The organism is Roseibium sp. (genome assembly GCF_051016195.1).
Classification (GTDB): Bacteria; Pseudomonadota; Alphaproteobacteria; order Rhizobiales; family Stappiaceae; genus Roseibium.
This window is the reverse complement of the sequence record NZ_CP134616.1, coordinates 459,708-575,050: the sequence shown is the minus strand read 5'-3', so window position 1 is coordinate 575,050 and position 115,343 is coordinate 459,708. Positions and strand designations below refer to the sequence as shown.

101 protein-coding genes and 1 pseudogene (2 of these 102 cut by a window edge) are annotated in these 115,343 nt (G+C 57.8%); 62 read left to right on the top strand and 40 right to left on the bottom strand.

Translation table 11 applies throughout. The annotated features are described in order from the left end of the window. Positions 1 to 900: the 3' portion of an AfsR/SARP family transcriptional regulator gene (locus tag RDA78_RS02590; RefSeq protein ID WP_434053814.1), read on the top strand. 150 nt of this gene lie to the left of the window's left edge; 900 of the gene's 1,050 nt are visible here — the last part of the coding sequence; its start codon lies beyond the left edge, outside the window; it ends in the stop codon at positions 898 to 900. Between the two features lie 517 nt (positions 901 to 1,417). On the opposite strand, the gene RDA78_RS02585 is transcribed toward RDA78_RS02590, so the two are convergent. After that, the gene (locus RDA78_RS02585) at positions 1,418 to 2,386 is read right to left on the bottom strand and encodes an alpha/beta fold hydrolase (protein ID WP_298987163.1); all 969 of its coding nucleotides are present in this window, start codon (positions 2,384 to 2,386) and stop codon (positions 1,418 to 1,420) included. A gap of 112 nt (positions 2,387 to 2,498) precedes the next feature. Between RDA78_RS02585 and RDA78_RS02580 the strand changes: the two genes are divergently transcribed. After that, entirely contained in the window at positions 2,499 to 3,470 is a 972-nt protein-coding gene (locus tag RDA78_RS02580) for a GlxA family transcriptional regulator (protein WP_434053813.1), read from the top strand. Between the two features lie 59 nt (positions 3,471 to 3,529). On the opposite strand, the gene RDA78_RS02575 is transcribed toward RDA78_RS02580, so the two are convergent. Continuing rightward, complete coding sequence (locus RDA78_RS02575; RefSeq protein ID WP_434053812.1) at positions 3,530 to 4,162, bottom strand: TetR/AcrR family transcriptional regulator; 633 nt, start codon at positions 4,160 to 4,162, stop codon at positions 3,530 to 3,532. A gap of 149 nt (positions 4,163 to 4,311) precedes the next feature. Here RDA78_RS02575 and RDA78_RS02570 point away from each other — a divergent pair, with 149 nt between their 5' ends. Both RDA78_RS02570 and RDA78_RS02565 read left to right on the top strand, forming a co-directional pair. Next, a complete protein-coding gene (locus RDA78_RS02570; RefSeq protein WP_434053811.1) occupies positions 4,312 to 5,325 on the top strand; it encodes an alpha/beta hydrolase family protein in 1,014 nt (337 codons plus the stop codon). Next, the gene (locus RDA78_RS02565; protein ID WP_434053810.1) at positions 5,322 to 6,290 is read left to right on the top strand and encodes an alpha/beta hydrolase family protein; all 969 of its coding nucleotides are present in this window, start codon (positions 5,322 to 5,324) and stop codon (positions 6,288 to 6,290) included. The genes RDA78_RS02570 and RDA78_RS02565 overlap by 4 nt, the downstream gene beginning before the upstream one ends. A gap of 527 nt (positions 6,291 to 6,817) precedes the next feature. Here RDA78_RS02565 and RDA78_RS02560 read toward each other — a convergent pair. The 4 genes and pseudogenes from RDA78_RS02560 to RDA78_RS02545 all read right to left on the bottom strand — a co-directional run. After that, positions 6,818 to 8,191 (bottom strand): aspartate aminotransferase family protein, encoded by a 1,374-nt coding sequence (locus RDA78_RS02560; protein WP_434053809.1) that lies wholly within the window; start codon positions 8,189 to 8,191, stop codon positions 6,818 to 6,820. 20 nt (positions 8,192 to 8,211) lie between these two features. Continuing rightward, complete coding sequence (locus tag RDA78_RS02555; RefSeq protein ID WP_434053808.1) at positions 8,212 to 9,696, bottom strand: NAD-dependent succinate-semialdehyde dehydrogenase; 1,485 nt, start codon at positions 9,694 to 9,696, stop codon at positions 8,212 to 8,214. Positions 9,697 to 9,810: 114 nt separating this feature from the next. Beyond that, the gene (locus RDA78_RS02550; protein WP_434056090.1) at positions 9,811 to 10,152 is read right to left on the bottom strand and encodes an Lrp/AsnC family transcriptional regulator; all 342 of its coding nucleotides are present in this window, start codon (positions 10,150 to 10,152) and stop codon (positions 9,811 to 9,813) included. 51 nt (positions 10,153 to 10,203) lie between these two features. Further along, positions 10,204 to 10,299 (bottom strand): annotated as a pseudogene (locus RDA78_RS02545) (winged helix-turn-helix transcriptional regulator); the annotation flags it as partial. Positions 10,300 to 10,362: 63 nt separating this feature from the next. On the opposite strand from RDA78_RS02545, the gene RDA78_RS02540 reads away from it, so the two are divergent. The 10 genes from RDA78_RS02540 to doeB all read left to right on the top strand — a co-directional run bounded on the left by RDA78_RS02540 (position 10,363) and on the right by doeB (position 20,332). Beyond that, positions 10,363 to 11,751, top strand: coding sequence for a PLP-dependent aminotransferase family protein (locus RDA78_RS02540; protein WP_434053807.1), 1,389 nt, complete (start codon positions 10,363 to 10,365; stop codon positions 11,749 to 11,751). Positions 11,752 to 11,926: 175 nt separating this feature from the next. Beyond that, a complete protein-coding gene (gene dctP, locus RDA78_RS02535) occupies positions 11,927 to 12,940 on the top strand; it encodes a TRAP transporter substrate-binding protein DctP (protein WP_434053806.1) in 1,014 nt (337 codons plus the stop codon). 144 nt (positions 12,941 to 13,084) lie between these two features. Beyond that, the gene (locus tag RDA78_RS02530) at positions 13,085 to 13,642 is read left to right on the top strand and encodes a TRAP transporter small permease (protein WP_434053805.1); all 558 of its coding nucleotides are present in this window, start codon (positions 13,085 to 13,087) and stop codon (positions 13,640 to 13,642) included. A 1-nt stretch (position 13,643) separates the two neighbouring features. After that, entirely contained in the window at positions 13,644 to 14,930 is a 1,287-nt protein-coding gene (locus RDA78_RS02525) for a TRAP transporter large permease (protein WP_434053804.1), read from the top strand. Positions 14,931 to 14,939: 9 nt separating this feature from the next. Then, positions 14,940 to 15,377 (top strand): universal stress protein, encoded by a 438-nt coding sequence (locus tag RDA78_RS02520; protein WP_434053803.1) that lies wholly within the window; start codon positions 14,940 to 14,942, stop codon positions 15,375 to 15,377. Position 15,378: 1 nt separating this feature from the next. Further along, positions 15,379 to 16,143: an ectoine utilization protein EutA gene (gene eutA, locus RDA78_RS02515; RefSeq protein WP_434053802.1), complete on the top strand. Its 765-nt coding sequence runs from the start codon at positions 15,379 to 15,381 to the stop codon at positions 16,141 to 16,143. 17 nt (positions 16,144 to 16,160) lie between these two features. Then, positions 16,161 to 17,150: a hydroxyectoine utilization dehydratase EutB gene (eutB, locus tag RDA78_RS02510; protein WP_434053801.1), complete on the top strand. Its 990-nt coding sequence runs from the start codon at positions 16,161 to 16,163 to the stop codon at positions 17,148 to 17,150. Between the two features lies 1 nt (position 17,151). Next, entirely contained in the window at positions 17,152 to 18,144 is a 993-nt protein-coding gene (gene eutC, locus RDA78_RS02505) for an ectoine utilization protein EutC (RefSeq protein ID WP_434053800.1), read from the top strand. An 11-nt stretch (positions 18,145 to 18,155) separates the two neighbouring features. Then, positions 18,156 to 19,343, top strand: coding sequence for an ectoine hydrolase DoeA (gene doeA, locus RDA78_RS02500; RefSeq protein ID WP_434053799.1), 1,188 nt, complete (start codon positions 18,156 to 18,158; stop codon positions 19,341 to 19,343). Continuing rightward, a complete protein-coding gene (gene doeB / locus RDA78_RS02495) occupies positions 19,340 to 20,332 on the top strand; it encodes a N(2)-acetyl-L-2,4-diaminobutanoate deacetylase DoeB (protein WP_434053798.1) in 993 nt (330 codons plus the stop codon). Before doeA ends, doeB begins: the two co-directional genes overlap by 4 nt. A gap of 935 nt (positions 20,333 to 21,267) precedes the next feature. Here doeB and RDA78_RS02490 read toward each other — a convergent pair. From RDA78_RS02490 to RDA78_RS02475, 4 genes are all read right to left on the bottom strand, one after another. Continuing rightward, positions 21,268 to 22,029, bottom strand: coding sequence for an SDR family NAD(P)-dependent oxidoreductase (locus RDA78_RS02490; protein WP_434053797.1), 762 nt, complete (start codon positions 22,027 to 22,029; stop codon positions 21,268 to 21,270). Positions 22,030 to 22,821: 792 nt separating this feature from the next. Beyond that, on the bottom strand, positions 22,822 to 23,985 hold the full coding sequence (locus RDA78_RS02485; RefSeq protein ID WP_434053796.1) for an alpha/beta hydrolase: 1,164 nt from the start codon (positions 23,983 to 23,985) through the stop codon (positions 22,822 to 22,824). Continuing rightward, the gene (locus RDA78_RS02480; RefSeq protein WP_434053795.1) at positions 23,985 to 24,863 is read right to left on the bottom strand and encodes a hypothetical protein; all 879 of its coding nucleotides are present in this window, start codon (positions 24,861 to 24,863) and stop codon (positions 23,985 to 23,987) included. The genes RDA78_RS02485 and RDA78_RS02480 overlap by 1 nt, the downstream gene beginning before the upstream one ends. A 99-nt stretch (positions 24,864 to 24,962) precedes the next feature. Further along, positions 24,963 to 26,045, bottom strand: coding sequence for a helix-turn-helix domain-containing protein (locus RDA78_RS02475; protein ID WP_434053794.1), 1,083 nt, complete (start codon positions 26,043 to 26,045; stop codon positions 24,963 to 24,965). 266 nt (positions 26,046 to 26,311) lie between these two features. Here RDA78_RS02475 and RDA78_RS02470 point away from each other — a divergent pair, with 266 nt between their 5' ends. The 14 genes from RDA78_RS02470 (at position 26,312) to RDA78_RS02405 (ending at position 43,454) form a co-directional block, all read left to right on the top strand. Next, positions 26,312 to 27,814 (top strand): amidohydrolase family protein, encoded by a 1,503-nt coding sequence (locus RDA78_RS02470; RefSeq protein WP_434053793.1) that lies wholly within the window; start codon positions 26,312 to 26,314, stop codon positions 27,812 to 27,814. Further along, positions 27,811 to 28,821 (top strand): CobW family GTP-binding protein, encoded by a 1,011-nt coding sequence (locus tag RDA78_RS02465; protein ID WP_434053792.1) that lies wholly within the window; start codon positions 27,811 to 27,813, stop codon positions 28,819 to 28,821. Before RDA78_RS02470 ends, RDA78_RS02465 begins: the two co-directional genes overlap by 4 nt. Continuing rightward, positions 28,821 to 29,474, top strand: a complete 654-nt coding sequence (locus RDA78_RS02460; RefSeq protein WP_434053791.1) for a trimeric intracellular cation channel family protein — start codon at positions 28,821 to 28,823, stop codon at positions 29,472 to 29,474. The genes RDA78_RS02465 and RDA78_RS02460 overlap by 1 nt, the downstream gene beginning before the upstream one ends. Before the next feature lie 207 nt (positions 29,475 to 29,681). After that, positions 29,682 to 31,196: a DUF1254 domain-containing protein gene (locus tag RDA78_RS02455; RefSeq protein WP_434053790.1), complete on the top strand. Its 1,515-nt coding sequence runs from the start codon at positions 29,682 to 29,684 to the stop codon at positions 31,194 to 31,196. Between the two features lie 56 nt (positions 31,197 to 31,252). Continuing rightward, positions 31,253 to 32,713: a DUF1254 domain-containing protein gene (locus RDA78_RS02450; RefSeq protein ID WP_434053789.1), complete on the top strand. Its 1,461-nt coding sequence runs from the start codon at positions 31,253 to 31,255 to the stop codon at positions 32,711 to 32,713. Between the two features lie 29 nt (positions 32,714 to 32,742). Beyond that, on the top strand, positions 32,743 to 34,227 hold the full coding sequence (locus RDA78_RS02445; RefSeq protein ID WP_434053788.1) for a DUF1214 domain-containing protein: 1,485 nt from the start codon (positions 32,743 to 32,745) through the stop codon (positions 34,225 to 34,227). A 13-nt stretch (positions 34,228 to 34,240) separates the two neighbouring features. Then, positions 34,241 to 35,764, top strand: a complete 1,524-nt coding sequence (locus tag RDA78_RS02440) for a DUF1254 domain-containing protein (protein WP_434053787.1) — start codon at positions 34,241 to 34,243, stop codon at positions 35,762 to 35,764. Between the two features lie 67 nt (positions 35,765 to 35,831). Then, the gene (locus RDA78_RS02435) at positions 35,832 to 36,674 is read left to right on the top strand and encodes a transporter (RefSeq protein WP_434053786.1); all 843 of its coding nucleotides are present in this window, start codon (positions 35,832 to 35,834) and stop codon (positions 36,672 to 36,674) included. 269 nt (positions 36,675 to 36,943) lie between these two features. After that, on the top strand, positions 36,944 to 38,098 hold the full coding sequence (locus RDA78_RS02430; RefSeq protein WP_434053785.1) for a dipeptidase: 1,155 nt from the start codon (positions 36,944 to 36,946) through the stop codon (positions 38,096 to 38,098). Between the two features lie 288 nt (positions 38,099 to 38,386). Further along, positions 38,387 to 39,307 carry an amidohydrolase family protein gene (locus RDA78_RS02425; protein WP_434053784.1) on the top strand — a complete coding sequence of 307 codons (921 nt, stop codon included), beginning with the start codon at positions 38,387 to 38,389 and terminating at the stop codon, positions 39,305 to 39,307. A gap of 3 nt (positions 39,308 to 39,310) precedes the next feature. Then, positions 39,311 to 39,895, top strand: a complete 585-nt coding sequence (locus tag RDA78_RS02420; RefSeq protein WP_434053783.1) for an amidohydrolase family protein — start codon at positions 39,311 to 39,313, stop codon at positions 39,893 to 39,895. Positions 39,896 to 39,971: 76 nt separating this feature from the next. Then, entirely contained in the window at positions 39,972 to 41,201 is a 1,230-nt protein-coding gene (locus RDA78_RS02415) for a C45 family autoproteolytic acyltransferase/hydolase (protein ID WP_434053782.1), read from the top strand. Positions 41,202 to 41,248: 47 nt separating this feature from the next. Further along, positions 41,249 to 42,229, top strand: coding sequence for a CobW family GTP-binding protein (locus RDA78_RS02410; RefSeq protein ID WP_434053781.1), 981 nt, complete (start codon positions 41,249 to 41,251; stop codon positions 42,227 to 42,229). Continuing rightward, a complete protein-coding gene (locus RDA78_RS02405; protein WP_434053780.1) occupies positions 42,222 to 43,454 on the top strand; it encodes a threonine/serine ThrE exporter family protein in 1,233 nt (410 codons plus the stop codon). The genes RDA78_RS02410 and RDA78_RS02405 overlap by 8 nt, the downstream gene beginning before the upstream one ends. Positions 43,455 to 44,164: 710 nt before the next feature. On the opposite strand, the gene RDA78_RS02400 is transcribed toward RDA78_RS02405, so the two are convergent. Beyond that, the gene (locus tag RDA78_RS02400; RefSeq protein WP_434053779.1) at positions 44,165 to 44,710 is read right to left on the bottom strand and encodes a hypothetical protein; all 546 of its coding nucleotides are present in this window, start codon (positions 44,708 to 44,710) and stop codon (positions 44,165 to 44,167) included. A gap of 812 nt (positions 44,711 to 45,522) precedes the next feature. Between RDA78_RS02400 and RDA78_RS02395 the strand changes: the two genes are divergently transcribed. Continuing rightward, positions 45,523 to 45,690 (top strand): hypothetical protein, encoded by a 168-nt coding sequence (locus tag RDA78_RS02395; RefSeq protein WP_434053778.1) that lies wholly within the window; start codon positions 45,523 to 45,525, stop codon positions 45,688 to 45,690. Between the two features lie 304 nt (positions 45,691 to 45,994). On the opposite strand, the gene RDA78_RS02390 is transcribed toward RDA78_RS02395, so the two are convergent. Next, complete coding sequence (locus RDA78_RS02390; protein ID WP_434053777.1) at positions 45,995 to 48,871, bottom strand: peroxidase family protein; 2,877 nt, start codon at positions 48,869 to 48,871, stop codon at positions 45,995 to 45,997. 570 nt (positions 48,872 to 49,441) lie between these two features. On the opposite strand from RDA78_RS02390, the gene RDA78_RS02385 reads away from it, so the two are divergent. Continuing rightward, complete coding sequence (locus RDA78_RS02385; RefSeq protein ID WP_434053776.1) at positions 49,442 to 50,104, top strand: L,D-transpeptidase; 663 nt, start codon at positions 49,442 to 49,444, stop codon at positions 50,102 to 50,104. A 3-nt stretch (positions 50,105 to 50,107) separates the two neighbouring features. Here the strand turns inward: RDA78_RS02385 and RDA78_RS02380 are convergent, their stop codons facing one another. The 6 genes from RDA78_RS02380 to dctP (RDA78_RS02355) form a co-directional block, all read right to left on the bottom strand. After that, positions 50,108 to 51,628, bottom strand: coding sequence for an ABC-F family ATP-binding cassette domain-containing protein (locus tag RDA78_RS02380; RefSeq protein ID WP_434053775.1), 1,521 nt, complete (start codon positions 51,626 to 51,628; stop codon positions 50,108 to 50,110). A 277-nt stretch (positions 51,629 to 51,905) separates the two neighbouring features. Beyond that, complete coding sequence (locus RDA78_RS02375) at positions 51,906 to 53,423, bottom strand: malonate--CoA ligase (protein WP_434053774.1); 1,518 nt, start codon at positions 53,421 to 53,423, stop codon at positions 51,906 to 51,908. After that, entirely contained in the window at positions 53,404 to 54,684 is a 1,281-nt protein-coding gene (locus RDA78_RS02370) for a malonyl-CoA decarboxylase (protein ID WP_434053773.1), read from the bottom strand. Before RDA78_RS02370 ends, RDA78_RS02375 begins: the two co-directional genes overlap by 20 nt. Beyond that, complete coding sequence (locus tag RDA78_RS02365) at positions 54,681 to 55,997, bottom strand: TRAP transporter large permease (RefSeq protein WP_434053772.1); 1,317 nt, start codon at positions 55,995 to 55,997, stop codon at positions 54,681 to 54,683. The genes RDA78_RS02370 and RDA78_RS02365 overlap by 4 nt, the downstream gene beginning before the upstream one ends. A 5-nt stretch (positions 55,998 to 56,002) precedes the next feature. Next, a complete protein-coding gene (locus RDA78_RS02360; protein ID WP_434053771.1) occupies positions 56,003 to 56,545 on the bottom strand; it encodes a TRAP transporter small permease in 543 nt (180 codons plus the stop codon). Between the two features lie 67 nt (positions 56,546 to 56,612). Then, the gene (dctP, locus tag RDA78_RS02355; protein WP_434053770.1) at positions 56,613 to 57,599 is read right to left on the bottom strand and encodes a TRAP transporter substrate-binding protein DctP; all 987 of its coding nucleotides are present in this window, start codon (positions 57,597 to 57,599) and stop codon (positions 56,613 to 56,615) included. A 142-nt stretch (positions 57,600 to 57,741) separates the two neighbouring features. Between dctP (RDA78_RS02355) and RDA78_RS02350 the strand changes: the two genes are divergently transcribed. The 12 genes from RDA78_RS02350 to ptsN all read left to right on the top strand — a co-directional run bounded on the left by RDA78_RS02350 (position 57,742) and on the right by ptsN (position 68,479). Then, a complete protein-coding gene (locus RDA78_RS02350; RefSeq protein WP_434053769.1) occupies positions 57,742 to 58,398 on the top strand; it encodes a GntR family transcriptional regulator in 657 nt (218 codons plus the stop codon). 408 nt (positions 58,399 to 58,806) lie between these two features. Further along, positions 58,807 to 61,164: a heavy metal translocating P-type ATPase gene (locus tag RDA78_RS02345; RefSeq protein ID WP_434053768.1), complete on the top strand. Its 2,358-nt coding sequence runs from the start codon at positions 58,807 to 58,809 to the stop codon at positions 61,162 to 61,164. A 9-nt stretch (positions 61,165 to 61,173) separates the two neighbouring features. Beyond that, complete coding sequence (cueR, locus tag RDA78_RS02340) at positions 61,174 to 61,596, top strand: Cu(I)-responsive transcriptional regulator (RefSeq protein ID WP_434053767.1); 423 nt, start codon at positions 61,174 to 61,176, stop codon at positions 61,594 to 61,596. Continuing rightward, a complete protein-coding gene (locus RDA78_RS02335) occupies positions 61,593 to 62,024 on the top strand; it encodes a c-type cytochrome (RefSeq protein ID WP_434053766.1) in 432 nt (143 codons plus the stop codon). The genes cueR and RDA78_RS02335 overlap by 4 nt, the downstream gene beginning before the upstream one ends. 16 nt (positions 62,025 to 62,040) lie before the next feature. Further along, positions 62,041 to 62,505, top strand: a complete 465-nt coding sequence (locus tag RDA78_RS02330) for a c-type cytochrome (protein WP_434053765.1) — start codon at positions 62,041 to 62,043, stop codon at positions 62,503 to 62,505. Between the two features lie 139 nt (positions 62,506 to 62,644). Then, complete coding sequence (locus RDA78_RS02325; RefSeq protein ID WP_434053764.1) at positions 62,645 to 63,265, top strand: ribonuclease D; 621 nt, start codon at positions 62,645 to 62,647, stop codon at positions 63,263 to 63,265. 49 nt (positions 63,266 to 63,314) lie between these two features. Next, complete coding sequence (gene lptC, locus RDA78_RS02320; protein WP_434053763.1) at positions 63,315 to 63,965, top strand: LPS export ABC transporter periplasmic protein LptC; 651 nt, start codon at positions 63,315 to 63,317, stop codon at positions 63,963 to 63,965. 3 nt (positions 63,966 to 63,968) lie between these two features. Continuing rightward, on the top strand, positions 63,969 to 64,538 hold the full coding sequence (locus tag RDA78_RS02315) for an LptA/OstA family protein (protein ID WP_434053762.1): 570 nt from the start codon (positions 63,969 to 63,971) through the stop codon (positions 64,536 to 64,538). Between the two features lie 134 nt (positions 64,539 to 64,672). Continuing rightward, positions 64,673 to 65,413, top strand: a complete 741-nt coding sequence (gene lptB, locus RDA78_RS02310; RefSeq protein ID WP_434056089.1) for an LPS export ABC transporter ATP-binding protein — start codon at positions 64,673 to 64,675, stop codon at positions 65,411 to 65,413. Between the two features lie 88 nt (positions 65,414 to 65,501). Further along, entirely contained in the window at positions 65,502 to 67,052 is a 1,551-nt protein-coding gene (gene rpoN / locus RDA78_RS02305) for an RNA polymerase factor sigma-54 (protein WP_434053761.1), read from the top strand. A 310-nt stretch (positions 67,053 to 67,362) separates the two neighbouring features. Beyond that, positions 67,363 to 67,950, top strand: a complete 588-nt coding sequence (gene hpf, locus RDA78_RS02300; RefSeq protein ID WP_434053760.1) for a ribosome hibernation-promoting factor, HPF/YfiA family — start codon at positions 67,363 to 67,365, stop codon at positions 67,948 to 67,950. 61 nt (positions 67,951 to 68,011) lie between these two features. Beyond that, complete coding sequence (ptsN, locus tag RDA78_RS02295) at positions 68,012 to 68,479, top strand: PTS IIA-like nitrogen regulatory protein PtsN (protein WP_434053759.1); 468 nt, start codon at positions 68,012 to 68,014, stop codon at positions 68,477 to 68,479. Between the two features lie 57 nt (positions 68,480 to 68,536). On the opposite strand, the gene mdoH is transcribed toward ptsN, so the two are convergent. Then, positions 68,537 to 70,312, bottom strand: a complete 1,776-nt coding sequence (gene mdoH / locus RDA78_RS02290) for a glucans biosynthesis glucosyltransferase MdoH (protein WP_434053758.1) — start codon at positions 70,310 to 70,312, stop codon at positions 68,537 to 68,539. Positions 70,313 to 70,458: 146 nt separating this feature from the next. Between mdoH and RDA78_RS02285 the strand changes: the two genes are divergently transcribed. The 10 genes from RDA78_RS02285 to RDA78_RS02240 all read left to right on the top strand — a co-directional run bounded on the left by RDA78_RS02285 (position 70,459) and on the right by RDA78_RS02240 (position 80,879). After that, positions 70,459 to 71,472 carry a zinc-dependent alcohol dehydrogenase gene (locus RDA78_RS02285; RefSeq protein ID WP_434053757.1) on the top strand — a complete coding sequence of 338 codons (1,014 nt, stop codon included), beginning with the start codon at positions 70,459 to 70,461 and terminating at the stop codon, positions 71,470 to 71,472. 56 nt (positions 71,473 to 71,528) lie between these two features. After that, a complete protein-coding gene (locus RDA78_RS02280; protein ID WP_434053756.1) occupies positions 71,529 to 71,927 on the top strand; it encodes a 6-pyruvoyl trahydropterin synthase family protein in 399 nt (132 codons plus the stop codon). 6 nt (positions 71,928 to 71,933) lie between these two features. Continuing rightward, entirely contained in the window at positions 71,934 to 72,986 is a 1,053-nt protein-coding gene (locus tag RDA78_RS02275; protein WP_434053755.1) for a glycosyltransferase family 4 protein, read from the top strand. After that, positions 72,983 to 73,780 (top strand): hypothetical protein, encoded by a 798-nt coding sequence (locus RDA78_RS02270; protein ID WP_434053754.1) that lies wholly within the window; start codon positions 72,983 to 72,985, stop codon positions 73,778 to 73,780. The genes RDA78_RS02275 and RDA78_RS02270 overlap by 4 nt, the downstream gene beginning before the upstream one ends. 293 nt (positions 73,781 to 74,073) lie before the next feature. Beyond that, complete coding sequence (locus RDA78_RS02265) at positions 74,074 to 75,510, top strand: UbiA family prenyltransferase (protein ID WP_434053753.1); 1,437 nt, start codon at positions 74,074 to 74,076, stop codon at positions 75,508 to 75,510. 5 nt (positions 75,511 to 75,515) lie between these two features. After that, the gene (locus RDA78_RS02260; RefSeq protein WP_434053752.1) at positions 75,516 to 76,838 is read left to right on the top strand and encodes an FAD-binding protein; all 1,323 of its coding nucleotides are present in this window, start codon (positions 75,516 to 75,518) and stop codon (positions 76,836 to 76,838) included. Positions 76,839 to 76,987: 149 nt separating this feature from the next. Next, positions 76,988 to 77,425: an EamA family transporter gene (locus RDA78_RS02255; RefSeq protein ID WP_434053751.1), complete on the top strand. Its 438-nt coding sequence runs from the start codon at positions 76,988 to 76,990 to the stop codon at positions 77,423 to 77,425. Then, on the top strand, positions 77,422 to 78,435 hold the full coding sequence (locus RDA78_RS02250; protein WP_434053750.1) for an NAD-dependent epimerase/dehydratase family protein: 1,014 nt from the start codon (positions 77,422 to 77,424) through the stop codon (positions 78,433 to 78,435). Before RDA78_RS02255 ends, RDA78_RS02250 begins: the two co-directional genes overlap by 4 nt. Before the next feature lie 12 nt (positions 78,436 to 78,447). Further along, positions 78,448 to 79,902 (top strand): aspartate aminotransferase family protein, encoded by a 1,455-nt coding sequence (locus RDA78_RS02245; protein WP_434053749.1) that lies wholly within the window; start codon positions 78,448 to 78,450, stop codon positions 79,900 to 79,902. Positions 79,903 to 80,261: 359 nt separating this feature from the next. Continuing rightward, positions 80,262 to 80,879, top strand: coding sequence for a VPLPA-CTERM sorting domain-containing protein (locus RDA78_RS02240; protein ID WP_434053748.1), 618 nt, complete (start codon positions 80,262 to 80,264; stop codon positions 80,877 to 80,879). Between the two features lie 112 nt (positions 80,880 to 80,991). On the opposite strand, the gene RDA78_RS02235 is transcribed toward RDA78_RS02240, so the two are convergent. The 3 genes from RDA78_RS02235 to RDA78_RS02225 all read right to left on the bottom strand — a co-directional run bounded on the left by RDA78_RS02235 (position 80,992) and on the right by RDA78_RS02225 (position 85,109). After that, positions 80,992 to 82,185 carry a hypothetical protein gene (locus RDA78_RS02235; RefSeq protein ID WP_434053747.1) on the bottom strand — a complete coding sequence of 398 codons (1,194 nt, stop codon included), beginning with the start codon at positions 82,183 to 82,185 and terminating at the stop codon, positions 80,992 to 80,994. A gap of 205 nt (positions 82,186 to 82,390) precedes the next feature. Continuing rightward, positions 82,391 to 83,848: a lipopolysaccharide biosynthesis protein gene (locus RDA78_RS02230; protein ID WP_434053746.1), complete on the bottom strand. Its 1,458-nt coding sequence runs from the start codon at positions 83,846 to 83,848 to the stop codon at positions 82,391 to 82,393. A 142-nt stretch (positions 83,849 to 83,990) separates the two neighbouring features. Further along, on the bottom strand, positions 83,991 to 85,109 hold the full coding sequence (locus tag RDA78_RS02225) for a hypothetical protein (protein WP_434053745.1): 1,119 nt from the start codon (positions 85,107 to 85,109) through the stop codon (positions 83,991 to 83,993). Between the two features lie 168 nt (positions 85,110 to 85,277). Here RDA78_RS02225 and RDA78_RS02220 point away from each other — a divergent pair, with 168 nt between their 5' ends. Together RDA78_RS02220 and RDA78_RS02215 are read left to right on the top strand one after the other, a co-directional pair. Continuing rightward, entirely contained in the window at positions 85,278 to 86,183 is a 906-nt protein-coding gene (locus tag RDA78_RS02220) for an ATP-grasp fold amidoligase family protein (protein ID WP_434053744.1), read from the top strand. A gap of 179 nt (positions 86,184 to 86,362) precedes the next feature. Beyond that, positions 86,363 to 87,682, top strand: coding sequence for a diaminobutyrate--2-oxoglutarate transaminase (locus RDA78_RS02215; protein WP_434053743.1), 1,320 nt, complete (start codon positions 86,363 to 86,365; stop codon positions 87,680 to 87,682). A gap of 57 nt (positions 87,683 to 87,739) precedes the next feature. Here the strand turns inward: RDA78_RS02215 and RDA78_RS02210 are convergent, their stop codons facing one another. After that, entirely contained in the window at positions 87,740 to 88,819 is a 1,080-nt protein-coding gene (locus tag RDA78_RS02210; RefSeq protein ID WP_434053742.1) for a glycoside hydrolase family 5 protein, read from the bottom strand. Between the two features lie 124 nt (positions 88,820 to 88,943). Here RDA78_RS02210 and RDA78_RS02205 point away from each other — a divergent pair, with 124 nt between their 5' ends. Beyond that, positions 88,944 to 90,110, top strand: a complete 1,167-nt coding sequence (locus RDA78_RS02205; RefSeq protein ID WP_434053741.1) for a glycosyltransferase family 4 protein — start codon at positions 88,944 to 88,946, stop codon at positions 90,108 to 90,110. A gap of 32 nt (positions 90,111 to 90,142) precedes the next feature. Here RDA78_RS02205 and RDA78_RS02200 read toward each other — a convergent pair whose 3' ends face one another. Beyond that, positions 90,143 to 91,408 carry a UDP-phosphate alpha N-acetylglucosaminyltransferase gene (locus tag RDA78_RS02200; protein WP_434053740.1) on the bottom strand — a complete coding sequence of 422 codons (1,266 nt, stop codon included), beginning with the start codon at positions 91,406 to 91,408 and terminating at the stop codon, positions 90,143 to 90,145. Further along, positions 91,386 to 93,470 carry a GumC family protein gene (locus RDA78_RS02195; RefSeq protein WP_434053739.1) on the bottom strand — a complete coding sequence of 695 codons (2,085 nt, stop codon included), beginning with the start codon at positions 93,468 to 93,470 and terminating at the stop codon, positions 91,386 to 91,388. Before RDA78_RS02195 ends, RDA78_RS02200 begins: the two co-directional genes overlap by 23 nt. A gap of 343 nt (positions 93,471 to 93,813) precedes the next feature. Here RDA78_RS02195 and RDA78_RS02190 point away from each other — a divergent pair, with 343 nt between their 5' ends. Then, positions 93,814 to 94,587: a WecB/TagA/CpsF family glycosyltransferase gene (locus RDA78_RS02190; RefSeq protein WP_434053738.1), complete on the top strand. Its 774-nt coding sequence runs from the start codon at positions 93,814 to 93,816 to the stop codon at positions 94,585 to 94,587. Between the two features lie 9 nt (positions 94,588 to 94,596). On the opposite strand, the gene RDA78_RS02185 is transcribed toward RDA78_RS02190, so the two are convergent. Continuing rightward, positions 94,597 to 95,358, bottom strand: coding sequence for a cobalt-precorrin-6A reductase (locus RDA78_RS02185; protein WP_434053737.1), 762 nt, complete (start codon positions 95,356 to 95,358; stop codon positions 94,597 to 94,599). Continuing rightward, entirely contained in the window at positions 95,345 to 96,442 is a 1,098-nt protein-coding gene (locus RDA78_RS02180) for a cobalt-precorrin-5B (C(1))-methyltransferase (RefSeq protein ID WP_434053736.1), read from the bottom strand. Before RDA78_RS02180 ends, RDA78_RS02185 begins: the two co-directional genes overlap by 14 nt. A gap of 130 nt (positions 96,443 to 96,572) precedes the next feature. Here RDA78_RS02180 and cobA point away from each other — a divergent pair, with 130 nt between their 5' ends. The 3 genes from cobA to RDA78_RS02165 all read left to right on the top strand — a co-directional run bounded on the left by cobA (position 96,573) and on the right by RDA78_RS02165 (position 100,068). Further along, complete coding sequence (cobA, locus tag RDA78_RS02175; protein ID WP_434053735.1) at positions 96,573 to 97,439, top strand: uroporphyrinogen-III C-methyltransferase; 867 nt, start codon at positions 96,573 to 96,575, stop codon at positions 97,437 to 97,439. Beyond that, a complete protein-coding gene (locus tag RDA78_RS02170) occupies positions 97,429 to 98,754 on the top strand; it encodes a cobyrinate a,c-diamide synthase (protein WP_434053734.1) in 1,326 nt (441 codons plus the stop codon). The genes cobA and RDA78_RS02170 overlap by 11 nt, the downstream gene beginning before the upstream one ends. A 351-nt stretch (positions 98,755 to 99,105) precedes the next feature. After that, positions 99,106 to 100,068 (top strand): IS5 family transposase, encoded by a 963-nt coding sequence (locus RDA78_RS02165; protein WP_434052359.1) that lies wholly within the window; start codon positions 99,106 to 99,108, stop codon positions 100,066 to 100,068. Positions 100,069 to 100,544: 476 nt separating this feature from the next. On the opposite strand, the gene cobM is transcribed toward RDA78_RS02165, so the two are convergent. The 8 genes from cobM to RDA78_RS02125 are packed head-to-tail and all read right to left on the bottom strand — an operon-like array spanning position 100,545 to position 107,329. Beyond that, positions 100,545 to 101,321 carry a precorrin-4 C(11)-methyltransferase gene (gene cobM / locus RDA78_RS02160; protein WP_434053733.1) on the bottom strand — a complete coding sequence of 259 codons (777 nt, stop codon included), beginning with the start codon at positions 101,319 to 101,321 and terminating at the stop codon, positions 100,545 to 100,547. Continuing rightward, positions 101,318 to 103,189, bottom strand: coding sequence for a precorrin-3B C(17)-methyltransferase (cobJ, locus tag RDA78_RS02155; protein ID WP_434053732.1), 1,872 nt, complete (start codon positions 103,187 to 103,189; stop codon positions 101,318 to 101,320). Before cobJ ends, cobM begins: the two co-directional genes overlap by 4 nt. Beyond that, entirely contained in the window at positions 103,159 to 103,884 is a 726-nt protein-coding gene (cobI, locus tag RDA78_RS02150; protein WP_434053731.1) for a precorrin-2 C(20)-methyltransferase, read from the bottom strand. The genes cobJ and cobI overlap by 31 nt, the downstream gene beginning before the upstream one ends. Further along, positions 103,881 to 105,080 (bottom strand): precorrin-6y C5,15-methyltransferase (decarboxylating) subunit CbiE, encoded by a 1,200-nt coding sequence (cbiE, locus tag RDA78_RS02145; protein WP_434053730.1) that lies wholly within the window; start codon positions 105,078 to 105,080, stop codon positions 103,881 to 103,883. Before cbiE ends, cobI begins: the two co-directional genes overlap by 4 nt. Beyond that, positions 105,077 to 105,325, bottom strand: a complete 249-nt coding sequence (locus tag RDA78_RS02140; protein WP_434053729.1) for a hypothetical protein — start codon at positions 105,323 to 105,325, stop codon at positions 105,077 to 105,079. The genes cbiE and RDA78_RS02140 overlap by 4 nt, the downstream gene beginning before the upstream one ends. 1 nt (position 105,326) lies before the next feature. Further along, positions 105,327 to 105,983 (bottom strand): precorrin-8X methylmutase, encoded by a 657-nt coding sequence (locus RDA78_RS02135; RefSeq protein ID WP_434053728.1) that lies wholly within the window; start codon positions 105,981 to 105,983, stop codon positions 105,327 to 105,329. Positions 105,984 to 105,989: 6 nt separating this feature from the next. Then, entirely contained in the window at positions 105,990 to 107,090 is a 1,101-nt protein-coding gene (locus RDA78_RS02130) for a sirohydrochlorin chelatase (protein WP_434053727.1), read from the bottom strand. Then, positions 107,087 to 107,329, bottom strand: a complete 243-nt coding sequence (locus tag RDA78_RS02125) for a DUF6732 family protein (RefSeq protein WP_434053726.1) — start codon at positions 107,327 to 107,329, stop codon at positions 107,087 to 107,089. Before RDA78_RS02125 ends, RDA78_RS02130 begins: the two co-directional genes overlap by 4 nt. A 296-nt stretch (positions 107,330 to 107,625) precedes the next feature. Between RDA78_RS02125 and RDA78_RS02120 the strand changes: the two genes are divergently transcribed. The 3 genes from RDA78_RS02120 (at position 107,626) to RDA78_RS02110 (ending at position 110,022) form a co-directional block, all read left to right on the top strand. Beyond that, positions 107,626 to 108,072, top strand: coding sequence for a hypothetical protein (locus RDA78_RS02120; RefSeq protein WP_434053725.1), 447 nt, complete (start codon positions 107,626 to 107,628; stop codon positions 108,070 to 108,072). 80 nt (positions 108,073 to 108,152) lie between these two features. Continuing rightward, positions 108,153 to 109,559 (top strand): PepSY-associated TM helix domain-containing protein, encoded by a 1,407-nt coding sequence (locus RDA78_RS02115; protein ID WP_434053724.1) that lies wholly within the window; start codon positions 108,153 to 108,155, stop codon positions 109,557 to 109,559. Between the two features lie 148 nt (positions 109,560 to 109,707). Further along, entirely contained in the window at positions 109,708 to 110,022 is a 315-nt protein-coding gene (locus RDA78_RS02110) for a DUF1905 domain-containing protein (protein ID WP_434053723.1), read from the top strand. Positions 110,023 to 110,050: 28 nt separating this feature from the next. On the opposite strand, the gene RDA78_RS02105 is transcribed toward RDA78_RS02110, so the two are convergent. The 5 genes from RDA78_RS02105 to RDA78_RS02085 form a co-directional block, all read right to left on the bottom strand. Next, positions 110,051 to 111,343 carry an Hsp70 family protein gene (locus RDA78_RS02105; RefSeq protein WP_434053722.1) on the bottom strand — a complete coding sequence of 431 codons (1,293 nt, stop codon included), beginning with the start codon at positions 111,341 to 111,343 and terminating at the stop codon, positions 110,051 to 110,053. Positions 111,344 to 111,513: 170 nt separating this feature from the next. After that, positions 111,514 to 112,545, bottom strand: coding sequence for a GlxA family transcriptional regulator (locus tag RDA78_RS02100; protein WP_434053721.1), 1,032 nt, complete (start codon positions 112,543 to 112,545; stop codon positions 111,514 to 111,516). 19 nt (positions 112,546 to 112,564) lie between these two features. After that, entirely contained in the window at positions 112,565 to 113,476 is a 912-nt protein-coding gene (locus tag RDA78_RS02095; RefSeq protein WP_434053720.1) for a dimethyl sulfoxide reductase anchor subunit family protein, read from the bottom strand. Further along, entirely contained in the window at positions 113,476 to 114,225 is a 750-nt protein-coding gene (locus RDA78_RS02090; protein WP_434053719.1) for a 4Fe-4S dicluster domain-containing protein, read from the bottom strand. Before RDA78_RS02090 ends, RDA78_RS02095 begins: the two co-directional genes overlap by 1 nt. Continuing rightward, positions 114,222 to 115,343, bottom strand: the 3' portion of a protein-coding gene (locus RDA78_RS02085; protein ID WP_434053718.1) for a molybdopterin oxidoreductase family protein. 1,695 nt of this gene lie beyond the right edge of the window; only the last 1,122 of its 2,817 coding nucleotides appear in the window; its start codon lies off the right edge, out of view; it ends in the stop codon at positions 114,222 to 114,224. The genes RDA78_RS02090 and RDA78_RS02085 overlap by 4 nt, the downstream gene beginning before the upstream one ends.

Genomic DNA, 115,343 nt, shown 5'->3' with positions numbered 1-115,343 from the left:
ACGCTGGTTCTGCCAACCCGGCATACCGCTTTTCTGATTGCTGTTCTTGCTCTTGAGGGGCGCCTGCAACGTGAAACGCTTGCAGCGCGCTTTTGGGGAGAACGCGGGGAGGCTCAGGCGCGTGCCTCCCTGCGGCAGACGATCTATCACGCCAATAAGGCGCTCGCGCATGTCGGGGCGGCGACACTTGACGTGGATCGCCAGTCTGTCGGCTTGAAGGGCGGGGCATTTCAAACTGATGTTCAGACGCTTCTTGCAAATCTGGAGACCGACCCGGTCGCGGCAGCCGCCAGGTTTGCTGGAGAGCTCTTTGGCAATACCGGCCGGGTTGGCGCTACCTTTCAGGAGTGGCTTGATACCGAACGCAGATCCTTTTCTGAAAAGATCACGAGACGCCTGGAAAACGCCTCGGCAGCTTGTCTCGCCAAAGAGAACTGGTCGGGCCTGGAGGAGCTTGCCTCATGGCGCCTAGACCAAGATCCCTATAATGAATGTGCCTTGCGGCATTGCATGGAAGCGCTTTTTCAAACGGGTCGGCGAGGTGCCGCGCTCGTCTTGTTCGAAGACGTCAGAACCAGACTGCAATCATCGCTTCAGGTCGAACCGGAAGCAGAAACCCTTGAGCTGCGCGGGCGCATCGCAGCGCGGTACGACGGCCCCTCTGAAGAGCGCACCCATGGTGCAGATAAACCTACGCTGCCAGGGGACAGCGACACAGGGGGCATTACACTGATCGGGACAACGCACACCTTCGTCATCCGCAATCTGTTGGACAAGGCGAAATCGAAACGAGACCTCAGCAACCTGCTTGAAGAAATTGTCCGCTGCGGGTCAGAGCAATTGCGGGAACAGGCCGGTCAGGCAATTACGGACATAGTGCGGGATAAGGGCCAAGGTTGACTTGGAGCCTAAAGAGAATGCGTCAATTGCACGGGTTTTTCGTGTCAACGCCTTCTAACTGAATTTATGAAGGTCAAGGGCTCATACCGCTTCTGCGATAGGCAAGCTGGCCGTCAATTATCTGAAAATGCGGACACCGATGCGAACGTCTGCTTCTGCAACGTACCAGGCGGGAACGAGCCAGTCCTCTAACGGCTCCATTTTGGTCATTCGTTTGAACCGCAACGAAAGTCAGCTTGAGTGTCATGGTCGCAGCCTAGTCGAGTGCCCGCGCGTCGTCTACGGCACTGTCAATGGCGATGGCGAGACATTGTTCGTCTTTGGTGCTTCCCGACTAGTGGAGTGTCAAAGCGGCCAAACGATGCAACGCCCTCAAAGGCGCTTTGGGCTTGGTGCAGACATTCGCACAATTTTCGCTAATGACCCCTCTGCGGACTTTGCTGCCGCTCGATGCAACGGTACAAATGATCTATTTGCGAAAGCAGCGGAGGACATTTTCCTCCGCTGCTAGCCGAGATCACGCTTCGATGAACGACAATAGATCGGCGTTCACCTGCTCGGGATGGGTCGCAAAGAACCCATGGGACAGCCCGTCATAGACCTTCAAAGTCCCATTCTTCAGAAGCTTGACGGCTTTCTCAGCCGAGTTCGCTATCGGCACCACCTGGTCGTCGGAGCCGTGCATGACAAGTACCGGCACATCGATCGCCCTGAGGTCTTCGGTCTGGTCGGTTTCTGAGAACACCGCGATACATTGGTAGTGCGCTGAAGCGCTCCCCATCATGCCTTGACGCCACCAGTTCTGGATCTGGCCCTCGCTGACTTCCGCGCCCTCGCGGTTGAACCCGAAAAACGGCCCAGAAGGAACATCAAGGTAGAACTGGGCACGATTTGCAGCCAAGGCCGAACGGAACCCGTCAAAGACCTCCATCGGAATTCCGTCTGGATTGGCATCCGTCTGAAGCATCAGAGGTGGAATTGCCCCAAGCAAGGCGGCCTTCGCTACGCGTCCCGGCTCGGCGCGGGCAACATAGCGCGCCGCTTCACCGCCGCCGGTGGAGTGGCCAATGTGGATAGCATTCCTGAGGCCCAGATGCCGCGTCAGTTCGGCAACATCCGCGGCATAGGTATCCATATCATGCCCGATATGTGTTTGGCTGGACCGGCCATGTCCACGGCGGTCGTGGGCAATGACACGGTAACCTTTTGAGGCGAAGAACAGCATCTGGTTGTCCCAGTCGTCGCTCGAAAGCGGCCAACCGTGGTGGAAGACAATGGGTTGAGCGTCTTTCGGACCCCAGTCCTTGTAGAAGATTTCTGTTCCGTCGTTTGTGGCGAAGATAGACATATCCTGAATTCCTTTCTGTTCGGGTTGAGTTTGAGAGAGGGCGATGGATGGAAGTGCCAGGAGGAACGAAGCGGCCGTTCCCGTCAGCAGCACTTCGCGCCGGTTCAGGGTGAATTTGGTGTTGGTCCGTTTAGTCATTGGTACAGCTCCAAAGCGCGTGTCGTGGTTTCGACAAGATGAGATTTAGGCGGTTCAATCGACATTCAGGATTGGCGTAATTGACAAACACCAAGGCAAAACTGACAATCGTATGATGCGATGCGTTGCCGAAATCGGGCTTTTGGCCTATCCGGACTGTCAGCTATCCTCGATCCACGGGCTGACTGACCTGTTCCGGATCGCGACCGAGTGGACCGCCGAAACCGGACGATCATTTATCCGTGTCACCCATTGGCAGCGCGATGCGCACTCCCCGGATGGGTCGCTGGTTTGCACTTGGGACAGTCACCCAGGTGCGATGCATAGGCTCGATTACATCATCCTTCCGCCTAGCATCGTGATGCCCGAACAAATGGCCGAAATGGCGCAGGAAGCTGCGTGGCTAAAGGACCAGCATAGTTCCGGCACGAGGATCGGCTCTGTCTGCGCCGGTGCCTTCGTGCTCGCCGCGAGCGGACTACTCGACGGGCGTCGGGTGACCACCCACTGGGCCTTCGCCGGGCAACTTGCGGATTGCTTTCCGGACATTGACGTTGCTGACCAGCATATGATCCTCGATGATGGCGACATAATTACAGCAGGCGGTATTCTGGCGTGGACGGATCTCGGTCTGACGTTGGTCGAGCGACTGATGGGACCGAGCGTTATGCTTGCCACGGCGCGGTTTTTGCTGATCGATCCGCCGCGCAATTCGCAACGACCCTTTGCGCAATTTCTGCCGCCCTTCGGGCACGGCGACGATGCTATCCTTCGGGTGCAGCACCATATTCACGCGCGACCCGCTGACGCTCACAGCTTGATAGAGCTCTCGGGCATCGCGGGACTCGGCGAACGGACATTCCTACGCCGGTTTTCGGCTGCAACCGGCTTCAAACCCACCGGTTACATTCAGAACGTTCGTATTGCCAAGGCACGCGAAGGGCTTGAATTGACGCGCCGCACGGTCGACGAAATCGCCTGGGAGGTTGGCTACGAGGACCCGTCAGCCTTCCGGAAAGTTTTCAAGAAACTGATCGGGATTCAGCCAAACGCCTATCGAATGCGCTTCGGCGTCACGGTTTGAGCCTGCGTTAGGACAGATGCAGACCTCATGAAGCTACATATTGGCTATCCATTGTTCTCTTAGGCACCATGACCACCCGACACTTCCGCGCCATATCGCAGTCCCTTGATAAAGAGATCAACCATGCGGCGGATATGGTCCACACCATCATCGCCGGAGGCAACTGAGAGGTTCCCTATAGCTCGCAACAAGTCGTAGGGTGCGACGTCGCCATCGATGTCTCTAGCTTCCGTGGCACGGTCCAGCAATGCGGCGAGGGCGGGTTCGAAATTCTCCCGAAAGTAGTTTGGTAGTGCCGCGAATGCAGGGTCGCCAGAATGCAGGGCAGACGCGAGCCCCTTTTTGGTTGCAATGAACTGCGTATAGCGATGCAGCCACAACGACAGTGCCTCAATCGGGGGGTGCACGTCCGATAGTGCTACCGCCTCGGCAACACAGGCATCTACCTCTCGACGAAAGACGCCAGCGACTAAGTCGGCACGCTTTGGAAAGTTCCGGTAAACGGTGCCGATTCCCACCCCGGCTACATCGGCGACCTCACGCACCGGGGCATCTACGCCGGATGCAGCAAAAACTCTCTTTGCGGCTTCCAGAAGGGCGTCCGTGCTGCGCTGCGCATCAGCGCGTAGCTTTTTCTCCTTGGTAGCCGACGATTTGGCGCCCTCAGTTGTGGCTGTCTTTTCTCGACTCAAACGACTCTCCAATCATGAAAGCGGAACAATCGTCCGTTTTATATTGACATACGGAACGCTGTTCCGTATACCCATTCGGATCAGTGTTCCGTTTTATTTCTCAACGTGGCACGCATGACCAGAATTTTCAATGGAAAGGATCGCAGATCATGTCTTTGTCAACCAAAAGCACCCCGGCCGTCATCACGTTCGGTCCAATCGCATTGTCCGCTCCTGACCGGGGTCAGGACCTCCATATGCGTGTCTCAGCTCCGGCTGTTGGTACAAACTTGCCCGTTATTCTGATGGCGCACGGATTTTCAAAATCCCTTCGGGACTATGCTCCGCTGGTGGATTTCTGGACGGCGCATGGCTTTGCCGTGATCCAGCCAACATTCCTGGACTCTGCCACACTCGGCCTTGCGCCTGATGATCCACGAACGCGGGACATCTGGAAGCATCGCGTTTCTGATATGAAGCGCATTCTAGATCATCTGGATCAGATCGAAGACACCGTGCCTAACCTCAACGGACGGCTCGACCAGACCCGGATTGCCGCCGTTGGCCATTCTTACGGCGGACAAACCGTCGGGATGTTGCTGGGTGCGCGTGTCATCGCGTCCGATGGGACCATCGGTGACGACATGTCGGATCCGCGCATCAAGGTTGGCGTCCTACTCTCGACCACAGGTCTTGGCGGCGAGTTTCTCACATCATTTGCCGCCGAACACTTTTCGTTCATGACCCCCAGTTTCACCGAATTGACGACGCCTGTACTGGTCTTCGCCGGGGACAAGGACGACTCGCCGCTCAGTACACGCGGGCCGGACTGGTTTACGGATGTCTACACCCTCAGCCCCGGTGCGACGGCTCTGGTCACTCTGTTTGGCGGCGAACATCTGCTGGGAGGGATCACGGGCTACGGCGTGACAGACACGACCGACGAAAGCCCGGCGCGTGTTTCCGCCGTCCAGGGACTGAGCACAGCATATCTGCGCAGTGCGCTGTATGATGACGAAACCGCCTGGTCCAACGCTGCGAAAGCGTTCGCAGACAACTCTGATCCGCAAGGTCACATCGAAAAAAGTCTGCCATCAAGACGCCCGCGGCAGCCCTGGCATCCTAGCGCCTCCAAGCCTCACCCCATGGAAACCCTCGGAACTGAAAGGAATTTGGAGCCATGAACAACCTCATTACCGGCGCCAGTAACATACCCATAAATGAAGCAACCCAGACCATTTCGATCAGCCCGGTAACCTTGCAGGCTCCGGATCGTGGCGTGCCACTGGAAATGCGGATCACCGCGCCAGTGACAGGTAGCAATCTGCCCATTGTCCTGCTGTCGCATGGGCACGGGCCTTCTCTCTATATCCCGTCAAAGGACGGCTATGGCCCGCTGGCGAACTTCTATGCGGAGCATGGGTTTGTCGTGATCCAACCGACCCACGTGAACTCAAAGGTTGCCGGATTGGCTTCCGACGCGCCGGGTGGCCCTTTGTTCTGGCGCTCGCGTGTCCAAGACATGTCGATGATCTTGGATCATCTCGATGATATTGAGGCATCGGTTCCAATCATTGCCGGACGTCTCGAACACAGCAGAGTCGCTGCGGTCGGGCATTCCCTGGGCGGGCAGACGGTTGGCATGTTGCTCGGCGCCCGTTTGACCGATCCCAAGGACCCCGACGCAGTGGACGTCAATATGATCGACCCGCGCATCAAGGCTGGTGTCCTCTTAGCCGCGCCGGGAAATGGTGGTGACAGCCTCAGCGACAATGCGAGGGCGAACTATTCGGCACTGAACCCGGACTTCTCCCATATGACAACGAGAACGCTTGTGGTCGCGGGGGACGCCGATTTGGCCGCGCATCTCACTACGCGCGGCGCGGATTGGTACCAGGACCCCTTCCGCGAGGGTCCTGGCGCTGAAGCTATTCTGACTCTGATCGGTGGAAAACATGGGCTTGGCGGCGTCTCGGGCTATGACGCGAAAGAAACCAGTGACGAGGACCCTGATCGCCTGGCTGTGGTTCAGCGCATGACATGGTCCTACTTGCGTTCAGCGTTTGATGAAAATGATCAAACCTGGTTGGACGCGTGTCGTGCACTGGAGAGTCGTGCCAGCGCTCACGGTCGCATCGATCTCAAATGAGAGGTGCTTTCAAATGAGATTCTGGCGTGTTTAAGGAACTTCACAGGAACGCGACCGTATCAGGCATGAAAGGTACAGTTGCATTCAAAGCAGTAAACCTACAAAACACAGCGAAGCTGACATTGGCTGCGGTGCGGAAATTTAGAAGAATGGGCTCGTTCCGGGCCTTCGCTGCGCAATGTAGGAATGTCAGCTTCGGGCCGGAAGTAACCATGTCAGGAATCGGCAGGAAGCGGACGTTCGCTGCGCCGCGAACCTACGGCGGCCGTGCGGTCAAAACGGTCTTTAATAACGGACGCTTTACGGAGATCTGGGTTCAGAACAACAGTTGAAGAGATCAAAGCAAGGCCAGTACGAAAGGCGACGTGGTACGAACACCGTCACATGCGATCGAAGGGAACAATTCAGGTTCAACGAAATGTCTTACCCTAAAGTCACAGAGGCTATCGACGCGCCGAGTTGCATTTGCTCTGACGCCCCGACACGTCTGACGCATGACTCTATGGCAGCAAAGAAAACAAGCGGGTCTAGCCAAAGTCGGTTGACGCAACCGCACGGCATGTGGCCTCGACGATCCTATCGGTTTCATCGTGCGTCAGACATAACGGTGGCGCGAAGCCCAGGATGTCGCCTTGCGGCATGGCTCTTGCGACGACGCCTTCCGCCAAAAGTGCGCCTGCGACTTTTGCGCCGATGCCATTGCCGGGCTCAAAGAAGGAACGCGATGCAGGATCACGCGCAAACTCAATGGCGCAGAGCAATCCCTCGCCACGAATGTCCGCAACATGTGGATGATTGCCAAGGGCTTTTTGTAGCCCGGCATTCAGATAAGCGCCGATGGTTCCTGCGTTGGTCACCAGGTCCAGCTTGTCGATCAATTGCAGGTTGGCAATTCCGGCCGCCGCTCCAATGGGATGCGCGGAGTACGTCCATCCGTGACCGATGGGACCGTTTTCGTCTGTTCCCTGTTCCAGGATGGCCCACATCTTGTCGGACACGATCGAACCGGACAGCGGTGCGTAGGCCGACGTCAGGCCTTTTGCGATTGTGATGATGTCCGGCTGCAATCCGTAGTGCTCTGAACCGAACTTACTCCCGAGCCGCCCGAAGCCTGTGACCACTTCATCAGCGATCAGCAGAACATCGTACTTGTTCAAAACCTCCTGGATGGCAGCCCAGTATCCGTCCGGCGGTGGCACGATGCCGCCCGTTCCGAGGATGGGTTCGCCAATGAACGCGGCAATCGTCTCGGGCCCCTCGTCAAGGATAAGTTCTTCGAGACGGGCGGCGCACCAGCCGGAAAATTCCTGTTCGCTCATGCCGGCCTCGGGGCGACGCAGGTAATACGGTGCTTCGGTATGAATGACCTGGGCAAGCGGCAGATCGAATTTCTTGTGAAAGAGCTCAAGCCCGGTGAGTGACCCGGTCATCAAACCCGATCCGTGATACCCCCGCCACCGGCTGATAATCTTCTTCTTTTCTGGACGGCCAAGGATATTGTTGTAGTACCAGACAAGCTTAATGTTGGTCTCGTTCGCGTCCGAGCCGCCCAGTCCGAAATAGACCTTTGACATATGATCGGGCGCGCGATCCAGGATCATTTTGGCAAGCGTGATCGATGCTTCCGTGCCGTGGCCCACATAGGCATGGTAGTAAGCCAGCTCTTTAGCCTGTTCGGCAATTGCATCAGCAATTTCCTGGCGGCCATAACCCACGTTGACGCAATAAAGACCCGCGAATGCGTCCAGCAGACGCTTCCCATCACGGTCTTCGATGTAAACCCCTTCTCCACCCGTAATGACGCGAGACAGCGTCTCGCCGCGTGCGTGGTTGGCCAGATGCGTTGAGGGGTGAAAGAAGTTGTCGCGATCCCATGCGGCCAGTTGATCATTCGTCAGCATGTTGTTGTTCCTTGCCTTTGTCACGCCCAATCGCGGCAGACATACTTGATTTCTGTGAAGGCCTCGAGCCCTTGTCTGGCGCCTTCGCGTCCGAGCCCGGATTGTTTGACGCCGCCGAAGGGGATCGGCGCGCCGGTGATTTTTGTCCGGTTCACGGCGACCATGCCGAATTGCAAAGCCCGGCTCATCCGATAAATCCGGCGCGGATCCTGGGTGTGGACATACGCGACCAGCCCGTATTCAGAAGCATTTGCGATCTCGACCGCCTGGTCTTCAGTATCGAATGGTGAGATCGCTGCCACCGGACCAAAAGTCTCTTCGTTGAAGATCTTCGCGCTTGTTGGCACATCGCTGAGAACCGTGGCCTCAAAGAACAGAGGTCCCTTGTCCGATACCTGCCCTCCGAGCCGGCATCGAGCGCCTTTCGAAACAGCGTCTTCGACCTGTTCGATCTGCTTCGCGACAGCCGCCTCGTTCATCAGTGGGCCAAGGTCTGGATCGTTGATCCCCGCACCCATTGAAAGCGCCGCGGTGGCCCGGATGAAACGCTCGACAAAGGCATCATAGACGGGCCGGGCAATGAGAAAGCGGTTGGCTCCGAGGCAATCCTGTCCGGTCGTGGCGAATTTCGCGTTGATGGCTTCCCGCACAGCCAAGTCCAGATCGGCGTCTTCGAAAACGATAAATGGAGCATGCCCGCCAAGCTCAAGAACCAGCCGTTTGACAGTCTCAGCCGACCGGGCATAGAGCATCCGCCCGATTTCGGTGCTGCCGGTAAAGGAAAGCGCCCGAACCCGGGTGTCGGTCAGCCAGGGCTCGACCACAGTCTCGGGGTTTCCGGTCACAACATTGAAGACACCGCCCGGCAAACCCGCACGATCGGCGAGTTCGGCGAGTGCCAGCGCGGAAAAAGGCGTTTCCTTCGAAGGGTGGACAAGCACGCTGCAACCCGCGGCGATGGCGGCCGCGGCCTTGCGGGTGATCATCGCACACGGGAAATTCCAGGGTGTAATCAGGGCAGCGACACCGACAGGTTCGCGCCAAAGCTCAACTTCGGCTGTGTTCAGATGCGACGTGACCCCCTCGATATTGGGTCTGCGGGTTTCTTCTGCATAGAATTCGACAAATGAGGCAGCATAGTCGATTTCACCCCGCGCCTCCGAGATTGGCTTGCCTTGCTCGGCAGTCATGATTTGCGCGAGGTCCTCGCGATTGGCGACAATCAGATCATGCCAATTTCGCAGTTTTTCCGCCCGGTCCTGCGGCAGCGACTTTGCCCAGGATGTAAATGCACGATGAGCAACATCGACTGCGTTTGCGCTGTCCTCGCCGTCAATCGCTGCGACATGACCTAACAAATGCCCTGAAGCAGGATCAGTGACGCCGAATTCTTCTCTGCGGCGTCCGGCAGTCCACTGGTTTCCGACATACGCGAAACGCTTGAGCAGTGCAGCATCAGACAGATCAACCGCTGGAGCGTGGGTAAGGTCAGTTTCTGCGAGCATTGGTGCAACTCCTGGAACAAGGCTGCATCTTTGTTAGCGCGAAAAGTCGGAGTGGGTGTTTCTGATTGCAGGTCTTCGGGCAGACGATCTCTCCGAAATCGGCAGGGAAAGAGTTCATTTTTTCTGTGAGCCGTCGATGAGCGCAAAGGGAGGGGCGCTTGCCTTGACCGTCGATGTGACGATGTAGGTGAAGTATCGCGCAAGCTCGAGGTCGGCGTGCAGCAACTCGTCTATGAAGCGTTGATACGTATCCACGTCTTTGGTCACGACTTGTAGGACATAGTCGAATCCACCACCCAGTGCCCAACAGGCCGTGACTTCATCTCGTTGAACGACCTTGGCTTCGAAAGCCCGAAAATCCTGGGCTTTGTGCCGTTCCAGTTCGACAGTAACGAAAATCGTGACACTGGGGCCGAGAGCCGAGAGCTCGATGTCGGCACGGTAGCCTCGGATCAACCCTGAATTCTCCAACCGCTTCAAACGTTCCCAGCAGGGTGTCGGAGAGAGATTTACACGCTTTGCGAGCTCGGTTTTAGATATCCGGCCCTCGCGACTTAGGATGCGCAGGATTTCAAGGTCCCGATTGTCAAGTTGAGTGCTCATATCAAACCAATCCAAAATCGCTGTGCTCTTGTCAATTGTATTGGCGTCATTCAAGATAATATCATGACAAATTGGCCTATCCAAAAAGAAGATTTGGTGCGCCCAGCTTACCGCTCGCTTGCGAGAAAGATGGTTGAGGCAATCGAAAGCGGTGACTTAGCAGCTGGAACCCAACTCCCGACCCATCGGGCGCTCTCTTACGAACTGGGGCTCAGTGTTCAGACGGTCAGTCGTGCCTATGATGAGTTGAGCCGAATGGGGTTCATTGTCGGCGAAGTTGGTCGTGGGAGCTTCGTGCGTGGACGAAATGGCGATGCTCAGGTCCCGTGGAGCCGTTCCTCTGGTGGTTCGGACCTCATCGATTGTTCAATGCTCGTCCCGGTCACCGGCGATATACATGCACAGCACATGGCAAAAACCCTAGGCGAGTTGTCCAAGGATCCTCCCCAAGGCGCTCTCTTCTCGTTTCGACCGCGTTCGACTTTGGAGAGGCATGTCACCGAAGCCGCGCGCTGGATATCGTTAGGTGGTGTACAGGCAGCGCCCGATCGCATCATTCCTACGAATGGAAACACGGCGGCAATGTGCCTTGCGCTTCAGACCGCAGCCTTGCCAAATGAGTTGATTGTGACCGAGACTTTGGGTCATCACACGCTCAAATCTCTTACAACGACGCTGGGTCTTAGGCTCCAGGGTCTGGAAATCGATTCTGAAGGTATCGTGCCCGATGCGTTTGAGGCCGTATGCAGGAACGATGCCGTCAAAGCCTTGTTTTTAATGCCGTCTGGTCTTGGTCCGACTTGCGCATTTGCAGGTGCCGAACGCAGGCAGACCCTGTGTGACATTGCAAAGAGATATGGCGTCTGGATCATCGAAAGCGACGCCTGGGGCCCTATCAATCCTGAGCGCGCTCCCTCATTCGCCGAGTTGGCTCCTGAACGAACTTTTTATTTCACCGGGGTAACCAAGTGTTTGTTGCCGGGGTTGCGGCTTGGATGGTTGGTCGTCCCGGAAGCGATGATTTCAGCTGCGCGAAACCGGCATCTTGTCACGAACTGGATGGCGACTCCCCTTATGGCCGAGATCGCCACGCGGTGGATTGTGGATGGAACGGCACAGACCCTCTTGAGCTGGCAAAGAAAAAATCTCCACCGCAGAAATGCGATCGTGAAATCAAAATTCGGGTCGTTGGATTTTGCCTCTTCGCCATACGGATTGCACGTTTGGCTTCCGCTTCCAGAACCATGGAAAGCACAGGATTTCGTTGAGCACGCCCGAAACGAGGGAGTGGCGGTGGCCTCGTCCTCGAATTTTCGAACGGGCGAGTTGGCTGCTCCTGAAGCTGTCCGCGTCTGTGTGGGCGTCGGGACCGAGCAGAAGCTTGCACAAGGGCTGAGCATTGTTGCCCGATTGGCAGGCAGTTTGCCCGAGCCGGCACTGCTCGGGACCTGAATTCTTCGAAAAACACTAAAGAAAATTGTCATGAGTTAATAATAAAATTGACATGATTTAATTTCCGCAGAAGCATTGGCAGCGTCAGGGCTGGATGACGTGTCATGCGCCCTCGGATTTATGGTCAGCCGGTCAGGATCTCCCTGAATCGGGCTATTGAAACAGGGATTCAACCATGACAATGAACAAACTGGCTGCGGCAGCAGCGTCAGCACTCACATTGCTGGTCGGAGCAACATCCGCAAGCGCCGACAATTGGCGGTACGCGATGGAAGAGGCGCTTACTGATCCTCAGGGCATGTATGCCTTGAAGTTCAAGGAGGTGATTGAAGCCAATTCCGATCATACCATTCAGATCTTCCCGATAGGCTCTCTCGGCGAATCCGCCGACGCAATGGAGCAGGCGCAGGCCGGACTGCTCCAGTTCATTGATCAGTCGCCGGGCTTTACAGGTGCAATGATCCCGGAAGCGGAAGCATTCCTGGTGCCGTATGTTCAGCCGACAGATCCGCAGGAAGTTCGCAAGTTCTTCAAAGAGGGCGTGGCGGTCAACGAGATGTTCCACGAAAGCTATCGCGAACAGGGTCTGGAACTTCTGGCGATGTTTCCTGAAGGTGAAATGGTCGTGACGACCATGAAAGAATTCCGCACGCCGGAAGACCTTGAGGGAATGAAGATTCGCACCATGACGTCGCCGTTGCTTCTGGAGACATACAAGGCTTTTGGAGCATCGCCGATTGCGATGCCCTGGGGTGAGCTGATCGGTGCCTTGAAGACCAACATGGTGGACGGACAGGAAAACCCGACGGTCTGGATCGAAGCCTATGACCTGGACAATCTCACCAAGGTCATGACCTATACCGGCCACGGGCAATATACGACAGCCGTGATGGCCAACGCGGATTTCTATGACGGGCTCAGCGATGAGGACAAAGCCCTGGTTCAAAAGGCATCGCAGGAAGCGTTGGACTACATTCTTGATGTGGCGGTCGAGCTGGATGCCACCGGCCTCAAGAAAATCCAGGAATCCAATCCCGACTACAAGATCGTGCGCCTGACGGAAGAAGAGCGCGCGGTTTTCAAAGAGCGGGCCAAGTTGGTGGAAGCTGCATTCATCGAGCGGGCAGGACCGCGGGGTGAGGCTATTCTTGAACAGATGAAGAAAGATCTGGAAGCGGCGCGGCAGTAGACCGCGCCAAAGGAAAGCAGGTCTTTTGTATCGCAGTGCTCTGCGGGCCCATTCGAATAGCTGGGGCCCGCAGGCTGCCCGACAGATCAAATCCCCTACGGCAAGCATACTGACGATGAGCGAGAGAAGATGCCAGACGCGCCAATGAAAAAAGGTGGCCTTACGGGCCTGATCGACAGTCTAGACAACGGCATAGCCGCGCTTGAACGTGTGATCATGGCCACGGGCGTGATCCTGATGGCAGTCAATACCATCGCCAATGTCGTAAGCCGGTTTGTTTTCAATCACTCGATCATCTTCGCTGAGGAATTGAACAGCATATTCATTTTGTTGGTGACCTTCGCAGGGCTTGGCTACGCCGCACGGCATGGGCGCCATATTCGAATGTCGGCCATTTCCGATGCCATGCCGCGCAAGATCCGAAAAATTCTGATGATAATAATAACCGGGGTCACCTCAATCCTTCTTCTGCTTCTTGCATGGTACGCGGTGCAGTACATTATCAGCATTCAGTCGAAGGGGCGCGTTTATCCCGCACTCGGTTTTCCGGTCTATCTCAGTTTTCTTTGGGTCCCCGTCGGACTGCTTGTCTCGGGCGTGCAGTATGCATTGACCTGCATTCAAAATCTCAAAGAGCCGGAAATCTACCTTTCCACGGATCTGCGCGAAGCAGATGCGCAGGAACTGGAATTGGAGCTTTGAGATGGCCCTGTTGATGTTTTCCGTAATGGTTGTGCTGCTTCTGTTGGGCTTTCCGATGATGGTGCCGCTGATCGCCGGTGCATTTATCGGCGTCTTTCAGTTGTTTGGTTCCATCGACAAGACCGAGTTTCTCGTCCAGCAAATGCTTGGGGGCATTCGGCCTGCGTCTTTGATTGCAGTGCCAATGTTCATTCTGGCGGCCGACATCATGACACGGGGTCAGTCTGCGGGCCGGTTGATCGATATGGTCATGGCTTTCGTTCGCCACGTTCGCGGTGGCTTGGCTGTCAGTACCGCAACGGCGTGTGCTCTGTTTGGCGCAGTTTCCGGCTCGACCCAGGCGACTGTAGTCGCGGTTGGCACACCTTTGCGGCCTCGTATGCTGAAAGGCGGATACAAGGACTCCTTCGTGCTCGCACTGATCGTGAACTCATCGGACATAGCATTTCTGATCCCGCCAAGTATCGGGATGATCATCTACGGTGTGGTCGCGAAGGCATCCATTCCCGAACTCTTCATTGCGGGTTTGGGGCCAGGCATTCTGATCCTGATCCTGTTTTCGATTTACAGTGTGGTCTACGCCAAACTGAACGACGTCCCGACTGAGCCGAAAGCTTCCTGGAGGGAGCGTTTTGTGGCGATACGCGGCGCCCTGTGGCCATTGGGTTTTCCTCTCCTGATCATTGGCGGGATTTTCTTCGGCATTTTCAGCCCGACAGAGGCAGCCGCAATCAGCGTGGCCTATGCGATCTTCCTGGAAGTGGTGGTTTTCAGAACCATGAAAATCACGGATCTCTATCAAACGGCGCTTTCGACCGGATTGGTGACCGCCGTGGTCTTTATCCTGGTTGGCGCCGGAGCCGCATTTGCCTGGGTTTTGTCCTTCGCACAGATCCCGCAGCAGATACTGGGCACACTCGGGATCGACCAGATGGGGCAAATCGGCGTGTTGTTCACAATCGCAGTCGCATTCTTCATCGGCTGCATGTTCGTGGACCCGATTGTGGTGATCCTGATCCTTGTGCCGATCTTTGCGCCGGTCGTCACTCAAACCGGGCTTGATCCGATTTTGGTCGGCACTTTGATCACTTTGCAGGCCGCAATCGGTTCTGCCACGCCACCCTTTGGATGCGATATCTTCACCGCGGTGGCGGTTTTCAAGCGTCCATACCTTGAGGTCATCCGGGGAACACCACCTTTCGTGTTCATGCTTCTTGGGGTCTCGGTTCTCTTGATCTTCTTCCCACAACTGGCGCTTTTTCTGCGCGATGTGGCCTTTGCGAAATAGGGACTGCGCATGTTTACATCGATACTGGCGGCATTTGACGGGTCCGAAGGGGCGGTTGCGGCGCTACAAAAGGCAGCGGACTTGGCAAAACTGTCGGGCGCGGAACTCACGGTCTTAACCCTCTACCGGCACCATTCGGTGCTTGAGGGCTCGATGTATGTAACTGACGTTGAGCAACCCGACAACATCGACGAAATCATGCGCGAGCGGGCCAAAGAAATCGCTGAATGTGGCGCATCCATCGCCCGGGAAGCGGGCTGCGAGAACATCCGGGCCTTCGTCAAGGGGGGGCCTGTTGCGCGCACGATCATTGGTTTCTCGCAGGAGCACAAGAACGACCTGATTGTCATGGGAAGCCGCGGCTTGGGGTCTATCGAAGGGTATTTGCTCGGAAGCGTATCTCACAAGGTGACAAGCTTGTCACAATGCCCTGTGCTTGTGGTGTGAAATGGAATTGACTGTAAAATCTTCCGTCGCAAAGGTTGTTTCCCAACTCGACGCTCGCCCCGTTTCGAAGCGCATCGGCCTGGTTGCCTTGGCCACGGATCACACGACCGAAGTTGATTTTTCGCGGATGCTGAAAGGTCAAGACGTCGGCGTCTATGTGAACCGCATTGAGTTCGAAAACCCGACAACCCGCGAGAGCCTTTTGCGCACGGGTCCGCGTCTTGCTGCGGCCGCAGCCGACATTCTGCCGGGCGAAACATTGGATGTTCTGGTTTATGGGTGTACCGCCGCGTCTGTGGTTCTCGGCAATGACAAGGTGGCCGAGCACATGAATGAGGCCAAACCGGGTGTCCCTTGCGTGACGCCGAGTTCCGCCGCCTTCGATGCGTTCATTGCTCTGGGGGTCAAGAAGGTCAGTGTTCTCACTCCCTATACGAAAGACGTGACGGATTCTCTGGCTGCGTATTTCTCGCAACGCAGCGCCACCGTCTTGAATGCTGCCTGTTTCGAGCTGACCGATGATCGTGAAATGGCGCGTATTTCCAGGGAAAGCATTATCGAAGGCGGAGTTGCTGCGTGTGCTGAAGACGCGGACGCGCTTTTCATTTCCTGTACCGCTGTTCGAGCCGCAGGGTGCGTCGAGGAATTGGAGAATCGGCTGGGCAAACCGGTTGTAACGTCCAATCAGGCGATGGTCTGGCGGTGTGCGAGGCACCTGAGGATGACCACTGATGTGCCACACGGTGGCTTGTTGTTTAAGACCTAACGTGTTCGGATTGCACAATGAAATCGGAAATTACCGTCCAGGAAAGCCATGATGCGCGACGGCGCATCTCAGCTCATATCCGGACCACGCCAATTGTCGCCTCTCCCAGCTTGAGCGCAACAACAAGTGGCTCGATTGAACTCAAACTGGAACAATTGCAAAAAACGGGCAGTTTCAAACTTCGCGGAGCGACAAACGCCGTGTTGTCGTTGACTGAAGCCGAGCGCGCGAACGGGGTGGTGGGCGTGTCCACCGGAAATCACGGCCGCGGCCTGGCATATGCAGCGAAACAGGCGGGCGTCCGGTGCATCATTTGTATGTCCGAGCTTGTGCCCCAAAACAAGGTGGACGGGATCAAGGCAGAAAGTGCCGAGGTGCGTATCGTCGGGCGATCCCAGGATGATGCCCAGCTGGAAGTCGACAGGCTCGTTGATGACGGCATGGTCATGTTGCCGCCGTTTGACCATCCCCGGATCATCGCAGGACAAAGCACACTTGCTCTGGAGATACTAGAGCAATCGCCTGATCCGGATACTGTTCTGGTCCCCTTGTCGGGCGGTGGGTTGATTGCCGGGGTAGGCATGGTCATGAAAGCGCTGAGGCCTTCGACCCGCGTGATCGGTATATCGATGGAGCGGGGCGCGGCCATGTATGAAAGCCAACAGGCCGGCAAACCAATCATGGTCCCCGAGCTTCCCACCCTCGCGGACAGTCTCGGCGGCGGGGTCGGGTTGGACAACGCGTACACCTTCGCGATGACCCGCAGGTTTGTTGACGAAATTCTCCTGGTCAGTGAGGCAGAGATCGCCGCCGCCATCCGCCATGCCTACTGGCAGGAACGTCAGGTCATCGAAGGGTCGGGCAGCGTGGGGATTGCCGCTCTGATGTCTGGCAAAATCAAGGATCCCGGCAAATGCATCGTCGTCGTTTCAGGACAAAACATCGATATGAGCCTGCATCATCGGATCATTTCGGGCGAAGATGTCGATGTGGCGCAAGGGAGTTGAAATGCCGGAAATAACAATATTGACCGAGGCAGATCTTCGCAAACTGGTTCCGCTGGATATCGGAGCGGTTGAGTGTGTCGAAGAAGGGTTCAAGACACTTTCCGCTGGCAGCGTTGTCATGCCGCCGATCATGACGCTGATGGTTCCGGACCACAATGGCGAGGTGTGTGTGAAATCGGCCTATGTACCTGGAATCGACAGCTTTGCCATGAAGATGAGCCCCGGGTTTTTTGAGAACCCTAAATTGGGCCTGCCGAGCACGTCAGGGCTAATGGTTTTGTTTGCTTCCAGAACCGGCGTGCTTGAAGCGCTTCTCCTGGACAACGGCTATCTCACGGATGTACGCACTGCCGCGGCCGGAGCAGTGGCGGCGCGCCACCTGGCAAATGAAGACGCAACCAGGGTCTGCGTGATCGGAGCGGGGATTCAAGCCAGGCTGCAATTGAAGGCCATTTCTCTTGTGCGCCCCATCGCAAGCGCCGTGATCTGGGCACGGGACAACGCAAAGGCTGAAGCCCTGGCGACCGAACTTCGGGATGAGATGGATATCGACGTAAGCGCAGGACAGGACGCCGCTGCCGCTGTGCTGACGGCGGATATCGTCGTGACGACGACACCCTCTTCCACGCCGCTCGTCATGTCGGACTGGCTGCAATCTGGACAACTGATTGTCGCGATGGGGTCGGATCAGGAACACAAGGTTGAACTGGAACCGGCTTGCCTGACCCGCGCGGACCTCTATGTGCCGGACAGTCAGTCTCAATGTGCCGTCAAAGGTGAATTGCGCAGCGCTCTCGCAGCCGGTGTTGCTCCTCCCGTACAGAAATTTGCCGAGTTGGGCGACATCGCCGCTGGCACTGCGTCTGGCCGGCGATCGGACAGGGATATCATCATTGCTGACCTTACCGGCACAGGTGTACAAGACACCGCCATCGCGACCCTCGCTCGACGACGTGCCCAGACCGAAGGCACAGGAACCACATTTGCAAGTTGAAACAAAACGACATGAACGCACCCGCTCTTCACTTCGCGCCAGAAGAATTCGCAAGTCGCCTGACCAAGATCCGAACCGCAATGGAGGCGGCGGGGCTGGATGTGCTCGTTGTGTCCGATCCGTCCAACATGGCCTGGCTGACTGGCTATGACGGATGGTCTTTTTATGTGCATCAGGCTGTGGTCGTTGGCATCGATTTCGACCCTGTCTGGTTCGGCCGCGGACAAGATGCTGCAGGGGCGCGGCGCACCACATGGCTGCCCGAGGCGGACATCGTCGGTTACCCGGATCACTACGTGCAATCCACCGAACGCCATCCGATGGACTTTCTCACGGCGCGTTTGATAGAGCGCGGTCAGGGCGCCAGGCGAATTGGCGTCGAGATGGACAACTATTGGTTCTCGGCCAAGGCCTATGCCGCTTTGACAACTGGGCTGCCCGACGCTTCGTTTTCCGATGCAACAGCGCTGGTAAACTGGCAGCGCGCCGTGAAATCCGAGACTGAACTCGACTACATGCGCATCGCGGGTCGGTTTGTGGAGAAGATGCACAAGCGCATCTACGAAGTTGTCGAGCCCGGCCTTCCAAAGTCTTCGCTCGTGGCCGAAATTTATGATGCCGGTCTGCGTTATGACGACCAGATCGGTGCCGGTGGCGATTATCCCGCACTTGTCCCGCTTCTCCCCTCTGGAGCTGACGCCGCCGCGCCGCACCTGACCTGGGACGACAAACCCATGAAGTCCGGCGAGGGCACTTTTTTTGAAATCGCGGGCGTGTATCGCAGATATCATTGCCCGCTGTCGCGAACAGTTTTTCTTGGCCAACCACCGAAAGCGTTTCTCGAAGCCGAGAAGGCTGTGCAGGAGGGCATGGAAGCGGGTCTTGAAGTGGCCCGCGCAGGCCATCTCTGCGAAGACATCGCCAAAGCCTTCTTCGCGGTTCTGGCCCGCCACGGCATCGAAAAGAACAACAGGACAGGCTATCCGATCGGGTTGTCTTACCCCCCCGATTGGGGCGAAAGGACCATGAGCTTGCGGGCGGGTGACAAAACAGTTCTGGAACCAAACATGACATTCCACTTCATGACAGGTCTTTGGATGGACGCGTGGGGATTTGAGATCACCGAGAGCATTGTCATTCGAGACGGTGAACCCGAAGTGCTCGCAAATGTTCCACGCAAACTGATGATCAAGCCATGACCGCAGCCAATCCGATCTCAAGCACGGTTCCCTTTGATCAGGACGGGGAGTTTCATGGCTATTTGTCCCTTCCGCATAGCCGTGAGGAAAGTGCGTGGGGGCTCATTCAAATTCCGATCTCGGTGTTTCGAAACGGAGATGGCCCGACCGCGTTGCTCACCGGGGCAAACCACGGGGACGAATACGAGGGGCCAATTGCGCTACAGTATCTTGCGCACGAACTGAGCGCCGGAGCGGTTCGCGGCAGGGTGATCATCGTGCCCTACATGAACTACCCGGCCTTTCGGGCTGCGCGGCGCATCTCGCCGCTGGACGGGCTGAACTTGAACCGCATCTTTCCCGGCAAACCCAATGGCTCGGTAACTGAAAAGATTGCAGACTACTTCCTGAACCAGCTCATTCCCCTGGCTGATATTGTTTTGGACTATCATTCCGGTGGCAAGTCGCTGGACTTCATTCCATTTGCCGCCGCGCACGTACTTGAGGACAAAACTCAGGAGGCGGCATGCATAGCCGCGATGGAGGCTTTCGGCGCGCCCTATTCGATGACGCTCAAAGAAATCGATGCGACCGGCATGTACGATACGGCAGTCGAGGATGCCGGGAAGATATTTGTCTCGACCGAGCTTGGCGGTGGCGGCTCCGCCACAGCAAGGTCAGCCGGCATTGCGCGCAGGGGTGCAGAAAACATCCTCAGGCATGTGGGCATTCTGGAAGGTGAACCAATCCGCAATGGGTCCACGCGGATCGATACCACCGGCGGCGATTGCTTTCATTTTTCGCCCTGCGACGGCATGCTCGAGATGCTGTTCGACCTTGAAGACGAAGTGGCAAAGGGTGAAACCATCGCGAGGATCTGGCCGGTGGACCGGTCCGGGCAAAAGCCCTCGCAAGTGGTTTCAAACGAAACTGGAATCTTGGCTGCGCGACATTTTCCAGGTCTGATCAAGCTTGGCGATTGTTTGGCCGTTGTCGCTGCTACCAATTAATACCAACCTCAACAAGTAAGAGCCTATTCGACCGTGACATGAGAGTGTTCCGCGGGGAGCGTGTCGCGGGGCGATATGGGGCATCGGCCAAGATGCGCAACGCGGCGGAGCACTCTCATGTCGCGGCCTCGCAGGCCGACCCGTGCACCGCTCCTTGCCAGCCAACCTGAAAAAGACCATCGAATAGGTTCTTGCTGACTTTGATAGCCACGTTTGGCTGGTTTGGGCGTCGCATGCCCGGCAGCAAGCGTGTTTGCTCTGGCATAATTCTTTCGGTTGGCTGAGCCTTGTTCGATTATTTCGAAAACACTGGAATCGCGGCCATGATTTGGGCTTTGCCAGAGGTATCAATTGCACTGGCATATGGCGCCAGTACAGCCGCAATCGTTAAATCGGCCCTGACAACTTTGGCTGTATTGCTTGCGCTTCTGATCGGGTTTCTCTGGGCGCGTCTATCCGAAAGAGACGCTTGCGCGATGCAATCGATCCTAGTGTGGCGCCACATTGGAATGAGAACGCGAATGACGGTAAGTGCTCTGGCGAAGCAATAGCCCCACACACTTTAACTCCTCCGAAGTCTGGCTTAAGGCCTATCTTGTAAATCACCACGCCTCAATTGATGTCTGCTGTCGGGCACAAACTTGGGCGTGCATAAAGTTCGGAGTTAGGGCGCAAAACTGCCATTGATTGAGACCACTGCCTATGACCGCAATGGGCCGGAACAGCGGTGTCTGATCCGGGCGGGAATCGGACTTTTGCTGCGGTTTGAACGAAGCTCCTCACTGCGGACAAAGCCGCCGTCCAACATCTCGGTTCAATGAATTGCCGTGGGAATATTGGCCGGGTGTTCTGGCATGAAGCTGTGAGCCACTAGTTCGGGTTGTTCCGAAATGACTCAATCGCACCGGCTTGCCATTCGGAAATTGTCTAGAGTTTCAAAGCTGAACCCCACGCGTCAAAGCTCCGTCGATGATCAGGTTCGTCCCGGTCGTGAAGGAGGAAGCAGGGCTTGCAAGAAATACCACGCCGCGCGCAATTTCCTCTGGTCGCGCCATCCGTCCGGTCGGATTGCGCACGAGGGCACTGGCAAAAACGTCGGGTGTTTCCCTTTCGATCCTGTGCCAAATTCCGCTCCGGAAATAGGTAGTGCCCGGTGAGACGGTATTGGCACGGATACTCTTGTCCGCCAGTTTGACCGCAAGGCCGTGCATGTAGTGGACGAGCGCAGCCTTGAACGCGCCGTATGCTGGGCCGCTGGGATCGATCTCACGCCCTGACACGCTGGAAATTGCAGTGATTGACGCCGCACTAGAACGCTCCAGCCAAGGCATCGCTGAATTGACCAAACTGACAGTATGCATGAGATCAATTTCGTAGCTGGTGCGCCAGGCTTCCTCGTCGTCTGACATGGCCAGTGCAGATGCATTGGCAACAATGATATCGAGCCCTCCGAACGCTTCAGCCGATGATGCCACGAACTCTTCAAGAGCCGCCTTTTCGGAAACGTCAAGCACCTGACCGCGCGCCTGGACGTTCTCTCTTTTCAGTGCCGCGACAGTTTCGTCCACCTCGTCGTGATGGCGTGCGCAAATCGCGATGTTGGCACCTTCGGCTGCAAAAATCTCGGCGCAGCACCGCCCAATTCCCCTTGTTGCACCGGTCACTAGCGCGCTCTTACCTCTTAGCCCCAGATCCATGTCGTGCACATCCTTTGAAGAAACTTGGCAAAGGCAAAGCTGACTCGATTAACGTGCGCTGTCAGATGCCTTTTCGTTGTTTGAAAAGCTAGCAGACGCCGGCGCCTCCTGCCAATCCACCGACCTGTATGGATAGCACGCGAAGGGCAAGAAGCCGTACTGAGCGTTTCCGACCCCCGGCGCAACCCACCGAAATACGTATTCAATGTATTGGAGTTGGACCGATAGATATAGTGGGAAAAACGCGGGCCAAGGCTTGGCCCGGATACAGAGGATCTTCTAACCCAACTCATGCGCTGGGCATTTGTTCACGGGTATGCGTCCTTGTTCAATGAAGGAAGAATGCCAACGAAACAGGACGGGGAACCGGTTCTCGACGTCCTTGATGTGATTCCGAGGTTTGACTGTCTGGATTGATGACCTGCCGAATGGCAGCATTCGAAATATCCGAAAAGCTCCTTAATATTCGATCAAAGTCAGAAATGTCGTGAATCTGGATGGTCCGGCGCAGATATGGATGACCAAGTTGGGCTCAAAGCGGATGTTTGTTGCACGAGACACCAAAGACAGCTCTGGGCCGGAAGTGACCAAGTCAGGAATCGGCCCGAAGCAGTCGTTGGTTATCAATTCGTCCAACGACTGCTTTGCACCCCATGTCGGGCGTGCGCTGTTTCGAGGTATGATCTTGAAAGCTGAAGTTTGTTGCGCAGGTCAAAAACCGTCGATATGCCAGACGAAGTTTTCCTTCGCCGGGGCGTTTAAGTATCGGCTTTGCGCCTCACGCCGATCACTTCATTGAATTACCAAAATACCGCCACCGAACGCGCTGCCGACAACGGCGTTTGCTATGTTTCCGGCATTTCTCAATGGGCCAGCCGGAACGCCGGGATCAAAAGAGTCGCCATCGTTCATTCGTGTGCCAATCAGTTTCACGATTTCAGGCGAATCCGCGAACTTGGTATGATTGAGGCTGGATGTGTCCTTGACCTTTGAAAGATCGATTACGGTTACACCGAGTTTTTCCAACTCGTTTGCCGGTTCGTCCCCAACACGGTCGACACCGCCGGCGATCTTTCTGGAAACGGCCAAGGCCTTGTCGTCTGCTGATATCAGAACATAAAACTTGCGCGCCGATCTCGGAAACGGTTTAAGCTGCTTTGCAAACAATTCTGCATCAATGTCTGGAGACGCCAGGATGACATTCCTGAGTTTGCCAGACCGATTGATACCGCCGGTTATTTCAGCTTGCCTTAGGGCTTCGACGGTTAGCAGATTGCCCATGGAATGAGCGACTAGGTTGGCGCCCGTGGTCTTTGACGAGGCAATCGCGCTTGCCGCCTCAATCAGATCGTCGCGTGCATGCAACGCGCTGTTCAGGTCATAGACATATTCCAGCGTTTTGCCATACGACGCCCAGGAAAACACAATCGGCACACCTTGAAAGCCTGAATCATGCGTAAACTGAGCACCGCGCATCAAGGCGGCAGGAAAATCGGTATTGAAGCCGTGCACAAACAGCAGCGTGTCTCTTGCCGGACCATTCGGTCTTGCGGCGAGGGTTCGGTTCAAGTCCGCCTGGAAGGCCCGTTTATCCTTGAAGACATAAGGGTCTAGAATGACAAATTCGTTTTCCGGATCCGGCGGAACTGATTTCGGACGCTCCACATGACCTGGCTTGTGATTGGGGGGAATATAGATATCGACCTTCGCGAACTCCAGTGTTCCCGGGTTTCTGTCGATTGTATATAGAATTGCCGGATCTTCGGAGCGTGCTCGCGTCGTCGCAACATAGATGGTCTGTTTTACGGCACCGACCGTCTCAGCTGCCGAATTGCGCGGATTATCGACACCAATGATATCAACCGGGACACTCGCGCAGGCATTCAGCAAGGCCAGCGATAGCGTTGCGACAATCGTGATCAGAAGGTGCGGTTCCGATATGCGCTTCCCAGTCATCAGAAATTGACTTTGATACCGATCATGGGTCCATGAATGTCCAGACTGTCAAGGTTTGCCTTGCTGTCGAAATCCCATCCCAGATACCGGTAGCCAAGGATGGCATCGAATTTCTTGAACCTGTAGCCGACACCGGCCAGCGCCTGCCAGGTGATGTCGCTCTGACCTGTACCTACGTCAGCATAATATGTAATGAAATAGTTTTTTGCGATGTCGGTTTGACCGCGGAGACCGACTATCCCGTCAATCACATGGCCCTGGCCAAGGACCTCGCTTCCGACACCACCGATGTTGAAGCTAAAATCAGATTCAAGCCAGAGATACCGTGCCCCCGCGAATGCCTTGATTTCGGAGTGTTCATTTTGCACAAAGGAATAGCTGACCGCCGTCGTGTTCACAAACGCCTGCATGGCAATGCCAACGCCGGTTTCAACGGGCCTGCCAATCAGATTACCTGTTGAGTTTCGCGTGCCCTGCAAGTTCATGTAGAGGAAGTCGGAAAATCCGCCGAACCTGCCGTTCTGTGCAGAAATGCCTCCCATTGCGGTAAAATTGAGATTTTGCAAGATTTGCCACAAAGGCAAGGTCATTTCGTCTCCGGCAGCAGTTTCCATGTCGATCTGCGGCAGCCACGCATAAACATCTGCGCTGAACTTCCATCCGTGAGACTGTTCGAAAGGAAGGTTTGCTGGCGGATCGGCCGCCATTGCAGGCGCCGAAAGACCGACACCGAGAAAAATCAATCCGATAACCTTGAGGATACTTGTTTCAGTCATTTTGCACGCTTGCTTGAATCCGGTCAGCTCACCGGAAACGAATGACAAGAAGAGAAGGTCGTTGCGCTCCGAAGGCCTAGTTTTGACAATAATGTGATACAAGCCGGTGTCCGGCCATTTTACGCCATCGGCGCAAATTGAAAGAGATAAGGCGCAACAATACTCGGGTTTCTCGCAAGCTGGCTGCTTGCTCTCCGACGCTCAATGGAGAGGATTGCCAGCTCTTTTTTGAAGCTGCCGCTGAAATTCCGTGGGTGTCAGCCCGGTGACCTTTCTGAAAGCCCGAGTGAAATGCGAAGAATCCTGATAACCGAGTGCCATCGCAACATCGATGACGCGTGTGTCGCCGTCCATCAGATGCTCTGTCGCGATTTCGCATCGCGCCTCATGCAAAAGGCTGCGGAATGAAGATCCCGTTTTGGTGAGCAGTCGCTGCAGCGTTCTCAAGCTCAGTCCGCACCACTCTGCTGCCTGTTCGACGGAAACACTTTTGCCGTCACGGATAAATGCCTTGAGAAGCTCCCTGATAGCCTCATTGTCGGCCATCGCAACACTTCCCGCAGCAGCTTGCACCATGTTCAGAACCGTTGACGCCGACAACATCCTTGCAACCTGCTTCTTGGGTATCGAAATCCAGGCCGACGTCTGCCCTTCGAACAATCTCGCACCAACCACATCTTCATAAAAGCGCTCGTCCGGCGGAAGCTTCGACTGAAAGGCAATCTCCGCAGGCACCCACGATGAACCCGCAAAATGGCGAACAACCTCTATGGCCGCCCAGTTTTGAAGATAGTTTGCGTGGTATCCCAGTTTGGAGAATGCACTAGACGAAAACACCCTAATGTATTCCGGGTGCCTGTTGTCCAGCCAGAGACTGCGATCGCTGTTTTCATGGGGGCACCACTGAACAAGCTGTTGCAGCCCAGAAATCAATGTCGGCGCGGTGCTGATGGCTGTCCGGGTCGGCAAGGAAAAAGTCCCAAGCCGCAGGGATCGTACTGCGTTTCCTGTTGCTTCCACTTCGCCTATGTTTTTCTCCGCCCTTGAAAGAAACGACCAGAATGCGGAAGAAGAGACGTAGCTGTCAGGGTCCTCACGCATCACCAGCGGAAGTCCGGCATCTTCCATCCAGGTCTGGACAGGGCCACCGCGTCGCTCAAACTCATCGATGAAGTGGCTATAAAATGCTCCTCGAGCGACCCTGACTTTCTTAACGCTCATGTCAGTTCCTGCCAGCTTTGATTGAAAAAAGAGATTTGATACTATAGCGAAGCTCGTGGTCATATTAGTAACGCAGCGTAAAATTTCTCAATTGATACAAATCAAAATAATTTCCCATTTCAATCTTACAGCGCGACAAAAAACAAAGAAGGAACACTCACTCAGTCTAAGTATTTCTTTTGCCGACTTTGATTAATATTTTTAATCGGTAAATTTCACTATAGATCTTACTCGATAGCGGGTATTATTATTGGCGCAAAATGGCCGGAGCACGATCTTTTGACCTGCTAGGTTTCCTTTGGAAGAGGAAAAATGGCGGGAGAAAACCAGTGGCTGTAGAAATCTACGATGTGGTGATCAAAGACGGTCGTATCATGGATCCTGAAACAGCTACCGATGCTCGCATGAACGTGGGCATTAGGAACGGCACCATTTCCGCCATCACATCCGAAAATGTTTCAGGTACCGAGGAAATCGACGCGAGTGGCCTGGTGGTTTGTCCCGGCTTCATTGACATGCACCATCATAATTCCGGTGTCCCGTTTGGCGAGAAACTGGCACTTCGCGACGGCGTCACGACGCCTCTGGAACTGGAGGCCGGAATTACCTCGGTTCGGGACTGGTACGATGCGCTCAAGGGCAAATGCCGAACGAATTATGGTGCTTCGGTCGGTTCGATCCCGGTGCGTGAACACATATTCAACCCCGCCTATACGACCCGCTACGCTGGCGACTTTCTGTACGATCTGATGGCAGGTGGCGCCAACACAACCATGAGCTGGTCGACACAGAAAGCGTCCGCCAGCGACCTCAAGATGTTCGAAAGTAAACTTCGCGAAGGCCTGGACGAGGGTGCGATCGGGATCGGCCACGCGGTCGGGTATATGGTTGCCGGCTGCACGCAGCAGGAATCCATGATTTGCCAGAAACTTGCCGGCCAGAATGGACATTCCGTCTATTTGCATGGGCGCTTTTCAAGCCAGATGCCGCCGGCCAGCGGAATTTTGGGCACGCTTGAAATGATGGGCCCACAGGAAGTTTATGGCGGTGGTCTGGTGGTGCAGCACATCACCGCCCAAACGCTCAACGATACAGCTGCCGCTCTGGAGTTGATCAATCGCGCGCGTGCCAAGGGCATAAACGTGCTTGCAGAGGTTTATCCCTATGATTTCGGAGGCTCGATCGTCGGCGCCGACTACCTCCATCCTGACAACTACGGACCCAATATGGGCCGCGACTACAAGGACATCATCGAAACGGCCACCATGACGCCGCTGACGGAGGAACGCTATGCGGAGCTTGTGAAGACGGCACCCGGCACAAGTATCTTGTTCTACAACGCAACGGAAGAAACCGTGCACATGGCATTGTCGGACGAGCAAACCGTTCTCGGCTCCGATGCATTCCCATACAACCTGCGAACCACCGGCGAGGTCGCCCTTGACTGGAACACACCCTTTGATGCCGTTAACGGACATCCGCGCGGTGCAGGCAGTCATGCGCGGCTGTTGCGTTGGGTACGCGAGGGGACCGTTTCCGTTTCCCTGATGAACGCAATTGGAAAGATGAGCTACTTCATCGCCGATTTCCTGCAGGAAAACGGTGTGCCGGGCATGGCGCAAAAGGGCCGTATCCAGATCGGTATGGACGCCGACATCACGCTTTTCGACCCGGACATGGTGACTGACAACGCCACCATGCAGGATGGCGGCCTTCCCTCAACAGGCATTCCTTATGTGCTCGTGAACGGTACGCTCGTTGTACGCCAAGGTGAAACCGTTGACGATGTGTTTCCCGGTCAGCCCGTCTACGGCAAGGGATTGGCCGCGTGACACGAGACGAGCGCATCCCCGTGATAGTCGTCGGCGGATTTCTCGGTGCCGGCAAGACAACGCTGGTAAACGGTCTGATCCGGCAGGCTGGCGGGCTTCGCATAGCAGCGCTTGTCAACGACTTTGGCGCCATGAACCTAGATGCGGATCTGGTCGTCAGTGTCAAAGGCAGCACCGTCGCGCTGGCCAATGGCTGCGTCTGCTGCACAATACGGGATGATCTTGCGAACGCCTGCGCCGAGCTTTTGACCCGCGAACCGCAGCCGGAAGCCGTGATCGTCGAACTCAGCGGTGTTTCCGCACCTGGTCCTGTTCTGGCAACGTTTCTGGAAACTGATTTGCGGTCGGTCTTTTCGCTGTCGTCGGTCCTCGTCGTTGTGGATGCCCTAACCTTTGATGATCTCGATGGTGTCGCTGGCAATCTGACCCGGGACCAGCTTCGTTCAGCCGATCTTGTTGTGCTGAGCAAGACGGACCTGACAAGTCAGGCCAGCACAGCATCCATTCGATCGAGTATTGGCAAATGGGCACCCGGCGCTCCAATCCTTGATGCTCCCAGAGGAGCGCTGCCTTTGGCGACAGTGCTGGAACCGGTGAACTCACAAGGCAAAGCACCCAAGGACACATCGCAATCAGGTCATGGATTGAGCGCCCACACCTGGACCAGCGCAAGACCGCTTTCGTTGCCGATGCTAGAGCAAACTATCGCTGCTCTTCCCTCGGACGTTTACCGATGCAAGGGCTATGTCTGGCTGGAGGAATTTCCCAAGCTTCGTTTTCTCCTGCAGGCTGTTGGCTGGCGCTACAACCTCTCTGCTATAGGCTCCTGGACGGGAACACAGCCTGTTTCAAAGCTGACAACCATCCGAGCCGCGGACTGCCTCTCGGACACTGAACTCAACAATCGCCTGGATGCCTGCATCGGCACGCAAGATCGCTCAGCCTCGCCAATCCTGAGGCTCGTGCACAAGCTTGCTCCGGAACTATTGGAGGAAAGTTCGGCCTGATGGACGGTTTGGACCCCCTCAATCCCTTTATCAACGGGATCAATTATTTCGGGGACGTCGTCTTCTCGATCAGCGGCGCTCTCACCGCCGGCAAGTACAAGATGGACTTGATTGGCTTCATTCTGATCGGGACCATCACCGGCATTGGCGGTGGAACGCTACGCGACATCATCTTGGGACGGCAGGTCTTCTGGACCACTGATCCAACCGAGTTAATTCTTTGCGTCGTTGTGTCCTTCATCACGTTCTTCTTCATCACGGCAGAAATTTTGCGCAGGCGCGGAATGGTCTGGGGCGACACGCTCGGTCTTGCTGCTTTCTGCGTTGCGGGATGTCACATCGCTTTGCAGATGGGAGTTTCATGGCCGGTCGCCATGTTCATGGGCATGCTCACGGCAACCGGTGGCGGCGTAATCCGCGATGTCATCACCAACACCAAACCCATGATCCTCGGCGGACAACTCTATGCAACGGCTGCGCTCGCTGGCGCCGGCATTTACATTTTGCTTCTCCATACCAGTCTTCCAGACGGGGCCGCCGAGCTTATCGCTTTCGGATCGGCCCTTGCCATTCGCATTGCCGCCATTCGTTTCGACATTCGCATGGGGCCGCCGGGATCATTTCTGACGATTGGTAAAAATCGGGACAGTTGACCGGAGACCCGATCACGCGATTGACCCGCGACTATCGACTGTTTCAGGTCCAGGTCCGTATGAAAAACGGCGCCTTCGGTCGGTTTTGGCCCTCCGGGCAAAAATCGCGATCTATTAGACCGCAAAGTCAAATGGTCTTGGCGCAAAATGGCCTGTTCGCAAGAAGATAGCGGGTTAGGCTGAGTGAATTCTAACGGGAGCATAGCCATGCCAATCAAGCAATTTCTAGCGGCACTGGCCGTGTTCATCTTGCCGTTGCATGCCGCTGCCGATAACCCAAAAATGAAGATGACAACCGAAATCCCAGATGGAATTTCAGCACCTGACAGTGTTGAAAGCTCAATCGGAACGCTCAATTTCAAAGATGGTGTCCCGGACCAGGCGACAGCCAAGGCTGCTTATGACGCGCTCGATCATGCGCGGGCCGTCACCGCTTACCTTAACACAATCCAGATTGCTTCCATGCATGGGATGAGGAAAGGGATGCTGGAATTCGGACCGGCAAACTACACGGTTCTTGCCTTCAAAGAGCTCATGAATTCCAAGGCACTTTTCCTGACCCCCAACACCTCGTCAGTTTATTTCTTCATGTGGGTCGACACCCAGGATACGGGGCCGCTCGTCATCGAGACTCCGCCCAACGTGCTCGGTATCATTGACGATTATTGGTTTCACTATGTTGCCGATTTCGGAAATGCGGGTCCGGACAAGGGCAAGGGTGGAAAGTTTCTCTTGCTGCCGCCCGATTTCAAAGGCGAGATACCGGATGGATACCAGGTTGCGCAGTCAGGAACATTCGGCAACTGGGTGCTGTGGCGCGGCTTTCTGAAAGACGGCGACCCAGGACCTGCGGTCGAAGGCACCGAGAAATCCTTCAAGATCTACCCGCTCGGTCAGAAGGAAACGGCTCCGAAAATGAACTTCGTCGATGTGTCCGGCAAGCCTTTCAACACGATCCACACAATGGACTTCCGCTATTGGGAGGAGATCAATGACGTCATCCAGGCGGAACCCGGAGATCCTCTGGGCCCGGAAATGCTTGGTCTGCTTGCCGCAATAGGCATCGAGAAGGGCAAGGATTTCGCACCGGACGATCGGATGCGGGCTATTCTTACGGATGCCGCAAACATCGGCGCTGCGGCAGTGCGCGCTCTGGCGGCAAGACCGCGTGAAGACCGGTTCTACTACTATCCGGGCGAGAGTTATTGGGCCACGCCCTTCGTCGGCGGCAGCTACCTGTTCAACGATGACAACGGAGCACGCATTCTAGACGCCCGCGCAATGTTTCATTTCTACGCCACAGGTATCACGCCGGCGATGACACAGGCTCCGGTCGGCGCCGGGTCGCAATATGCAATGCTTTATCTCGACAAGAATGGCAATCAGCTTGACGGTTCCAAGACCTACAAGATTACCTTGCCCAAAGACGTGCCGGCCAAAAACTTCTGGTCGTTTGTGGTCTACGACAACCAGACTCGGTCGATGCTTCAGACCGACCAGCAATTTCCTTCTGTCTCAAGCGCCAAAGGTAAGGTCAAGCAAAACGACGACGGAACGTACGACATCTATTTCGGCCCCGATGCGCCGGAGGGGATGGCGGACAATTGGGTTCAAACAATCCCCGGGAAGGGCTGGAACATGCTGTTCCGTCTCTACGGCCCACTTCAGCCGTGGTTCGACAAGACTTGGCGCCCCGGCGATGCCGTGCCAGTCGAAGGATAGCCGAGAGCCGGCCTGAAACCGCCGAATTATTAGTTTTTGCGCTGCGGAGACGTGTTATGAAAACAATTATTATTGGTGTACTTGCGACGACGATAGCGGTCTCTGCAATAGCTCAGGAAGCACCGACTGAGCCGTTGGCGGGAAAACCTGCCGTTGAGGCAAAACCTTCATTCTCAGACTTCGACAGTTTCAAGGACCAAGTTCTTTATCATAGGGCCTTCGAGGCCGTGCTCTGGTCAATGCCATTGATTACGAACTATGGCTTTCACCTCGGCGCAAAGGCGGTTGGCGCCAAGGATAATACCGTTCTTGCATTTTCGGGCCCGGCGACCCCACTCTTCGAGGCTTTGACCCCCAACAATGCGACGCCCTACATAATCTCGCAGGCCAACTTGACCAACGGCGCCGTGGTCATGCGGGTACCTGCTGCTACCGACAAAGCCTCCCTCTTTGGTCAGGTCGTTGATCACCAGTTTTTTGCCATTGCCGACATTGGCCCGATCGGTGTGGACAAGGCCAAAGGTGCAACGCTTTTGTTCACGCCCCCCGGTTTCAACGGCAAATTGCCGGATGGCATGATGCAGATCGAAAGTTCCAGTTTTCGCATCGACATGGTCCTGCGCGCGGTTCCTACACCAGATGGAACCGAGCAGGATGCCTATGCGCTTGCCAAGCAGATACAGATGAACTTCCTCAGCGAAGAACCAAAACCGGCACCGACGACATTCATTGACCCGGTCAACATGCGAATGCCCACCCTTGCACGATACGATGAGCGCTGGTTTGAAGACCTGTACGCCATCATCAACGTCGAAAACGTGCAGCCCCGCGACAAGGTTATGCTGGGAATGCTCAAGACGCTCGGCATTGAAAAGGGCAAATCCTACGCGCCGGACGAGAAGACCAAGGCGATCTTCCGGCAAGCGGCCATAGATGCCTATCACTACATGCAGCATGAATTCACCGACGTCCGGGATGGCGAGCTCTGGTGGGACGATCGTCGTTGGCGCAATGTCTTTTTCGCCGACGAAAACAAGGGCTTCCAGTGGGAGACTGACAACTATCTCGACTACGAGACCCGCGCCACCAGGCCATGGTTCAGCGCAACCTATTTCCCCAGCAAGGTCGCAGAAAAACCGGCGACAATGTACATCGCGACAATGAGGGACGCAGATGGCGACCTTATGGAAGCCGGCAAAACCTACAGTCTCACAGTTCCGAAAGATGTTCCGGTCGACCAGTTCTGGTCTCTTACGGTCTACGACCGCGACACCTGGGCATTTATTTATTCGCCACAAATGCTTCCCGGCTTATCGTCGCGCGACATCGATAAGATGGCGACGAACGACGATGGTGGCGTCACTCTCTACTTCGGTCCAAAAGCACCGGAGGGCCTTGAAGCCAACTGGATCCCGACTGCCGGGAAGGCCCCTTATGCCATGTTCCGTTTCTACGGTCCCAAAGACAACTTTTACGACAAGTCATTCAAGCTCGCGGATATCAAGAAGGCTGGTTAAGCCGCTGAGCAATGATCAGGAGAACCATGGTGAAGCACTATTTGAAACTCCTGACTGCTGCAGGACTGCTGTTGATCTCAGCGTCGGCTGGTGTACAGGTCAGCGCACAGGAGAGCGGCGCGTCAGTCAAGAAGACCTATGCCGGCGACCTTGAGTATCAGGACCAGACCATTACCAGGAAAACTGCTGACGGTCTCCATCGCCGGCTTCTTGAACAACGTGCGACCCAGCTGACCAGCTGGGCAATGCCCATGATGAATTTCGAGCAGCTCTATCCGGCCTTGCTGCAGAACATGGGCTTTGAGGACGATGGAAGCATCTTCTTCGGTCTTTACGATGGCTATGATGGCGTCTACCCGTTTATGACGGCAAATGTCACAACCCCCTACACACTCGCAATGTCGGATCTGTCAAAGACCGGCCCGATTGTGATCGAGCTGCCGCCAGGCGAGATCTATGGTGTGATCAACGATGCCTGGATGCAGCCGATCCATGAGATCAACGGCGTTCCGGGCAAGCTTTTGCTGGTTGGTCCGGGTCAAGACGCCCAGGTTGACTTTGACGGAACGATTATTCAGTCGGACACTTTCAGGGTGCTCTACTTTTATCGCGCACTGGGCACGGGCGACGAGGTGAAAAATCTGCGCACGGCCGTGAAAGCCTACAAGCTCTCCGAAGCCGCCAATCCACCGGAAACTGACTTCGTAAAATATGAACCCAAACCGGGCGACCAGGCCGCGTTGAACACCCAACCACGTGACATGCGATTCTGGGAGCTTGTCAACACCTACGTCCAGCGCGAGCCAATGGCGGAACGGGACCGGTTCTTCTACGCCTGGTTAAAAGACCTGGGCATTGAACGAGGCAAACCCTTCCAACCGACGGACGACCAAAAAGACATACTGCAAGCCGGGCTTGATGTCGGCATGGCCATGTCCCAGGCCATCTCCTTCAACAAGACACTCGAGATGTTTCCAACCGCCATTTACGGCAAGGGCACAGGCTTCGAGGATGCCATGGCCGGCATGAACCCGAAGATCGACTTGCCAACATATTCCATGTTCAACGAGCGAGCCTCCTACGGATTTGAAGCGACAACAACCAGTGCCGGCATGGTCTCCCGCGTTCCGGGCAAAGGGTCCGCTTACCTTGGCTCCTACTACGATGCTGATGGCGATGCCTTGATGGGAGAGCAAAACTACAAGTTGACTGTCGGGCCGAACCCGCCAGCGGCAAACTTCTGGTCGATCACGGTCTACGACATCGAAAACCGGCTCATTATACGAAACGACTCAAAGAGATCGGACAGGTCATCCCGCACCGAAGGGCTGGTGACGAACGATGACGGCTCGGTTGACATCTATTTTGGGCCCCAAGCACCTGACGGGCAGGACAGCAACTGGATCCAGACCAACCCGGGCCAGTCGTTTTTTGTCTATCTGAGGCTCTACGGGCCGGAACAGGCCTATTTTGACCAAAGCTTTCCAATGACACCCATTTCCAAGCTGAATTGACGGAGACAATGACATGAGAAATCAAATCCGGATTGGGCTCTCAGCGCTCGCCACCTCCGTATCCTTGGCTGTCGCCCCTGCCGTCGCCGAGACGCCAACCTTCCAGATGACAACCGACATTCCGCCCGCGATCTCCACGCCCAATGAGGTGGATACCTCGCTCGGAACTCTGAAGTTCTTTGACGGCGTGCCGACGGACGGCACCGTTACTTCGGTCTATGACTACGTGGACCGCGCCCGTGCAGTGGATGTCTACATTGACACGATCCCGATCGTTTCCATGGAAGCACTCCGTGCGGGTGGCGTCGCGGTCGGCTCGGATGCGCCCCACAAGTTTCTGATGGCCGAAGACCTGCTCACCGGCAAGCCGCTTGTGCTGACGGCCAACACTTCGACGCTTTACACATGGAGCTTCCTTGATCTGGAGCGTGATGGCCCGACAGTTATCGAATTGCCGCAAGGAATGCTGGGCGCGTTGAACGATGCCTATTTCCGCTATCTCGCCGATCTGGGTGTCGCTGGCCAGGATCAGGGTAAAGGCGGCAAATATCTCGTGTTGCCGCCGGGTTATGATGGCGATGTGCCGGACGGATACTTTGTTGTGAAATCCGATACAAACGCCGTCTGGGTGTTCATGCGTGGTTATCTGAAAGACGGTCTCGAAGCTGCGGTTTCAAACGTGAAGGACAATCTCAACGCCTACCCGTTATCCAAGGCAGATGCTCCACCGGTCGCAGAGTTTATCAACGTCTCCGAAATGGCGGAATACCAGACAATCCCGCCCAATGACATAAGCTTCTACGAAATGCTGAACGATGTTGTGCAGCGTGAACCGATCGCGTTCATCGCTCCTGAAACACGCGGGCGCATTGCCGAGATCGGCATCGTCAAGGGGAAGGATTTCCTGCCGGATGAACGCATGAAAGCCCTTCTGACTGACGCAGTTGCAATCGGGAATGCCTATGCGCGGGCGAACACGGTGTATCCGCGTGATCCCGGTAACCGGATTTATGGTCCGGACAGTGAATGGGTGATGGGTTTTGCCGACAAGAACACGACCTTTCTGACAAATGGTGCGCTGAACGCGGATGCGCGCCTTTGGATGCATTACAACGCCATAGTAGTCACACCTGCCATGGCCGTGACCAAGCCCGGCGTCGGCTCCGATTACGGGATTGCGGGCATGGCCAAGGGGGCAACGGTTCTCGACGGGGCCAAAACCTACAAGCTGACCATACCCAAGGGCCCGCCGGCAAAAGATTTCTGGGCTGTCACGCTTTATGACACGCAAACCCGGTCAATCATCCAGACGGATCAGAAGTTTCCGACGCTTGGCAGCCAGACGGACGGTGTGAAGAAGAACGATGACGGATCTTACGATATCTATTTCGCGCCCAAAGCACCCGATGGCATGGAGAGTAACTGGCTCCAGACGATCCCGGGCAAAAGCTGGTTCATCATCTTGCGCATGTACGGACCTCAACAAGCCTGGATCGACAAGACCTGGCGCCCGGGAGAGATCGAACTGGTCGAGTAATTGGCCGACCATGCATCGATGTGCTGCCGCTCTTTAAACGGACGGCCATACCAACGGGGACAATATTATGATCATTCGCAACAAGCGCTGTGCAGGCCTCGGAGGGGCGCTGGGATTATGTCTCGCAACGGGACTGTCACCGCAGCAGGCCATCGCAGCCGATGACGCGGAGCTGGCAAAACAGCTCGCAAACCCGATTGCCGCACTGATCAGCGTGCCGTTTCAATTCAACTACGATCAGGGTTTTGGTCCAGACAACGGCCAGAAAATCCTAATGAACGTGCAGCCGGTCGTTCCTTTCGCTCTTACGGATGACCTTAATCTCATTACACGGACGATCGTGCCTGTCATATGGCAAAACGATATTGCAGCCAGATCAGGTACACAATTCGGATTGGGAGACTCGCTCTTGAGCGCCTGGTTGTCGCCTGCCTCGACGGCAACATCGCTTGGCGAGCTGACCTATGGCGTCGGCCCGGCTGCAACCTTTGCAACAAGCACGGACCCCTTCCTTGGATCAGGCACATGGGGGCTTGGTCCGACCGGTATTTTCCTGTTTCAGGAAAAGGTTGGGAGTGGCACGGTAACCTGGGGCGGGCTGGCGAATCATCAGTGGGGCGTTGCTGACACGAGGTCAAACGTCCCGGACCTTAATCTGACGTTTCTTCAGCCATTCTTGTCGTATTCGACGGACAGCGCCTGGACCTTCTCGCTGAACACCGAGGCGTCCTACAACTGGACATCGGACGAATGGTCCGTTCCGATCAATGCTGCAGTTTCAAAGCTTGTGTCTTTCGGTAACCAGAAGGCACAGCTTCAGGCCGGTGTAGGCTATTGGGCTGTCAGCCCGGACGATGGCCCTGAGGGGCTGAGAGGCCGCCTTGCACTGACATTCCTGTTTCCAAAATGAAAGGGACATTGAAACGCACTGAGCGGCTCAGGGGACCCGGACTGTCGAGCGCTTCCGCATCGGAGTTGCACCTTAAATCTCTCACTTTCTACACGCGGTGGTTCACACGGAAAAGCTGTGTGGCGTCAGCATACGCGACCGGCGGGGCTCCGTCCGGAACCCGACCGGACGCCCCGGTTTGGCGTGAAAGGGCCTGACAGCAAAAACTGCGTTGTGAGAGAAATGAACCTGCTTGCTCTATGCGATCACTACACTTGAGGACCACTCAAATGGAACACTATTCGTTGAATCCGACCACCGAAAAAGGTGCCTCTCTTTCCGAGGATGAAAGAAACGGTGCGCCGTTGGATCTCACTGCGATTTCCGAAGAGAGCTTGGCGCGTGCGAAAAAGGTCATCGCTGAAACTCCGGTGATCGACCTTCACAATCATCTGGGCGTTTTCGAGACCCGCGGCATATCGGCTGAGAAAATTGGCATGTCTCTGTCTGTATATAGCGGCGATGAGGTCATGGGCAAAAACATCGAGAACATGATCAAGGGCGGAAACAAGTGTGCCTATATCAACTTTACGGGTGACTTTCCGCTCATAGATTTCTCCAAGCCAGGCAACAAGAGCCGGGACTGGGCGCCAGGAGAAGCGTGGGAGTACTACCAGCATATGTGGAAGCAGCTACACGAGCTGATTGACATGTTTCCGTTGGAGATCGCAACATCTTCCAACGACATAAACAGGATTTTCGATTCCGGAAAACTCGCACTTCTGCTTTCGACCGAGGGCGGGCACATGCTGGAAGATGACCCGTCGCGCCTGGACACCCTCTATGAAGACGGAGTGCGCAAGTTCTGCCTGTTCCATTATGTCGGGAACGCCCTTGGCGATAACGGACAGGACGAACCGCACTATGGTGGTTTGACCCCGCTCGGACGTGATGCTGTTTTACAGGCATCAAAACTCAATATGGTGATTGACTGCGCCCATTGCGGTTTCGAAAGCGCTTACCAGGTGGCAAATCTGACGGGAAACCCGATCGTGTTTTCGCATGGCTTCATGAAATACGAGTCCAAGAAGTTCGGGTCCTATCTCTATGACTATCCGCGTTACTACTCTAAGGAGTTTGCCCAACTGATCGCCCAGACCGGCGGTGTGCTCGGCACATGGGCCGTTTCCCCTTATGCAGGCAACGTCCATAGCGCGGAGGCATTTGTAGACGCTGTCAACAAACTCGCCGATACAGTCGGGATAGACCACGTCGGCTGGGGCACGGATTACATTACCGGCGGCATGCCCAATTGGTTTCCTGATTTCACCTATTTGCCATACCTTTCGGCCATGCTTTTGGACAGTGGCTTCTGCGAAGAAGATCTCGCGAAGTTCCTTGGCCTCAATTCACTCCGTGTTCATCAGCAGGTCACCGGCCAATAAAGGGCCCTGTTTCAAAGACGCAAGGTGGCTTCAATCGGTCCAACTTGGTTCATCCAAGCAACAACACCTAAACTGGCTTGAAAACCAAAGACAATTCAACTGGTTGAAGGAAGAGCACATCCTATTGCGCCGCGTTGGCGCGAAATGGCCAGATGATCTGACGCAACAACGTTAGCATCATGGTTGCTCTTCCAGTTTCTGGTTTGAAAGCACGTCTGATCACGGTCTTCGCACTGGCCGCAGACCTTGTGCGCGAACGCTGAGGGAGCCGGATAATGGTGAGGTGAGATGACCAGCTACGATACTGTTTTGGCAAATGGACGTGTGATCGATCCTGAAACCTACATGGACGGTATTTTTCATGTTGGCATTAAAGACGGCACGATTGCCGAGATTTCGCGTGAGCCCCTGGAAGGCCGGGATGTTGTAGATGTTTCGGGACTGATCGTTTCGCCCGGGTTTATCGATTTGCATGCCCACGGCCAGAACATTGCCAGCAATCGCATGCAGGCCTTCGACGGTCTCACTACGGCACTCGAGCTTGAGGCCGGGCTTCTTCCCGTCGGCGAGTTTTATGACAACTGCGCAGCGGAAGGCAGGCCGATTAACTACGGTATTTCTGCCGGTTGGCTGGCGGCACGCACGGTGACACTCAATCCGGAAAAGGCGGTGAATGGCAAACCCGTTCCCACCATGACCTTCACCATGGGGAATTTCGATGTACAGGAATGGGTCGAAAACCCGGCTCATGGCGACGAATTGCAGCAAATCATTGATCTCCTCGAACAGGGTCTCAAAGAAGGCGCCATCGGGATCGGGTTTGCGTGGGGCTATGCTCCAGGTGCAGGTCTCAAGGAATGCAGGGAAATCTGGAAACTTGCCAAGAAATACGGCCGACCGACCTATACCCATATCCAGAACCTTTCGATGCTCGATCCGAATTCGGGCGTTCGCAACGTCATCGAGCTGATTGGCCTTGCGGGGGCAACTGGCGCGCAAACCCACATTTGTCATTGGAACAGCACAAGTCTGCGCGACATCCCCACCATCGTCGATATCGTGAAGAATGCGCAGGAAGCCGGTCTTCCGGTCACCACCGAGGCGTATGTCTATGGTGCCGGCAACTCCGGAATTGGCGCGGCAGAGTTCGATCCTTCGGATGTGGAAGACAGAATGGCAATCGAATGGTCAGACTTCACACTCGTGTAGGACATGCATGATTTTTCGTCCAAGGAAGAGTTCGTGGCCGCGCGTGAGGCCAACCCGGGCGACTCGGTGATTGTGCATTTCCTGCGAGAAGACGATAACCCGCATGATGCGAGCCTGCTCGATATGTCGGTCATGTATCCCGGCACGTCCATTTGCACCGACGGCCTACCCAACGTCGCAGCTGACGGCAGCTTCTATGAAGGTGCGGAATGGCCCTTGCCGGAAGGTTTAAGCAACCACCCGCGCGCCTGCGGCAACTATGCCCGTTTTTTGCGCAAATGGGTGCGGGAACGCGGCGTCATGAGCTGGATGGACGCAATCCGGCAAGCGTCTCTCAATGGCGCTCTGATCCTTGAAAACGCCTGTCCCCAAATGAAAAAGAAAGGCCGGATACAGGCAGGAGCAGATGCCGACATCATCATATTCGACCCCGAGACAGTGTCGGAACAGGCCGATTTCCAGGCACCTGTGAAAATTTCGAAGGGTATGCATCATGTTCTCGTCAACGGCACCTTTCTGATCCGCGACGAGGAAATGGACACTTCGGTCATGCCGGGCCAGCCGGTCCGTGCGTCCGTCGTTGCCTGAAGTTCTCTAACTGGGTGAGCGTCCCGAGTTGAGGTTGGTCAACCTGCCTACATCGGCAACCTAAACAGGAAAAATTATGGCGATCGTTAAAAATGAACCCGTATTTGAAGCTGGTGATAACGACTATACCAAGCCACGACACATAATCGTCGAAGGGACGAACGGTGAGATCGGTTACGACCTCGGCAAACTCGCCAGGGAAGAATACGGCACGAAATTATGCGCTTATGACGCACCGATCTACGCACAGGCGCGGCGCGAGTATCTAGCCCGCAACTGGCCGGAAATGCTGGAGAAGTCCCAAGGCGTTCTGAGGGCCTTTGGCATGCCCGAGGATGACGTCGTCTACGACGGCACGACACTGCCCTATGACCTCTACGATTCCCAGCGTGGCGCAAGCCTCGGCGCGAATACATGCTCCGCCGCGGTTCTACCTCATGAAAAGACAGACACCGGCGCCACGTATGTCTCTCGGAACTTCGACCTGATGGCCATGGTTCTCTGGAGTGAGCTCCTTGGCAAAGAGCCTCCCCAAGGGGCCTACAGCTGCTGGGAGCGGGGAATAGTCCTGGAAACCCGCCCCGACAAGGGATATCGCACCATTCAGGTTGGTGGCCATGAAGTGCTTTGGCCGTGGATCGACGGGATCAACGAAAAGGGTCTATATGTCACAGCGTTTCACGACCCTTGGGGGATCGGGGGAGAAACCAGCCCGTCTGGCGGCATGAACGTTTCGGGCATCACGCTGACCCAATCCTTCGGTTACATCCTGTCGACCTGTGCGACCGTCGAGGAGGCCAAGCATCTCATTCTCCGGAACCACCTGATGCAGGTTCTGATCAATGCACACGTTATGATCGCAGATGCGAGCGGCAACGCCACGGTATTCGAGATCGATCAGACGACACAGGCCTATGTTTTCGTCGACCGGGTCGCCAACGAACCCCTATTCGCCACCAACCATCCACTCCACACCTATCCCGAACCGAGCACCTACCCGGAATTCGATATGGAGGCGGAACACGGCAGTTTCACGAGGCAAATCATCCTGCGCGACGCTTATGCCAAGCTCAAGCCACCCTTTAAGCGCGAGGACGTCGTAGCTATGCTCGACCAAATCCATTGTGCATTCATCGACGATGAAAAGGCTGAAGCCGGTCCAAAGGAACGCACGCTCATCAATGTCAACGCGGACCTTTCGAAACCCGAAATCGCCATTCGGTGGTATCTTGGCGATGTCGGACCCATTGAGGGGACCAACAAGGTCAAGACCCGGATGAGTGACTTCTTCACCTTCGGCTTCTGATCATGACAGCGGGATCTCGTTTCGATGCTGCAAAACTTCCGGTTCCAGTGACAATCGTCGCCGGATTCCTGGGAGCTGGAAAGACCACGCTGTTAAACCACATCCTGACATCTGATCATGGGCGCCGCATTGCTGTCATCGTGAACGATTTCGGATCGGTCAACATTGACGCCGAACTTGTTACTGATGTCGGCGAAGGCATGGTCAGTCTCGCAAATGGTTGTATTTGCTGTGCGATACGATCGGATTTGATATCGGCCGTTCTGGATGTTTGCAAAACCGACCCCAAACCGGACCACATTGTGATTGAGTCCAGCGGTGTCGCCGATCCCAACAATGTCTATCGGGCCTTCCTTCAACCTGAAATCCGCACGTCTATCCTGTTGGACGGTGTCATAACGATCGTTGATGCCGAACAGTTTCTGGCAATTCCCGATAAGGAAATGAAGTTGGCAAGCGAACAGATCGAGGGCGGTGATCTGATCCTTCTCAACAAAGTTGATTTGGTGACGGATGCAACTATTGAAAAGGCGAAAGCCCAGATTTGGTCTTTGAACAAGTCAGCCCAGGTGCTGACAACCTCGAACTGTGTGGTACCAGTTGAAGCGCTGCTCGGCGTTGAAACATCGGAAGAACACCGCACTGAATTGCATCAGGAGGTGTTGGGCGAGAAACATTTTGCTAGCGGTCAGCCTGTTCACGACCACAGTCATCACAAGGAAGCCTTTGAAACGTTTTCTTTTACGTCAACCAGGCCGTTGCGTCTGGGCTTGCTGAACAAGGTTTTGAACAAGCTCCCGCCCGAGCTTTTCCGCGCAAAGGGTTTTATCTACGCAACGGATGCCCCTGGACGGCGGCACCTCCTGCAAATGGTCGGCCGGCGCGCGGTCCTGTCTGCCGATCGGCCCTGGGCAGATATTGAGCCTCACACGACCCTCGTTTTCATTGCCAGAGCAGGCGTTTGCAACGTTCCGGTGATCCGGAATGCCCTTGCGCGCTGCGAAGCGGAACCTGCAATAAATGCATGACGAACGCACAACGGCCCGTGATACGACAAAGAATCTGAAGCTATTGGCTGAAACCGCTAGGCTGGCGCATGGTTTTGGGGTGACATCGGGCAGATTGCAGGCGTTTCTTTTGAGCCTGGCCGAAGAGCTTGGCTATACAGGCAGTTTCCGGGTCACGCCGTCTTCGATCATGTACGCGATTTCCGAAAAGGGCCGGGAGGAGCAGCTTATCCGCTACATTCCGTTGCCGTCACCCGGATTTCAACTGACACGGTTGGCGTGGCTTTCGAAAATCATGAACCGGCTGGAAGCTAATGAGTTGACGGTCGACGAGACACTGAGTGAAATTAGAAAGCTTGAAAGCCTCCCCGATACATTCGGGCCAGCGGTCGTTGGATTGGCCTATGGCGGGTGTGGCGCAGGTTTCGCCGTTCTTCTGTCACTTGGATGGACAAACGTGGCAATCGCGTTTCTGGGCAGCCTGCTGGTATATGCGCTTGTCAGATTGGCCGAGCGCATCCCCATGCTGGGCGCACGTTTGGAGTTCTTGTCCGCATTCATCGTTTCTTTGCTGGCCTATCTTAGTTCACTTGTGTTTCCAGGAATGGACGCGTCAAAAATCACTCTTTGCAGTCTCGTTGTGCTGGTGCCCGGTTTCGGACTGACCGTCGGCGTCTCCGAATTTGCAGCCGGGCTAATCATGTCCGGACTTGAGCGTCTGTCCGCCGCGATCATGTCGACGTTCAAGCTGTTTTTTGGAGCTATTGCGGGTTGGGTGGTAGTCTCGGTCTACTTTGTGCTGCCCGAGGCCGTACCGGCAGCTCCGCACGCAACGCCCTTGCTCTGGGGCTTTGCGACAGTCCTTGTCATCTCGCTTGCAGTCATTTTTCAAGCCGACTTGGCTGATCTGCCCTGGATCGTCTTGGCAGGGGTCATAACGTATGCCGGCATGGAGGCCGGAGGTCAGCTTGGCTTCTGGCAGGGCTCCTTTTTGGGAGCTGCCGCACTCGGTTTCGCTGCAAACACCTACGCACGCAATTCGGGGCGCCCTGCATTGATCATCATCAATCCTGTAGTCATGATGCTGGTCCCCGGTGCGGCCACATTGCTTGGTCTGCAGGCCGGCGCGACAGCGGGCGCAGCCAGCGGATTTTCAGCCGAGTGGCACGCGTTTCTGAATATCGCAGCCATCCTGGCAGGGCTGATGGTCGCTTATGTGGCAACCCCCTCGAAGACCGCGCTCTAGGCCGCCCAACGAAGACTGCTTCTACGATACACCGTTCAGTTTCCGGCCCCGACATCAAGCCCCAGTCAAGCTGAGCCGCAATCCATCGTGGCTAAACGGTCTTAAGTTTCCGCGTCCGATTGCGCCCCATGGAATTCGAGAAACCAACCGTCCGTTCTCCGATCACTTCCGGACATTCGTCCAAAATGCAGCAAACGTCAGCTTCCCGCCCGCAATGAACATTCGTTGCGATGCGACAAAAGCGTAAAATATTGGTCTTTTTGTTGGTCTTTTAATAATCGAATTGAATTATAAATATAAAAAACAACACTTAATAGTCCAAATCACATGCCTCTCCTGGCACCAAATTCCGATTTCAGACAGTCCGACACGGTCTGACATCTTCCCAAAAAGCTCCGGTTTTCCGGGGCTTTTTTTTGTTTTGGATAACCTACAAGACGCGAAGCTGTGTCAGACAAATCGACGAGTGGTTCCTGATCTTGAATTTTCTCATGGGTCCCGTCCCGGTTATTTGAAGCGATCAGTGCCTGGGTTCAGATCGCAAATAAAGATTACCTCGCTCATCCTGGGCCAAAGCCGGATCTGATGCCGTCAGCACCAAGACATGTCTCGTGATTTGATTGACCGGGTTCAGTCAATGGGAGGCGAATGGACTGCCGCGCGAAGAGGGGACGGAAGCCTGCGCAAAGCAGCAGCAGGGCCTTTGAGCATTATTTCGCGATGCTCAGCAGTTTATCATATATCGCATATTCGTCGGCATAGATGTCTCTCAATGTCTTGACGAGGTCCGGGCACAAGGTGTCGCGACTCGACTGTGTCGTGCCGGCTCCACAATGCTTTCTTACAAGCCGGTCATCGCAAAAGCTCTTTGGGACCCCGCAAGGCTCCAGATAGCGAAAGGCGGAGCGGGACAAATCGTCTAGTTTTCCAACGAAATACAGGCGATGCTTGTTCTGTTCCAGGAATTCCGGAGACTCAAAATGGTAGACATAGCCGCGTCTTACGTGACCCATTGCCTGTTCCGCCCACAGGGCAGCGGACTTGAGCCGTTCATTGTCGGAGATTTTCGCGTTGAAGAAGTCGGTAACTGTCGGGAACCATAGATAGGCAACGGCCTCTTCCGATTTCCAAAGCGCCGTATAAGAGGGTCTGCTTTGGCGCAGTCTGCTGTTGAAGCCGGATATGATTCGCTCAATCGGATCCCGGATTGTCACTGAGAGCTTGATGTTCGGAAACTCGCACATCGCCTGTTTCATCGAGTAATCATGTCCGAGCACTCGGGGCGTACGGTAGTTATGGCTTGCTGCTTCGTTCAAAAGAGAAGCGATTGTTGTGCCTCCGGTTTTGCCGATATGCAAGAATCCATATTCGGGATCCTGGCGTATACCTGACTGGCTGTGAGGCCGCAGGAGGTGTTGAAAAAATCGCATGCAAGTGGACCCGGCCAAGGCTTCAGCGCAGCTGTACAGAACTGTTTTCGGGCGGAGCTCTGTTCGCTTCAGATGATTTATTGTTTGCGACCAACCCAGATTGACTCCCCCTTGCAAGCATCACCCATTCCAAGGGTGCAAGCATTGCACTGCTTTGGACATTCTGAGCTGTTTGTTGATAGCTCTACGCCAAAGGTCCTGCTGAGGGTTAGGCAGTTTGCGAAAACGGGGCAGTCTTGAGGCCGACTTGAAGTCCCGGATCTTCAGCGTGGCAAACAGAGCTGTCATCAACGCTGAGCCAAGCGGAAAATTATATAAAACAATGCTTTAGAGACGGTGCGCGCAGCCGCTCCGGGGGGCGCGTTTCGATAGCGGACAGTCCGATATTGTCTGATGTCCTTTAGGAGAGTTCAGGCTTTCAGGGATTTTGTTTGTGAGGTTGAAAACCCTGAGAAAAATGAGCTTTCAAGTCTGTGGCTGATTGATTGGCAGAGGACAACCTTATCACCCAACCCAAACTATTTCTTGGCAATGCCGGGGCACGCTGTCGTAAAATGCCAAGTTAACCACTGCCGTTAAGTAAGCTTCAATCCAATCGGCTTCACTCCTGTTGTCTCTCTTGGCCAATTGGGGGATCCATGGAGAACAGGAACTTTGAAAAAGGCGCGGTATTGCTCGCGTTTGGATGCGTCGGGCTTGCGGTTGTTTTGGTTGTTGCCAGCAGTTTTTATTTTGATCCGGACTGGAGAGGCGACAGCCCGGAAGACGAGGCGTCCTACGAAAACACGGCCGAAACAGGCTCCTGAGACGCGTGATCGGGTGGGGCGCGTTTTCGTGAACCCAGGTCCGGGCAGGTTCTGTTGCGGCCCTGGTTGAACGCCCGCATATGAGGCATCTGGAGGGGAGCGGAAATCCGGTTCTGGCCATCTGGTTCTTCATGGATGAGGCGGCCGGCGGAGATGATTGTGGCGAGCACAACGGTGTTCAATGCCCAGAGCCCAGAGCCCAGAGCCCAGAGCCCAGAGCCCAGAACCCAGAGCCCAGAGCCCAGAGCGCGAGACGCCACACACCTTTCGAGCGTGGAACGGAGACTGGCGTCGGCGTGTCTCCTCAGGTCTGGCGCGGACGCCAGGGCGCAAAGGCGCTTTGCCCGGTTGGTAGAACGCTCGCGAATTCCGGGAAATGACGCAGGATGACACTGGTCATCGTGCTTTCCTGAACCCAGGCAATCCCGAGCGGCGAATAGATCTCCGGGCGGAAGTCGACGGTCAGGAACCGGTCCGACTGCAGACGGCGAGTCGCCATCAGAATGAAAATGCGGAACGCGGTGTCGGAGAAGCCGAAGCCCGGCGGAGGCGTTTCCGCAAAGAGACCGACCATCGTGTCGATATTGTCGAACGAACCATAGATGTCTTTCAGCAGACGCACGTCCTCGCTGTTGGCGGTGATTTCCTCCCAACTGCGGATCGGCGGCTTGTGCAAGCCCTGGCGGAACTTGTTGTAGCGCGGGATCCCGCGCGAGCGTTCGCGCACGATATCGACAACGGAAAGGTCGATGATTTCGGTCTTCAGATCATGCGACGTGCGCGCGAAATGCTGCAGGGCGCGCGGATAGTTATGCAGCGTGATCGCGCCAGGATGGGCGTTGCCCATGGAATAGAGTACATCCGGCAGGCCGATCCTGCGCATGACTTCATCGGTTCGGGTGCCCTGGATGTCGTTGAATTCGAACTTTTCCCGGAAGGTGCCTGTTTGACTGTCGTGGATGCGGTAGTCGTCCGGCAGGAGCGGGTGCAGCCGGTAGACGGTGACGAAATCCTCCGTCAGGCAATAGCGCGCATTGTGATGATCCGGCAGGGTTTCCGGGATGCCGCGCAGGGCGTGCGCTTCCTGGAGCCAGAGCCCGATGCGCGTCAAGGCGCCCGCCGGACCGGACCAGTTCGCGTTGAGGGCAACATCAATCTCGGGTGTGGCGAGAATGGCGGGTGTCCACTCGACCGTATGGATCTTGGCGATCAGTGCGGAGATGACGAGCCGGGCGGTCTGGTAGATCCGTTCATCGCTCCAGTCCCGGTACTCCCGGCGCAGCGCGTCGCAGACGGTGTTGTGTTCGCGTGCGAACAGTGTGTGCAGGGCCGAGAGGCCGAGCCACCAGCTTTCGTTGAAGCCGGTGACTTCCATGCCGAGATTGTTTTCCGGCAGATATCCGTTGTCGAGGCGCAGCATCGGGCCGGTGCCGTCTCTCAGCCGGTCGGACGTCTGAAGGCTGCTGCCATAGATTTCCGATCCGTCCCACCAGTGCGAGACGGTGTTCTGGAATGTCAGGCCGGCATCGCCCTCGGGTCCGATTGGCCGATCCCCGGCGATCCGCATGACGGGCTCTTTCCTGCCCTTCGGCGTGTTTTTCCAGGTCTGGCCATCCGGCATCGGCACTTCCAGGTCTTTTTCGCCAAGAGGCCGCCGGGCGTGCTGCACCCAGTCATGCACCTGGAACTGGATCCAGGCGGCGGCGAGCACGTTGAGCGAGGTCGCCGGGATGAAGGATTTCCGGTAGAGCAACTGCTGGCTGATTTCGACCGGGTTGGGCGTGTTTATGTCGTCCGGGCGCGGATCGGGCGCAAGGTTGCGGCCGAAGACGGCACCGACCTTGCCCATATCCGGCACGCTGAGATCGTTCTGCCTGCCGTCGAAGAAGCGGCCATCCCAGGCAGCTTCGGGCGTAGGCCCGTCCGGTTGGGTCGCCTGCGGATTGGGTTCGACCGGTTCGCGGTCGATGAGGTTCTCCTTGCGCAGCTGATGGCGCAGAAGCGACAGGTTCAGGAGCGCAACCAGGTGCGGCAGCCGGTACCAGGGACGCCAACGATTGACGAGGCTGAATGTCGGTGCGAGCGCGGCAGTCACGATCCTGTTGCGCAAGGGGACCGGTTCAAAAAACCTCTTGCGGGCCCGATGTGCAGCGCTTGCCGCATAGACCGCCTTGCGCGCCCTGTTGAGATTGCCGAGCGGACGGAAGCCGGGCTGCGTGTTCCAGGGGGTGAAGGCCAGTCTGTCGATGGCCGCGGCCTTGTCCTGTGCCTCAAGCGTTGTCACGTCCTGCCGGGGGATCGTGAGCCGCGCAGCAACGATTGGCGGCGACCTGTCCTCTGGCCATTCGGCGGCGGCGTCCTCGACCGGCGTGATGTCTTCACTGACAAACCGCTGGACGCAGAGGTCCCAGCTGACATCGCCCTCACGAACTCTCTGCGCGATTTCGTTGCGCAGGGAGTTCTGACCCTTCGGACTTTCCTTGTCGGATTCGGGCGCGGCTTCGTCCGATGCAGGCCGGAGAAAGTACCTGACCGGGCCGGCATCGCCCCACAGGATCGCGCCGTGGCTCCAGAAACTTTCCTGCGAAAGCGTATGGACCGTGCGGCCCGTTCCTCTGGCAATGGTGCGCAGTATGCGGACCGCTTCGCGCGGACCGACGGCGAAAAGAAGTTTGACGATCCCGATGATGCGATTGCCGGCCATCGCGCTTGCAAAGGCAATGAACTGTTCCGCGTCACGCGCATGGGAAACGGGATAGTTGGTCATGAGGAGGTCCTGAACTTCGCCTCCGGTATCGACCCTGAGCGCCGCGCCGCGCAGATCGCGCTCGTTGTCGGGCTGATGCTGGCCGCTGGCATTTGACAAACGGAGCGTCGTGGCAAGTTCGGCACCCTTCTGCCAATGCTCCGCCACGAGATCGTCCGGCAAGTCCTCCGCAACGCGCAGGACGGCATTGTCGACCGACAGAAGTGCCTTGGCATTCTGGGCGCGGTCTATCCGCAGAGCCCCGGACCTCCGGCGTAACTTGTCCTGAACCTTCAGGATAGCAACTGCAAATCGCTCAAAATCGCGCCGTTCCTGCCCGGCTCCGCCCTTTTCGTCGCTGTACCGCTCCCATTTCGTTATGCCGGCAAGATCGCCCGTTTTTACTTCAGCGGTTTCGTCCTCTGGCTCCAACATACACGCGCACTCACAACCAAAAAGAGAAAAGAAAGGAAAGGAGGGAAATTTTATGAGTTTTTATAGCGTATTATATGCTTGTGTTATTTCGTTTTCAATTGTTTTACATGAAGTGATGAGATGGATACATAAATTACCTTGCGAAAGTAAGTGAATTCATTTGTGTGCAAGGAGAATTCTGAATTGAGATATGTGTCGAATTTACTTGATGGGCTCTCAACGGACGCTCCGGTGCAGTCGGCTTCGAGTACCTGAAGAATGAGTGTTTTTCTCCACAACCGGAAAAATCAGCACTGCCTTGAGCCGGGCGCGCTCGAAAGACGGAAGCGATCCCCGTTAAGCGCCGGCAGCCATCGGCAGAACTGCCATGCAACGCGGCAAACGCGCCGCGTATTTGATCCCTGACTGCCCTTGTTAAGGTCGCATTTACCATAATACTGTTGCCTTCTCTTGATGTTGCATTTGTTGATTGCTGACGGAAATGCGCCGGTCGGCGGTGCATGAGGCGTTTCGAAAAGGCAGAGTTGCCGGAATGCCTGAATTGGTGCGAAAGAGCCGAAGGACACGAACATGTCGCGAAAACTGAGCCGCCGCAGTCTGGTGTTTTCTGTTCCGTTTCTTCTGGCGGCCTGTCAGGGCCAGCAGAAATCGACCGTTCAGGCAGGCCTGACGCCGTTGGCCGACGGAACGCCGAACTATGCATCCGCCTATGCTCCGGTCCGGGATGGCGGCTTCTCGCTTCCGGGCATCGACTACCAGTCCTTCGACCCGAAATATCTGCGGCAGACGGTGTTCTATGCGACCCGGTATCCGGCCGGCACGATCGTCGTCGATCCGCGAAAGAAGTTTCTCTATCTCGTTGAGCCGGGTGGACGGGCGATCCGCTACGGCATTGGCGTCGGCCGGGCAGGCTTTGCCTGGAACGGTGAAGCGGTGATCCGCTTCAAGCGCGAGTGGCCCAAGTGGTTCCCGCCGGACGAGATGATCGAGCGCGACCCGAAACTGGAAAAATACCGTGACGGCCAGGAAGGCGGCCCGGGCAACCCGATCGGCGCCCGGGGCCTCTATCTCTGGCAGGGCAACAAGGACACGCTCTACCGCATTCACAGCACCAATCAGCCGAGCAGCATCGGGACCAATGCGTCCAGCGGCTGTATCCGCATGTGGCACCAGGACATCATCGATCTTTACAAGCGCGTCGATGTCGGCACCAAGGTCGTCGTCCTGGGCTGACCGTCACTCTGTCGCATCAAGCTGTGCGGCAAAGAATGGCTCGGGACTGTCCGTTTCCGAGAGCCGTTTGCCGTCGATCAGCCAGAACCGGGTGCCGACATTGCGGACAAAGGCCCGGTCGTGGCTGACAATCAGTGCTGTCACCTCGTGATCGAGGAGTTCGCGCTCGAGCGCTTCCTGCCCGTCGATGTCCAGATGGTTTGTCGGTTCATCAAGTATGTAGAAGTTCGGCCGCTGGAGCCGGAGCAGCAGCATGGCCAACCGGCTGCGCTGTCCGCCCGAGAGGGCCTTGATACTCTTTTCCTGCAGATCGATGGCAAGCCCGGCTTCGGCAAGCAGCGCGCGTGCCCTGTTATCACCGACATCGGACGCTTCCGTCACCGCGGACATGGGGCTCTTGAAGCGGTCCAGTTGCGACAGGGTCTGATCCGAGACACCCGGCACGGCGGACGGGGCGACGCGCGTGTCGGCGGTTTCCGCTGCAAGGGCATCCATGATCCGCGACAGGAGGCGCGACTTTCCGCTGCCGTTCGCACCCAGAACGACAACGCGGTCACCGGGATTGATCCAGAGCTGTGGAAGCTTGAACAGTGTTCGCCCGTTGGGAACTGTCACGGAGGACTCCGCAAGGCTAACCAGCGACTTCGCATGGGCGCCGGAATTTTCCAGCCGGATCTTGCCGGCCGAGTGCGTCCTTTCGGCGGGCCGGGCCGCGGTTTCGATTTTGTCCGCCCGCTCCTTCAGTTGCTTGGTCTTGTTGAGCAAGAGGTCAGACCCCGAGTTGATGCCGATGTTCTTCAGCTTTGCAGCCTTGCGCCGGAGTTGGTTCGCCTTGGCCAGGTCGTTTTGAAAGCGGCGCTCTGCTGCGTTGTCGAGTTCCGCCAGGTTCTGACGCGCTCTGCTGAAGGGCAGAGAAAACGCATGCGATGCCTCGCGGCGCAAGAACAGGGTGCGGTTGCATGCGGCGTCGAGGAAGGCGCGGTCGTGGCTCGCGATGATCATCGGCGTGCCGCGCGCAACGGTCACCATCCAGTCCTGCAGAATGCCGATCCGGTTGAGGTCCAGGTGGTTTGTCGGCTCATCCATCAGCAGGACGTCGGGTTCATCTGCCCAGGCCCGCGCAAGAAGGGCCACCCGCTGCCAGCCGCCCGACAGATTTTGCAAGGGTTGCTGCCAATGCGTTTCGGGAACCTGAAGATCGTTCAACGCGATATCGACGCGCCAGCTTTCCGTCTCGGCGTCATCCGGCGCGAACGCGGACAGGACTGCATCATAGAAGGTCAGCTCCAGGAGACTGTCCGGAACGTCCTGGGCAACAAGCCCAACCTTCGTGCCCCTGGCAAGGGTGATCTCGCCATGGGTTGCGTCGGCAAGGCCCGCAATGATGCGGAGCAGGGTGGACTTGCCTGTGCCATTGGCAGCGACGAGCCCGATCCGGTCGCCTTTCTCAAGACTCAGGTTCAGGTTCTCAAACAGCGGTATGGAGAGCGTAACGCCAAGATTGCGCAGATTGATCAGGGACATGTGTCGTAACTTTCAAACCGGGAAACGCGGCTTCATGAGCCGCTTTTTGGGCAGATCGTCGTGACGTGGATGATGTCCTTCGATCAGCCCTACAAACGTGTTTGCAGGGCCTGGACGGGACCGCGGGTTCGATCATGATATCGAAAATATGTCATGTAATCCTCCCTCGGTTCGTGTGGAATTGATGCGCAAAGCTAGTCCGCCAGTCGCATCCCGTCAATCGCTGCGAAAACAATTGGAGTGGATGAAACCGGCGGACCAACAGATCGTCACCGGATCAGGCCGGTGCGAACATGTCCTTGTAGGCGTCACGAAGCACGTTCTTTTGCACCTTGCCCATCGTGTTGCGCGGCAGTGCGTCCAGCAGGATCAGTTTTCGCGGATGCTTGAACCGGGCGAGCGATGCCTTGACCGCATCATGTATGGCATCAAGGTCCGGGGACGTGTTGTTTTCCGGTATGATTACACCCAGCACGGTTTCACCGAAATCGGGGTGCGGCACACCGATCACGGCGCTTTCCAGCACGCCGGGCTGATCATCGAGGACAAGCTCGATCTCTTTCGGGTAAATGTTGTAGCCGCCGGAAATGATCAGGTCCTTGTTTCGTCCGACAATGTGAACGTAACCGTCTTCGTCGATGCGGCCGAGATCGCCGGTGATGAAAAAACCGTCGCTGCGCAGTTCCGCCGCGGTTTTGTCCGGCATCTGCCAATACCCTTTGAAGACGTTGGGGCCGCGCACTTCGATCTGGCCGACATCGCCCTGGGGCAGGCTTGCCCCGCGCTCCGGATCGGTGATCTTCAGCTCAACGCCCGGAAGCGGGAAGCCGACGGTTCCGGCGCGCCGCTCACCGTCATAAGGGTTGGAGGTGTTCATGTTCGTTTCGGTCATGCCGTACCGCTCCAGGATACGGTGGCCCGTCCGTTCCTCGAACTGGACGTGTGTCTCGGCGAGAAGCGGTGCGGAACCGGAGACGAAGAGACGCATGTGGGATGTCAGGTCCTTTGTGAACCGGGGATCGTCCAGCAGTCTTGTGTAGAATGTCGGCACGCCCATCATCGACGTCGCTTCGGGCATGTGCGCAATGATTTCATCCTGGTCGAACTTCGGCATGAAGATCATGCAACCGCCAGCCGCCAGGATCACATTCGTTGCGACGAACAGTCCGTGCGTGTGGAAGATCGGCAGCGCATGCAGCAAAACATCTTCGTTCGTGAACCGCCATTCCGTCACGAGCGTCCGGGCGTTCGACAGAAGATTGTTCTGCGTCAGCATGGCCCCTTTGGACCGGCCCGTCGTCCCGGACGTGTAGAGAAACGCTGCGAGGTCGTCTCCGCTCCGCTCCACGGTCGCAAAACTCGGCGGCATCTCGTTCGCAGCCACGCTCAGCGAACCGGAACCGTCCGCATTCAGCGTCTCGATCTTCGCGCCCAGCTTTGCGGCGACCGGCTTGAGATCGGCTTCGCTTCTGCCGTCGCAGACCACCAGGGACGCGCCGCTGTTATCGATGAAATATGTCAGTTCCTCGACCGTGTAGGCCGTGTTGAGCGGCAGGAACACCAGGCCGGCCTGCGCACAGGCGGCATAAAGCGCGAGCGCTTCCGGCGATTTCTGGACCTGCACGGCGACCCGGTCACCGGCGGTGAGGCCAAGCCGGGTCAGTGCGTTTGCGGTTCTGGCAGCGATCTCCAGAAAGTCCTGGTGGGTGACGGTGCGCCCGTTCAACAATCGCAGAAACGGCGTCGTCTTGCCGGCATGAATGCCAAAGAGGTTGTCAAAGAGTGGGTTTGGCATTGGCGTCACCTTTTCTGTTCTTGTTGAGCACAGCGGACTTTGCGAGTGACTTGACTGCGTCCGTGGCCATGACTTCCTGCGTTGTTGCGTATTTTTCGTGGTTTTGCGCCACTTTGGAGAGATCGTAAAGATAATTCACCATCGTGCCGCCCGATTGGGCCTGACCCTTTTCGGACATGTCGGCCGCCGCGTGGACAGCATGAATGACTGCCCCGTTGCCGAGGTGAAACCGGGCGACAGGATCGAAGGGGCGCTCGCCGCGCGACTTGGCATTCAACAGATAATGCGCCGCCTTGGCCTTCATCTGGTCCGGCGGAGCATCCGTCCATTCGTCGCCTTCACGCTCGAGCCACCGTGTCAGCCCCGGTATGGGAGACAGGGTGACGAATGTCTTCAGCCCGTTGAGTTCAGCCGCCAGGTCGGATGCGACCTGCTTGATCAGGGAGTTCCCGAACGAGATGTTCGCCAGACCGGCCTGGCAGTTCGAGATCGAATAGAAAACGGCCGTGTCGGCCTCTTCGGCCGCGTGCGCTTCCCGGTCTTCCGCCAGAAGCGACTGTATGGAGTTGGCAATGCCCTTGGTGAGGGCAACCTCCACGAAGATCAGCGGTTCGTCCGGCATGGACGGATGAAAGAAGGCGAAGCAGCGCCGGTCGGACGGCTCAAGGCGCCGGCGAAGATCATCCCAGCTGTGAATTGCGTGCACGGCTTCATAGGCGATGATCTTTTCCAGTATGTGCGCCGGGCTTTCCCAGTTGATCGGCCGCAGCACCAGGAAACCGCGATTGAACCAGGACGCGAACAGATGCCTGAGATCGAGATCAAGGGCATCGGGTTCCGGATCCTGAACGCCGAGCCTCAAGAGGTCTGCACGCATGTCGACGAGCGTCCCCGTTGCGCCCGGCACCCTGTTGAGGCGCCGGAAAAGTTCCTGTCTGCGTGGTTCCGCCGCCGTCATGAAATCCCTGTACGTCGCCTTGGACGGTGACCCTTCATAGGCATCGAGCGCGGTGCGTACCTTTTCCGGATCGATGTTGAGCCTTCCGGCGATCGTCTGGAAGAAAGTCAGCTTTTCTTCATCGTCCAGGTTCCCAAAACCGGACAGGATGTCCTGTGCCAGAGCGAGACCGGACGTTTCACCCGCGGATCCGACCAGTTCGTCGGCGAGTTCCTCAAGAGGCCGCTCGTTCCTGAAATACCGTCCGGGAAGCCGGTAGCGGCGTTCAAAGACCGTGGACAGAAGATCTGCAAAAAGCGTCATACCGCTTTCCCCATGACAACGTCCGGAAGCCAGGTCGCCAGTTCCGGAAACAGGCACAAAAGGATGATCGCCAGGACCATGCATCCGACAAACGGCAGCGATCCGGTCAGAATGGTCTTCAGCGAAATATCCGGTGCGATGCCGTTGATCACATAAAGGTTGAGACCCACGGGTGGTGAAATCAGCCCGATTTCCATGTTGATCGTCAGAACGACCGCGAACCAGATCGGGTCGAACCCGGCGGTCGTTATGATCGGCAGCAGGATCGGCGCCGCCATCAGAATGACCGCGACCGGCGGCAGGAAGAAACCTGCGATCAGCAGGAAGATGTTGACCGCTCCCATGAGGACCCAGCGGTTGACATCCAGAGTGCCGATCCACTCGGCGATCGACTGCGTTATGAATAGCGAGCTGAGCATGTAGGAGAACACGCCGGCGGCAGCGATGATGAACAGGATCATCACCGATTCCTTGGTGCTGTCGCGCAGCACCACCCAAAGCGCCTGGGGCTGCCAGAGCTTGTAGATGATCATCGCGATCAGGAGGCACAGGAGCGCGCCGACTGCTGCCGTCTCGGATGGTGTCGCGACACCGCCATACATGGCGTAGAGCACACCCAGGATAATGGCGATAAAGGGCAGGACGCGCGGCAGGATTTCGAACCTCTGTCCCCAGCTGTAGCTGCCGGAACTGAGCCGCCTGCCTTCGCCTGACCGCCACGTCGAATAGAGCGACCAGGCCATGAACAGACCGACCAGCATCAGGCCGGGGATGACACCGGCCAGGAACAGCCTGCCGATCGAAGTTTCGGTCGCGATGCCATAGACGATCATCGTGACGGAGGGCGGGATCAGGATGCCCAGGGTTCCGCCTGCGGCAATGGACCCGGCGGCGACACCGTCCGGATAGCCGCGCTTGCGCATCTCCGGGATGCCCATCTTGCCGATGGCGGCACAGGTTGCGGGCGATGATCCGGACATGGCGGCGAACAGGGCGCACGCGCCGAGATTGGAGACAACCAGCCCGCCTGGAACGCGCGTCAGCCATCGTTCCAGCGCTTCGTAAAGATCGGCGCCCGCGCGCGTCGACGCGATCGATGCGCCCATGATGATGAACATCGGGATCGACAGGAGCGCGAAATTATCGAGCTTGCCGAACAGGATTTCAGGCATCAGTTCCAGCGAGCGGGGACCGTCGAAGATGATGAGGAAACCGGCGGAAACGATCAGCAGGCCGATCGCGACCGAGACACCGGAAAAGAGAACCAGGATTGTGGCAATGGCGACGATCGCGCCCAGGAGAAGGGGATCCATCGCGTTTACTCCAGGCCAAACGGTTTGTCGGTTCCGGTCAGAACGGCCACGAGGTCAGCGATCAGCTGAAGCAGGAGCAGGCCGAACCCGATCGGAATGGAAAGGTAGGGAATCCAGAGCCTGACGCCCCAGACCGTGTCGGAACGCCAGCCGCGATCCCAGGCGAAATGCCAGTATTCGAAGCCGTACCACAGCATGATCGACACGATGACAATCGACAGGACGGAGGTCAGCATGGCGAGCAGGAACCGCGCGCGGGGTCCGAGCGAAAGTGGTATGAGATCCACATTCACATGACCGCGCAGGCGCTGGACATAGGGCAGTCCAACGAGGGTCGCCGCGATCACGAGATAAATGACCGCTTCCGTCTGCCAGACCGTCGATCCGTTGAGGACGAACCGCACGAAGATCATCTGGCACGTTATCGCCACCGCGGCAACGATCATGGCCGACGAGCACCAGCCTGCCAGGGTTGAGATGGCTGCAACAGCGCGCAGGAACAGATTGTTTCCCGTGCGCGCGGCAACAGCAGAGCTATGGCCGGCCATTACCGACTCCCTCAAGATCCGGGATTGAAAGAAAAAGCGTGGCGGCCGGCGGCCGCCACTTAATATGTCACTCTACCGCGAGGGCCTTGTCGAGCAGGTCCTGCCCGTCCGGAACTTCCTCGACGAACTTCTGGTAAGAGGTCTCCATTGCCAGTTTGCGCCAGGCCTCGAAGTCTTCCGGGCTCATCTGCGCGATCTCGACGCCGGCTTCCTCAAAGACCTGAACGGAGGCTGCGTCCTGCTTCTTTGCCTCCGCGAGGTAGAACGCTTCGGCCTTCTCGGCTCCGGCCAGAAGCGCCTGCTGCTGCGCCTCGTTGAGGCCTTCAAATGCCGACTTGTTCATCAGAAGCGGCTGATACATGAACCACAGTGCAACTTCGCCCGCAGGCGTGTAGCACTTGACCTGTTCGTAGATGCGGTAGGACACGAACGACGAAGACGACGTGTTGGCCGCCTGCAGAACGCCGGTCTGCATCGCGTTGTAGATCTCCGAAGACGCCATTGAAGCGATCGAAGCACCCGCACCTGCGAGCATCTGTTCGAAGGACTTGCCAGCCGCGCGCGTCTGCAATCCTTTCACATCGTCCGGGCTTGTGATGCACTTGTCCGTCCCGGCAAATCCGCCGGCCAGGTAACCGTGGACCAGAACCATCACGTCATCTTCCGCCATTTTGGCCTCCAGGGCCTCCATGAAGGGAGAATCGCTGAGACGGGCCGCGTGGTCGTGGTTCTTTACAAGACCCGGCATGAGCGTGAGGTTATACGCCGGCTGCTGGCCACCGGCGTAGCTCAGCGGAAACACCGTCATGTCGAGCTGACCGCGGCTCAGCGGCTTGTACTGCTCGCGCGGCTTGAACAACGACTTGGAGCCGAAGATCTTGATCTCGAGATCAACATCTGCAGCAGCCACTTCATCAGCAACGATCTGTGCCACCTGGTGGCGGACATCCTTGTTGGACCATTGGTGAGACAACCGCAGTTCTGTCGCCTGAACCAGCGTCGCAGTGCTCATGACGGCAAGGGCTGCCACCGCGCCTTTCAAAATTGATTTCATGTTTTCCTCCCGAAGTGCCCGAACGGGAATTTCGCCCGGACGGTGTGGGCAGTGTAAGATCGTTCTGTATTTTTAGTCAACAATCTTGTATACAAAAATTACAGGTTTGCGTTTCAGCGCCAGCCGAACTAGAAGAAAAGTCATGGAACAACGGCGTGCCGACAACATTGCTGAAGCGCTCGAAGAGCATATATTCAGCGGCATTTTCCAGAACGGGGACCGTCTGGATGAGGTGAGGCTCGCCGAACAGTTCGGCGTGTCGCGGACGCCCTTGCGCGAGGCGCTTCAAAGGCTTGCGCTGTCGGGCCTGGTTGAACTCGTGCCGCGGCGCGGCGCGTTCGTGCGCCAGCCCGGGCCGATCGAACTGATGGAAATGTTCGAGGTCATGGCAGAGCTCGAAGCGGTATGCGGCCGGCTTGCTGCGCTCAGGATATCGGATGAGGCGATTGAAGAGCTTCGGGACGCCAATGCCAGGTGCCAGATGGCGGTCGAGGCGCGGGATACGGACGGGTATTACGCCGAAAACGAGCGCTTCCACAGAACAATCTACCGGCAATCGGGCAACAGCTTCCTGGAGCAGGAAGCGGCGAAACTTCACAAGCGCCTGAAGCCCTTCCGGCGCCAGCAGTTGAAATTTCGCGGACGGATGGCCCAGTCCATGGCCGAACATGAAGCGATCGTTGCGGCTCTGGCCGGCGGCAACCCGGAAGAGGCGGCCAGTGCCCTGCGCAATCATGTCGCCGTTCAGGGCGAGAAATTCCACAATCTCATGGCGAGCCTGAAGCAAAAGGCGGGTTAGGTGATGGACCCATAAATGAGACCGAAATGGCATGCGAAATGGCGAAATCCCGTTAGGAAGGGTGTGCGGAGCGGGCTTTCTGCCCGGTCAAGCACGCTGACGCCACGGGGTGAAGCCATTTCCATGTCCTTCGGATTTGACCGGCTTGCGCCTCCTCGGCGTTGCGAAAGGCTTGAAAATGAAGGACATTTCCTGCGCTTCCGCGCCTTGACGAGAAGCAAGCCGCCTCAAACCATTTCAGTCTCATTTATGGGTCCATCACCTAGGGTACGACCCCCTTGGGAATGCAGCGCCGGTGGTCTCGGTAATGCCGGACAAACAGGCATAAGTGGTTTTTCAGATTGACCTTCCAGTCACTGGAGGCCCTAACTGACGCTTGAAATCAGTCTTGATGAAGAGCGCCCGATCATGCAGGAACCCGTTGCGACCTTGGAAACCCCCATTGATCCCGGCCAGGCCGTCGACCCGGTCTGCGGTATGTCGGTGACACTGGGCAAGGGCAAGCCGTCGCTGAAATACAAGGGTGAGACCTACCACTTCTGCAATCCGAAGTGCCACGACAGGTTCGACGCCGACCCCTATTTCTATGTCTCCGGCAACAATGAGAAAAAGAAGCAGCTGGACGCGGAAAAGTCGGCATCGGGCGCGCTCTATACCTGCCCGATGGACCCGGAAATCATTCAGGAAGGCCCGGGAACCTGCCCGATCTGCGGTATGGCGCTGGAGCCGATGAGCGGTGTATCCGACGAACCCAACCACGAACTGATCGATTTTACCCGCCGTCTCTGGGTGAGCGTTGTCGCTGCCATACCGCTTCTTGTCCTGACCATGGGGCCGATGGTCGGTGTGCCCGTCCGTGACTGGATCGGAGAAGGTGTTGCCATCTACCTGGAGGCAATCCTGGCGACACCGGTTGTTCTGTGGGCCGCCCTGCCGTTCTTCCAGCGCGGCTGGACGTCTCTGGTCACCCGGCATTTCAACATGTGGACCCTGATCATGATCGGGGTCGGGACGGCCTATCTCTATTCGATGATCGCCGCCTTCCTGCCGTTCCTGTTCCCGGATGCGCTAAAGGGGGCCAGCGGGCACATGCCGGTCTATTTCGAGGCTGCGGTGGTGATCGTCGCACTGGTTTTTGTCGGCCAGGTGCTCGAATTGAACGCGAGAGAACGCACCGGGGACGCCATTCGCGCCCTGCTTGACCTAGCGCCCAAGACCGCGCGGCGCGTGGCCGATGATGGGGAAGAATACGATGCTCCACTTGAAAACATCCTGGCGGGGGATCGGTTGCGGGTCCGGCCCGGCGAGGCGGTCCCCGTCGACGGTGTCGTGCTGGAAGGGAACTCGTCTGTCGACGAGAGCCTCGTCACGGGTGAGCCGGTACCTGTTCGAAAACAACCGGGGGACAGGGTCACGGGCGGCACGCTCAACAAGACCGGCTCCATGGTCATGCAGGCCCAGCTTGTCGGTGAGGACACGATGCTTGCCAAGATCGTGGACATGGTTGCCTCTGCGCAGCGCTCGCGCGCACCAATCCAGGGTCTCGCGGACAGGGTGGCAAGTTACTTCGTCCCGACCGTTGTCGCCGTGGCGGTCCTCGCTTTCTTCGCCTGGCTGGTCTTTGGCCCCAGCCCGTCCTTCGTACACGGGATAATCGCCGCCGTTTCGGTGCTGATCATCGCCTGTCCCTGTGCGCTCGGGCTTGCGACACCCATGTCGATCATGACGGCAACGGGCAGGGGCGCGCAGGCCGGTGTGCTCGTGAAGACCGCCGAAAGCCTGGAACACCTGGCCGAGGTTGATGTCATTGTTGTCGACAAGACCGGGACCCTGACAGAGGGCAAGCCGGCCGTGACCGACATTCTTTCGAGCGATGGTGTCAAGGAAGACGACATGCTCGCCCTGGCGGCTGCACTCGAAAAGGGCTCGGAGCATCCTCTGGCGGAAGCGATCCTGGAAGCTGCCGGCGAGAGGTCCCTGGATATTCCGGCGATGACGGATTTCGCGGCCGTGACGGGCAAGGGCGTGACCGCACGAGTTGGAAACAGCTCTGTGTCCTTCGGAAATGCAGCATTCGCAAGCGGGACAGGCGCTGATATCGGCCCGCTGCAAGGCCGCGCCGAAGAGCTCGCCGAACTCGGCAAGACAGTCATGTATCTCGTCGAAGAGACTGCCGGCCGTGCCGTGCTGCAGGGAGTGATCGCGGTCGCCGACCCGGTGAAACACAATGCCAAGGCGGCGATCGATGCACTGCATACGGACGGCGTGAAGATCGTCATGGCAACGGGAGATGCGCCGCGAACGGCCGAGGCCGTTGCCGCGGCGCTCGGCATCGACGATGTTCGTGCCGGCGTGCTGCCGGAGGGCAAGCAGAAACTCGTTGAGGAGCTCAAAGCCGCTGGGCACCGGGTAGCCATGGCCGGAGATGGCGTCAATGACGCGCCGGCCCTGGCTGCCGCCGATGTCGGTCTCGCTATGGGAACAGGTGCGGATGTTGCCGTCGAAAGCGCCGGCCTGACCTTGCTCAAGGGCGACCTGGAGGGGATCTTCCGGGCGCGGACGCTCGCGAGCGCGACGGTCAAGAACATTCGCCAGAACCTGTTCTTCGCGTTCGCCTATAATTCCGTCGGCGTTCCGATCGCGGCGGGCGTGCTCTATCCGCTGCTGGGGGTTTTGTTGTCACCGATGCTGGCCGCTGCTGCGATGAGCCTGTCGTCGGTCTCCGTGATCACGAATGCGCTGCGTCTGCGCACGCTGAAACTCTGAGGTCCTGACATGAATATCGGAACCGCATCGGAACAAAGCCGGCTGCCGGTCAAGACGATCCGATACTACGAGGATATCGGCCTGGTCAGACCGCTGCGAAGCGAGAACGGCTATCGCGATTTCTCGGACACGGACCTTCAACGGCTGAAGTTCCTCCAGCGGTCGCGCAGCCTCGGGTTTTCCATCGAGGAATGCCGTGAATTGCTGTCTCTCTACGAGGATGGCAACAGGGCCAGCGCTGATGTGAAAGCGATCACACAGACAAAGATCATCGAGATCGACCGGAAAATAGATGAACTGAAGTCGTTGAAGAAAGTTCTGACAACGCTGTCCGACGCCTGTCACGGCGACAACAGGCCGACCTGTCCGATCATTGATGATCTGGCAGGCAGGAGCGAAATGGAAAAGGACATGCGGGGGAATTCGGAATGATCCGAACGCGGGCCTTTGTGATGGTAGCGGTATTGTTCGCGGCATCGTTGGGCGGATGGGGATACTGGCAATCGCGGGAACGCCCGGTCGCGCAACCGGCGGACAAAGGCGCGGCGATGGTGCAGGTTCAAAGACCCGAACTGTCCCAGGTCGCGTTGCAGGGAGAGAGCCTCTTCAGGGCCAATTGCGCAACCTGCCATGGAGACAGCGCGGATGGGCGTGATGGACTGGGGCCACCCCTGGTCCACAAGATCTATGAGCCCGGCCACCATGGCGACGGGTCGTTTTTTCTGGCAGCGGCGCAGGGTGTGCGCGCGCACCATTGGCGCTTCGGCAACATGCCGCCTGTAGACACGGTCAGCCAGGACGAAGTGGGCAAGATTGTCGTTTACGTGAGGTCGCTGCAGCGAGCCAACGGGATCTTTTAGGAGGGGGAATAGCCGGATGATAATCGGAACACGGTCAGCAGCGCTTGCTGTCACTTTGGTGGGACTGGCCGCTGGCGCTGCCCTGGCCCATGGTGGTGCGACAGGGATCGTCAAGGAACGCATGGATGCGATGACGGACATCAGCCGGAACGTGAAGAGCGTGGGGCAGATGCTGAAAGGCACCGCGGTCTACAATCCGGAGGAGATCAAGCGTGCGGCGAACGCCATCTCCGGGCACGCGGGAGATGCCATGACGGAATTGTTTCCCGAAGGCAGCCTGAAGTCGCCTTCGGAAGCCAGCCCGACGATCTGGGAAGAGTGGCCGGAATTTGTCACGTTCGCGGACAGTCTGGAAACGTCCGCGCGGGCGCTTGAAGACCTGGCGGCGCAAGACGCGGATCAGAAAAGCGTTGCAGCCGCTTTTGGCAAGGTGGCTGCGACCTGCAAGACTTGTCACGAGGCATTTCGCATCAAAAAGTAGCTCGTCGCCCTCATTACGCAACGTCTTCAACGTCTGCATACCGCAATCCGCTTGCCACGACCGGCAGCATGTTTTACCTCACGGTCAAACATTTGCGATATTGAGACGATCCCGGCACGGCAACAGGAGACGGCGCGACATGACCATCAGATACCACAAGGAAGATCTTCCTGATCTGACGGCGTATGAGGCGGCAGAGGCGGTCGCGGTCGATTCCGAGACACTCGGGCTCAACCCGCACCGCGACAGATTGTGCGTGGTTCAGCTCTCTTCAGGCGACGGGACGGCCGATGTCGTCCAGATCGCGCGCGGCCAAAGCGAGGCGCCCAACCTTGCCCGCCTTCTCACCGATACGAAGAAACCGAAGATTTTCCACTTCGCCCGGTTTGATGTCGCCGTGCTGCGGCACTATCTAGGCATCGAGGTCGAACCTGTCTGGTGCACGAAGATCGCTTCGAAACTCGTGCGGACCTACACGGACCGGCACGGCCTGAAAGACATAACCCGTGAATTGCTGGGCGTTGATCTTTCAAAGCAGCAGCAAAGTTCCGACTGGGCGGCAGAGAAGCTGACGGACGCGCAACTGGCCTATGCCGCATCGGATGTGATGCATCTGCATGCGCTGAAGAAAAAACTGGAGTTCATGCTGCAGCGGGAAGAACGCAGCCATATCGCGGAGGCCTGTTTCAAGTTCCTGCCAACGCGCGCCGAACTGGATCTCAGGGGATGGGAAGAAACCGACATTTTTGCGCATTCCTGAGAACCACCCGCAGGACGGACAGGCGGTTTCGCCGAAACTGGAGAATTTGTTGAGTATCACCAGCGGACAATTGGGAACGGCAATCCCCGGGCATAAGCTCAGCCGCGTACAGCGGGCGGCACGCCGTCACAGCCTGTTGGTGCGGTTGCTGCGCTGGGCCTTTCCGGCGATCGGTCTGCTGATTCTGGCAGGCATGACGGGACTTGTCGTGCTCTTCAATGTTCTGAGTGGTTTCGGCGCCGCGAACGTGATGCTGACAAGCGAGGGGCTGGTGATGGATCACCCCGAATTGTCCGGGCATGATGGCGAGCGGTCCTACAAGGTCACCGCACGCCGCGCGATTCAGAGGTTGAGTGACCCCCGGATCATAGATCTGGAAACAATCCGGGCCGATATTGTCCTCGGCAAAGACGAAACCGCCGAAATCATCGCCCTGAAAGGCACTTATAACAATGCAGCGGAAACGCTGCGACTTTATGAGGGTATCCAGATCGAGTGGAGTGAGGGCTACACAGTCGACATGTCGGTCGTGGAGGTCAATTTGAAGAACGGCGCTATGAAAACATCGGAACCTGTTTCAATCAGATCCGATCAGGGGCATGTTCAGTCTGGAAATCTCTCGTATGATAAGGCGAAGGGTCTCGTCCGGTTTTCGGATGGCATCAAGATGACGATCAATCCGGCATCGGAAGGACAGTAGCAGATGACAGTTTTGAAGCGCCTGACATTGGCGGTTGCCGCAACTTTCCTGGCATCGGCTGTTCACGCCCAGACTTTCTCCGATTCCTTCGCCGGTTTCGGATCGAATGAAGGTGAACCGATCGAGATCGAGGCGAGCGAGCTGCGCGTGGAGGACAACAACAACACGGCGACCTTCGTCGGTGATGTGGTCGTCATTCAGGGCGAAACGAGTCTCAAGACGGAGCGGCTCAAGGTCTTTTACGCCGGTTCGGGCGCGTCGAGCGGAGAAGGCGCCGTTCAGCAGCGCATTTCGCGCCTGGAGGCGGAAGGTGGCGTGTTCGTTACATCGAAGGATCAGACCGCAAAGGGTGATGCGGCAAGCTTCGACATGAACAAGGAAATCATGGTGATGACCGGCCGGGAAGTCGTTCTCAGCCAGGGGCCCAATGTTGTGGTCGGCAACAAGTTGACGGTCAATCTCAAGACCGGGCAGGCAAACCTGACCGCGGCCAAGGCAAGCGCTTCGAATTCCGAAGGCGGCGGCGGGCGCGTCAAGGTACGGATCATGCCCAACAGCGTGGAAGAAAACTGATACGTGTGTGCCAGATCGGCAATGAAATGCCGATTTTGGAGACGGCAAGGCGGCAGGGATTGATTGGATAGTCTTAAGTGAAGATTTCATCTTCGGATTACAATGGATTGCACGGCAACTCGCCGGATCATGACTTGCCTGAAGACGATCTGTCGCAGGCGCTTGTCGTGGACGGCATCGGCAAGACCTATGGCCGCCGCCAGGTGGTGAAATACGTGAGCCTGACCGTCAAGCCGGGCGAATCCGTCGGCCTTCTCGGACCGAACGGCGCCGGCAAGACCACGACATTCTACATGATCACCGGCCTGATCCGCCCGGACCAGGGGCAGATCCTTCTTGAAGGCTTCAACATCACCAAGATGCCCATGTACCGCCGGGCACGGTTGGGGATCGGCTACCTGCCTCAGGAGGCTTCCATCTTCAGGGGGCTCACCGTTGAGGAGAACATCCGCGCGGTGCTGGAAGTGATCGAACCGAACCGGCAGAAACGGCGCGAGGAACTCGACTCGCTACTGGCGGAATTCGGGCTCACACACCTGCGAAAGTCACCAAGCATTGCCTTGTCGGGAGGGGAACGCCGCCGCGTGGAAATCGCGCGCGCGCTCGCCAGCCGTCCGTCTTTCATGCTGCTCGACGAACCATTTGCCGGTATCGATCCGATTGCAGTCGGCGACATTCAGCAACTTGTGCGTCACCTGACTCAGCGTGGCATCGGTGTTCTGATCACGGACCACAATGTCCGAGAGACCCTCGGACTGATCGACAGGGCCTATATCATCGCTTCCGGAGAGGTTCTCACCGAAGGTTTGCCTCAGGAAATCGTGACGAATCCAGACGTTCGCAGACTTTATCTGGGCGAGCAATTTACGCTTTGATGACGAGTGTCGAGCTAGGTTATAGTGCAGGTCTGTAACAAAGAAGCAAAAAGCAGACCACAAGAAGCTACACGCGCCTGGGAACTCGATGGCCATTTCAACAAAGTTGGAGATGCGGCAAAGCCAATCGCTGGTGATGACGCCGCAACTGATGCAGGCGATCAAGCTCCTGCAAATGTCCAACCTTGACCTTGTCTCCTATGTCGAAGCAGAACTCGAACGCAATCCGCTTCTTGAAAAAGGGGACGGTGAGGGGAGTGAAAGCGCCGCCGCCGATGCTCCGAACACCGCCGAGCAGACATCGGAGACCGCCAACGGCGCGTCTGAAGGTCCCGAAGACCCCAACGCTGGCGACTGGATGCAAAACGACCTGGAAACAGGCTCGGAAGCCATTGCATCGCGCATGGACACGGATCTGGGAAATGTGTTTCCCGACGAACCGGGCGTGCCGGCATCACCCGACCCGGTGCAACTGAAGACCGGCGACAGCTACAAGAATGCGTCGAGCGGTGCCGCTTCCGAAGACTACAATCTTGAAGCCTTCGTCGCCGAAGAAGCCTCGCTGGGAACGTCACTTGAAGAACAGATGAACCTTGCACTCAGCGACGAAGCGGACAAGCTGATTGCAGGCCACCTGATCAACTCGCTCGATGAGAACGGTTATCTTTACCTGGATCTGAATGACACGGCAGATCAGCTGGGTGTCGATCTGGAGAGAGTCGAAACAGTGCTCGCCGTCTTGCAGACCTTCGATCCTGCCGGTGTTTTCGCGCGCAACCTGGCCGAATGTCTGAAGCTTCAGTTGATAGACAAGAACCGCTTCGATCCGGCTATGGAAGCGCTGATCGACAACATCGAACTGCTCGCGAAACGGGATCTGCAGACGCTCCGGAAGATCTGCGGCGTCGATGACGAGGACCTGATCGAAATGGTCGCCGAAATCCGTGCGCTGGACCCCAAACCGGGAAGCGCGTTCGGATCGGCACTGGTGCAGCCGGTGGTGCCGGATGTCTTCGTGCGGCCGGCCAATGACGGGACCTGGGCCGTGGAGCTCAACTCGGACACGTTGCCCAAGGTGCTGGTGAACCAGACCTATTTTGCAAAGGTGATCAAGACGGCGCGCAACGAGACCGAAAAGGAATACCTGACCGATTCGCTTCAGACCGCGAACTGGCTTGCGAAGAGCCTGGATCAGCGTGCCAAGACCATTCTCAAGGTCTCGACCGAGATCGTGCGTCAGCAGGACGGGTTCCTGACATACGGGATCGAACACCTGCGCCCCTTGAACCTGAAGACGGTGGCGGAAGCCATCAGCATGCACGAATCGACGGTGAGCCGCGTGACCTCGAACAAGTTCATGGCGACACCGCGCGGCATCTTTGAATTGAAGTACTTCTTCTCTTCGGCCATCTCCGGGACGGGTGACGGCGACAGCCATTCGGCGGAATCCGTGCGCCATCGCATCAAGACGATGATTGACGCCGAGGATCCGAAGGCAATCCTTTCCGATGACACGATTGTCAAAACTCTCAAGGAAGACGGTGTCGACATTGCCCGCCGAACGGTCGCCAAGTATCGCGAGGCGATGAAAATCGGCTCTTCGGTGCAGCGGCGGCGCGAGAAAAACACCAAACTGTAGCGGCTTGGCCTGCTTGTTCCCGGATGCAGCTTCTGCTTCGAACGTCTGGATTTTACGCGTAAGTTCGATTTTGTTTCGCAGCGTCCGCGCAAAGAAAATGTTGGATATACGCTATTCTACCGCAGTCGACGCGCACCTGTTTATTTACAATTGACACTTTGCGTTGGCGCAATTATAGCACCGCCCTCATGGCGTAATCAGGGGATGGCGCTTGGGCGCTGACTGGTCCATTGTGGACTTGAGACGTTTCGCGTCTCGGCATCGGCAGCAGCTGATGAACTAACGGCCAACAGAAAAAGAAGAGGTCCCCATGGCTTTGCGGATTTCGGGTAAAAATGTGGATGTGGGCGATGCATTGCGCGAGCACATCACAGACCGTATTGAAGATGCCCTGTCGAAGTACTTCACGGGCGGATTCACGGGCCACGTTACGCTCAGCAGGGAGGGCAACGGCTTCAAGTCCGAGTGCAGTCTGCATCTGGACACGGGAATCGTGCTACAGGTGTCTGCGCAGGATCAGGATCCGCGAAACAGTTTTGATGTTGCAGCTGACAAGATCGAGAAAAGACTGCGCCGCTACAAGCGGAAGCTCAAAGACCACCACAGCCACAATGGAAATGGTCGGGAAGCGTTTGAAGCAGCGTCTTACGTGCTGGCCTCGACGGAGGACGATGAAGAACTGCCTGCGGACTTCAATCCGCTCGTGATCGCCGAAACGTCGGCCAAGGTAAAGACAATGACCGTCGGCATGGCGGTGATGGAACTTGATTTGACCGAAGCACCGGTCGTTATGTTCAAAAATGCGGCAAACGGCGGCGTAAACGTTGTTTACCGCAGGCCGGATGGCAATATAGGGTGGATAGACCCTGCACTGGTGGCCGGCGAGGCCGCCGAATAAATGATGCGGACGAAGCTGGCCTCGGAATGAAGGCCAGCTTGCGAGATTTGTAGGCGAACTTATGGATCTTAGTGATCTTCTGGGTAAAGACGCTGTGATTGCCGGCCTGAAGGCCAAAAGCAAGAAACAGGCAATACAGGAGCTGTCTTCCCGTGCAGCTGAATTGACCGGGCTTTCGGAACGCGAGATTTTCGATACGCTGCTGCAGCGCGAACGTCTCGGGTCGACCGGCGTTGGTCACGGAATTGCGATTCCTCACGGAAAGCTGACCCGCCTTGACCGTTTGGTCGGACTGTTTGCAAAACTGGAAAAACCCGTCGATTTTGACTCGCTCGATGATGAGCCGGTTGATCTGGTTTTCCTGTTGCTTGCACCGGAAAGCGCTGGAGCGGACCACTTGAAGGCTTTGGCGAGAATTGCCCGGCAGCTGCGGGACGGATCGGTCACCCAAGGCGTGCGCGCATCTTCGGACGCTGCAGAGATCTACGATTTCCTCGTTCAGCCGATCGCGTCATCCAACGCGGCCTAATCGATTAGAAGAAATCGCTTCAAGAAAAAAGTCCGGCGAGTGCCGGACTTTTTTGTTTTACACCTCTGCAGGTTCCGGATCGCCCTGGACGATGCCCGGCTGGGCCATCTTTTGGGTGGAACCTTTCGTGAGCGCTGCAAGATGAAGCGGAGCCAGCTCCGGCGGCGGCGCGGTCTCTTCCGGGATGCGCCAAAGCGTTGACTGGATACCGAGTTTTCCCAAGGACTTTGTTGAGGTCGCGACCGCGATTGCGATGGCGAGCAAGGGTCCGATGGCAATGGGCAGGATCGGCCAGACAAGTTCGATCGGCTGGAAAGAGAACCAGGTGAAGGCCACGATGCCGAAGAGGGTCTGTGGCCAGAGTTTGGAGATTGCCAGCGACACGGGAAGGCGTTCAACGCCGCGTGCCTGGGCTCCCCAGCCAATCGCCTTGCCGGCGGCAAGACCGCCCATGAACATCGTATGAGCCACCGCCATGATCGGTGCGAGCATGGCCGAGTAGACAATCTCGGAGCCGAAACTGACAAGGATCCTGATAGGGCCTCCAAAAGCCTTCCTGAGGTCGCGCCGCGCAAGGACATCCACCACGGTTGCGATTTTCGGCGCGAATACCATGCTAAGTACCGTGAAGAACATCACGACGCCCGTGTCGGCCCGATAGGGCGCATAGTCGGTCGTCATCCCCAGCACCGCGGCACCAACCATGAAGCCGATCCATGCAGGTGAGCCGAGGAACATCAGCATCGCAAGGACCAGCTGCGCGCGGCTGACGGGCTTGAGTCCCTTCATTCCTATGAGACGGCGATACTGGAGATTGCCCTGGCACCAGCGCAGGTCCCGGCGAACGAATTCCAGCAGATGCGGAGGGTTGTCCTCGTAGCTGCCCGTCTCCAGCGGCAGGACGCGGCACTCGTAACCGGCGCGGCGCATCAGAACCGCTTCGACCTGGTCGTGTGACAGGATCGTCCCGGCGAGCGGGCCCTTGCCCGGCAGAACCGGTAGACGGCAATGCTCCTTGAAAGGTTTCAAGCGCAAGAGCGCATTGTGACCCCAGTAAGGACCACAATCGCCTTGCCACCATGCGCTGCCCATTGTGTAGGACCGCATGCCGAGGCGCATGCCGAACTGAAAAACACGCGCGAAAGCGCTGTCGGTCGGAAGGCCGACGACAAGGCTCTGTATAATGCCCAGTTTCGGATTCGCCTCCATGCGGCGCACCAGGCTCGCAATGGCGTCCGCAGACATGTAACTGTCGGCGTCGAGCACGAGCGCGAAGTCGAGCTCATCACCCCACCGATCGCAGAAATCCTCGATGTTGCCGGCCTTGTATCCGGTGTTCACGGACCTGCGGCGATAAACGACGTCCATCTGTCCCTGGAATCTCTGAGACAGACGTGCCGCCATCTCCTGTTCCTGCAGAGCGATCGTGTCTTGGGACGTATCGCTGAGAACGAACAGCTTGAAATGGGGTGCGTGGCCTGACCGGATCAGGTTGGACACCATGGCACTGAGATTTTTTTCGAGACTTTCGACGTCCTCGTCGCGCACGCAGGACAAGAGTGCCGTGGAACTGGTCAAGTGTGCATCCGCTTTGCCGGGATCGATCGGGCAGACCGCCTTCACCGGGTCCCGCGAAAACCGCATGACGAAGAGGCCGATCACCGCGTTCCAGAACCCGATGATTGTCCACGGAAGCGTCACCATGAAACACAGCAGGATGAACAGGTCGAGCGGCGTCAGTCCGCCCGGCGACAGCGTCACTGCCATCAGCGCCGTCAGCCCGAAAAAGCTGATCGCGAGCAGTGCGGAAAAAACCAGCCGCCTGATCGTCATCTTACGCTCTGAAATGTCTGAATGGGAGGGGTCAGAGACTCGAAACATTTTTGTGACTTCCAATCCGGGCAATCGTGGCGATAGTGCGCATGTCAAAATGTCCTGATATTGACACAGGCCAGGTGAACAAGCGGAACGTTACGGGAATGATTGACAATGAGGTGGTGACGCGCGGCACAGCCGAGGCTCGAGCGCTGTGGTACACCAAAAAAATGCAATGCGAAATCAAGCCGGTTGCGGCACAGCGACCGCAACCCGGTGAGGTGCTTGTGGACACGCTCTATTCCGGCGTGAGCCGCGGCACTGAGGGGCTTGTCTTTCGTGGAGAGGTTCCGGAAAGCGAATGGCAACGCATGCGCGCACCATTCCAGACGGGTGATTTTCCGTTTCCCGTCAAATACGGATACGCAGCGGTCGGTGCGGTGCGTGAGGGCGACCCGGAGCTTGCCGGCCAAATCGTATTTTCGCTCTACCCGCATCAAAGTACTTTCACTCTCCCAACCGATGCCTGTGTACCGCTTCCAGATGGCGTTTCGCCGGAACGTGCTGTTCTTGCAGCCAATATGGAAACAGCGCTTAACGCTATATGGGACGGAAAACCATCACCTGGGGATCACATCTGCGTGGTCGGTGGCGGCGTCGTCGGTCTCCTGACAGCTTACGTTGCGGGGCAACTGCCCGGATCAACCGTGACCGTCATCGATACAAACCCTGAGCGTGCAAAAACTGCGCATGCTCTCGGACTTTCTTTCGCACTGCCGCAAAATGCGCCCGGAAACCAGGATCTTGTGTTTCATGCAAGCGCAAATGCGGCCGGACTTTCAACGGCCCTGGAATGCGCCGGTGATGGGACATCCATTGTTGAAATGAGCTGGTATGGCACTGAAAACGTTGCCGTTCCGCTGGGTGCCGACTTTCATTGCCGACGCCTGAAGCTTGTGTCCAGCCAAGTCGGCACTATCGCTGTCGAACGCCAGGCGCGCTGGACCTACAGGCGCCGGCTGGAGACGGCCCTGACGCTGCTGAAGGACCCGGCTCTGGATTGTCTCATCAGCCACAGGGTCCCTTTCACAGCGTTGCCGGACCGGCTTCCCGATTTGTTGAACAAAGCGTCAGATGTGCTGATGCCCCTTGTCGTCTATGACGAGAAACCCTGCTAGAAAGTGGCTCGGGTTTTCTCCGATATCTTTTCAACCGCAATTTCAGGAACCAGGTAATGTTTGCAGTAGAAGTTCGCGACCATGTCATGATTGCCCATTCCTTCAAGGGAGAGCTTTTTGGACCCGCGCAGGCCCTGCACGGTGCGACCTTTGTCATCGACGCTGCCTTTCTTGCAGATGAACTGGACGAAAACGGTGTTGTCATCGATATCGGCCGGGCCCACGAAGCTCTGAAGGAGGTTCTGGAGCCGCTGAATTACAAGAACCTTGACGACGTTCCCGAATTCGCAGGCATCAACACGACCACGGAATTCCTCACCAAGCACATTCATGATCATCTCGCCAAGGCAGCGCGCGAAGACCGGCTGGGCCGGCCCGGGCATGAGCTTGGTGCCGTTCGGGTGACAATTTCGGAATCCCACGTTGCGAGGGCCTGGTACGAGGCCAAGATCTGAAGCCTCATGAATACGCTGTATTTCGCTTACCCCGGAGAGCTGGAAACGCCCACAGGCGGCTATGGCTACGACCGGAAGATCATCGCCGGTCTGGAAGACCTCGGCTGGCAGGTGGAACTGGTGCCGCTTGGCGCGGGGTTTCCCTTTCCAGCAGCCGAAACACTCTCGCAGGCTCAGACCGTGCTCGAAGGGCTTCCGGCCGGCGCACAACTGGTTGTTGACGGTCTAGCCTTCGGCGTGATGCCGGAAGCCGCCTCCCTTGCTTGCGGCCGCCTCGACCTGGTCGCCCTCGTTCATCATCCGCTCTGCCGCGAAACCGGTTTGTCTGAGGATGAGGCGTCCGGACTGTTCGAAAGCGAGCGCAACGCGCTGGGACATGCAAGGCATGTCATCGTCACAAGTCATGCCACGGCAACGCAGGTCGCGGATCTATTCGGTGTTGCGGAAGAAAGGATCACGATCGTTCTGCCGGGAACCGAAAAGCAGGACTTCGCGGCGCGGGGTTCCAGCGGAAAGCTGAAGCTGCTTTCGGTTGGCACGGTGGTTAGGCGGAAAGGCTACGATCTCCTGTTTGCCGCTCTTGACGGACTTCGGGAATGTGATTGGCACCTGGACATTGTCGGCGGCCTTGACGCCGACCCGGGTTGCCATGCCGCGCTTTTGCAACAGCTTTCGGGGCTCGGGCTCACTGATCGGGTAACCTTCAAGGGCGCCGTCGCGCCGCAGGATCTTTCAGGCTTCTACCGCCAGGCGGATGTCTTCGTGCTGGCGAGCCGCTACGAGGGGTATGGAATGGCTTACACGGAAGCGCTGGCTCACGGACTGCCCGTGATCGGCAGCGGCGGCGGGGCCGTTGCGGATACTCTGCCGGACGGTGCCGCTATCTATTGCGGAACGGAAGACACAGGAAAACTCCGGAGTGCGCTGAAGTTGTTGATGACCAATGAAAGCAAGCGCCTCGACATGTCCGCGGCAGCAAGGCGTGCGGCCGAAGCACTTCCGGACTGGCGGGATGCGGCGGCACAGTTTGCCGTTGCCCTGGGCGGGGTACGCAGATGAGCGGGTTTTCGTCCGACTGGCTCGCGCTGAGAGAACCGCTGGATCTGGCTGCAAGAGATCGAACCGTGGAGGCGGCGTTCCTGGAACGGGTTCCTTCCATTGCACCCCGGATACTTGATCTTGCGAGCGGCGCCGGATCAACGGTTGCTGCGCTGAAGGACCGTCTGCCCGAAGACACCAACTGGCTCCTCACAGACAATGATGCCGGTCTGCTCGACGTGGCGGCGGCGCGTTGGAGCGAAAACGGAACGGCGGGTCTTTCCGTGCGCGAGATCGATCTCGCGAGCAATTTTGAAATGCTCCCCTTTTCTGAAGTCGACGCGCTCAGCACGTCGGCCTTTCTCGATCTGATTTCCGAGCCGTTTCTAAAGCGCCTCGTGACGTGTGTGGCCGACGCCGGAAAGCCGTTCCTTGCCAGCTTGACCTATGACGGGCGTATCGGATTCCAACCCGCAGCCCCCCTTGACGAGACGATGCGCAATGCGCTGAACAGCGACCAGCTTTCTGACAAGGGGTTCGGCAATGCCCTGGGGCCGGGCGCCGCAACCTGCGCCGTCGATCTGTTCCGGTCCGCCGGTTACCATGTAGTGCAGGGCCAGTCCGATTGGCAGGTACGTCCGGCCCACAAAGGCTTCCTTGAAGAGTTTCTGTCTGGTTGGGGCCGGGTTGGCGTGAAATACGGGGTAACGCGCGAAGAGGTTGAGAACTGGCGCACGGGACATCTGCAGCGGGCAGGGGGTGGCAGCTTCCGCTGCACGGTTGGGCACATCGATTTCGCGGCCTTTCCGTATTGAAACGATTGGGTCGCAAAAAACTTTCGTAGTAATTCAAATCAAACACTTAAAATTAATCGAAAAGTAAGTATAACTCCATCGTTTCGCGCAAATTGAGCGTAAATTACGCAAAATGCCCAATAAAATTTGGGCTCCTATATTTCTCTAAAGCGCATGCTAAGAAATTTCCGGTAGCTCAAGTCTTAAGGCGCACGTCATGTGTGCAATCGACAAAGGCAATCAGGGAAAGAGATCTCGCTCAGAAAGTTCCGTAGAGAGCTTCAAAGATAGTAGGGTCTCGGGGCATCTGCGTGATGGATCAGCGCTTAGAAACTTCAAACCGGGCGATCTACGTTGACCTCGACGGGACGTTGCTTCGCACGGATCTGCTCTGGGAGAGCCTGTTTCAGGCACTGCGCCGCAACCCCCTGATTGTGTTTTCGTTGTGCGGTTGGGTTCTGAGAGGCGTCGCCTACACCAAGGCCCGGCTGGCCGAAACGGCAGAGATCGACGTAACTGTGCTGCCCTATCGGCCGGAAGTCGTTTGCGAGCTCGAAAGCCAGAAGGCGCTCGGACGTCGGCTGGTGCTGGCAACCGGCTCCAACGAGAAACTCGCCAACGCCGTCTCGCAACATATTGGCCTTTTCGACGCCGTACTGGCGTCGGACGAAGACACCAACCTGACCTCGGGGCGCAAACTGGCGCGGATCGAATCCGAGGCCGGGGATCTGGGCTTCGAATACTACGGCAATTCTCATCATGATGTCTGCCTGTTCGAAGCCGCGTCGGAAGCCATCGTCGTCGCGCCGGACAGAGCAGCCGACCGTTGGCAGAAACAGTCGGGTGCGAACCGAATTGACGCGACCGGGAGCCAGGCAAAAGCGGCGCTGAAGGCGATGAGGCCACATCAGTGGCTGAAGAACACGCTCATCTTTGTCCCGGCCGTCATGGCGCATGAAATCTTCATCGGTTCCGTGTTCCTGAGCGCTGTCCTGGCCTTTGTCGCCTTCTCGCTTTCGGCATCGGCGATCTATATCCTCAACGATCTGCTGGACCTCGAAGCCGACCGCAATCACAAGACCAAGTGGAAACGCCCTTTTGCGAGCGGTGAGTTGAGCATCCCGAACGGTCTTGCGCTGGCCCTCGGTTCGATCGTGGCGGCGTTCCTGATATCCACGGCTCTGCCGATCGGGTTTGCCGGCATTCTGGCGCTCTATCTCGTCATCACGACGGCCTATTCATTCTCGGTCAAACGCATGCTGTTGCTGGACGTGTTTGTACTGGCGGGGCTTTACACGATCCGTGTTTTGGCGGGCGGCGTTGCCGCGAGCATCGAGTATTCCTTCTGGCTGCTTGCCTTTTCCGTGTTTTTCTTTCTTTCGCTCGCCCTGGTCAAACGGTTCACCGAATTGCAGCATGTTGGTGAAAGTGCATCGAGAGAGGTCACCGGACGCGGTTACAGGCATGTTGACCTCGAAACGATTTCACAGGCCGGCATGACATCGGGATTTGCATCGGTTCTCGTGCTTGCGCTTTACATTCAAAGCCCTGCGATCGAGCGCGCCTATTCCGTGCCCCAGATGATCTGGCTGCTATGTCCTCTGATCCTCTACATCATCATGCGCATCTGGATCCTGGCCCGGCGCGACGAGATGCACGAAGATCCGATTGTCTTCATTTTGAAGGACTGGCGCAGTCAGTTCATGATCGGTTGCGGTGCGCTCCTGTTTCTCATTGCCGCCGCGTGGTGAGCCCGATGAGCGCATGTATTGAAAGCTGGGGCGGCCTCAGCGTCGAAACCTCCGAATTGCTGAAGCCCGAGGCCTTCCTGGCTGATGACAGAGCCCGCGGCAGCGCGCTGCCCTACGGCAACGGGCGCAGCTACGGCGACAGTTGCCTGAACGCTTCGGGCACCGCGATTGCAACTCGGAAAGCCGGGAAGATCATTTCATTCGATGAGACGACCGGCCTGCTGCAAGCAGAGGCCGGCCTCCTTCTGTCCGAACTCATCGACGCCGTCGCGCCGGCAGGATGGTTTCCCGCTGTTTTGCCCGGAACACAGTTTGTCACCCTTGGCGGCGCCATAGCGAACGATATCCACGGCAAGAACCACCATCGGCGGGGAACGTTCGGCTGTCATGTAACTGAAATTCACCTGGACCGGACGGACCGGGGATCTTCGGTCATCAGGCCGGGGGACGAAACCGGTCTCTTTGAAGCGACGGTCGGCGGGCTCGGACTGACGGGCCTGATCCGCAGGGCATCGGTGCATTTGATGCGTATCGGCGCGTCTTCCATCAGGCAGGAAACAACGCGTTTCAATGATCTCGAGGAGTATTTCGGACTTGCACGGGACGCCGATGAACGGCACGAATACGCCGTCGCCTGGCTGGACTCGATCAGCAAGGGAAAGCGTTTCGGGCGCGGGCATCTGATCGCGGGTGATCACGCGTCCGAGGGCGGGCACCAGGTCGCCCGCAGCGCGTCCCCGCTCAAGGTACCGTTCACACCTCCGGTCACTCCACTGCAGGGACCGTTCCTCCGCCTGTTCAATGAAGCCTACTTCCGCGGTGCACCGGCCGGTGTTTCAACAAAAACGGTCGGATTCGAAAAGTTCTTCTTCCCGCTGGACCGGATTGGACGCTGGAACCGTCTATACGGTCCGCGCGGTCTGCACCAGCACCAGAGCGTAATTCCGGAAGCAGCTGGTTTCGAGACGGTCAAGAAGCTTCTGGAGTGCACGCAGGCAAACCGGCACGGTTCGTTCCTGACGGTGCTGAAGCGTTTCGGGCAGGTTCAAAGCCCGGGTTTCATGAGTTTCCCGCGCGCTGGCTACACGCTGACGCTGGACTTCCCCGACAAGGGTGGCCCAACGCTCCGGCTTCTTGAACAACTCGACGAAATCACCTTGGCAGCCGGTGGAGCGGTGAACCCCTACAAGGACCGCCGAATGTCAGCTGCAACATTCAAGGCTTCGTTTCCGGAGTGGCAAAAACTTGAGGCTATGCGTGACCCGGCCCTGCTTTCGGACTTCTGGCGCAGAACGGCGCTGTGTGAGGGAGATAGAGGTGCCAAGTAATGGAAATCAATAAAAGTTCGCTCGTCAAAGTAACATACTGTTATCCATATGAAGATGGGTAAATAAAAAGAGTCTCGGATTAATCCAATCTAATGAAATTGGACAGATATTCGACTTGGAACAAAAAATGTATGCGGAGAAAAACCTGCATGAGTACCTACCTGCCCTTCATTCTGTTTACGGTGCTGACAAATGCAGCCGCGCAGATCATGTTGAAATACGGCATGACCCAGATTGGTGACTTCAGCTCTCTGCACAGCAATCTGATTGTCAAGCTTCTGCAGGTCGTCTTCACGCCATTCGTGTTCCTCGGACTGTGCACCTTCGTCATTTCGATGGCGTCGCATCTCTACGTGCTTTCCAAGGTCGAACTGTCCTACGCCTATCCGTTCCTGTCGCTCGCCTATGTAGTTGTCGCCGTCTACGCCTACTTCATATTCCATGAGGATCTGAACGCGATGCGGGCTCTCGGGATCGCCCTGATCTGCGTCGGCACCGTCTTCATCGCCCAGGGCGGCACGAAACACAATGAGGTCGAGGCGCAAGCCAAGGTTCAAACAGCTTCTCTTGAGGAGACTTCGAAGTGAAACATATCCTCTTTGGTGGCGACGGGTTCGTCGGCAGGCAGCTCGCAAAACGTCTAGCGGAAGAAGGCGAAGAGGTGATTGTCGCCGATATCGCGGCGGCGAACAGGCAAATGTATGCCAAAGCGCGGTTCATCGACTGCGACGTGACGGATCCTGAGGCGATCGCCGCTGTGCCGATCGCCGGTGACGACATGGTCTATAACCTGTCGGCTAAAATGCTGTCGCCGATCCAGGTGCGTGCGAAGCGGCACGACTTTTTCTACCCGGTCAACTACGACGGTACGAAAAACATCATCGAGGCAATGGATCGTGCCGGAGCCGGCAGGCTCGTGCACTACACGACCGACATGGTCTATGGTCACACGGTCACCTATCCGATGACGGAAGATCACCCGGTCTCACCCCTAGGCGAATATGGCCAGTCGAAGCTGGATACTGAGACGCTTGCGCAGGAGTGGCGGCAGCGCGGCATGGACATCACGCTCTTCAGGCCACGCCTCATCATCGGGCCGGGCCGTCTGGGTATCCTGACGAAACTCTTCAAGCTGATCGACCTCAACCTGCCGGTCCCCATGATCGGTTCGGGCAAGAATCCCTATCAGTTCATTTCCGTCTTTGACTGCGCGGATGCAGCTCACAAGGCCTGGAAGGCCGGTGTCCCGAACGAGGCCTATAACCTTGGGTCGATCGATCCGCCACCGGTCAGGAAGTTGCTGGGGGACCTGGTCAAACATGCGAATTCAAGGTCGATCCTCGTGCCGACCTGGGGCTTTGCGGTCAAGCGGACGCTCGACCTGCTCGATGCCCTGAACATGCCGATCATGGACCCGGAGCAGTATCTGATCGCGGACGAGATGTGCGTTTTGGATGTCTCCAAGGGAGAACGCCAGCTCGGCTGGGTTCCGGCCTATCGCGATGAAGACATGCTGATCGCAGCATACGATGAATACCGGACACAAAAAGACAGCGGAACGGGCGTCAGCCATGGCACCGCGCAGCCGGCAGAATAGGAACTTCTGATTATGCAGAACACCGCACTTCGTGATGACTTCGTCGATTCCGTCGCAGTTGCGTCAGATAATCGGAAGCCGGATCTGATCACGGTTGAAGAAGCCAAGGCACTTGATGCCGGGACGATGGCAGATCTCTTCAAGGAGCATATCAATCCGGGCCAGTTCCATTTCATGAAGCTGCTCGGGTTTCACAAGGTCAAGATCGAGACTGCCGAGGGCATGTATTACGTCGATCAGGACGGGCGGAAAATCCTGGACTTCTTCGGCGGTTTCGGATCACTGGCGCACGGCCACAATCATCCGCGCGTGATCGCAGCCCGGCAAAGGTTCCAGGACGAAGGCCGCCACGAGATTGCGATTGCCTTCCTTTCACAATACGCGACCGCTCTGGCAAAGAATCTTGCTGCCTGTTCGCCCGGTGAACTGGACATGGTGTTCCTCGGCTCCTCCGGCTCGGAAGCGATGGAGGCCGCGGTCAAGGTCGCCGAACGCGCGTCGGGCAGGAAGAATTGCAAGATTGTCCATGCTGGTAACTCCTTTCACGGCAAAACCAAGGGTGTTTTGTCGATCACGGATTCGGATTTGTACCAGGGCGACTTCAAGCTCGTCGAAAACCGCATCAAGGTGCCGTTCGGCGATCTGGACGCCCTGACGCGGGTCATCGAAGCGGATCCGGACATTGGCGTGGTGGTTCTGGAAACGATCCAGGGTGGAGGCGGCATCGTCTCTGCTTCGCAAAGCTACTGGAAGGGTGTTCGTGCGCTTTGCGACAAGCACAACGTCCTTTGGGTCGCCGACGAGGTCCAGTGTGGCTACGGCCGTACCGGCAGGTTTTATGCCTTCGAACACTACGGTGTGGTCCCGGACGTGACGGCACTGGCGAAGTCACTTGGTGCCGGCAAGGCGGCTGTCGGCGCGATGATCGCGAAGCGTGATGTCTACATGAAGGCTTATGGCTCTCCGAAAACGGCCATGATCCACGCCCAGGCGACGTTCGGCGGCATTGGCGAGGCGAGCATCACTGCAATTGAAGGACTGAACGTCCTGTACGATGAAGACCTCATCGAAAATGCCGCCCATGTCGGCGCGCACCTGATTTCCCGCCTGAAACAGCTGCAGCAGAAACATCCGAAGATTATCAAGGATGTGCGCGGCGAAGGGCTGATGGTAGGGCTCGAATTTCAGGATTTTTCAAAGACGATGCCGGTCGTGCTGCGCCCGATGCTGTCTCTGTTGGACGAAAAGCTGAAAGGCTCGCTCTCCGGCTTTATCGGTGCACAGCTTCTGCGCGACTACGATATCCTGGTCGCCTTCACCGAATACAATCGCAACGTCATTCGCCTGGAGCCGCCGCTGGTGTGCACGATCGAAAATGTCGACACATTCTGCGATGCGCTGGACGATCTTTTGTCAAAGGGAATTGTCAGCATCGTCAACGGCTTCATCAAGTCGCAGGCGGCGTAGCCGACCCGGCGCCAAGCGTAAACCCAAACCAAAAAACCCGCTCCCCTTAGAGCGGATTTTTGCCATTTCTGCAGCCAAATCGGCTTCATTTATGGGGCCGTACCCTAAAGGCCGGGCAAGGTTGAGGCGGATTTGCACTTTTTACGTGCATGACCGAATGCGCGCCTGACCGTTAACCATAAGGACAGGAATAAGGCATACCTTTGTGAATAAAGAATTTTTAGGCACGAAGAGCTCTGTACGTGCGGCCTCTGCTATGTTAAAAAACAGTTAAAATAAAACCAATAATTAGAAAGGGCCTGCAAAAAGGCTCGAACCAAACTGATCAAGGGCACGTCACGCATCGGTAGGAGTACCACATGAGAATCTTCAAACTGGCCGTAGCCGCTGCAGTTGCTTTGCCGCTGGCTTTTGCTGGCGCGGCAATTGCCATGCCGGTAACGGGCGACATCACTGAGGGCGGCCCGAGCCCGCGGAACACGTTTCCGGGCGCAGACCTTGCCACCCCCGTGGGTGATTTCGGCCAACCCGACAACAGGGCTTTTCTTGAGCTCGACGGTCACAACATCAACATCTTCGGCACGATCCAGCACAGAAACGACAATCTGTATCAGGACGCGTGGACGATGGTCGTTAAGAAGGTGACCGAGATCACGTTCTTCTGGGCACCGCATGAAGACAAGACCGGCACCTTTTCCGGCAGTTTTGTTTCGCCGTTCGGCGTTTTCAACTTTGGTCCGGCTGCGTCGGCCGTCGGTGGACCTGTTGACAACAGCGTAACCGGCAGTGTCGTCCTCGGCACGTTGCTGCCGAACGTGGAATATGATTTCAGCGTGGATGCGACCACTTGGGGCACCCCGCGGGAATTCGGTCACTGGCAGGTCAATGCGACGGTGGTGCCGCTCCCGGCTGGCGGCATTCTGTTGCTGACGGCTCTCGGTGGCATGGCGGTCTTCCGTTCGCGCAAAAAGGCGTGAGCCAGACCTGACCGGTTACATGCACGGTGTCGGTTGACTGACCCGTGAATCCTGTAAAAACGCCGCCCGTTGGGGCGGCGTTTTTTCGTTTGTCAGTGTTGTGAATGCGTCTTCACGAGGCCATCCGGTTGCCGCGTGTGGCTTCGAGCGAAAACACCGGTTTCCATATCTCCATCAAAACAACCAGCAGCGGCAGCATGTAGGGCAGGTAGATCCGGTCGTCCGGAAGCGGGAAGGTGACGAATTTCCCACCGATGCAGAGCGTGATTGCAATGACCGCGATCCACTGTCCCTTGGTGACGTTGGCACCACCGCGCAAAAGCAGCCCAAAGCCGAGAAGAAAGACCGCCAGAACCATCAGCCAGTTGAAGGCCTGCACGGTCCGGGCAAGATTGACAACGAGAGCCTTGACGTAAAGGACCGCGCTGAACGCCGGATCGAAGCCGCGCATGTCGTCCTGGTACTCGACATTCGAGTAGTAGAAATGCGGCCACCAGCCCGGGTGATCGGCTGAACCTGTGATCGGGAAGTACAGAGCCAGAGCCCCGGCAAAGAGTGCAAGATAGATCAGCCTGTCTCTGCCGACGGCGAGCGCGGCAAGCAGCAGCGCGAAGAAGAACAGAAGCCCGTCGGGCCTGACCAGGAACATCATGAACAGGAAGGGTGCGGCATAGAGCGGTCGCTCACGGCAGACGAAATAGAGCGCCGGTAAGGCAAAGGCCGCCATCATGAGGTCTGGCGTCGCCTCACGCGCCGAAAAGGTATATCCGATCAGGATCGCAGTCGGGCCGATGATCATCAGACCCTGAACGAAGTTCTGCCGGGCGCTCCAGAAGAGAATGAAAAGCCCTATCAGCGCTGCCGATGCCGTCGAAATGATGGTTGTCGCATGCACGCGGCCTGTCACGCTTCCAAGCTGCTTGATGGCTTCGATGTAGCCGACCTTTACCCGGAACATCGGGAAAAGCGAGACGAAGTGCTCCGGCTGCTCATACTGATTGACGCGGTAAGGAATGCTGGCCGTGACTTTGTAGAACTGCAGCTCTGACGCGGCTTCCTTGACTTCGCCATAGGCCAGCTTGTGAATCTCTTCCGGGCTTTCCAGCTGATCCTCGGCAGCGATCCCGACATAAGCCAGAATATCCCAGTTATACACCGGATTGAAATAGGCAAGGGCAAGCGTTCCCAGTACAATCAGGGAAAAGACGCTGACCGAGAAGGCGTTCACAATCTCCTTCGAAAGCATCTTTTGCGAAGCGTTGAGGGCCGTCTCGAAGCGGCCGCCAAAGGGATTGGTCAAGGACATGGCTCGAATGGGTCTTTCTGGTCGGTTGATCGTATGGCTGACGGTCCCCCATCTCACCGCTTCAGGCTCGGCCCGAAGGACAGACACCTGTGATAACGGCTGACAACCACAAGTAGCGGTCGATGCCGGAAGCATAGCCGCGGCAGCCTAATATCGCCTTAATTGGATTGAATGCATTGGAATGTGGGATAATGCGAACCGGTGGCTACGTTGCCTTCAGGCCGCGCAATCGATCCCGGACGCTGCTCAACACGGGTTGATATTCGGACTTCGGGATCGTGCGCAGCACCATCAGCGTGCCGAGATAGACAACAGCGGCAAAACTCACTGCGATCAGCAATCCCGCGATGCCGTCGAGCCTGGAGAGCACGAGCGTGGCGGTGCCGGCGCAAAGCAGCGCGGCGCAGATGCATTTCGCGAGCGCCAGAACAGGTATCTGCAGGTCGAGGACGCGCCGGCAATAGACACCGAGGATCAGGAGAAGCAGGACGCTTGCCGCCGAGCGCGCAACAGCTGCCCCGATCGGGCCGAATGCGGGAACGATCAAGAGCAGCGCGACAGTTGTGATTGCACACCAGGCAATTGTCATGCGCAACTCGTCGGCACTTCGGTCCTTCGCAAGGATCGCGCGGGAAATCACCGAGGAAAGCGCTTGCGCTATGGAAAATCCAAGCAGGATCAAGGCTGGCCACACGGCCGGGCGGAACTCCTCGCCGAAGACAAGCGGTATCAGTTCCGGCGCAATCGAGGCGCCGCCGATTGCAATCGGCGCAACCACGATCCCGAGCCAGCGGATCGTGCCCTCGAATGCGGCGGCCACGGCGCTGTCATCCTTTTGGTCGTGAAGCACGCCGAACTGCGGAATCACGAATGCCAGGCTGAAAATCGCGAACTGCACAACCATGCCCGCCATCGTCAGTCCGATCGAATAGTAGCCGACTTGTGTAAACGTGAAAAAGAACCCGATGACCGCGAGTTCGATACGCGCACCGAAGAGCGCGAATATGCTGCCTGAATACCAATTGTTTCGTGCATAAATCGCGACGTCTTTCGGTAGCTTGCGGTCCTGGGGAGGGGGCCCGCCGATGTACCGCCTGATGTCGAGCGCTTGTGGCAGATGACGTGTCGCGTGTCCAAGGATCGCGCCGACCGGTCCAAGCACGAAGGCACCTGCGAACACCAGAACTGGTTGGACGAGACAGCCGGCAAGGGTCATTGTGGCCGTCCGGTCGAATTGCCCAAGGCCCTGCGCGGCGCCGATGGACATTGTCGCGTAAGCGTAGCTGAGGAACAGGACGGTCGTCGCGATCCAGACCATCGATCCCTGTCCGTTGTCCTGGCTTTGCTGCCACAGGGCATAAAGCACGATGCCGCCTGCCATCAGTCCGGTTGTCAGGATGAAACGCCGGAGCAGGCTTCGAAACAGCGTGCTCTCGCGGACCTCCGCATTTGTATCGCGGGCAATGAAGCGCAGCGTCGCCTGCGGCATTCCGAAATCCGAAACCACGGTCGCGACAGACATGAACCAGAGGGCAAATGCGACAATACCGGTACCTTCGACACCGAGCGTGCGGGCAACAATGATGCTGCACACGAAACCCATGAGCATGGACAACATGCCCGCAGAGGTGTTGATGACCGACATTCTCAGCATGGATGCCATTGGATCGCGCTTCGTGTCCCTGTATCGCACCCCGACTGATGAGCCGACCGTTCTTGCGACGGAGAGTTTGCATCACCGGTTAGGACCTGTTCGCGGCGATCCGCTCGTGGGGGGCTTCTGAGCGTTGAATAACCGAATTCGTTTAAGAATTGATGAGCGGTTGGGTCTGGTCGAGGCAGAGCAAACGACTGGCGACATCCTTCCAGTCAAGGACGTCCGATGCCTCATCGGTGAACGGAGAACTGAGGGCAGTCGTGATTGCCGCAATGATTGAATCGGGATCGTCGGGTTCATACCCATGCCGGTTGATCTTGTCTCCAACCGCAAATGCGGGGCAGATTGCCGGCAGTTTCAGATACTCGTATTGCATGAGTTTGAGGCTCGAATCCGCGAGATAGCTGGAATCTGCGCGGTCTTTGTAAGGCGCGACACCTGCGTTCGCGTATTTCAGGTATGGCAAGGTATCCCGAAAGGGCATGCGTCCGTATTCGGTGACGTTGTTGAATGTGCCTTCAACGCCGGGTGTTCCAATGAGGTGGAAGTGAATCTCGGGAAACGCATCTGCGGCAACTGCGAAAAAAGACGCATCGAACAGCATGGACCCGACCGTCGCGACATTGCTGGCGGTCTCGTACGGACTTGCGGAAATTCCGTCGAAGTCCGCCTTCGACACTCCATGGGGAACGAAGTGCACGGGACAGCCAAAATCCTGGAAGTGCGAGGCCATCGCCCGGGCCACGACCACGATGCTGTCGATCGCCTCCCTGTCGCGGTAAAGCTGTTTCGCAATGAAGGCGTGGGCTCCGATCGTCTCGAGCAGATCCGCCACGAAATAGATGATTTTCGAGTTCGGTGCCGCCCGCCGGATGCGGCCGATCAGGGCAGCGGAAATTCCGGATTCGACGACAATAAGGTCTGCATCCCGCGCAGCCTCGTCAAGCGCCTTGCAACTGGAGTTGATCCACCAGCGAAAAAGGGCATTGGTCAGGCCTTCGTAGGTCCCCAGGCCTTTGCCGAACGGATGCACGGGAGAGCGCCAAAGGTAGCAATCGATGCCATTCACGTTTTGCCATGCATTGGCAGCACCAAAGAGATCTTTCCGATGATCATTGCTGAGCATCGAAAGCGCGCTGAAGCCGACGGAAAAGAACTGGACAGACGCACCCAGATCGCGAAACGCATCGGCCAGAAAATGTCTCCCCGCACGCCAGCCGGTCCTGTAATCGTGTCTTGAGATCAGGAGAATCTTCTGTCCGTTCACGAATGGCTCCCTGCGCACGACCAGATAGCCCTGCCGCGAAGGCAGATTTTAACGGTTATGTGCTCTAACAGCATCTGTCTTGTCAGCATGCTCCAGGCATGCGGTGCGGAAACAATGGCCATGTTCATATTGAGATTGGCTTAAAAAGCGGGAATTCAGGAAGTCGAGATGGAAAGTGTTGCGGCCGGTCCGAAGAAGCATGCGAGTGTCAAACACAGGATACAGCGTGTCTTCTGGAGGTTGATTTCGGTCTTTCCCGACAAGATCTATCTCACCTGGAAATATTTCTCGATTTTTGGCCGCTTTCCCGACTGGAAGTCTCCTGTCCGGTTTTCCGAGTATCAGCAGATCCGGAAACTGGAAGACCGCAACCCTCTCTATTCCAAGGTTGTCGACAAGGCGGACGCCAAGGAATACATCAGCGAACGGGTCGGAACCACGGTCGTGATCCCGACCTTCTGGGTCGGTACCGATCTGGCAACCGTCGACTGGAATGCGGTATCTCTGCCGGCAGTCGTCAAGCCGACCCACGCAAGCGGAGCCGGGTATTTCCTGCGCGAGCAGAGCGACATCGATGCGTTGATGCGGCAAAGGCCGGAAGCGCAATGGCTGTCCGCCGATCACTCGAGGATCAATCGGGAATGGGCCTATTCCAATGTCGAGCCGCGCATTATCATCGAGAAGTGCATCGGCGCGCCCGGCGAGCTTCTGAGTGACTACCGGTTCTACAGCTTCAACGGCAATGTCGTGCACATAGAAGTTCGCACGCCCCGGCCGGACGGCATGTATGAAAGCGTCTATTCGCCGGATTGGGAACAACTGCCCGTTCACATGGATTACTACCCCTTGCTTGCGGATGAACTGCCGAAGCCCGAAAAGTACGAAGACATGCTCGAAATCGCGCGTTCTCTGAGCCGGGAGCTGGGGTTTGCCAGAGTGGATCTCTACAACACCTCGGAAGGGATCTTTGTCGGCGAGATCACGCTTTACCCGAGCGGTGGTTTCGAGAGATTCGTACCCGACAGCTATGATCTCAAGCTCGCCCGCTACTGGAACGAATTCGTCACCCGGTAGTTACTTGGGACAGTTGTTCGTTAATCATGTATTGATTTGTCGCTTAAATCCTCTGTAGGTGCTTCAGTTCTTTTTTACTTTGATTTTTGTTCGAAATTTAAGACCCGATCCGCATAATCCGTGAGTCTGCAATGCATTTAGGGGCCGGCAACCGGCTGTGCGCGAAGACGGGGAACATTATGGACAAGCGAACTGAAGTGGAACCGGCTCACCGACTTGAATCGAACGTCCGCAGTTATGTTCGCAGTTTTCCATTCCTGGCCAAATCGGCGTCCGGCAGCACGATCGTGGCCGAGGACGGCGCCGAATACATCGATTTCCTTGCCGGCGCGGGTGCACTGAACTACGGGCACAATTGCAAGGTCATCCGGAACGCGCTGATCGGTTACCTCTCTGACGACGGAATTGCCCATAGTCTCGACTTCGCCACTGTCGCAAAGAACCGGTTCATCGACACATTCGACCGGTTGATCCTGCAGCCGCGGGGCATGAACTTCCGGTTCCAGTTCTGTGGCCCGACGGGCACGAATGCCGTCGAAGCTGCGATCAAGATTGCGCGCAAGGTAACGGGACGGCGTGACATTCTGGGCTTTACCCACGGGTTCCACGGCATGACAACCGGATCGCTGCAACTCACGGACAACCCCTACTACAAGGAAGGTCTTCCGGATCTGGAGCAGCAGGTCTACACGCCCCTGCCGTTTTGCGCATCCGCGGAAGAAGAAGAAGCGTCGATCGCGGCGATCGCCGAGATTCTTCGCAACAGATCAGAGAGCGGTGTTGCACCCGCGGCGATCATCGTTGAGCCCATCCAGGGCGAGGGTGGCATCAATGTCGCACCGATGTCCTGGCTCAAGGCTCTTGAAGATCTGTGCAGGCAGTTCGGAGTGCTTCTGATCATTGACGACATCCAGATGGGATGCGGGCGCACGGGCGACTTCTTCAGTTTCGAAAAGGCCGGGATCAGTCCTGACATCGTCGTGCTGTCAAAATCAATCGGTGGCTTCGGACTGCCGATGGCACTCGTTCTCATGAAGCCGGAACATGATGTCTGGAAACCGGGCCAGCACAACGGCACCTTCCGGGGCAACAACCTGGCTTTTGTTGCCGCGACCGTGGCTCTGGAACATTTCTGGAGTGACTTTGACTTTTACGACGAGGTCAAGGCGAAGGCTGACCATATTGGAGAACGTCTTGGTCAACTCGTCGCCCGGAACACCGCACTTGAGCTGAGCTATCGCGGCAAGGGATTCGTCTGGGGTCTTGAAAGCAAGTCGTCGGCGGAAGTTGCCGGCCTCATCCAGAAGATGAGCTTTGAACGCGGGTTGATCATCGAGACCTGCGGCCGAAATGATCAGGTCCTGAAGTTTCTTGCACCTTTGACGAGTACCCTCAAGGAGATCGATCAGGGTTTCGATATCGTCTCCGATGTCTGCGCGCTGCTCAACAAACAGTTTGCCGGAGCAGATCTTGAACAAAAAAGAGCCGCCAACGGCTAGCGACAGCACGCATCTCAGAGAAAGAAAGCTGACCGGCAACGCAGGTTGTTCCGTGCCCTAACGCCCGGACACTCCGCATTGATCGGGTGCTGAGCCCCCGGCCATGAATGGTGCGAGCACCTCCATCTGCGGCCGTTCCGTTCCATCAACAGGCTGCAGGGACAGGGGATAGTTGCCCCACCAGTCCCCGGCCGCCCAGGCGGTCCACCCGATCCAGGTATCGCTGTTGTCGTTCAGGTAACGCACCATGTCTTCAAGACCCTGAAGGCAGTCACGCGATGCGGTTCCGCCGAATTCACCGACGAAGCCCGTGTAGCCGCGTTCCTCCATCCATGCAGCGACTTTTTTGAGGGCACCGATGGCATCGTCGGCTCTCGGACAGCTGTCGTGTGTGCCCGAATAGTCGTCATCAAGATACTGGTGGACCTCGAAGGCAAAATTGTTCCGCGGATCGTGAATGGTCTCGGCGTGTTTCGCATTCGAGCCGCCGTCCTGGGGGGCGAACCAGTGCGACGCCCCGGTCCAGATCGTGCCGGGGACAAGCACAAGCTGGTCCGAGCCGGCTTCCCGGACAGCATCGAGGCCCGCTTGCGCGGCTTCAAACCAGACCTCTGCAGTTATGTCCGCCGGCTCGTTCATCAAGCCGAGGACAACCTTCTCGTTCGATGCGAAATAGGGTGTCAGCCGTCGCCAGAAATCACCGAGCGCGTCCGCGTTCACTACTCCGTTCCCGATCCTGTCACCGCGGTATTCGGCATAATTGTGCAAGTCGAGAATGACGGTCAGTCCGCGGCTTGTCGCCGCCTGCACCGTGACCTGAAGCCGCGCCAGTTCCGCCGGATCGAAATCGCCGTAGAGCTCCGGCTGCAGCCGCTCCCAGCGGAATGGCAACCGGATTGCCGTCATCGACCGGGCGGCTGCCCAGTCGAGTGTCGAATCGGAGGGATAGATGTACCCTTCCCCGTATCTGGCATCGGATCCTCCGAATTCGGCACCTGCAATGTTGACGCCGCGCAGGCAGCCGGTTGCCCGGACTGAGGTGCCCGAAAGGGCAAATACGAGCGCGAAGGCAGCGAACAAACGGAACAGACGGTTTGATCCTGTCAGGTGAGAGAAGAAGCAAATGTCTGGGGTCAATTGGTTCTGTCCCACGGATGGCCTGTCGGTTCCCGGATGAAGGCTTGGATAAAGATCTTGTTGACAGGCAGGTGATAATGTCAATCCGGACACAAGCAAACAAAGCTCCAACCGGATCACTCAAATGGACGCACCAGGTCAGCGAAGCAACGTGGAATGCGCTGCGCCTGCCCTTTCAGACAAATCTGTTGTCCATGTTGTCAGGCAGTTCTTGCCGAACATCGGCGGTCTGGAGGATGTGGTCAAGAACCTGGCGCTTCAACAGAAGAACCGTTTTGCCGACGTGAGGGTCGTCACGCTCGACCGTCTCTTCACCGATCCTGGCACCACGCTGCCCGGCCATGACGTTGTTGACGGCATTGATGTTGTGCGCATCCCCTATCACGGCGGCTCCCGCTATCCGATTGCCCCCTCTGTTCTGGGCGAGATCTCGAAAGCCGACCTGGTGCACGTCCATGCGATTGATTTCTTCTACGATTTTTTGGCCCTGACAAAACTCGTTCACCGCAGACCTCTCGTTGCCACGAGCCATGGCGGATTTTTCCATACGCGCAAATTCGCCCGGCTTAAGAAGGTCTGGTTCAACACGCTGACACGTGCATCAACGCTCCAGTATTCCGCGCTCGTATGTTGCAGTGACAGCGATCTGGAAATGTTCAACAGGATCGCACGCCGAAAGACATCTCTGATTGAAAACGGGGTCGACATCGAAAAATTCCTCGATGCCGCGGCGCAAAAGCCGCAAAAGCGCTTGCTCACACTCGGCCGCTTTTCATCCAACAAGCGGCTGGAACGCCTGATGGATGTGATGGCAAAACTGTGCGCCGAGGACCCGGAGTGGCATCTGGATGTCGCCGGCATGGAATCCGATCTGACCGGCGCGCAGCTTGGGGACCTGGCCGAGACACGCGGGCTTTCCAACCATGTAGAGGTTCATGTCGGGCTTTCGGATACCGAGTTGAAAGAGCTTGTCAACAAGAGCAGCTTTTTTGTGAGTGCTTCAGAGTACGAGGGCTTCGGGCTCGTCTTGATCGAAGCCATGAGCGCGGGCCTGTTGCCCGTCGTGGAAGCAAACGAAGCCTTCAGCGCGGTAGCACGCAAACACGAGATCGTTCGCACCGTTGATTATGCCGACTGCGGCAAGACTGCAGATGCCGTGAGGGCGCTCTACGCCGAGCTGCAGCGGCAGCCGGAATTGCGCCAAAATGCGGTCACGGCGGCGAGCGGCTATGGCTGGACCGCCAAGGCGCGCGAATACGAAACTCTATACAGGTCCGTGATCCCAACCTGAGCGGCTGTTCGTTCGACTGCCGTTGTCTGACGTCACGACCTGTGGCTGCATCCGGCAATGAAGGCGGGCCGGTTCGTGCTGCGCATCACGTCCGCGGCACCTGCCGCGATCCAGAACAGGGCCGCCAGTTTGATGGAATAGAACGAATTCGAAATCGTCATGAGCAGCGCAACATAGGTCGCCGCAAGGGCCTTGAACTGGAGGGCGCGCTGATCTTCGATCGGGGCGAACATGTAGGCGGTCCAAAGCGCAATCAGGCCCACTGCGCCGATCTGCCCGAGCGAATAGGCAAACCCGTTATCGGCGAGGAACGGGATGTTTCTTTGCACCCCGAACAGGACTTCCGGCGTGACCTGCTGCAGCAGTTGGCTGGCGTGAAGCAGGCGTCCGCCCAGATCGTCTGTCCAGCCTATGGCGGTGGACCATCCGCCGTAAAGCGCAAGCGCAAAAACGACAAGGACAGGAAGGGCCCACCAGCTCACCCGCGGCAGGAAATGACCCGCCACGGCAGCCATGATCAGGGCAAAACAGACGAGCATTCCGAAGCGGGCATCGGGCAGAACGACCGCGACAAAGGCGGCAAGGAACATCAGCATGCGATACCGCATGCCGCTTCGAAACAGGGCCCAAAGGCACAGAAACGCACCAAAGTTGCCCATTGTCACGGGCTCAAGAAACACCGAAGACGCCCGCACATTGCCCAGAAAAGCGAGGAAGTTCCGCCCGCCGATGCGCGTACTTGAAACAAACAGGTTGGATCCCTCGACAAAGTTTGAATCGGCGGTCAGCGTTCCCCGGGCGACGTAGTAATCGAAAATGCTGACGATGCGCGTGTAGATGTCGAGGAAAAGAAATTCAAAGAAACCAACCGCAAGCACGATGATCGTGCAGATCCAGACCAGCTTGTCGGCATCCTCGATCTTCCTGAAATTGCGGCCGATCAGGTAGAACACGATCGGGATGAGGAAGTCGCGGATCGCCTTGAGGTCGAGCTCGGGACGCAGCGCCAGGATCAGGCCCATGTAGCTGAAATAGAGCAGCAAGAGCAGCAAGAGGACGCTGTTGCGGCTGAAGACAAGGAACAGCGCAGCGGACAGCAACGCCATTTCGGAGAGGATGACGAGGCTCTCGGATATCCGGAAGGCGTTGGAGTTTACAAACGCCAGGGCGAAGTTGAAAAGCAGCGAGCCGAGCACGACGGCGTAAACGCATCTGAGCCAAAGACGGTATTGCGCCGCGTCCTGTAACTGCGGTGTGCGCCAGGATTGGCTGTGCTCATACGGGGTTGAGTACGACATTTCCGACGATCCGGTCGAACCAGGGTTCCAGGAATGCTGCGGCGTGTTCGAATTCGGCCGAATTGGTGTTGCCGACCGAGGTGATCAGAACGATGCAGTCGCAATGCCTTAGCAGAACCGGCAGCATCGGGCTCTCGTCGATATGTCCGGCGTCGACGAGCAGAATATCCTCGTTCGAACATCCAAGGTCCACACCGGAGGCGTATTTCTTGCGCGTGTCGATCTGTTCCACACTGAGATAGCCGGCCAATCCATGGCCATGGCCATGGCCGTAGCCAACGTGCGCAGGTGGTGTTTTCGCTTGCTTGTTCCCGAGCTTGGCAACGACTTGGGAAAAGGCGTCAATTCGCGGATTGTGCGCGTGCGATCGTGTGCGCAGGTCCGCTGTGCCGTCGCGTCCCGGTGTCGTATGCGCAAACAGAATGTCTTCACCCATGTCGTGAAGTTCTTCCGCGACACTGCGGACAAATCCGGCAGTTTGCCCGGTTCTGCCGACAGAAAGCGCAAGGATGTTTGCCGGACGGGTGTCGGCAATCGCGTGCCTGAGTGCGTAGGCCACGCGCACCCTGGCGATCGCCGCCTTGTTCTCTGCCGAATTATGCGGCTTGCCGAACAGGCCTGCAGACGGAAGCCGTGACGACCCTCCAGACGAAAGGCTGCTCAGGTTGGCCAGGATAGGTGCGCCGGTTTGCGCAACCAGTTGCCGTTCAGACACCATCGGCCCTTTCAGAACGGTCAGAGCAACGGCTCCCGATGCGGCAACGGCAAATCCGAACACGAGCGCAGCAGCAAGCACGACAATTTTTCTGGGACCGTTGGCGTTGGTCGGCACAGGGGCCTCGGACAGGATCCGCGTCGAATTCGTGTCGACGTCGGGCAGCTCTTCCAGTTCACGCGAGCGTTTGAGGAAGGCTTCGTAGACGGCGCGGCTCGCGTCGGCTTCACTTTGCAGCTGGCGCAGCTCGATCAGGGCTTTGCCCTGCAGGCTGTTTTGCGACTGCAGATTCTTGGACTGAAGCTCCAGCGCATTGACCGTCGACTGGGCTTGTTCGAAGCGGCTGCGCACGGCCTGCTTGATGCGTTGCAACTCGCTCTTGATCTCTCGCTGTGTATTATCGAGCTGTGAGCGCAGTTCTCGAAGCGTCGGGTGGTTCGCGCCAAGCGTGGTCGCGGCTTCGGCAAACTGTTGGGCAACACGCGCATTCTGGACGCGCAGGGAACTCAGGACGGAGTTCCCGGTGCCCGATGGCACGATTCCCGCTTCAACATCGGACAGCGTCAGCGGCGCCATTTGTTCGTAAAGCGCCTTGGTGCGCTCAAGATCGACGCGGGCATCTGTTATCTGTGTGTTGAGGGCTTCGATTTGCTGGTCGACGACCGATCCGCCGGAGGTGCTGATCAATCCCTGTCGCGCCTTGTAGGCCTCCACGGCAGCCTCTGCCTCTTCAACGCGTGCGCGCAGTTGCACCGCCTGTTTCCCCAGCGTCGACCCGGCCCGGGCAAGCGCTTCCGTCCGGCTGCTGCGCGTTTGCTGAATATAGGCATTCGCCGTTTCATTGGCGATCGCGGCGGCAAGTGCGCCATTCGAATGTGTGACGGTGATCGAAAAGACGAATGAATCGTCCCGCCGGTTGACGTCGATGACTTCTCTCAGGCCCTCCAGGGTGGCGTTGCGCACATCGACAGACGACCGCGAACCACTGGTCGCCCCGCCGAACACGGCGCCAAGCAGTTTCGCCTTCAGGCCGGGTCTCAGGAAATCGGGATTGCCGTCCAGCTTGAGCGTGTTGGCAACCTCGTTCAGAACCGCGGCCGACAAAATGACGAACGCCTGGCTGTCGAGATCCATGCCTTGCAGGGCCTGACTGCCGCGCGCTGCGGACGAGTCGGTTCCGATGATCTGAACGCCTTCGGGCTGGATAAGCAGTTCCGCGCTCGTCTGGTAAACCGGTGTCTTCAGGAAGGCATAGGTTAGCGCAAGCGCCGCGAACACGACTGGGCACACTAACAGCCAGACGACATGGCGTCGCAAAATCGCCGGTATCTCTGACAAGTCAATCATTCTGCGGTCGAACTTCGGTTTCGCCTGTGCAGCAGCGCGCTTTTCAATTGATCACGCCCTGTCCTCATTGTCCCGGCGCGATTGGTCATCAGACCGATTGGTAAACAAACATGATTAACGCATCGCAAATGAATGATCCGATTCCGGGACAAACAGGCAGCGATGCTAAGAAAACAGATAACAAAATAAGTCGAATTTTATCTTTAAAGTTACAAAGTATTAATAGTAATTATCTGGAGTCATTCCTTATTAAGCTATTTTAATTGTATTCGATCTAAGACGATATGATCCTGAATAAAGCAAAGACGGAAAAGTGCACTCAATACAGTATGGCGCTCATTCGATGAACAAGGTGGATTTGAATCTTCCGATCAGGGTCGGCACGTCGGTCATCGGACCCCTGTCGATTCTGCGGATGAATACGGAAGAAGCTGTCCAACTTGTCCGCACATCCGTCAAGCTGCGTTATCCGATTGAGATTGCCATCTGCAATGCACATACGACACTGACCGCGCTCGACAATCCGGCCTTTGCGGCAACGCTGCAGGAAATGACCTTGTTGAACGACGGTATCGGCATCGACCTCGCCAGCCGGTTCCTGAATGGCAAAGGGTTTCCCGACAATCTGAACGGCACCGATCTGGTTCCCGCACTTCTGGCGGAGATTGATCTGCCGCTTCGCATTTTTCTGCTCGGCGCAAGTGAAACCAGGGTGCAACTGGCGAAAGACCACATCGAGCAGGTCTATCCTCAGCACCAGGTCGTCGGCGCACGCAACGGTTACTTCGACATGAGTGATTGCGATGCCGTTTGCGCGGAAATCAATGGTACAGCGCCGGATCTTCTTCTCGTCGGAATGGGCAATCCGCGGCAGGAGAATTTTATCGTCCAGAACCGCGCCAACCTGGATGCGACCGTCGCGATCGGTGTCGGCGCCTTGTTCGATTTCATGTCGGGATCGGTGATCAGGGCACCGAAGATGGTTCAGGCTGCGGGCCTGGAATGGCTGTTCCGGCTGTTGCAGGAACCACGCCGCCTGTTCCGCCGCTACGTGATCGGGATACCGCGGTTTTTCGCCGCGCTCGTCAGAATCAAAAACGGTAAATCTCAAATCTGACACAGGGTTTTATCTGCTGATCCAGCCGAGCAGTCTTCGCGTGTCTTGGAGAACGCCCTCCACGTCCGCCGCCGTTTCAGCCGCCGGCAGTTGCGGCCGGTCAATCACGAAAACGGGTAATCCGAGTTTCCGCGCCGCCTCGATCTTCGCATAGGCGCGCACCCCGCCGCTGTTTTTCGTCACAACATGCGTGATGCCGTGTTTCCGGAACAGATCCGCTTCTTCCGAAGAGGATTGCGCGGGGCGCTGAAGAAGCAGATCCCAACCTGCCGGCAATGGTTGCGGTGGCGCCTCGATCATGCGGGCAAGGCCATAAATATCATCACGCCAGGCGAATTGGCCGATCTCCTTGCGTCCGACTGCGAGAAACGCCCTCGCGTCCTCCGGTAGAGCCCGCGCTGCCTCCTGCATCGATCCGAAGTGCCGCCAGTTGTCATCTGGAAGCGCGGTCCAGGCAGGCCGCTCAAGCCGGATCAGCGGAAGCTGCGAGGCCGCGCAGGCCTCTACCGCGTTCCGGCTCATCTGCGCGGCGAACGGATGGGTCCCATCGATGACGAGGGTGACATGTTCTGCGCTCAGAAAGTCGCTCAGACCCTCAACACCGCCGAAACCACCTGTTCTGGTCGGCACCCCGAGATCCGGCAGATCGCTGACGATCCCGGCAAAAGACGCTGTCAGGCGCGCACCGGCAAAACACTCTTCGAGCTGCCGAGCCAGCAGGCGGGCTTCAAATGTCCCTGCCAGCAGCAATATGTGGTCAGCTTTCGTCAAAGCCGCTTTCTCCGAGGATGCTGCCGTCACGGTCGGTGATGAGGACTTCCAGCGAAATCGGTGCGTCCCTGAGGATCTGACGAACCTCCTGTTTCGTGCGCCTTGCAAGGAGGGTGCTCAGATCGAGATTGTCTTTGCGGGACCTGTCGAGAACCTGCTTCGCGGTGTTTGCCGCCGCCGCCTGTGCGACGAGGGACGTGGATGCTCCGGCCTCTCTGAGAAGGTCTTGCAGAAACGCGAAATCGACGGAGCTTCGACCGGAATGCAGGTCCAGCGCCCCATGCGCAAGCTTGGAGAATTTCGCAAAGCCGCCGGCGAGTGTCAGCTTTTCAACCGGGTGAACGCGCAGGTACTTCAGCAAACCGCCAGCAAAGTCACCCATGTCCAGATAAGCGGTCTCGTCGAGTGCGTAGCGGCTCCGAACGGCATCTTCCGACGCGGACCCGGTTGCGCCGACGACATGTTTCAAGCCGACAGCGCGGGCGACGTCGATGCCGCGGTGGATCGAGGCAATCCAGGCGGCACATGAAAAAGGGCGCACGATGCCTGTTGTCCCGAGAACCGACAATCCACCGACAATGCCAAGGCGCGGGTTCATGGTCTTGAGCGCAAGGTCCGCTCCCCCGTCAATCGAGATTTCGACCTCCGCGTCCGGCGTGGCGCCAAGCTGCGCCGCAGCCTCCGAAATGGCTGTCTCGATCATCTGTCGTGGGACGGGGTTGATGGCGGGTTCGCCGGGTGGGATGGGCAATCCCGGTCGCGTGACGGTTCCAACCCCTTCACCGGCCTTGAACCGCACACCTGTGCCGGCGGGCAGCAAACGCACGCTGGATGTGATCAGCGCACCATGGGTGACATCCGGATCGTCGCCCGCATCCTTGGTGATCGTTGCGAAGGCCGAGGCGTTCGAGGTGCCGTGACGTGTCAGAACGAAATCCGTGGTTCCCCCCTTGGGCAGGTTAATCTCCACAGGGTCGGGGAACGTGCCGGAATGAAGTGCAATGAACGCAGCCTTGGCCGCTGCCGTGGCGCAGGCTCCGGTGGTCCAGCCTCGTCTCAGTTCTTTCGGCGCGTTCTTCGACATGCTTCCTCTATAGCGGAAGTCTTGTCATGGCGCGCGCTTCGGTGTCGCAATTGACTGAAATGTCGCATTCCTTTCGATTTCTATCGCTGATTTGCTTGGCGACAGATGATTTGCCGGATACACAGGAAAGATGACAGTGTCGGAACTGAACAACAATCTGCCAAAGGGCCTTCCGGAATTCGAATCCGGCTGGGTATGGCTTGCGGGTGCGGGCCCGGGCGATCCGGGTCTTTTGACGCTGCATGCGGTGAACGGATTGCGCCAGGCGGACGTCGTTGTCTACGATGCCCTGGTCGACAAGAGTATCCTCGAGTGGGTCAAGCCCGGCACCATTACGGACTATGCCGGAAAACGCGGCGGCAAGCCGAGCCCGAAACAGCGTGATATCACCTTGAAGCTGATTGACTATGCCCGCTCGGGCAAACGTGTCTTGCGTCTCAAGGGCGGGGATCCGTTTGTTTTCGGCCGCGGCGGCGAGGAAGCGCTCGGTCTGGTCGAGGCAGGCGTGCCTTTCCGCATCATTCCGGGCGTCACCGCCGGGATCGGCGGGCTTGCCTATGCCGGCATTCCGGCAACCCACCGCGACTGCAATCAGGCGGTCACGTTCCTGACCGGACACGATCAGACGGGGCTGACCCCAGATGCCGTCAACTGGGATGGGGTCGCCAAGGGATCACCCGTCATCGTGATGTACATGGCGATGAAGCACCTGGAAACCATAGCCGGCAAACTCATATCCTGTGGACGGTCGGTGGACGAGCCTGTGGGTATCGTGTGCAATGCTTCCCTGGCCGGGCAGCAGGTTCTCGAAACCACTCTTGGCCGGTGCTCCCAAGAAGCGAAAGTTGCCGGGATCCAGCCGCCCGCCATTGTCTGCGTGGGTGAGGTCGTACGCCTGCGTGACGGCCTCGATTGGCTGGGCGCGATGTCGGGCAAGGTGCTGAAGTCCGATCCGCTGGGTGTCAGGCCCGAAAGCCTCTCGGCAGATGCCGGCTGAACCTGACGCCGGACCGGCCCGGGGTATCATGATCGCAGCTCCGTCCTCCGGGGCGGGCAAGACAACCATCACCCTGGCATTGATAAGGGCGCTCAGGAATCAAGGGCGTTCCGTCGTCTCCGCGAAGTCCGGCCCGGACTATATCGACCCGAGATTCCACGAAGCAGCGGGAGGCGCTCCATGCGTCAATCTCGATGCCTGGGCGATGGACCGCGCGACCATAGGTTCGCTGGCGGCAGGACAGGGGGCAGAACATGACCTGATGATTGTAGAAGGCGCCATGGGTCTTTTCGACGGGGCGGCGAATGGGCAAGGATCGGCGGCCGCGCTTGCCGCATCGCTTTCCGTTCCCGTTGTCCTGGTCGTCGACTGCGCCAGGCAATCCCAGTCGATCGCGGCACTGGTGCATGGGTTCCGCACCTACCGGGCAGACATCGACATTGCCGGGGTGGTTCTCAATCGCGTCGGCAGCGCGCGTCATGAAAACATGTTGCGCTCCGCGCTCGCATCTCTGAGTGTGACGGTATTCGGTGCGTTGCCGAGGACACCGGATCTGGTTTTGCCGGAAAGGCATCTGGGTCTGGTGCAGGCGCTCGAGCATGCCGATCTCGAGATGTTTCTGGAAAGAGCCGCGGATCTTTGCAGTCAAAACATCGACCTGTCGGCGATTGAGAGCTGCTCCGCAAGCATTGCCGGAAGCAGTCATGAAAAGGCGGGGTTGCCGGAGCCCTTGGGTCAGCGGATCGCGATTGCCCGCGACGTTGCCTTCGCCTTTTCCTATCAGCACCTTTTGGAATTCTGGCGGCGCGAAGGTGCGGACCTCACCTTCTTTTCGCCGCTGGCGGACGAGGGGCCCGATCCGGAAGCGGATGCGGTTTTCCTGCCCGGCGGCTATCCCGAACTCCACGCGGCCAAGCTGGCGGCCGGCGGAAACTTCAAGGCCGGTTTGTGCGAAGCAGCGCGTGCCGGAAGCCTGATTTACGGCGAATGCGGCGGTTACATGGTTCTCGGCCAGGGCCTTGTCGATGCAGATGGTGCCACGCATGAAATGCTTGGACTTCTGCCGCTGGAAACCTCGTTCGCAGATCGCAGCAGGCATCTGGGATATCGGACGCTTGAGCCTCTCGCCAGTCTGCCCTGGAACACTTGCCTGTCGGCGCACGAGTTTCACTACGCCACCATTTTGAGGGAAGGAAACGCGGACCGTCTCTTTCGCGCAGCTGATGCCGAAGGCAGCGCTCTGCCGGACATGGGACTGAGGGATGGGGCCGTGATGGGCTCGTTCGCGCACGTGATCGCGCGACAAGAGGCATAAAGCTCTGATCCCTCACCCGGCCTTTCAGGCCGACCTCTCCCACCGGGAAAGGTGACTGTGCTCGCGGGTGGTCAAGTGCTGACGCAACTCCTTCATCACTAAGGAGGAAAGAGACGTTCCGGCGAGAACCTTCGTTCGCCGCCCCGGCCTTGAGCCGGGGCCTAATCTTTGAGACTTCACAGGTCCCGGATCAGGTCCGGGACGGCGCAGATGCGGCAGCTTCATTCCAAGCGATTGCGGACCTGTGCGGACGGGTTTTGCTCTTGGCCGGTTTCCCTCTCCCTTGGGAGACCTTTGCATAACCTGCTGATTTTGTGATTCACTGAGTTGAATTTGAGTCGGGAGGCGTTGATGCATCGATCGAGTGGTCAGCTTGGGTTTGGCGACGGTTTTTTGGATCCGGGCCTAGGTCGCAATCAGCGTCTGGATGCAATCGACGCGGCGATTGATTGGGAGCCTTTGGATCGTCTTGTGCGCGTGCTTTACAGCGCTGGTGAAGGGCGTCCGAGCTATCGTCCTCTGACGATGGTCAAGGCGCTGTTGCTGCAGCAATGGTACGGTTTGTCTGATGTGCGTTTGGAAGAGGTCTTGTCTGACACGCTGTCTTATCGTCGATTTGTGGGTCTGTCGTTGGAAGATGGCACGCCGGATCACTCGACCATCAGCCGCTTCCGCACGGCACTGTGTCGTCACGAGCTTGATACAGCTTTATTTGAGGAGGTTTTGGGTCAACTGGAAGCCAAGGGCATGGTTCTGAAAGAAGGAACATTGCTGGATGCCACACTGGTTTCGGCTCAGGCACGCCGCCCGGGTCGAGAGGCAGGCATGGGAGGCAAATCCTCTCACGATCCGGACGCGGACTGGACGCGCAAGAACGGGCGTTCCCATTTTGGCTACAAGGCTCATGTTGCCGTCGATCAAGGATCAGGCGTCATTCGCCAGGCCATTCTGACCCCGGCGAAAACCTCCGAAAGCGAGGTGGCTGACGATCTTGTCTGTGGCGACGAACAGGCTGTGTATGCGGACAAGGCTTATGAGCACAAAGAGCGCCGCGCCAGGCTCAAGGCAGCTGGCATCAAGGACCGTGTGATGCACCGGAACCATCGATATCAAGCGGCTCTGCCATACTGGCAGCAGCGGCGCAATGCTCTGATAGCTCCCATTCGCGCTGCCGTGGAGCGCGTATTTGGAACGCTCAAACGAAGTTATGGATACGAGCGTGTGGGCTATGTCGGATTGAAGCGCAACGCAACTCAGTTCCGCCTGCTCTGTATCGCCTTCAACCTCAAAAAAGCGGCTAAGCTGAGCGCCTAACGCTCACAACAACATGAAAAACACCTCGTCCTTCAGACGATCATCAACAAAACCCGCAAAATCAACCAAAACAGATCAAGTCCAACGCCTCAAAGACGTTATGCAAAGGTCTCCGTCGGGAGAGGGCAGGGTGAGGGGGAATTCCTCCGAGGAGAATTGACAGCTCTGATCCCTCACCCGGCCTTTCAGGCCGACCTCTCGCATCGGGAGAGGTGACTGTGCTCGCGGGTGGTCAAGTGCTGGCGCAACTCCTTCATCGCTAAGGAGGAACGAGACGTTCCGGCGAGAACCTTCGTTCGCCGCCCCGGCCTTGAGCCGGGGCCTAATCTTTGGGCCTTCACAGGTCCCGGATCAGGTCCGGGACGGCGCAGATGCGGCAGCTTCATTCCAAGCGATTGCGGACCTGTATGGACGGGTTTTGCTCTTGGCCGGTTTCCCTCTCCCTTGGGGAGAGGGTCAGGGTGAGGGGTAAGCCGTCAGGAGGCCTTCGCTTTCTTCTTCGGTCTCAGGACATGCACATGCTCGGCGTCGTAGAGCGCGCTGTCGCGGAAGTCGTCTCCCGGTTTCAGCGCGTGGCCGACGAAGATCAGGGCGGTGCGCGTGATCTTGGCCTTGCGGACGTCTGCGGCAATCGTTGAAAGCGTACCGCGAATGAAGGTTTCGTCTGGCCAGCCGACCCGATAGGCAACAATAACCGGACAGTCCGCACCATAGTGCGGCGTCAACTGGCGTTCGATTTCGCGCAGATTCCGTATCGAAAGATGGATCGCAAGTGTCGCGCCGCTCTTGCCGAGCGTATCGAGATCCTCGTTGTTCGGCATCGCTGAAGACTGCATTGCCGTGCGGGTCACGATGACCGTCTGTGCGACTTCGGGGATGGTCAGTTCGGCTTTCAGCGCGGCTGCCGCGGCGGCAAAGGCCGGAACACCGGGGGTAACGTCATAGTCGATCCCGAGCGCATCGAGGCGGCGCATCTGTTCGGCCGTCGCTCCGTAGATCGAGGGATCGCCGGAATGGACCCGGGCGACGTCAAGGCCTTCTTCATGAGCCTTGCGGATTTCGTCGATAATGTCATCAAGCGTCATTGGCGCCGTGTCGATCACGCGGGCGCTTTCGGGTGCAGCGGCAACGATTTGTTCCGGGACGAGCGAACCTGCGTAGAGGCAGACCGGACAGGACTGGATCAATCTCAACCCGCGCACCGTGATGAGATCGGGGTCGCCGGGACCTGCGCCGATGAAATGAACGGTCATAGGATTTCTGCTGCCTCTTCGGTTTTCGGCGCGGCCTCGGCGCTGTCCGGTTTCGGTGCGTCGATCCGCTTGGCGTAGCCACGCGGGGTATAGACGAAAATGCTGCCGTCACCCTTCATGATCGCCCGCGTGTTGGACGATCCGACCAGAACGGTTGTGAGCATGTCGACTTCGTCAACGGTCAATGCTTCGAGCGTGGTGACTTTCAGGGTTTCTTCCGGGCGTCCGAGATTGACGCCGAGTACAACGGGTGTCGTCGGTGGACGGTGCTGCAGCAGGATCTCGCGTGCCGCGGCAAGCTGCGTGCGCCTGCGCTTGGAGACCGGATTATAGAACGCGATCACGAAGTCGCCTTCTGCAGCGGCTTTCAAACGCGCCTCGATGGACTCCCAGGGTGTCAGCAGGTCGGAAAGCGAAATGGCGCAGAAGTCATGTCCCAGCGGGGCTCCGATCCGGGCCGAACAGGCCTGCAATGCCGATATGCCCGGCGCATTGGTGACACTGACGCGTTTGGCCGCATCCGAGACGCCGCCGAATTCCTCGTTCCGGTGCAGCAACTCGTAGACCAGCGCCCCCATCGCGTAGATACCGGCATCTCCCGACGAGATCAGGGCAACATTCTTGCCCTTGCCGGCTTCCTCCAGCGCGAACCTCACCCGGTCCTCTTCCGCACCCAGCGGGAAATTGTGGTGTTTCTTTCCGGTGATGTGCGCTTCCACGATATCGAGATAGAGCGAGTAACCGACCACGTCCGACGCTTCCGCCAGAAGCTTCGTGGCCTCGGGCGTCCGCCAGTCGTCCTTGCCCGGCCCTATGCCGATCACTGACAGATGCCCGCGGGCGCGGCCGACAGTTTCCGGATCGATCGGCTGAGGTGCGCGGGCAATCGCGCAGGTCGCGTTTTCCGTTTTCTGCTTTTCAACGACGAGCGATCCGAAAGGCCCGGAGGCTGCAAGGGAAGCCCCTTCCGATACGCCGTGGCAGCCGACTTCCTGGAAAACGACATTGGAGGGGTTCTTCAAACGCGGCGTTTCGCGCTGCAGTTCCACTGCCGAAAAGACGCGGAGTGGCACATCAAGGTGTGCAGCAAGTTCGAGAACCGCCGTTTCATCGGCCTTGAGCTCAATTGTTGTGACGCAGGCAACGGCACCCCTGGCAATTCCGGCCTCCGCAAGCTGCGTTTCGACCAGGTCTATGAGTTCTTTCGGATCGCAATAACGGGCGCAACCGGCACCGACGGCGTATTTCCGGGGATGATAGACAAGTTGCGTCGGTCCGCCGTGCGTCGGTTTCTCGGTGGCCGTCAGGACAATTGCGGCGTCGTCGGACGTTTTCAGATCTGAGTTCGACAGCCAGTCGGCTGTGCCTTCGAGACGCACCTCCGCACCGGACAGAAGTTCGGCCATGACGGGTTTGGCGTCTTCCGGATTGGCCAGCAGCCAGCCCTTGGGCGGCACATCGAGCGCAATTCCCAGCTTCGTGTCGCCCGCCGTCGTGATGGCCGCATGCCCGCGCAGCGACTTGGCCAGGATCCTTGACAGTTCGTTGGCGCCGCGATGGCCGCCCAGCAGTGGCACGATGCTGGAACCGTCTTCGGAGACCGCGATCACCGGCGGCTCGGTGCGCTTGTCTCCAAGAATGGGCGCAAGCGCCCGGATCAGGATGCCGCTGGCGCAAAATCCGACGATCGGGTGTCCGGCCTTGAACAAGAACTGCAGGTGTTCGATCGTTTCGTTGAACTGTGTGTCGGCCGTCGGCACGCGGCCGGCCAGACCATGGATACGCGCCGTTGAAAAACGGCGTGCGACATCTTCAGCCGTGTCCAGCCCTGCCTGGTTCAGGACGAATAGGATGGGGGAAGCGTCCACGCTTCGTCTCCCTTGTAAATGAGGATCATTGAAAAATAGGGCGCGGTATCCGCGTCGAGGTCAATCAAACGATGCACCTTTTGTTTCGCAAGGCTGGCCCGCTCGACATAGCCTGCCTGTTCCAGAAGGCCCATGCGATCGAGCAACGCCCTGAGACGGGCCAGATGCCGGCCAACCTTCATGATGGCCACCGCCTGGGCCTCTTCGATCTTTTCTTCGATGGCGTCATCCGGCAAGGGGCCTGGTATGACCGTGAGCACGTCGTTTCGGGAGGTGAGTGGTCGCTGAAGCTGCGCGGCACAGGCCGTCAGCGAGGTCACGCCCGGTACCACCTCGATGTCGAACCGGTCGCAAAGCCGCTCGAACAGATACATGAATGACCCGTAAAAGAACGGATCGCCCTCGCACAGCGTGACAACGTCTTCACCCGAAGCAAGCACCTCCGCGATTTCTTCCGCAGCCTTGTCGTAAATCTCCTGGGCGGGAAACCGGTCGACCCGCATGGGCACCACGATCGGAATCTCGCGCGCGCCCTCGGGGATCGTCGATGCAGCGATGGAACGCGCAAAACTCTCACCGGTGTCCGGCGCAGGATAGGCGATGACTTTCGCCGAGGAGATCAGACGATGGGCTTTCAGCGTCATGAGTTCCGGGTCTCCGGGCCCCAGGCCGATACCGAACAGGGTGCCGCTCATGACTTTTCAAGGCTCCATTGCGTCACCGGCATCAGCGGCCGCCAGCCGGTGAGGCCGCCGACAGGGCTCGCGCGGTGGACCGAGAGCTTCTTCAGGGTTCCGCCATGCTTCTGGTAGGCGGCAAGCAGAACCGCCTCGCTTTCCAGCGTCACGGCATTTGCCACGAGCCGGCCGCCGGTGGGCAGAACATCAATCGATTTTTCAACGACACCGGGTGCAGTCAGCCCGCCGCCAATGAAGATGGCGTCCGGCCGGGCCAGGCCGTCGAGGCCTTCAGGAGCTGCCGCATCGATCAGCTCGAGATGGGGCACTCCGAGGGCAGTCGCGTTCTCCGCCGCCATTGCGCGCCGCTCCGCATGAGGCTCAAGGCCGATTGCACTGGTCCGGTTTGCGGCACGCAGCCATTCGATGGCGACCGATCCGCAGCCTGCGCCGATATCCCATAGAAGAGCGCCCGGATGGGGTTTCAGTTCGGCAAGCGTAACCGCGCGGATGTCCTGTTTGGTCATCTTGCCGTCATGGCGGAAGGCATCGTCGGAAAGGCCGGGGACGCGGGCACGCAAACGGGTTCCCGGATCGGCGATGACGTCGAGGGCCAGCGTGTGAAAGGCGGCCACGTCGCCTGACCAGTCTTCGGCGGTGCCGCTCGTCAGACGCTCTTTCTCGCCGCCGAGATGCTCAAGCACGGTCATCCGGGTGCGCCCGTAACCCTCGTCTGCCAGCAGGTCGGCAACCTGCCGTGGTGTCTCCGAACCGCTGGTCAGAACCAGAAGGTGTGCGCCGGGATAGAGCGCACAACGCAACAGGTCGACCGGCCGGCCATGGACGGAAAGACACTCGCAGTCCTGAAGAGGCCAGCCCATGCGGGAGGCCGCGAGTTGGAAAGCGGACAGAGACGGAAGAACGCTCAACTCCTGCGCATCGAACCGTTGCACGAGCGACGATCCGATGCCGAACCACATCGGATCGCCCGTCGCAAGGACCGCGACCTGCCGGGATCTGAGCGCTTCCAGGTCGGTGAAGACAGCGGCAAATGGGGATGGCCATGTTCTTTGTTCCGCAGAAAGCTCGCCTGTGAGCGCCAGGTGCCGCGCGCCGCCATAGACAATGTCGGCGCATTTCAGGGCGTCCTGGCCGCCGGGTGCCAGAGAGCCGTCCTCACCAATCCCGACCAGCGTCAGCCACGGGGACGTCATGTGTCCCCCAGCCGATAGGGTTTTGTCGCAGTTTTGGGCGTGAGTTCGCGCGGCGTGGCGTCAGTCTGGGGCATGGCCTGCTTCATCCCCTGCGATTTCCGGCTCACCGGATCCGGACTGTTTCCGTCTCCGGTCTCGCCAACGGATTGGGACCGGCCGCTGGAATGCGACAGGAACCCGCGTGAGCGCATGGGCTTTCCCGCGCCACCTGATTTCAGATCCTTGCGCCGTCCCGGTCCCGTCATCTCACACCTCCTCCGGCAGTCCGGCAGCAAGGGCGTTGACGGCGGCTGCCGCCATTGCCGAGCCACCGCGCCGGCCCCTGATTGCGAGGTAGGGAACCCCGAACGGATTGCCGATGAGCGCGTCCTTGGATTCGGCGGCACCGACAAATCCGACCGGAAACCCCAGCACAAGTGCAGGTCTCGGGCCGCCGGGCGCAATCGTCTCCAGAAGATGGAACAGCGTCGTCGGTGCATTGCCGATGGCAACGACTGCGCCGTCAAGGCGGTCTTCCCAAAGGTTGACGGCGGCCGCCGATCGCGTCGTGCCGAGTTCTTTTGCCATCTCCGGAACGCGGGCATCGTTCAGCGTGCAAACGACATCGCAGGCCGCCGGCAATCGGGAACGGATGATGCCGTGGGCAACCATCTCCACGTCACACAGAACAGCGGTCCCGGTCTGGAATGCCTGACGCGCTGCAGACGTCAGATCGTCCGACCAGGCAAGGTCGTTCGGCAGGTCGGTCATGCCGCAGGCATGGATCAGCCGCACGGCGACGGGATGCAGATCGTCCGGCAAATGCGAAAGATCCGCTTCGCCGCGAACGATGGAAAAGGACTGCCGGTAAATGGCCGACGGGTCCTTTTCATATGCGTATGCGGGAAATGACTGCCTGGACACGGGCGCCTATCCCTCGCGCTTCAGCGATTTCGGCCCATGCGGATGATCCGCATGCGGGTAGGGATGATGATGGTGGCCATGATCGTGATCGTGATCGTGACCGTCGTCATGATGGTGGTGGTGATGTCCGTGGCTGTGACCATGATCATGATGATGATGATGCCCGCCGGCTTGAACCTGCTTTTCGCAGGCCCCGGTGCAGATCTCGTCGCAGAGCTGACACTCGGCTTCCGCGCCAAGACCTTCGACGTGGTGGTGATGGCTTTCCTGCGCCAGGCCCACTTCCGCCTCGAAGCCGAGCACCTGTTCGCGGTACTTGCACATCTGACAGTTCATCAGATTCGCACCTTGCAGGATCTCCTGCACCCGGTCCGCCATCGTGTCGATGACCTGGGGGTGATCGTTGAGATAGCCTGCGTGGAGAAATTCTATGTCCGGGTGGTTTGCCGCGACCTCGTCCGCCGTGTTGTAGATCCTTTGAACCAAGACGCCGGTGAAGAGGAAATAGGGAAACACGATGATGCGCTTGTAGCCGAGCCTGGCCGCATGTTCGAGTCCGGGCCCGACCAGCGGGAAGGTGACGCCGGAATAACACGTTTCCGCCCAGCCGAATCCGAAGCCTTCCCAGAGCAGCCGCGTGATCTTGGTGACATTCGAGTTGGCATCCGGGTCGGATGCACCGCGCCCCACGACCATCAGGAGCGTCTCATGGAGCGGAACGTCGCTGTCTGCTTCGTCGATGGCTGCCTGAATGCGGGCCGCTGCCGCCTTGACCATGCGTGTATCGACGGCAAGCTCCCGCCCATAGGAGATTTTCATTTCCGGATGCATGGCCTGATAGGTATTCAGAACCGACGGGATGTCATTCTTGGCATGACCGGCGGCAAACAGCATGCCCGGCACGGCCAGAACATGCGTGCAGCCCTTTTCGCGCAATTTGTTCAAACCGTCGTGGATGACGGGATTGGCGAATTCCAGGTAGCCGTATTCGACCGGCCAGTCCGGGAACCGTTCCGTCAGACCCGCGGCAAGCTGTGCGAATTGTTTGACAGCGCCCTTGTTGCGGCTGCCGTGGCCGCAAATCATCAACCCGAGTTTTTCGCTCATTGCGCGGCTTCCCCGCCGGTCTCGTCGTCAGCTACCTCTGCTTCGGGTGTCTCTTCGGCGTCTTTCTTCTTCCGGTCCTTGAGCGCAACGAGCCCGGCCACCAGGGCAGCACCCGCGACAGCCGCCACGCCGATCCAGTGCGAATGCCCGGCCAGTTCGCCGAGATGGCCGCCATGGGCGAAGGCGGTCGAAGGCAGAAATACGGTCAGAAGTCCGGTGAGGTGCGTCCAGTAGCTCATTCTTCTCTCCCAATGGCAGGCGCCTGCAGGCAATCGACGGAGGCGGAATCGGAAGACGAAAGCAAACACAAGCAATCAGCCGGCCGGAAAACAGCCGCTCTGCAAGTGCCTTGGACAGCTCCGGCATTGGTTCCCAGTGTGGGTCAACCGCATCCAGAATCGCTTTCAGTCCCTGATAGGACGCCGTCAGGTCGCGGCAATCTAGGGGAGCCGTCCCGGCCGATCAAGCGCGAATGCGACATCCATTGGTCGAAACAGACAACAGTGGATGACAGCCGCAGAATTTGCCGGTAAGCATGCGCGTGAGGGTAAATACCGGCTATGTGGGCAATCAAGGCGTGAGGGCATTCCGGCAGATATTTCCGGAGTTGAGGGCCGCAGCATTCCTGCTGGCGGTGACGCCGTTTCTGCTCGTCTCCCTGATACCCAACGGGTACATGCCGGGCGTTCAGGCCGACGGGACTTTCACGGTCACGATCTGTACGCCCGAAGGCCACCGCACCGTCGCTCTGGACGAAGACGGAAACATTGTCCCCGCGCTGCCTGATGGCCCGGGCGGATCGAATTCCACAGATCATTGTCTTTTTGCAGGTGTCGGGTCTTTCCTGGGAACAAGTGCAGGCGTCGAACTGCGTGCGCGCCTTCAGGGGCCGCACAAGGTTCTGGCAAAACGCGATTCCGGCTTGCCGCCCTTTACCGCGCCGGGCCGTCTCGGTGCCCGTGCTCCGCCGCGCTGGATCTGAGCATCAATCAATCCACGACACACTTTTGAAGTGAGCCCAGCCTCGCCGTAAGGCAGGTGCACGCTCGCGTTGGAGCACCCATGAGTACCTATCCCAAGGACGGCACAAGCACGTCCACACCCGGCCGGTTCTATCTGGCCGCATGGCGCTGGCACTTCTACGCCGGTCTTTTTGTCATACCCATCCTGACCGCCCTTGCCGTGACCGGCATGATGATGATGTATATCGGCTTTTTTGACGGCCGCGACGGCGAGAAGATCACTGTCCAGATGCCGGAAAATCCCGTTGCGTTGAGCATATCCGATCAGGCGACGGCCGCGCAGGCGAGCCGGCCCGGCAGCACCCTTGTCGAATGGCTGAAGGGACGAGCGGAAAACAGTGTTTCCGTCTTCCGGATCGCCCATGACGGCGACCAGTTCATGGTCGCCGTTGATCCTTATACGGGCGACATCGTTGAAAGCTGGAACCGGCGGCAGGGCTGGTACGACTTTGCCGACGGCATCCACAGCGACCTGTTGCTTGGAACACCGGGCGACCGCCTTCTGGAAATAGCGGCCGGCCTCGCCATCGTCCTCATCATCACAGGCATTTACCTCTGGTGGCCGCGGGACATGTCCCTGGCACAGGCGCTTGTCCCCGATCTGCGCCAAAGGGGAAGGGCGCTCTGGAAAACGCTGCATGTGAATATCGGGATCTACGTGTCGGTGTTCCTGCTTGCTTTCCTGATCACCGGAATGGCCTGGACCGGGATCTGGGGCGGCAAGATCGTGCAGGCCTGGAGCACGTTTCCGGCGGAGAAATGGGACAACGTCCCGCTGTCGGACGAAACCCATGCCTCGATGAACCATGGCGCGGTCTCCGATCAGCCATGGGCGCTGGAACAGACGCAGATGCCGGCCTCCGGTTCTGAGGCTGGCGTTGAGGGAACCGCACCCGGTGTGCCGGTTGATATCGACAGCGTCGCGGCACTTGCCGCGTCGATCGGCTTCAACGCCCGCTACCGCATCGCCTATCCGAGCAGCGAAACCGGGGTGTGGACGATCAACCAGGACACGATGAGTGCCGACGCGGAAGACCCGTTCTCCGACCGGACGGTGCACGTCGACCAATATACCGGCAAGGTTCTGGCACATGTCGCATTCGCCGACTACTCGGCGGCGGGCAAGGCGATGGCTGTTGGTATTCCGTTTCACATGGGCCTCATGGGGCTTTGGAATCTCATCCTCAACACGTTCGTCTGCCTGTCGGTGATCTTCCTGTCCGTCAGCGGTGTCGTCATGTGGTGGATGCGCCGCCCGAAGGGACTGGTCTTGCGAGTGTTTGCGCCCAGGACGCCGGACGACCTGCCGCATTGGCGTGGCGCGATGATCCTGATGCTGGCGGTGTCGCTGGCCTTCCCGCTCGCAGGTATCACGCTTCTCGGTGTGCTTGCACTTGATTATCTGATCGTGAAGCGCATCCCGGCCCTCCGCCGGGCGTTCGGGTAAGACATGCCCGGGCACCGTCAGTGCCGGTGCCCGGGTCTTTTGTTTTGACGGTCGACAATGCGATGCACTTGACGGCCGATCAGCTTTTGGCAAGAACTCTCGTCTTCGTAGAATTACCCTTCTCCTTCGCATTGGATGCCGATCTGCCGTGCTGGACCAAATGACATTCTCCGGTGAGCTCTGGCTTTCACCCGGCCCGGGCGGCTGGACGTTTGTGACCCTGCCGCTGGAATGCGCTGACCGGATCCGGTTCATGACAGGTGGTCAGAAGACGAAAAGCTGGGGCATGATCAAGGTGCAGGTCACAATCGGATCTTCGACATGGCGCACGACCATCTGGCCGGACAAGGCATCGGGCTCCTTCCTGCTGCCGGTCAAGGCAGCTGTCAGAAAGGCCGAAAAGGTCGCGGTTGGCGACAGGGTCGAGGTGAACATGACAGTCTTGGATGAGCCGGTCGCATAGTCCAGCCAGAGGCTTGCTCGGGAGTGCTTTAAGCCGCCACCACCCAGTCGTCCGCGTCCGCGCGCGCACCGATCAGGGCAAGGCCATTAGCAACGGACGTGAGTTCGTTCCCGCCTGAGATCTTCTCCGCGCCGAACCGGTTCGCGAACTGGCGCCGGACAGCCGGAACGAACGACGTTCCGCCCGTCATGAAAACCCGGTCGATCTCGGTTTCGGGCAATCCCGCCTTTGCCAGCGTCGTGTCGAGCGCCTTGTCCATCTTGGCAAGATCGGAGGCGATCCAGCTCTCAAAATCCCGCCGGGAAACGGTCGCACGGAAATCGGCGCCAAGCGGTGAGAAGGAAAACTCGGCCTCGTCTTCCGATGACAGCCGGGCCTTGGTTTCCGACACGGACTTGTAGAGCGGATAGCCCTGGTCCTCATCGACCAGTTCGATAAAGAGCTCGATCTTGTCAGCCTCCAGGCACCAGCGCAGAAGTTTCTTCAATTCCTTGAAATCATCGGAAGTCTTGAAGATGGAGAGCATGTGCCAGCGCGCAAAGTTGGAAAAGAGGTTGGGCGGGATTTCGAGCACCTTACCCATGCTCTGGTAGGACGATCCCTTGCCCAGTTTCGGCAGCACGACATTGTCGATGATGCGGTAGTCGAACGTGTCTCCGGCAATGCCGATACCGCCGCGCCCGAGCGGGGTTGCCTTGAGGTGTCCGCCTTCCGTCTCGAAGCGCATGATCGAATAGTCCGTGGTGCCGCCGCCAAGATCGGCGACGAGAATGGTCGTATCCCTTTGAAGCGACTGCGCATAGGAAAACGCCGCGCCAACCGGTTCCATCACGAACAGAATGTCTTCAAACCCCACTTTCCTGAATGCCCTCCTGTAGCGCTCCATTGCCAGCTTTTCATCCGGCCGGTGACCGGCGAATTCGACGGGCCTGCCGACAACAAGACGGGTTTCCGCGGGATCGAAGCCGGTTCCGGAGCGCTCGAACGCGCAGCGCAGAAAGGTCGACATGAGATCCTCGAATTCAAACCGGACGCCGTAGACACCGGTTCCCTTGAAGAGGCTGCTTGCCGCAAATGTCTTGAGTGACTGGATGAAGCGCACGTCCCCGAAGCTCTCCAGAAACTGCCGGATTGCCCAGGGCCCGACTTCGGGATGCAAGGCCCGCGCCGCGCCGCGATCGAGAAAGCTCAGGACGGTCGGCAGCGACGTGAAGCTTTCGTTCCTGTCCTGAAAGCGGACGGGACTTGTGGCGCCGGGCCCATTTGCAGTGACCGCGACCGTGTTGGAAGTTCCAAAGTCAAGTCCGATGGTTTCAGTCATGTCGGCCGTCCTCACGAAACAACCCGCAAACGCACCGCGGGCTGGTCGCGGCCGAAGGGCAGAAAGGGCTCTGGAAATTGGAATGGCCGGGCTGGATACGGGCAAACACTACAAAAGGCAAGGCCAAACGACCGGTTCGGCTATGAGTTTATGCAAAAACCCATGACGGTTCAGTGATGTTCCAGGAGGCTGTCCTGTTCCGAATACTCGTCAGGCTCCGGTGTCCGCATCACGTTCGAGGCCTTGCGGGTTCTTTTCCGGCGCTCTGTTGGCGAGAAGCCGAACTTCTCCCGGTAAACGCTTGCAAAATGCGCCTGATCGACAAAGCCCGTCGAGAAGGCGACCTGGGCAACTGCCATGCGGGTCTTGCGCAGCAGTTCATCTGCCTTGTGCAGGCGGATGTCCATGTAGCAGCGCATGACGGAAATACCGAGATCCGACTTGAAATTGCGTTGTAGCTTGCGTGAGCTGACTCCGGCGAGCATCGCGATCTGGTCCAGCGTCAGGAGGTCGCTGACGTGGCTTTCCATGAGATCGACTGCTGCCGTGACGCAGCTGTTCACGCCGGTGTTGCTGCCCAGATACCGCGACCGCAGCGGCTCGTCCGCGCTGCGCATGCCGCTGTGAACCAGCCAGTCGCTCACCGTGGTCGCAAGTTCCGCGCCCAGTTCCGACTTGACCAGGGCGAGCATCATGTCGAGCGAGGCGACCCCGCCCGCGCAGGAATAGCGGTTCCGGTCGATGACGAAGATCCGCCGTTCCAGGAAATAGCCGTCCGAAAGGGCGTTGAGCTCCTCGAAATGTTCCCAGTGAACGGTGAAGCGCCGGTCTTCCATCAGGCCGGCTTTCGCCAGAAGCGCGCCGCCGCCGGAGATGCCGCCGAGAGCGACACCGTGCGCGGCGAGCTTGCGCAACTGCGCGTAAAAGGCGGTGTTCTCCGCCTCCTCCAGATTGCTTCCGGCGGCAACCAGTAGAAGATCCACCTGGTTGCTCAGGATGCCAAGGGGTTCGGTTTCGATGTATGCGCCGCAGGACGCCCGTGCCCGGCCCGCGTTTTGCGAGTAATAGGTCAACTGAAAATATTCGGAACCGCCCAGAAGATTGGCAGCCCTCAGGGGCTCGATCGCCGACGCCACCGACATGAGCGCGTAGCCGTCGACCAACAGAAATCCGATCTTGCGTCGTCTGGTCTCGCTTTGCATTCCAATATCTTAAGCAGAGTCAGCCCGAGAAGCTAGGTTGATAGGGTGGTTCCGAACCTGTCCCGCCATAGTAGAGCCTGACCACGTGTTCCGCCTCGGCGAAGAACAGCCACCGGGACGCGAAGGCACCAACCAGATAGAACAACGTCGCAAGGATCGCCGTGAACGGGTTGACGGGCAGAAGCGCGACAATGAGCAGCGGCACGACAATCATGCCTGCGAACGCGATGAGGCGTAGTTTCTGGACGTGTTTGCGGCCGACCACATGCACCATTTCCTTCAGGAGATAGTTCGATCCGGTATGCGGCGGCTCGAACAGCCGCGCACTGCCGCGATCACCCAGCCCCGTTGCGGTTTCGATCGTGTGCCCGCGTTCGGCAAACCGGCGGTCACCGAGCACCCAGTAGAGGATCTGAAAGCCGCCCGCCAGAAGCAGCAAAACGAGCGCTGCCGCCGATTGCTGGGCCAGGATCGCGCCGCCTGCGAGTGAAACGGTCAGCATGTGTACCGGTGTCAGCCAATGGTTCCAGCGTGGCACTGTTTTCAGTTGCGCGTAGATCATGGAGGTTGCCACGACCGTCGCGATGGAGAGGATAGCACCGAGCAGACCGAGCGGTGAGATCGAGGCGCCGATGAAGACCGCTGCCGCCCCGTAGATCGCAAGAATGATCAGCGCACCTGTCGACAGCCAGGCTTCCCGTGAAAGCCAGCTCGAGCGCCACTGGGTGAAGGCCTTCAGGGCCCGTTGCGGGTTGCCGAGGTGGAAGGTGGATGCCACCAGACCGCCGACCGCCAGCGCATAGGCAACGGCAAAATAGAAGAACGCTTCCACCCCGTGAACTTTGGGCAGACCCAGTCCAAGGAACGTCAGAAAGCCGAAGCCGAGGCCGGACAGGACGGTGAAGATGATAACCGAGGGTGCCGGATGCATCAGAGAGCCTCCAGTCTTTTGTCGAGCCAGGCGAGAAAACCCTTCGGTTCTTCGGCAACAGGCTCAAGCAGGGGCGTGAGCACATCCATGTCCGGCAACTGGTCCTTTGGCCGGGGCGGCAGGTACTTGTTGACCGGCTTCGTTCCCTGTTCCGGCATCAGGTCGATGCCGCCACGTTCGGCCACCAGTTTCGACACGTTGCTGTCCGGGTCGGCAAAGTCGCCGAAATGGCGCGCGCCGGCCGGGCACGTCCTGACGCAGGCAGGAACGCGGTCTTCCTCGGGTAGGTTCTCGTTGTAGATCCTGTCCACGCAGAGCGTGCACTTTTTCATCACGCCGGCGACCGCATCCATCTCGCGGGCACCGTATGGACACGCCCAGGCGCACAATCCGCAGCCGATGCAGGCATCTTCGTTGACGAGAACGATCCCGTCCTCGCTGCGCTTGTAGCTTGCGCCTGTCGGACAGACAGTGACGCAGGGCGCATCTTCGCAGTGAAGGCAGGATTTCGGAAAGTGCACCGTCTGGCTGCAGCCGCCGCCCTTGGGTTCCACCTCATAGCTGTGAATGCGGTTGAGGAAGGTGCCGACCGGATCGCCGCCATAGGCATCGGTATCGCTGAGCGGCGCACCGTAGTTTTCGGTGTTCCAGCCCTTGCAGGCCGTCACGCAGGCATGACAGCCGACGCATGTGTCCAGGTCGATGACGAGGCCGAGTTTCTTGTCCGTGGTCGCTGGCAACTGGGTCATGAGGTCACCTTCTGTTGCACTGTGGCGGGTCCCTTGCCGACCGGAGATTTCAACGGGCCGAATGCAGGCTGGCTTTCCGCCGGAGCAGTGGCCTTTTCAATCCTCACCCTGAGATCGAACCAGGCGGCCTGACCGGTAACAGGATCCGAATTCGACCATCTGAGACCGTCGCCCTTTGGGGGCAGCAATTCGTGAATCAGGTGGTTCAGCAGGAAACCGCTGGTCGCTTCCGGCGCATCGTCGTCAAGGGCCCAGGCCCCCTTTCGCTTGCCGATCGCATTCCAGGTCCACACGGTGTTTTCGTTGAGCCCGGCCATATGCGCCACCGGAACGGTGATCTCGCCATGGACGGAGGTGAGACGGGCCCAGTCGCCGTCCTTGAACCCGTTCTCCTGCCAGATCTTGGTCGGTACATAAAGCGGATTGCGTCCATGGATCTGGCGCAGCCAGGCATTCTGGCTGCCCCAGGAGTGATACATGGCCATCGGCCGCTGTGTGAGCGCATGAACGGGATAGGCCTCCGTGTCGACGGCACCGTCCTCGATGGGCGGGTACCAGACCGGGAGCGGGTCCAGATAGTCCTTGATCTGTTGTCTCAGATGATCCGGCGGCTGCCGGTCTCCGTGGCCCTCCGCGGCCAGCTGAAACCGGCGCAGCGGTTCGGCATAAAGTTGAAACAGATAGGGCTGAGGAGCGTCGTAGAAGCCGAGGCCGACCGCCCAGTCCTGGTAGGCGGCGTTCCAGGGCTTGTAGTAGGACGCTTCTTCCGGAACGTGTTCAACGAAGAAACTGCCGTTGTCGATATAGCGTTGCAACTGGTCGGGATTGACGTCTCCCCGGCCGGTCTGCGTGCCGTTTCCGCGAAACCCTGCGAGCGGACCAATCCCCGGTCTGCGCTGGTGATTGACCATGTAGTCGGCATAGTCCTCGTAGAGCGCAACGCCGTTGTCATCAACAAAGCCGGGCAGTTTGAGCCGGGATCCGAGATCGACCAGCACGGACTGGAACCCGCGGACATCGCGGTCGGGCTCGATCACCGGCCAACGGATGGCGTCGGCGGCGGCATCCGCCTCGCAGATCGGCCGATCCAGAAGCGAGATGCAGTCGTGGCGCTCCAG

Coding starts and splice junctions, on each gene's coding strand:
- RDA78_RS02585 (WP_298987163.1), bottom strand. CDS start 2,386: ATGACTAAACGGACCAACACCAAATTCACCCTGAACCGGCGCGAAGTG.
- RDA78_RS02580 (WP_434053813.1), top strand. CDS start 2,499: ATGATGCGATGCGTTGCCGAAATCGGGCTTTTGGCCTATCCGGACTGT.
- RDA78_RS02570 (WP_434053811.1), top strand. CDS start 4,312: ATGTCTTTGTCAACCAAAAGCACCCCGGCCGTCATCACGTTCGGTCCA.
- RDA78_RS02565 (WP_434053810.1), top strand. CDS start 5,322: ATGAACAACCTCATTACCGGCGCCAGTAACATACCCATAAATGAAGCA.
- RDA78_RS02560 (WP_434053809.1), bottom strand. CDS start 8,191: ATGCTGACGAATGATCAACTGGCCGCATGGGATCGCGACAACTTCTTT.
- RDA78_RS02555 (WP_434053808.1), bottom strand. CDS start 9,696: ATGCTCGCAGAAACTGACCTTACCCACGCTCCAGCGGTTGATCTGTCT.
- RDA78_RS02540 (WP_434053807.1), top strand. CDS start 10,363: ATGACAAATTGGCCTATCCAAAAAGAAGATTTGGTGCGCCCAGCTTAC.
- dctP (WP_434053806.1), top strand. CDS start 11,927: ATGACAATGAACAAACTGGCTGCGGCAGCAGCGTCAGCACTCACATTG.
- RDA78_RS02530 (WP_434053805.1), top strand. CDS start 13,085: ATGAAAAAAGGTGGCCTTACGGGCCTGATCGACAGTCTAGACAACGGC.
- RDA78_RS02525 (WP_434053804.1), top strand. CDS start 13,644: ATGGCCCTGTTGATGTTTTCCGTAATGGTTGTGCTGCTTCTGTTGGGC.
- RDA78_RS02520 (WP_434053803.1), top strand. CDS start 14,940: ATGTTTACATCGATACTGGCGGCATTTGACGGGTCCGAAGGGGCGGTT.
- eutA (WP_434053802.1), top strand. CDS start 15,379: ATGGAATTGACTGTAAAATCTTCCGTCGCAAAGGTTGTTTCCCAACTC.
- eutB (WP_434053801.1), top strand. CDS start 16,161: ATGAAATCGGAAATTACCGTCCAGGAAAGCCATGATGCGCGACGGCGC.
- eutC (WP_434053800.1), top strand. CDS start 17,152: ATGCCGGAAATAACAATATTGACCGAGGCAGATCTTCGCAAACTGGTT.
- doeA (WP_434053799.1), top strand. CDS start 18,156: ATGAACGCACCCGCTCTTCACTTCGCGCCAGAAGAATTCGCAAGTCGC.
- doeB (WP_434053798.1), top strand. CDS start 19,340: ATGACCGCAGCCAATCCGATCTCAAGCACGGTTCCCTTTGATCAGGAC.
- RDA78_RS02490 (WP_434053797.1), bottom strand. CDS start 22,029: ATGGATCTGGGGCTAAGAGGTAAGAGCGCGCTAGTGACCGGTGCAACA.
- RDA78_RS02485 (WP_434053796.1), bottom strand. CDS start 23,985: ATGACTGGGAAGCGCATATCGGAACCGCACCTTCTGATCACGATTGTC.
- RDA78_RS02475 (WP_434053794.1), bottom strand. CDS start 26,045: ATGACCACGAGCTTCGCTATAGTATCAAATCTCTTTTTTCAATCAAAG.
- RDA78_RS02460 (WP_434053791.1), top strand. CDS start 28,821: ATGGACGGTTTGGACCCCCTCAATCCCTTTATCAACGGGATCAATTAT.
- RDA78_RS02455 (WP_434053790.1), top strand. CDS start 29,682: ATGCCAATCAAGCAATTTCTAGCGGCACTGGCCGTGTTCATCTTGCCG.
- RDA78_RS02450 (WP_434053789.1), top strand. CDS start 31,253: ATGAAAACAATTATTATTGGTGTACTTGCGACGACGATAGCGGTCTCT.
- RDA78_RS02440 (WP_434053787.1), top strand. CDS start 34,241: ATGAGAAATCAAATCCGGATTGGGCTCTCAGCGCTCGCCACCTCCGTA.
- RDA78_RS02435 (WP_434053786.1), top strand. CDS start 35,832: ATGATCATTCGCAACAAGCGCTGTGCAGGCCTCGGAGGGGCGCTGGGA.
- RDA78_RS02430 (WP_434053785.1), top strand. CDS start 36,944: ATGGAACACTATTCGTTGAATCCGACCACCGAAAAAGGTGCCTCTCTT.
- RDA78_RS02425 (WP_434053784.1), top strand. CDS start 38,387: ATGACCAGCTACGATACTGTTTTGGCAAATGGACGTGTGATCGATCCT.
- RDA78_RS02420 (WP_434053783.1), top strand. CDS start 39,311: ATGCATGATTTTTCGTCCAAGGAAGAGTTCGTGGCCGCGCGTGAGGCC.
- RDA78_RS02415 (WP_434053782.1), top strand. CDS start 39,972: ATGGCGATCGTTAAAAATGAACCCGTATTTGAAGCTGGTGATAACGAC.
- RDA78_RS02405 (WP_434053780.1), top strand. CDS start 42,222: ATGCATGACGAACGCACAACGGCCCGTGATACGACAAAGAATCTGAAG.
- RDA78_RS02400 (WP_434053779.1), bottom strand. CDS start 44,710: ATGAAACAGGCGATGTGCGAGTTTCCGAACATCAAGCTCTCAGTGACA.
- RDA78_RS02395 (WP_434053778.1), top strand. CDS start 45,523: ATGGAGAACAGGAACTTTGAAAAAGGCGCGGTATTGCTCGCGTTTGGA.
- RDA78_RS02390 (WP_434053777.1), bottom strand. CDS start 48,871: ATGTTGGAGCCAGAGGACGAAACCGCTGAAGTAAAAACGGGCGATCTT.
- RDA78_RS02385 (WP_434053776.1), top strand. CDS start 49,442: ATGTCGCGAAAACTGAGCCGCCGCAGTCTGGTGTTTTCTGTTCCGTTT.
- RDA78_RS02380 (WP_434053775.1), bottom strand. CDS start 51,628: ATGTCCCTGATCAATCTGCGCAATCTTGGCGTTACGCTCTCCATACCG.
- RDA78_RS02375 (WP_434053774.1), bottom strand. CDS start 53,423: ATGCCAAACCCACTCTTTGACAACCTCTTTGGCATTCATGCCGGCAAG.
- RDA78_RS02370 (WP_434053773.1), bottom strand. CDS start 54,684: ATGACGCTTTTTGCAGATCTTCTGTCCACGGTCTTTGAACGCCGCTAC.
- RDA78_RS02365 (WP_434053772.1), bottom strand. CDS start 55,997: ATGGATCCCCTTCTCCTGGGCGCGATCGTCGCCATTGCCACAATCCTG.
- RDA78_RS02360 (WP_434053771.1), bottom strand. CDS start 56,545: ATGGCCGGCCATAGCTCTGCTGTTGCCGCGCGCACGGGAAACAATCTG.
- dctP (WP_434053770.1), bottom strand. CDS start 57,599: ATGAAATCAATTTTGAAAGGCGCGGTGGCAGCCCTTGCCGTCATGAGC.
- RDA78_RS02350 (WP_434053769.1), top strand. CDS start 57,742: ATGGAACAACGGCGTGCCGACAACATTGCTGAAGCGCTCGAAGAGCAT.
- RDA78_RS02345 (WP_434053768.1), top strand. CDS start 58,807: ATGCAGGAACCCGTTGCGACCTTGGAAACCCCCATTGATCCCGGCCAG.
- cueR (WP_434053767.1), top strand. CDS start 61,174: ATGAATATCGGAACCGCATCGGAACAAAGCCGGCTGCCGGTCAAGACG.
- RDA78_RS02335 (WP_434053766.1), top strand. CDS start 61,593: ATGATCCGAACGCGGGCCTTTGTGATGGTAGCGGTATTGTTCGCGGCA.
- RDA78_RS02330 (WP_434053765.1), top strand. CDS start 62,041: ATGATAATCGGAACACGGTCAGCAGCGCTTGCTGTCACTTTGGTGGGA.
- RDA78_RS02325 (WP_434053764.1), top strand. CDS start 62,645: ATGACCATCAGATACCACAAGGAAGATCTTCCTGATCTGACGGCGTAT.
- RDA78_RS02315 (WP_434053762.1), top strand. CDS start 63,969: ATGACAGTTTTGAAGCGCCTGACATTGGCGGTTGCCGCAACTTTCCTG.
- rpoN (WP_434053761.1), top strand. CDS start 65,502: ATGGCCATTTCAACAAAGTTGGAGATGCGGCAAAGCCAATCGCTGGTG.
- hpf (WP_434053760.1), top strand. CDS start 67,363: ATGGCTTTGCGGATTTCGGGTAAAAATGTGGATGTGGGCGATGCATTG.
- ptsN (WP_434053759.1), top strand. CDS start 68,012: ATGGATCTTAGTGATCTTCTGGGTAAAGACGCTGTGATTGCCGGCCTG.
- mdoH (WP_434053758.1), bottom strand. CDS start 70,312: ATGACGATCAGGCGGCTGGTTTTTTCCGCACTGCTCGCGATCAGCTTT.
- RDA78_RS02285 (WP_434053757.1), top strand. CDS start 70,459: ATGATTGACAATGAGGTGGTGACGCGCGGCACAGCCGAGGCTCGAGCG.
- RDA78_RS02280 (WP_434053756.1), top strand. CDS start 71,529: ATGTTTGCAGTAGAAGTTCGCGACCATGTCATGATTGCCCATTCCTTC.
- RDA78_RS02275 (WP_434053755.1), top strand. CDS start 71,934: ATGAATACGCTGTATTTCGCTTACCCCGGAGAGCTGGAAACGCCCACA.
- RDA78_RS02270 (WP_434053754.1), top strand. CDS start 72,983: ATGAGCGGGTTTTCGTCCGACTGGCTCGCGCTGAGAGAACCGCTGGAT.
- RDA78_RS02265 (WP_434053753.1), top strand. CDS start 74,074: ATGGATCAGCGCTTAGAAACTTCAAACCGGGCGATCTACGTTGACCTC.
- RDA78_RS02260 (WP_434053752.1), top strand. CDS start 75,516: ATGAGCGCATGTATTGAAAGCTGGGGCGGCCTCAGCGTCGAAACCTCC.
- RDA78_RS02255 (WP_434053751.1), top strand. CDS start 76,988: ATGAGTACCTACCTGCCCTTCATTCTGTTTACGGTGCTGACAAATGCA.
- RDA78_RS02245 (WP_434053749.1), top strand. CDS start 78,448: ATGCAGAACACCGCACTTCGTGATGACTTCGTCGATTCCGTCGCAGTT.
- RDA78_RS02240 (WP_434053748.1), top strand. CDS start 80,262: ATGAGAATCTTCAAACTGGCCGTAGCCGCTGCAGTTGCTTTGCCGCTG.
- RDA78_RS02235 (WP_434053747.1), bottom strand. CDS start 82,185: ATGTCCTTGACCAATCCCTTTGGCGGCCGCTTCGAGACGGCCCTCAAC.
- RDA78_RS02230 (WP_434053746.1), bottom strand. CDS start 83,848: ATGGCATCCATGCTGAGAATGTCGGTCATCAACACCTCTGCGGGCATG.
- RDA78_RS02220 (WP_434053744.1), top strand. CDS start 85,278: ATGGAAAGTGTTGCGGCCGGTCCGAAGAAGCATGCGAGTGTCAAACAC.
- RDA78_RS02215 (WP_434053743.1), top strand. CDS start 86,363: ATGGACAAGCGAACTGAAGTGGAACCGGCTCACCGACTTGAATCGAAC.
- RDA78_RS02205 (WP_434053741.1), top strand. CDS start 88,944: ATGGACGCACCAGGTCAGCGAAGCAACGTGGAATGCGCTGCGCCTGCC.
- RDA78_RS02200 (WP_434053740.1), bottom strand. CDS start 91,408: ATGTCGTACTCAACCCCGTATGAGCACAGCCAATCCTGGCGCACACCG.
- RDA78_RS02195 (WP_434053739.1), bottom strand. CDS start 93,470: ATGATTGACTTGTCAGAGATACCGGCGATTTTGCGACGCCATGTCGTC.
- RDA78_RS02190 (WP_434053738.1), top strand. CDS start 93,814: ATGAACAAGGTGGATTTGAATCTTCCGATCAGGGTCGGCACGTCGGTC.
- RDA78_RS02180 (WP_434053736.1), bottom strand. CDS start 96,442: ATGTCGAAGAACGCGCCGAAAGAACTGAGACGAGGCTGGACCACCGGA.
- cobA (WP_434053735.1), top strand. CDS start 96,573: ATGACAGTGTCGGAACTGAACAACAATCTGCCAAAGGGCCTTCCGGAA.
- RDA78_RS02170 (WP_434053734.1), top strand. CDS start 97,429: ATGCCGGCTGAACCTGACGCCGGACCGGCCCGGGGTATCATGATCGCA.
- RDA78_RS02165 (WP_434052359.1), top strand. CDS start 99,106: ATGCATCGATCGAGTGGTCAGCTTGGGTTTGGCGACGGTTTTTTGGAT.
- cobM (WP_434053733.1), bottom strand. CDS start 101,321: ATGACCGTTCATTTCATCGGCGCAGGTCCCGGCGACCCCGATCTCATC.
- cobI (WP_434053731.1), bottom strand. CDS start 103,884: ATGAGCGGCACCCTGTTCGGTATCGGCCTGGGGCCCGGAGACCCGGAA.
- cbiE (WP_434053730.1), bottom strand. CDS start 105,080: ATGACGTCCCCGTGGCTGACGCTGGTCGGGATTGGTGAGGACGGCTCT.
- RDA78_RS02140 (WP_434053729.1), bottom strand. CDS start 105,325: ATGACGGGACCGGGACGGCGCAAGGATCTGAAATCAGGTGGCGCGGGA.
- RDA78_RS02130 (WP_434053727.1), bottom strand. CDS start 107,090: ATGAGCGAAAAACTCGGGTTGATGATTTGCGGCCACGGCAGCCGCAAC.
- RDA78_RS02125 (WP_434053726.1), bottom strand. CDS start 107,329: ATGAGCTACTGGACGCACCTCACCGGACTTCTGACCGTATTTCTGCCT.
- RDA78_RS02120 (WP_434053725.1), top strand. CDS start 107,626: ATGCGCGTGAGGGTAAATACCGGCTATGTGGGCAATCAAGGCGTGAGG.
- RDA78_RS02115 (WP_434053724.1), top strand. CDS start 108,153: ATGAGTACCTATCCCAAGGACGGCACAAGCACGTCCACACCCGGCCGG.
- RDA78_RS02105 (WP_434053722.1), bottom strand. CDS start 111,343: ATGACTGAAACCATCGGACTTGACTTTGGAACTTCCAACACGGTCGCG.
- RDA78_RS02100 (WP_434053721.1), bottom strand. CDS start 112,545: ATGCAAAGCGAGACCAGACGACGCAAGATCGGATTTCTGTTGGTCGAC.
- RDA78_RS02095 (WP_434053720.1), bottom strand. CDS start 113,476: ATGCATCCGGCACCCTCGGTTATCATCTTCACCGTCCTGTCCGGCCTC.
- RDA78_RS02090 (WP_434053719.1), bottom strand. CDS start 114,225: ATGACCCAGTTGCCAGCGACCACGGACAAGAAACTCGGCCTCGTCATC.